The sequence below is a fragment of the Belliella pelovolcani genome (assembly GCF_900156785.1).
Classification (GTDB): domain Bacteria; phylum Bacteroidota; class Bacteroidia; order Cytophagales; family Cyclobacteriaceae; genus Belliella; species Belliella pelovolcani.
Genome location: NZ_FTOP01000006.1, coordinates 1 through 115343 on the forward strand (window position 1 = coordinate 1; position 115343 = coordinate 115343).

Annotated in this window: 96 protein-coding genes (1 of these 96 running past the window's edge); 35 read left to right on the forward strand and 61 right to left on the reverse strand. The window is 38.5% G+C overall.

The window, feature by feature from the left end; translation table 11 throughout:
* Nucleotides 1–428: 428 nt before the first annotated feature.
* Genes BW935_RS18040 through BW935_RS08185 form a run of 4 tightly spaced genes read left to right on the forward strand, consistent with a single transcriptional unit; the run spans nt 429 to nt 1599 of the window.
* Complete coding sequence (locus BW935_RS18040; protein WP_084565874.1) at nt 429–740, forward strand: poly(ADP-ribose) polymerase family protein; 312 nt, start codon at nt 429–431, stop codon at nt 738–740.
* Between the two features lie 24 nt (nt 741–764).
* Nucleotides 765–986 carry a hypothetical protein gene (locus BW935_RS18045; RefSeq protein WP_084565876.1) on the forward strand — a complete coding sequence of 74 codons (222 nt, stop codon included), beginning with the start codon at nt 765–767 and terminating at the stop codon, nt 984–986.
* Between the two features lie 2 nt (nt 987–988).
* Nucleotides 989–1216: a hypothetical protein gene (locus BW935_RS08180; RefSeq protein WP_076500472.1), complete on the forward strand. Its 228-nt coding sequence runs from the start codon at nt 989–991 to the stop codon at nt 1214–1216.
* A gap of 2 nt (nt 1217–1218) precedes the next feature.
* Nucleotides 1219–1599, forward strand: a complete 381-nt coding sequence (locus BW935_RS08185; protein ID WP_076500474.1) for a protein-export chaperone SecB — start codon at nt 1219–1221, stop codon at nt 1597–1599.
* Nucleotides 1600–1605: 6 nt separating this feature from the next.
* Here the strand turns inward: BW935_RS08185 and BW935_RS08190 are convergent, their stop codons facing one another.
* From BW935_RS08190 to BW935_RS08345, 32 genes are all read right to left on the reverse strand, one after another.
* Nucleotides 1606–2124: a cupin domain-containing protein gene (locus BW935_RS08190; RefSeq protein ID WP_076500476.1), complete on the reverse strand. Its 519-nt coding sequence runs from the start codon at nt 2122–2124 to the stop codon at nt 1606–1608.
* Nucleotides 2124–3791, reverse strand: a complete 1668-nt coding sequence (locus tag BW935_RS08195; RefSeq protein WP_076500478.1) for a capsule assembly Wzi family protein — start codon at nt 3789–3791, stop codon at nt 2124–2126. The genes BW935_RS08190 and BW935_RS08195 overlap by 1 nt, the downstream gene beginning before the upstream one ends.
* A complete protein-coding gene (locus BW935_RS18050) occupies nt 3788–4021 on the reverse strand; it encodes a hypothetical protein (protein ID WP_084565878.1) in 234 nt (77 codons plus the stop codon). The genes BW935_RS08195 and BW935_RS18050 overlap by 4 nt, the downstream gene beginning before the upstream one ends.
* Complete coding sequence (locus BW935_RS18055; protein WP_084565879.1) at nt 4015–4218, reverse strand: hypothetical protein; 204 nt, start codon at nt 4216–4218, stop codon at nt 4015–4017. Before BW935_RS18055 ends, BW935_RS18050 begins: the two co-directional genes overlap by 7 nt.
* Nucleotides 4219–4252: 34 nt before the next feature.
* A complete protein-coding gene (locus BW935_RS08205) occupies nt 4253–5536 on the reverse strand; it encodes a hypothetical protein (RefSeq protein ID WP_076500480.1) in 1284 nt (427 codons plus the stop codon).
* A gap of 24 nt (nt 5537–5560) precedes the next feature.
* Nucleotides 5561–6382, reverse strand: a complete 822-nt coding sequence (locus BW935_RS08210) for a glycosyltransferase (protein ID WP_076500482.1) — start codon at nt 6380–6382, stop codon at nt 5561–5563.
* Nucleotides 6379–7650 carry a TolB family protein gene (locus BW935_RS08215; RefSeq protein ID WP_084565880.1) on the reverse strand — a complete coding sequence of 424 codons (1272 nt, stop codon included), beginning with the start codon at nt 7648–7650 and terminating at the stop codon, nt 6379–6381. Before BW935_RS08215 ends, BW935_RS08210 begins: the two co-directional genes overlap by 4 nt.
* Before the next feature lie 33 nt (nt 7651–7683).
* Nucleotides 7684–8598, reverse strand: coding sequence for a glycosyltransferase family 2 protein (locus BW935_RS08220; protein ID WP_076500484.1), 915 nt, complete (start codon nt 8596–8598; stop codon nt 7684–7686).
* Between the two features lie 3 nt (nt 8599–8601).
* On the reverse strand, nt 8602–9354 hold the full coding sequence (locus tag BW935_RS08225) for a glycosyltransferase family 2 protein (protein WP_076500486.1): 753 nt from the start codon (nt 9352–9354) through the stop codon (nt 8602–8604).
* Nucleotides 9355–9493: 139 nt separating this feature from the next.
* Nucleotides 9494–10627 carry a hypothetical protein gene (locus BW935_RS08230; RefSeq protein WP_076500488.1) on the reverse strand — a complete coding sequence of 378 codons (1134 nt, stop codon included), beginning with the start codon at nt 10625–10627 and terminating at the stop codon, nt 9494–9496.
* A gap of 202 nt (nt 10628–10829) precedes the next feature.
* A complete protein-coding gene (locus BW935_RS08235; RefSeq protein ID WP_245802667.1) occupies nt 10830–11708 on the reverse strand; it encodes a glycosyltransferase family protein in 879 nt (292 codons plus the stop codon).
* A 50-nt stretch (nt 11709–11758) separates the two neighbouring features.
* On the reverse strand, nt 11759–13099 hold the full coding sequence (locus BW935_RS08240; protein ID WP_084565882.1) for a flippase: 1341 nt from the start codon (nt 13097–13099) through the stop codon (nt 11759–11761).
* 366 nt (nt 13100–13465) lie between these two features.
* Entirely contained in the window at nt 13466–14602 is a 1137-nt protein-coding gene (locus BW935_RS08245) for a hypothetical protein (RefSeq protein ID WP_076500491.1), read from the reverse strand.
* Nucleotides 14603–15430, reverse strand: a complete 828-nt coding sequence (locus tag BW935_RS08250; protein WP_076500493.1) for an NAD-dependent epimerase/dehydratase family protein — start codon at nt 15428–15430, stop codon at nt 14603–14605.
* 4 nt (nt 15431–15434) lie between these two features.
* On the reverse strand, nt 15435–16754 hold the full coding sequence (rfbH, locus tag BW935_RS08255) for a lipopolysaccharide biosynthesis protein RfbH (protein WP_076500495.1): 1320 nt from the start codon (nt 16752–16754) through the stop codon (nt 15435–15437).
* A complete protein-coding gene (rfbG, locus tag BW935_RS08260; RefSeq protein WP_217695355.1) occupies nt 16751–17836 on the reverse strand; it encodes a CDP-glucose 4,6-dehydratase in 1086 nt (361 codons plus the stop codon). The genes rfbH and rfbG overlap by 4 nt, the downstream gene beginning before the upstream one ends.
* The gene (rfbF, locus tag BW935_RS08265) at nt 17818–18591 is read right to left on the reverse strand and encodes a glucose-1-phosphate cytidylyltransferase (protein WP_076500778.1); all 774 of its coding nucleotides are present in this window, start codon (nt 18589–18591) and stop codon (nt 17818–17820) included. The genes rfbG and rfbF overlap by 19 nt, the downstream gene beginning before the upstream one ends.
* A 46-nt stretch (nt 18592–18637) precedes the next feature.
* A complete protein-coding gene (locus BW935_RS08270; RefSeq protein WP_076500497.1) occupies nt 18638–19606 on the reverse strand; it encodes an FAD-binding oxidoreductase in 969 nt (322 codons plus the stop codon).
* Nucleotides 19607–20767 carry a GDP-mannose 4,6-dehydratase gene (gmd, locus tag BW935_RS08275; protein ID WP_076500499.1) on the reverse strand — a complete coding sequence of 387 codons (1161 nt, stop codon included), beginning with the start codon at nt 20765–20767 and terminating at the stop codon, nt 19607–19609.
* Between the two features lie 200 nt (nt 20768–20967).
* The gene (locus tag BW935_RS08280) at nt 20968–21342 is read right to left on the reverse strand and encodes a GxxExxY protein (RefSeq protein WP_217695356.1); all 375 of its coding nucleotides are present in this window, start codon (nt 21340–21342) and stop codon (nt 20968–20970) included.
* Nucleotides 21343–21670: 328 nt separating this feature from the next.
* Nucleotides 21671–22633: a GDP-L-fucose synthase family protein gene (locus tag BW935_RS08285; RefSeq protein ID WP_076500501.1), complete on the reverse strand. Its 963-nt coding sequence runs from the start codon at nt 22631–22633 to the stop codon at nt 21671–21673.
* 129 nt (nt 22634–22762) lie between these two features.
* Nucleotides 22763–23182, reverse strand: coding sequence for an adenylyltransferase/cytidyltransferase family protein (locus tag BW935_RS08290; RefSeq protein WP_076500503.1), 420 nt, complete (start codon nt 23180–23182; stop codon nt 22763–22765).
* A gap of 1024 nt (nt 23183–24206) precedes the next feature.
* Nucleotides 24207–24821, reverse strand: a complete 615-nt coding sequence (locus BW935_RS08295; RefSeq protein WP_076500505.1) for a nucleotidyl transferase AbiEii/AbiGii toxin family protein — start codon at nt 24819–24821, stop codon at nt 24207–24209.
* Nucleotides 24776–25090 carry a DUF6922 domain-containing protein gene (locus tag BW935_RS18340; protein WP_076500507.1) on the reverse strand — a complete coding sequence of 105 codons (315 nt, stop codon included), beginning with the start codon at nt 25088–25090 and terminating at the stop codon, nt 24776–24778. Before BW935_RS18340 ends, BW935_RS08295 begins: the two co-directional genes overlap by 46 nt.
* 805 nt (nt 25091–25895) lie before the next feature.
* Nucleotides 25896–26186 carry a type II toxin-antitoxin system RelE/ParE family toxin gene (locus BW935_RS08310; RefSeq protein ID WP_076500511.1) on the reverse strand — a complete coding sequence of 97 codons (291 nt, stop codon included), beginning with the start codon at nt 26184–26186 and terminating at the stop codon, nt 25896–25898.
* 5 nt (nt 26187–26191) lie between these two features.
* On the reverse strand, nt 26192–26407 hold the full coding sequence (locus BW935_RS08315) for an addiction module protein (protein ID WP_076500513.1): 216 nt from the start codon (nt 26405–26407) through the stop codon (nt 26192–26194).
* 848 nt (nt 26408–27255) lie between these two features.
* Complete coding sequence (locus BW935_RS08320) at nt 27256–28572, reverse strand: UDP-glucose dehydrogenase family protein (protein ID WP_076500515.1); 1317 nt, start codon at nt 28570–28572, stop codon at nt 27256–27258.
* 339 nt (nt 28573–28911) lie between these two features.
* Entirely contained in the window at nt 28912–30027 is a 1116-nt protein-coding gene (locus BW935_RS08325; RefSeq protein ID WP_076500517.1) for a Wzz/FepE/Etk N-terminal domain-containing protein, read from the reverse strand.
* 216 nt (nt 30028–30243) lie between these two features.
* Complete coding sequence (locus tag BW935_RS08330; RefSeq protein WP_084565884.1) at nt 30244–30639, reverse strand: four helix bundle protein; 396 nt, start codon at nt 30637–30639, stop codon at nt 30244–30246.
* 330 nt (nt 30640–30969) lie between these two features.
* On the reverse strand, nt 30970–33555 hold the full coding sequence (locus tag BW935_RS08335) for an SLBB domain-containing protein (protein ID WP_076500519.1): 2586 nt from the start codon (nt 33553–33555) through the stop codon (nt 30970–30972).
* Between the two features lie 75 nt (nt 33556–33630).
* Nucleotides 33631–33999: a four helix bundle protein gene (locus BW935_RS08340; RefSeq protein ID WP_076500521.1), complete on the reverse strand. Its 369-nt coding sequence runs from the start codon at nt 33997–33999 to the stop codon at nt 33631–33633.
* Between the two features lie 321 nt (nt 34000–34320).
* The gene (locus tag BW935_RS08345; RefSeq protein WP_076500523.1) at nt 34321–34833 is read right to left on the reverse strand and encodes a transcriptional regulator; all 513 of its coding nucleotides are present in this window, start codon (nt 34831–34833) and stop codon (nt 34321–34323) included.
* A gap of 333 nt (nt 34834–35166) precedes the next feature.
* Here BW935_RS08345 and BW935_RS08350 point away from each other — a divergent pair, with 333 nt between their 5' ends.
* Together BW935_RS08350 and BW935_RS08355 are read left to right on the forward strand one after the other, a co-directional pair.
* On the forward strand, nt 35167–38391 hold the full coding sequence (locus BW935_RS08350) for a S41 family peptidase (protein WP_076500783.1): 3225 nt from the start codon (nt 35167–35169) through the stop codon (nt 38389–38391).
* 562 nt (nt 38392–38953) lie between these two features.
* Entirely contained in the window at nt 38954–39646 is a 693-nt protein-coding gene (locus BW935_RS08355) for a hypothetical protein (RefSeq protein ID WP_076500524.1), read from the forward strand.
* A 198-nt stretch (nt 39647–39844) separates the two neighbouring features.
* Here BW935_RS08355 and BW935_RS18345 read toward each other — a convergent pair whose 3' ends face one another.
* The 6 genes from BW935_RS18345 to BW935_RS08385 all read right to left on the reverse strand — a co-directional run bounded on the left by BW935_RS18345 (nt 39845) and on the right by BW935_RS08385 (nt 49618).
* Nucleotides 39845–39985 carry a hypothetical protein gene (locus BW935_RS18345; RefSeq protein ID WP_175606651.1) on the reverse strand — a complete coding sequence of 47 codons (141 nt, stop codon included), beginning with the start codon at nt 39983–39985 and terminating at the stop codon, nt 39845–39847.
* Between the two features lie 54 nt (nt 39986–40039).
* The gene (locus tag BW935_RS08360; protein WP_076500785.1) at nt 40040–41230 is read right to left on the reverse strand and encodes a hypothetical protein; all 1191 of its coding nucleotides are present in this window, start codon (nt 41228–41230) and stop codon (nt 40040–40042) included.
* Nucleotides 41231–41335: 105 nt separating this feature from the next.
* The gene (locus tag BW935_RS08365) at nt 41336–44452 is read right to left on the reverse strand and encodes an efflux RND transporter permease subunit (RefSeq protein WP_076500526.1); all 3117 of its coding nucleotides are present in this window, start codon (nt 44450–44452) and stop codon (nt 41336–41338) included.
* Nucleotides 44453–44462: 10 nt separating this feature from the next.
* On the reverse strand, nt 44463–47525 hold the full coding sequence (locus BW935_RS08370) for an efflux RND transporter permease subunit (protein ID WP_076500528.1): 3063 nt from the start codon (nt 47523–47525) through the stop codon (nt 44463–44465).
* Nucleotides 47526–47530: 5 nt separating this feature from the next.
* The gene (locus BW935_RS08375; protein ID WP_076500529.1) at nt 47531–48604 is read right to left on the reverse strand and encodes an efflux RND transporter periplasmic adaptor subunit; all 1074 of its coding nucleotides are present in this window, start codon (nt 48602–48604) and stop codon (nt 47531–47533) included.
* Nucleotides 48605–49051: 447 nt separating this feature from the next.
* Nucleotides 49052–49618 (reverse strand): septal ring lytic transglycosylase RlpA family protein, encoded by a 567-nt coding sequence (locus BW935_RS08385; RefSeq protein ID WP_076500533.1) that lies wholly within the window; start codon nt 49616–49618, stop codon nt 49052–49054.
* Nucleotides 49619–49945: 327 nt separating this feature from the next.
* Between BW935_RS08385 and BW935_RS08390 the strand changes: the two genes are divergently transcribed.
* From BW935_RS08390 to BW935_RS08410, 5 genes are all read left to right on the forward strand, one after another.
* The gene (locus BW935_RS08390; protein ID WP_076500534.1) at nt 49946–50629 is read left to right on the forward strand and encodes a T9SS type A sorting domain-containing protein; all 684 of its coding nucleotides are present in this window, start codon (nt 49946–49948) and stop codon (nt 50627–50629) included.
* A 3-nt stretch (nt 50630–50632) separates the two neighbouring features.
* The gene (locus tag BW935_RS08395; RefSeq protein WP_076500536.1) at nt 50633–51415 is read left to right on the forward strand and encodes a hypothetical protein; all 783 of its coding nucleotides are present in this window, start codon (nt 50633–50635) and stop codon (nt 51413–51415) included.
* 180 nt (nt 51416–51595) lie between these two features.
* Nucleotides 51596–52825 (forward strand): metallophosphoesterase family protein, encoded by a 1230-nt coding sequence (locus BW935_RS08400; protein ID WP_175606652.1) that lies wholly within the window; start codon nt 51596–51598, stop codon nt 52823–52825.
* Nucleotides 52822–55854: an SbcC/MukB-like Walker B domain-containing protein gene (locus BW935_RS08405; RefSeq protein ID WP_076500538.1), complete on the forward strand. Its 3033-nt coding sequence runs from the start codon at nt 52822–52824 to the stop codon at nt 55852–55854. The genes BW935_RS08400 and BW935_RS08405 overlap by 4 nt, the downstream gene beginning before the upstream one ends.
* Before the next feature lie 350 nt (nt 55855–56204).
* The gene (locus BW935_RS08410) at nt 56205–57212 is read left to right on the forward strand and encodes a glycoside hydrolase family 43 protein (protein WP_084565886.1); all 1008 of its coding nucleotides are present in this window, start codon (nt 56205–56207) and stop codon (nt 57210–57212) included.
* A 92-nt stretch (nt 57213–57304) separates the two neighbouring features.
* On the opposite strand, the gene BW935_RS08415 is transcribed toward BW935_RS08410, so the two are convergent.
* The 11 genes from BW935_RS08415 to BW935_RS08465 form a co-directional block, all read right to left on the reverse strand.
* Nucleotides 57305–58453, reverse strand: a complete 1149-nt coding sequence (locus tag BW935_RS08415) for an aldose epimerase family protein (RefSeq protein WP_076500539.1) — start codon at nt 58451–58453, stop codon at nt 57305–57307.
* Nucleotides 58454–58470: 17 nt separating this feature from the next.
* The gene (locus tag BW935_RS08420) at nt 58471–59169 is read right to left on the reverse strand and encodes an L-ribulose-5-phosphate 4-epimerase (protein WP_076500541.1); all 699 of its coding nucleotides are present in this window, start codon (nt 59167–59169) and stop codon (nt 58471–58473) included.
* 44 nt (nt 59170–59213) lie between these two features.
* Nucleotides 59214–59570 carry a four helix bundle protein gene (locus BW935_RS08425; protein WP_076500543.1) on the reverse strand — a complete coding sequence of 119 codons (357 nt, stop codon included), beginning with the start codon at nt 59568–59570 and terminating at the stop codon, nt 59214–59216.
* An 89-nt stretch (nt 59571–59659) separates the two neighbouring features.
* Nucleotides 59660–61327 (reverse strand): ribulokinase, encoded by a 1668-nt coding sequence (locus BW935_RS08430; RefSeq protein ID WP_076500791.1) that lies wholly within the window; start codon nt 61325–61327, stop codon nt 59660–59662.
* A gap of 26 nt (nt 61328–61353) precedes the next feature.
* Complete coding sequence (locus BW935_RS08435) at nt 61354–62904, reverse strand: alpha-N-arabinofuranosidase (RefSeq protein ID WP_076500545.1); 1551 nt, start codon at nt 62902–62904, stop codon at nt 61354–61356.
* A 33-nt stretch (nt 62905–62937) separates the two neighbouring features.
* Nucleotides 62938–65292, reverse strand: a complete 2355-nt coding sequence (locus tag BW935_RS08440) for a glycoside hydrolase family 127 protein (RefSeq protein WP_076500547.1) — start codon at nt 65290–65292, stop codon at nt 62938–62940.
* 2 nt (nt 65293–65294) lie between these two features.
* Entirely contained in the window at nt 65295–66800 is a 1506-nt protein-coding gene (locus tag BW935_RS08445; RefSeq protein ID WP_076500549.1) for an arabinan endo-1,5-alpha-L-arabinosidase, read from the reverse strand.
* An 11-nt stretch (nt 66801–66811) separates the two neighbouring features.
* Nucleotides 66812–68404 carry an alpha-N-arabinofuranosidase gene (locus BW935_RS08450; protein WP_217695357.1) on the reverse strand — a complete coding sequence of 531 codons (1593 nt, stop codon included), beginning with the start codon at nt 68402–68404 and terminating at the stop codon, nt 66812–66814.
* A gap of 21 nt (nt 68405–68425) precedes the next feature.
* Entirely contained in the window at nt 68426–69424 is a 999-nt protein-coding gene (locus BW935_RS08455; RefSeq protein ID WP_076500552.1) for an arabinan endo-1,5-alpha-L-arabinosidase, read from the reverse strand.
* Between the two features lie 252 nt (nt 69425–69676).
* Nucleotides 69677–71233 carry a RagB/SusD family nutrient uptake outer membrane protein gene (locus BW935_RS08460; RefSeq protein WP_076500554.1) on the reverse strand — a complete coding sequence of 519 codons (1557 nt, stop codon included), beginning with the start codon at nt 71231–71233 and terminating at the stop codon, nt 69677–69679.
* A gap of 30 nt (nt 71234–71263) precedes the next feature.
* Complete coding sequence (locus BW935_RS08465; RefSeq protein WP_076500557.1) at nt 71264–74365, reverse strand: SusC/RagA family TonB-linked outer membrane protein; 3102 nt, start codon at nt 74363–74365, stop codon at nt 71264–71266.
* A 498-nt stretch (nt 74366–74863) separates the two neighbouring features.
* Here BW935_RS08465 and BW935_RS08470 point away from each other — a divergent pair, with 498 nt between their 5' ends.
* From BW935_RS08470 to araA, 3 genes are all read left to right on the forward strand, one after another.
* Nucleotides 74864–75574, forward strand: a complete 711-nt coding sequence (locus tag BW935_RS08470; RefSeq protein ID WP_076500559.1) for an NUDIX hydrolase — start codon at nt 74864–74866, stop codon at nt 75572–75574.
* Between the two features lie 168 nt (nt 75575–75742).
* Nucleotides 75743–77617 (forward strand): sodium/sugar symporter, encoded by a 1875-nt coding sequence (locus BW935_RS08475; protein WP_076500562.1) that lies wholly within the window; start codon nt 75743–75745, stop codon nt 77615–77617.
* Between the two features lie 32 nt (nt 77618–77649).
* Nucleotides 77650–79149: an L-arabinose isomerase gene (gene araA / locus BW935_RS08480; RefSeq protein WP_076500564.1), complete on the forward strand. Its 1500-nt coding sequence runs from the start codon at nt 77650–77652 to the stop codon at nt 79147–79149.
* A gap of 212 nt (nt 79150–79361) precedes the next feature.
* Here araA and BW935_RS08485 read toward each other — a convergent pair whose 3' ends face one another.
* From BW935_RS08485 to BW935_RS08515, 7 genes are all read right to left on the reverse strand, one after another.
* The gene (locus tag BW935_RS08485; protein WP_076500565.1) at nt 79362–79973 is read right to left on the reverse strand and encodes an alpha/beta hydrolase; all 612 of its coding nucleotides are present in this window, start codon (nt 79971–79973) and stop codon (nt 79362–79364) included.
* Nucleotides 79966–80916, reverse strand: coding sequence for a ring-cleaving dioxygenase (locus BW935_RS08490; protein ID WP_076500795.1), 951 nt, complete (start codon nt 80914–80916; stop codon nt 79966–79968). The genes BW935_RS08485 and BW935_RS08490 overlap by 8 nt, the downstream gene beginning before the upstream one ends.
* A gap of 76 nt (nt 80917–80992) precedes the next feature.
* On the reverse strand, nt 80993–81508 hold the full coding sequence (locus BW935_RS08495) for a YceI family protein (RefSeq protein WP_076500567.1): 516 nt from the start codon (nt 81506–81508) through the stop codon (nt 80993–80995).
* A gap of 80 nt (nt 81509–81588) precedes the next feature.
* Nucleotides 81589–82038 carry a MarR family winged helix-turn-helix transcriptional regulator gene (locus tag BW935_RS08500; RefSeq protein WP_076500569.1) on the reverse strand — a complete coding sequence of 150 codons (450 nt, stop codon included), beginning with the start codon at nt 82036–82038 and terminating at the stop codon, nt 81589–81591.
* 106 nt (nt 82039–82144) lie between these two features.
* The gene (locus BW935_RS08505; RefSeq protein WP_076500571.1) at nt 82145–82945 is read right to left on the reverse strand and encodes an alpha/beta fold hydrolase; all 801 of its coding nucleotides are present in this window, start codon (nt 82943–82945) and stop codon (nt 82145–82147) included.
* Between the two features lie 201 nt (nt 82946–83146).
* Nucleotides 83147–84739, reverse strand: a complete 1593-nt coding sequence (locus BW935_RS08510; protein WP_076500573.1) for an amidohydrolase family protein — start codon at nt 84737–84739, stop codon at nt 83147–83149.
* 268 nt (nt 84740–85007) lie between these two features.
* Entirely contained in the window at nt 85008–86039 is a 1032-nt protein-coding gene (locus tag BW935_RS08515) for a DUF4407 domain-containing protein (RefSeq protein ID WP_076500574.1), read from the reverse strand.
* Between the two features lie 246 nt (nt 86040–86285).
* On the opposite strand from BW935_RS08515, the gene BW935_RS08520 reads away from it, so the two are divergent.
* From BW935_RS08520 to BW935_RS08530, 3 genes are all read left to right on the forward strand, one after another.
* Nucleotides 86286–86585 carry a thiamine-binding protein gene (locus tag BW935_RS08520; protein WP_076500576.1) on the forward strand — a complete coding sequence of 100 codons (300 nt, stop codon included), beginning with the start codon at nt 86286–86288 and terminating at the stop codon, nt 86583–86585.
* A 212-nt stretch (nt 86586–86797) separates the two neighbouring features.
* Entirely contained in the window at nt 86798–87958 is a 1161-nt protein-coding gene (locus BW935_RS08525; RefSeq protein WP_076500578.1) for a hypothetical protein, read from the forward strand.
* 3 nt (nt 87959–87961) lie between these two features.
* Nucleotides 87962–90526 (forward strand): OmpA family protein, encoded by a 2565-nt coding sequence (locus tag BW935_RS08530; RefSeq protein WP_076500579.1) that lies wholly within the window; start codon nt 87962–87964, stop codon nt 90524–90526.
* Between the two features lie 128 nt (nt 90527–90654).
* Here BW935_RS08530 and BW935_RS08535 read toward each other — a convergent pair whose 3' ends face one another.
* Nucleotides 90655–91569 (reverse strand): glutaminase, encoded by a 915-nt coding sequence (locus BW935_RS08535; protein WP_076500581.1) that lies wholly within the window; start codon nt 91567–91569, stop codon nt 90655–90657.
* 206 nt (nt 91570–91775) lie between these two features.
* Between BW935_RS08535 and BW935_RS08540 the strand changes: the two genes are divergently transcribed.
* The 6 genes from BW935_RS08540 to typA all read left to right on the forward strand — a co-directional run bounded on the left by BW935_RS08540 (nt 91776) and on the right by typA (nt 97188).
* On the forward strand, nt 91776–92120 hold the full coding sequence (locus BW935_RS08540; RefSeq protein ID WP_076500582.1) for a PadR family transcriptional regulator: 345 nt from the start codon (nt 91776–91778) through the stop codon (nt 92118–92120).
* Nucleotides 92121–92238: 118 nt separating this feature from the next.
* Complete coding sequence (locus BW935_RS08545) at nt 92239–92922, forward strand: hypothetical protein (protein ID WP_076500584.1); 684 nt, start codon at nt 92239–92241, stop codon at nt 92920–92922.
* Nucleotides 92919–93629, forward strand: coding sequence for a hypothetical protein (locus BW935_RS08550; RefSeq protein ID WP_076500587.1), 711 nt, complete (start codon nt 92919–92921; stop codon nt 93627–93629). The genes BW935_RS08545 and BW935_RS08550 overlap by 4 nt, the downstream gene beginning before the upstream one ends.
* Before the next feature lie 10 nt (nt 93630–93639).
* Entirely contained in the window at nt 93640–94308 is a 669-nt protein-coding gene (locus BW935_RS08555) for a hypothetical protein (protein WP_076500590.1), read from the forward strand.
* Nucleotides 94305–94994: a hypothetical protein gene (locus BW935_RS08560; protein WP_076500592.1), complete on the forward strand. Its 690-nt coding sequence runs from the start codon at nt 94305–94307 to the stop codon at nt 94992–94994. Before BW935_RS08555 ends, BW935_RS08560 begins: the two co-directional genes overlap by 4 nt.
* Nucleotides 94995–95382: 388 nt before the next feature.
* A complete protein-coding gene (typA, locus tag BW935_RS08570; RefSeq protein WP_076500594.1) occupies nt 95383–97188 on the forward strand; it encodes a translational GTPase TypA in 1806 nt (601 codons plus the stop codon).
* Between the two features lie 296 nt (nt 97189–97484).
* On the opposite strand, the gene BW935_RS08575 is transcribed toward typA, so the two are convergent.
* The 4 genes from BW935_RS08575 to BW935_RS08590 form a co-directional block, all read right to left on the reverse strand.
* Nucleotides 97485–98663, reverse strand: a complete 1179-nt coding sequence (locus tag BW935_RS08575) for a DUF4221 family protein (protein ID WP_076500595.1) — start codon at nt 98661–98663, stop codon at nt 97485–97487.
* A 70-nt stretch (nt 98664–98733) separates the two neighbouring features.
* Nucleotides 98734–99294: a GRAM domain-containing protein gene (locus BW935_RS18060; protein WP_084565892.1), complete on the reverse strand. Its 561-nt coding sequence runs from the start codon at nt 99292–99294 to the stop codon at nt 98734–98736.
* Between the two features lie 106 nt (nt 99295–99400).
* Nucleotides 99401–100129, reverse strand: a complete 729-nt coding sequence (locus tag BW935_RS08585; protein ID WP_084565894.1) for a DUF3784 domain-containing protein — start codon at nt 100127–100129, stop codon at nt 99401–99403.
* A gap of 156 nt (nt 100130–100285) precedes the next feature.
* Nucleotides 100286–101740 carry an NADP-dependent isocitrate dehydrogenase gene (locus BW935_RS08590; protein WP_076500597.1) on the reverse strand — a complete coding sequence of 485 codons (1455 nt, stop codon included), beginning with the start codon at nt 101738–101740 and terminating at the stop codon, nt 100286–100288.
* A gap of 227 nt (nt 101741–101967) precedes the next feature.
* Between BW935_RS08590 and BW935_RS08595 the strand changes: the two genes are divergently transcribed.
* The 12 genes from BW935_RS08595 to ruvA form a co-directional block, all read left to right on the forward strand.
* Nucleotides 101968–102753 (forward strand): enoyl-CoA hydratase/isomerase family protein, encoded by a 786-nt coding sequence (locus BW935_RS08595; RefSeq protein WP_076500598.1) that lies wholly within the window; start codon nt 101968–101970, stop codon nt 102751–102753.
* A 23-nt stretch (nt 102754–102776) separates the two neighbouring features.
* Nucleotides 102777–104288, forward strand: coding sequence for a lipopolysaccharide biosynthesis protein (locus BW935_RS08600; RefSeq protein ID WP_076500599.1), 1512 nt, complete (start codon nt 102777–102779; stop codon nt 104286–104288).
* Between the two features lie 61 nt (nt 104289–104349).
* On the forward strand, nt 104350–104784 hold the full coding sequence (dut, locus tag BW935_RS08605) for a dUTP diphosphatase (RefSeq protein WP_076500600.1): 435 nt from the start codon (nt 104350–104352) through the stop codon (nt 104782–104784).
* A gap of 153 nt (nt 104785–104937) precedes the next feature.
* On the forward strand, nt 104938–106668 hold the full coding sequence (locus BW935_RS08610) for a tetratricopeptide repeat protein (RefSeq protein ID WP_076500799.1): 1731 nt from the start codon (nt 104938–104940) through the stop codon (nt 106666–106668).
* Entirely contained in the window at nt 106661–107398 is a 738-nt protein-coding gene (locus BW935_RS08615) for a lipoprotein insertase outer membrane protein LolB1 (RefSeq protein WP_076500601.1), read from the forward strand. Before BW935_RS08610 ends, BW935_RS08615 begins: the two co-directional genes overlap by 8 nt.
* 54 nt (nt 107399–107452) lie before the next feature.
* Nucleotides 107453–108649: a murein hydrolase activator EnvC family protein gene (locus tag BW935_RS08620; protein ID WP_245802670.1), complete on the forward strand. Its 1197-nt coding sequence runs from the start codon at nt 107453–107455 to the stop codon at nt 108647–108649.
* Between the two features lie 114 nt (nt 108650–108763).
* Nucleotides 108764–108970: a twin-arginine translocase TatA/TatE family subunit gene (tatA, locus tag BW935_RS08625; RefSeq protein WP_076500605.1), complete on the forward strand. Its 207-nt coding sequence runs from the start codon at nt 108764–108766 to the stop codon at nt 108968–108970.
* Nucleotides 108971–108982: 12 nt separating this feature from the next.
* Nucleotides 108983–110413, forward strand: a complete 1431-nt coding sequence (gatA, locus tag BW935_RS08630) for an Asp-tRNA(Asn)/Glu-tRNA(Gln) amidotransferase subunit GatA (RefSeq protein WP_076500607.1) — start codon at nt 108983–108985, stop codon at nt 110411–110413.
* Between the two features lie 14 nt (nt 110414–110427).
* Nucleotides 110428–111843: a lytic transglycosylase domain-containing protein gene (locus BW935_RS08635; protein ID WP_076500609.1), complete on the forward strand. Its 1416-nt coding sequence runs from the start codon at nt 110428–110430 to the stop codon at nt 111841–111843.
* 68 nt (nt 111844–111911) lie between these two features.
* Nucleotides 111912–113018: a DUF4837 family protein gene (locus BW935_RS08640; protein ID WP_076500611.1), complete on the forward strand. Its 1107-nt coding sequence runs from the start codon at nt 111912–111914 to the stop codon at nt 113016–113018.
* Nucleotides 113019–113040: 22 nt separating this feature from the next.
* Nucleotides 113041–115308 carry an NADP-dependent malic enzyme gene (locus tag BW935_RS08645; RefSeq protein ID WP_076500612.1) on the forward strand — a complete coding sequence of 756 codons (2268 nt, stop codon included), beginning with the start codon at nt 113041–113043 and terminating at the stop codon, nt 115306–115308.
* A 2-nt stretch (nt 115309–115310) separates the two neighbouring features.
* A protein-coding gene (gene ruvA / locus BW935_RS08650) for a Holliday junction branch migration protein RuvA (RefSeq protein WP_076500613.1) crosses the window boundary here: on the forward strand, nt 115311–115343 show its start. It continues 567 nt past the right edge of the window; 33 of the gene's 600 nt are visible here — the first part of the coding sequence; it begins with the start codon at nt 115311–115313; the stop codon falls past the right edge of the window.

Below are 115343 nucleotides of genomic sequence, written 5' to 3' on the forward strand. Positions count from 1 at the left end.
GAACCACTAATTTCTCGAATTACACTAATGGGAATTTTAAGGATTTGTGAAGTGGTAGAGGTTTGAAGGTTACTTTTTAGGTTTGAAATGTTTTTAAATTTGTAGCGCTGAAGCGCTGGGATTGGCACGAAGGGATTGCGCAGAGGTACTTTGGTAATTTCCACTGAGGCTCGGAGGAGCACGGTGGGAAAGTTTGAAAACTGTAATTAGGAAAGTCCAAGCCCGCCTGCATCGGACAGGTCTGAAGACTTGAACCAGTTGGTCAAGAGGTTTGAACCAGAGGGGTCAAACCTATGGCATCAAAATAAAGTCCGAATTCCAATTGGTAAACGTAACTATTTTAAATATTTCTATCAACTTTAATAAATTACATGTGGTTAAGTAAAAAAATGTTTGATGACAAATCCATTTATTTATAAATTGTCAAAATGTTAAACATTGTAGGCTATCATGGAACTAGTGCTGATTCCGCTGCAAGCATTATTAAAGAGGGATTTAAAAACTCTGAAGGTGAAAATGAATGGATTGGCAAAGGTACTTACTTCTTTATTAGAGGAATTAGTTCCACTCCTAGCAATCAAGCTCTCGAATGGGCAATCGCCGAAGCTTGGGACAATACAAGCAAAATAAATACATATAAAAGGTTTGCAGTAATTAAATCTGAAATTGAGGTAGAAGAAGAACATTTATTGGATTTAACGACTGAAGATGGGGTGAATATTTTAAATTATATAATCTAGGCTCATAAAAATAAAATTCAAAATATGGGTCGCTTTTTTGATTATAAAGACGGATATATAATTGATTTTGCAAGAGGAGAAGGATTATTAAATATTGACGTTGTTAAAGGAAATTATTATATTAAATTTGCGGAACAAAGAAAAAGAGGAATAAATCTTAGAACAGCTAATTGTACCATTTGTTCTGTTTATGAACCAAATAAGAACATTACAAGTTCTACGATAGTAAAAGAGGGAGACATATAGCCATGAAATTAACTGAAGAATTAAAGCGAAAAATTGACAGCTACTTTGAAATAGTCACTTCAGAGGATCTTTATAAGGTTTCATCTATCAAATATGGTTTCCAAGAAGATTTATCTTTAGATGTTAAAGATAAATTATTCACTCATATCAATGTAAATTTGTATCATAAAAATACTGAATATTCTTTAGACACCAATTCACCCACCGATCCATTGCCTCAGGCAGCGTAAACATGAAAATTCAACTATTAGATTGGAGAATTGAACACCTCAATTATGACATAATTCTTGAAGAAGGAAGAAAAGATAATGTTTTTGATTTAAGTACTTGGCACTCATTTCCAGAAGACAGTGAAAGTATATTTTTGGTAGGTTTCAAGATCAAAGTCAATGATTTGAATTTTGATTTAAATGTTGAATGTACATTTCGTTTTGAGGTAGATAATAAGATAACAGATGAGTTCAAACTGTCGCATTTCCCAAAAGTTAATGCTCCTGCGATTGCTTTTCCATTTTTAAGAGCTTTTATATCTAATTTCACATTACAAGCTGGTATGAATCCTGTAATATTACCGTCAATAAATTTTACAGAAATTAACAATTCAGCTAAATAGAAATCGTTATTTCCTCTGGTAATCGTCTTGGATGCGGACGATGTCGGATTCGTCGGATGGGTTGGTGGGGTCGGTGTGGACCCAGATTTCTGCGACTATGCCCCAGGTATCTTTACCTATCAACCTGTGACGCTCTCCTTGTGCCAGCTTGATCAGGTCCCCTATTTCCATATCGGTAGCTGGATTTTCTTGGTTTGTGAATGATCTTGAGATGGCGGCTTTGCCAGCTACGAGTTTCCAGAGTTCTGATCTACGGTGGTGGTACTGCCAGGAGAGTTTTTGATTTGGTGCAACCAATAGGATCTTGGGACTGTAAGAGAGTGAGCTGTCTAAGTCTAAATCAAGCTCTGAAAAGAATTGCTTGCTGAAAGCCTCTATTTGGTCTGGGTCAATGACTAAAAAACCACCCCAGGGTCTATGAAAGTCTTCTGAGCAAATATTAAAGCCTAAATCTATTATATTTGACTTGATTTCATCAAAAAACTTGAACTTTTCTTTTGCTTCTGGAAAAAATGAAAATATCATTATTTCTTATTAAAGAGGTAAATTAAACTGACTTGGGAGTGGATGGAGAATAGGTTTTCTCCTCTGGGGTATTCAGGGGTACTGTCAGGGGCTAGTTGCCATTGGTAATTCATGCCATTGATCAATTGGAGTTTGGAGCTGAGGAGTAGGTTATTCCATTGCTTATCGAATAGGAAGCCAACACTGAGGTCTATCCAAGGTTTATGTTCTTGCTGCTGACCGAAAGCACGATAAAAGAAGTCTTGATGATTCTCTAGGCGTTCAAGGAGAATCCCCATTTTGTTGAATTTTTCAACCAAGGAGATTTCTAGGGTTTGGACGTTGGAGCCTGTTCCAATGCCTACTCCGAGGGCTTGGCCGTAATGAGCAAAACCTCTTGCTCTGGAATGAGTATGCCAAGATTGGCCTCCACGTAAATTAGGGTATCTTAAATATCTATTCACAGACTCCTGTTGATGGGTAATTTCACCTCTTACTTGGATTAACTTTTTATCCATATATGTCTGAAATAGCTTAGTGAAACCAAAAAGATATGCTCGAGCATGTTCAGGGTTTAAAACAGCTTCTCTCCAATTAAAAGCATGGTCTCTCCTACCGTATTCAAAGTAAACTTCAGCATTGGCTTTTGGGGCCACAAACCTTGCAATTACGGTAGCTTGTTGATCTTTGCCTTCTGCATCTTTGTCAAACCCAACTTCAACTTTCTGAAAAGCATCAAAAATTGGGAAATAATCTCTAAATAGTTCTCCTCTGAATTCATTGTATTGTTGAAAGGTCCTTGTAAAACCTACAAATAAACCAGGGATCCATTTTGGATTAAAAGAAACTGTAATTCCATTCAAGTATCTCCAATCACCAGAGAATGACCTTCCAAATCTGTTATTTAATTCATCAAACTGTGTTGGTTGAAGCCCTGAGTTTTCTAATCTTCCTACAATGATCTGCCCTTCAAAATTCCCTATAAATGTTTTAGCTGGCTTTATCGTATTGAGCGTTAAATGAGGGAATCCTTGTGCATTATTAGAAAAAGTTAGCGAATTAAAATGTCCTGGACCCCACCAAATATTTTCAGTACTTACTCCTGCTTCAAAGGCTCCTACTTCTAAACTAATTTTTGATTGCCCCCAACTTATATTTTCATAACCTTCTTTCCCAAAGCGTTCTGGATAATCTCCATAATTTAAAAAATAGAACATATCCCTTACTTCCTCGGTCGTTCTATTCTCACCAAATCCTTGAAAGCTATTGTTTTGAGCGAGAACAATCTCAGGCTGAATTTGAATTTTGAGAAAGGATAATTTTGCGTAAAATCCTGTAGAAGTGTAAGATTGAAGCCCTGCACTTGGAATCATTGGTCCATCCCCCCAGCCATACTGTCGATTGGAGTTCCATTGTACTGTTTGTGTTACAGGCAATGCAGCAAACTTGATTTGCTTGTAAGATTTTGCCTGCGAATTATCTGCAATCGAGTAGCTAAATTCTTCTAGGCGATCGGTTTGAAAGGGTCTATAATTGAAAGAAGCATTGGTAGAATCGAAGCCATTGGTTAGTTGATCTCTTCTCAGGAACTCTTGTAACTGCCTGTTATTGGAAATAAAGTTTTGGCTTACTAGATCAAAAGTAAGGCCACCAAATAATAGGAAAAATAAAATTATACTCTTATTCATTTCACCTCCCAATCAAACCAATACTTATAATCATACTTGAAATTATCATTTTTAGCTTCCTCTAAAGAAAGGTCAGAAAATATAAGTATTTTGGAATTTGGTTCCAATGCTTTTATACCGTTTGCATGCCCTTTAGGTATATGTAATATTTCTCTGTCGGATGCATGCATATTCTCAAAAGACGCTTTTAGATCAGTGCTTGGACTTTCAAAACTATCTAATTTCACCATGCTATTGTGAAAGCTCCTTGAATCACATAAAACCAATTGTTCTCAATTTTATGCCCTAGCCATGCCCTAATTACAGTAGTATCTGAGTGCTCTATTTGATACATTCTATTAACTTTTTCTAATGAAAAATCATTGAAGGCTACAAGCTTACCCCTCTCATCAATAAATGTTCTTCCTACTGAAATTAAATTAACCATAAACAATCAATTCTTTTCAATTCAGAAAATAAAATCATATATAATCCTCTATTAAATAACAATGAAGTTCTTTGAGGTTTATCGATTTATCTTTAATTCTATTATCTGTATCAACAACATAACCTATTCCATCATGTTCGCCATTTTTAATTGCAACAAAAGCAATATACTTTTTAAAATTATTAACAATAATATCCCCTTTAATACTAAAATCATCATCAATATCTGACGAGAAAATTAATTCAACAAATAAACTTTTTCCCCGATTATCTATTTCAAAAATCCTTTCATCACCATTATTATTTGTATATTTACTTAAAACTATTTCTGCTTCTTTTGCATCTTCTGAAGAATTAAATTCAATTAAAAAATCTCTTGACATTCTTGGAAAAACCTTGGTATATTTTGTAACTCCAATCTTTTTTAAAAATTCAGCATGCTCTTTAATTCTCCAATAGAATGTTAGATTTTCGTGCGGTTTTTGATGAAGACCTGTTGCAACAATAAGTCTTGCATCAAGCTTCAGTATTTTACCTATTATACTATCGTATAATTCTAGGATTTCGAACAAAGGATCCTGATCTTTTGGACAATACCACTCTGGATTGTTAAATTCTCCATTATAAGCAGAAGAGTTGAACATGTAATGGTGTTGAAAATGGGCGCCAGTGTTGAGAAAAAGGTTTGCAAAGTCAGGAGTACTTTTTTTCCATTCCTTTATAAATGTATCAGATAGTAATTTATCAAGTATAATTGCTCTTACTCCTATTTGTGTTTTTAATTTTGCAATCTTATTTATGTAAAAAGTATAGTCATTTGGAGAGGTATATTTCCCAAGGCCTTTAATTAATGCTAATATTGATTTTTTTGTTAATTTTCCATGTGCATTATCATTGACGGCTTGACTCACAGCATCACTTAAACCTACAAATATTTTGTTCCCAATAGGTTTCGTTTTAGTCCAAGGATCTGGTGCAAAAAAAACAGGTCTAACAAGCCTATTATCCACATTAAAAGGACTGACTGCACCAACTGTATATCCTTTTTTTTCTATTGCTTCAAAGATTTGAGTTAAGTCTTTTCTATCAACTATATCTCCTAACCTAAAGACATTGTGTTCTTCAAAACTTTTACCTGTAGTAATTGTAACCCACTGTATCCAAGGCTCCAGTAAATGATATTCATTTTCAGAATAAGTCTCGACAATTCTATTTTCTGAAAATAACTTATTAAAATTATTCAGCTTCCCTTCTTTGATATAAGACTGAATATATTCAAAATTTAACTCATTTAAGCCTAATAAAATAGTTTTTTTCATGTGTTTATAAAATTTTCTTCTTAATTAATAAAGAGTCCTTGGGTCAATTTTACGTATTAAACTATGAAAAGGACGCTCTATAAAACTTGGGAGTAGAGCTCTAAAAACAGGAAAAAAAACTCCTATATATGCATAGCTACTAACATTTTTCAATTTGTTTAGTCCTTTTACACCAATTATTGCCTGAGAAAAAGCAACTTTAATATTATTCTTTTTATAATAATCATTTGTAAACCTGTAATATAATAGAAACTCTGGAATATTTGAAAAAATCAATCCGTGAGAGGCAGCTCTTAACCACATTTCATAATCTTGTCTTCGCTTTAGATCATTTCTGTAAGAGCCGATAGATAAAATAGATTGTTTTTTATAAGCTACAGACGGATGTATAATTGGACAAGTCCAAATTATTTTAATAATATTATCGTGTTCTACAGGATAGGTTCTGCGATTAAGCATGTTACCATCATTGTCAATATCAATTGCCCAGGAGCCAACAATATCAACACTTGGATTTGACAAAAAGAAATTTATTTGTTTTTCAAATCTCATTGGATGGCATATGTCATCTGAATCCATTCTCACTACAATTTCATTTTCGCAATGCATTAATCCTAAATTCAAAGCATTTCCTAGTCCAATGTTAGTTTTAATTTTAATTCTTTTTATTACAATTTTCTTCTCAAATTCTTTAATAAGTTCATCATGCCTTTTTTTTAATGGCCCATCTTCTACTAAAATAATTTCTGACGGCAGAAGAGTTTGATTAATGATACTTTCAAGAGCTTCTCCAAGCTGAGATACACTATCCTTGATATAACAAGAAATCAATACCGAGAAATTCATTTACTTTGACTATTTAAGTTTATCCAATATAATCTCCTTTTACCTTCATGTACTGAATCAAAAAATATTTTTTCTCCATCAGGACTGAATCGTGGATGTAAATCAGATCTAGTTTCTCCATAATAAGAAAGGCTTTCATAAAAGCCTCCTATTTCTTCTAATTTACTGGAAGAAATATCATAAATAAAAAGATGTTTCATCCTAGACTTATCAGGGTATGTATCAAATAAAACTTTATAATTATTAAAAGTTGGATGACCATCACCGTATTTATCTATTATCCCTTCCCCAAGAATTTCTTTTGAAGCATCTTCAATATTAATTCTGTAAAAGCGATCACCAAATTCCTTATCTCTTAGATAAGAGATAATCGTCTTATTATCAACCCAACAACAATGGCTAACCATTTCGTCATCACAAAGTAATTTTAAATTATTACCATCCACATCCGCTATTAATAGTCTATCAAATCGTTTTTTATTAATGAAATACCTATGTAAAAACATAAACTTTTCCCCATTAGGTGATACCATAATATGATTTACCTTATGTGTAGCCTTATCCATTTGTATTTTATGTCCAACTTCAATTATTTGCTGTAAACTTAAAATCATTTCTTTTTTTAATGAAACAAAGTCAATAAAAAAAACACCATCATTTTTTAATTCAAAAAGATCATCATTACTCAATGGCGGCTTATTTCTATAACCATAATCAGGTCTCAATGACATTAAGCGCTCAAAATTTAAAGTTAGAGCGAATTGATTTTTAAAGCAATCATAAATTGGAGATGGAATCTTCTTTAAGTTTCCAGTTTTAACGTTTGCTATTATAGAAACATATTCTCCTTTGTCAAAGTTATTAAAAATAAATTCTTCATCATTTACCCACTGAGCTTTTGATCCCTGTTGCCAATTATAAGCATAACTTTCATGAGAAAATATTTCTTTCTGTTTAACCAAATCATAAACTTTCAAAAAAACAGGAACTGTAGCAGAAGGCAGTTTTTTTGTTGAAATTTCCGATTCATGATATATAATGTATTTACCATTATTGCAAATTGGTGATTTGTCGTAATATCCAAAAAATGTTTCACGCTCTCCTGAATCAATTGTTTGAATTTGATATTTTGTTTGATAACTATAATTTTTTTTATATATTAAATAATTAATTTTCTGGTACAGTCTTTTCGCACTAGATTTTAGCCCTGGGAACTGGGAAAGAAGATTTGCTATGTACCTTTCCGTAACATTAAAATTTGTATTCATATGAATTTTTCTAAAGACTAATTAAGCAAATTGTTATCTGGAAGTTTTAGCTCTTAAAAAAATCAATAAGTATGGACTAATGGCTGCTATAAAAGCTAGAACTAAAGGCTTTATCTTAAATGAAATCATAAAAGATTTAAAATAATATTTAAAGGGAGAATATCTTAACCCAATAGAAATACCTTGCGCAGAAAGAAATTCAAATTGTTTTGATTTCCTAAGACGAATTTCCGAATCAGAAAGATTATTAAGTACAAGCTCTTTATGTTTTGAATTTAATAATTTAATAGCTGTTTCGTAATTAACGATATTAGCTGATATTCTACTCCTTTTTTGTAAAGACCTATATGAAATACATAAAGCCTTACTCACAACAGAAATTTTAAATCCTCCACTGATCAGCCGTATCCATAAATCATATTCTTCTCTAGCAGGAAAATTAATATCAAAACCTCCTATATTTAGAAATGCTTGTTTTTTAATAACTGCTGAAATAGTAGCTCCCAAGTAGTTTTCAATTAGAATTTGCTTGAGAGGATCTTTCACAATAGATGTATTTGTTATATAGGATAAATCTTTATTCTCATATTTAATGAGAATTTTAGAAAAAATCACATCAGCTCCACTCTTGTCTATTTCTTTAACCTGTTCACTTAATTTATCAGGTAACCATTCATCATCATCGTCTAAAAAACTGATATAATCTCCTTTAGAAAATTCAACTCCTAGATTTCTTGATGAAGATGCTCCGCTTCCACAAGCATTATTAATATAAAATAAATTTGACTGGCTAAATCCTTTTATTAAATTTTCAGTTTCTTGACAATTAACATCATCAACTATTAATATCTCAAAAGCATTATACTTTTGCTCTATAACACTTTGAATCGCCCGTTTCAATAATTTAGGTCGATTATGAGTTGGGATTATAACTGATATTTTATACATTCTTTAAACTTTATTTGCTATATAATCGGATAATCTAGTACCTAATACTTTTTTAACTAGAACTTTAAAAAATGTCAGTGTGATGATATATGAGTAATATAAGTATGATTTCCAATTTCTATTGACAATAGACCAAAAGTGAAACTTAACTTTAAGTCTATTTTGATCTGAAACCCCGCCTGCTAAAAACTTAGCCACTACTAGATCTAATTTTTGAAATTGATAACCTTGGATATACACAGAATAAAAAAATTTGAAATCAGCAACAATTCTTTCTTGAATATCGAATTCCATCTTTTTGTAGAGTGAAGACTTCACAAAAGTAGCTTGATGATTGAACTGTGAACCTTTCCATAGGTTACGTGCTAATCCAGACTCTATAATTTTATTTAAACCACTCTGATATTGAAGCATGTAGTTACCATAAACTACATCTGATTTATTACATAATGTAACAAATTTTTCAATAACAAAATTATCAATAAAGGTATCACCAGCATTCATGAAGTTAATATAATGCCCTTTTGATAGCCTAATACCTTTATTCATTGCATCGTAAATACCATTATCTTTTTCTGATAGCCAAATATCTAATTGATTTTCATACTTTTTAATTATATCTATTGTTCCATCACGTGAGCCTCCATCAATAATTATGAATTCTATATTTGAGTAACTCTGATTCAAAACACTTAAAATTGTCTTTTCAAGGCATTCTTTACCATTGAAAACTACAGTAATAATTGAAATTACCATATTTCTTTATTTGACTTTTTTACATTTCCTTTAAATTCAAAGCCTCCTTCTATTCTAAAATTTCTTTCTAGAGGAAAAAAAAATGAAGATTTATTTTTAATAATATTTTTAAATATAGAACTACTGAATTTAAAGCTCATTACTTTTTATTTCTTGATACAAGCAAGACTCCAGATAAGTATACTATAATTAACGACCTATAATTCCCTTCAATTACAACATCTTGTTGCAAGATTAAAAATGTAATGAAAAATATAAAAAAACTCAAGCTTTTTAGTCTTTTATACTTAAAAGAGGAAATGAAAATAAATAAAATTGCAAAAAACAAACTTATTGATGGTATCCACCCTGCTAATCTAGCATTATCTAAAAATACATTGTGAAACCAATAAGTTTTTTCAATTGATGTATCTACTTCAAACCCACCAAAAGGATAATATAATAGTTGTTCCATTCCGTGTGCATAATGTCGTGAACGCGTACTTTCTAACCCTTTCTCAAATCTTGTAAGTGAAAATTCAACGTACAGAGAGAAAAAATCACTATTATTAAATAGGTATAATAAACAAATTGTAAATATCATAAAAAAGCTAAGTAGCTTCAAAAATTGAAATAGGGTTAAATCATATGATATTAATAATAAAAGAGATAGAAAAATAATTATGAAAAAAGTTCTCCCCCCTAAAAATACACCAGAAACTAAACAAGTTAAAAACAATACTAATACTACTAGCTTTATTTTCTTATTCGACCCTTTAAATAAGAAAAAGAGTAGAACTGTAGAGAATATAGCTAAACTGTTACTTACACTAGGTGAATTAATTTCTATTTTTGTAAAAGGATCAATAAGTAGGCCATAACCATAAATTATAGGATCTGTAAAAAAAGAATATATTGTTATAATTAAAGCTTCGAATCCCATTCCAAAAATAAAACAAATCAGTAATTTAATTTGTCTCTGTCGATTTTGTACCTGAAATATATAGCCAACAACAATAAGAGAGAACATAATAGCTGAAAAATTCAAATATGGGTTATCTAATTTTAACCTATTGAATCCGAAAGAAAAAATTGGAACTATCGTTATCAAAAATAGACTAGATAAAAGAGCAAAGTTTTTACTTATACCTCCATTCAAAAGTTTATTAGCAGTAAAAAAAATCCAGATAGTAAAAATTGGTAAATAAAATGATATTTTATTTAAACCTAGAGCAAAAAAAGCTACATACAGAAAAAAATTAATTTTAAATGATCTAATATCAATCTTAATCATTATTTATTATTCAAAGCTGACGAACTAAATTTAAACAATCATATTGCTATAAAGTAAAAGGTAATTTCACGCTTACTAATTTTCACTCCATTAAATATTCAAATTATTTTTTTCAATAAAATAGTGATTCTGTTAAATTTTATCCGTAAGCTAAGCTACATTCCAGCTATGGACTCTATTAACTTTGATAAATACGTTCAATTTACTCGTTAGCAATACTCCGTATAATCATATATTTTTTTAGTATTTTTTTCGATTTGTTAACTATTTTTAAAAATATAGTTTTCTTTATACTTTTGTAATATAGCTTAATTCTTTTAACAGCTATTTCTGACTCAAAAATTGGTTCATCAAAGTTCAAACTATTTTTTGTATTCAACTCAAAATTATGAACATTCCCTGAATCAACACAATTGGTTCCTGACCCATCAAAACCTACATTTTCAACGTATGAAACAGTAGGATGAAGACATAATCCATTATTCTTAAAAATTGAAGCATACCAAAAAATTGCCCATGTATTTAATTTCCCTTTTAAATTTTTTACTATTTGAGGCCAAAATATTCCTGATCCTTCCAAATCAAAAACATATTTCTGTTTTGCTGAAAATTCTTTTTTCAGCTTTATCGGATCTTTTTCAAAGTATTCCCATTTATCAGCCCAAGTAGCCCAACCCCAACAAATCATACCTCTCCAAAAGTAAACATCATTCAATCCTTCACTACTCATTGGATAATTCCAACCACTTATATGCCAAACTTTATGGTTTTTATTATAATAATCTAAAGCAGAATTCATAAATGTTAAGAAAAAGGGACTTGTTACAATATCATCTTCCAAAACTATAACTTTACCAAACTTTTTAATATTAATAGTAACACCATCAATAATATTTGAAGCTAAACCCAGATTTTTTTCTCTTTCTATAATTTCTATTGATTTAAATCCATCTATCGTTTTTAAGTAATTTCTTACCTCAAGTACCTCGTTATAATTTAATTCATTTTTATTTCCATCAGAATAAATAATTAAGTCACTTCTTTCGGCTAGTTTATTTTTTTGCAGTGCCTCAATAGTCATTCGTGTATGTCTAGGCCTATTATAAACGAATAAAATAATCGGTGCTAAAATCATTTTGCTATTAATTTAATATAATTATAAAATATCAAAGCCCTTATTTGCATATAAAATAATGGCCTAACATCTTTTGAAAATGCATTGAGAAACACACTACTAAAAGACTGACTTATTACTGTTGCTATAGCGGAACCTGTTATTCCAAATTTTGGGATTAACAAATAGTTTAATCCAATATTAAGTAAACCACCCCAAGCAGTTCTGTAAAAGGAGAATTTTTGTAAGTTTTCAATCAAGAACCATTTGCTACTCAAAACTCCAAGAAAAACAAATACACCAGCCCAAATGTGTATCGATAATACTTTGCCAGCTTCTATATAATCACCACCAAACAATAAAAAAATCAATTTATGGGAAAGAAATGTCATTGAGATAGCAATTATCAATGATAAAACTACCATAATATCAAATAATTTTTCAATTCTTCTTTTATAGAGTTTTGAATTATTCTCTTTCAATTTTATTAAAGAAGGAAAAATGGAAGATGCAATTACTGTGGGAAGAAAATACCAAACCTCACTAATTTGAACAGCCACTGAATATAAACCAACTTCCTTTTCACCCAAAATTTTACCAATCATTATCTTATCTATCTGCATATATAGCATAATCGATAAGCCAGCTAAAATAAGAGGCCATCCTTCATTAAGAAGATACTTCATTCTATATATAGAAAAAGACCAATCCCTAACTTTTAATCCCTTTGACCTATATACTCCAAATAATATTATAGCGATAAGAAATGATTCGAATAAAAAAGCCCAAGCAAACATAATTACGGGCAGCCCATAATAGATGAATATAATCTTAATTATTGCTGATATAAAAAAAACACTATTTTCAACCCAAACTTGAAATTTAGATTGTACTTGAGATTCAAACCAAAAAGAAATAATTTCAGAGGCTTTAAAAACCATCGTACCACTAACTATTAACACTAAATAATGCAATATATCATTTTCAGGTTCATATAATTTAATTGATATGAAAGATATAAACATTACGGATATTCCACCAAACACCCTCATGTAAAAGCTAGTACCTAAAATTTCAAATTGATTAGCTTTGTTTTTTACAATTTCTCTAACAACCAATCCTTGCAATCCTAATGAGGCTAGTGCTGAAAATAGGAGAATAAAAGATTTAGCATAATTTAATAAACCAAAATCCTTAGGGCCTAAATATCTTGCAACCCATACTCCTACAAATAATCCCAACCCCATCCTAAATAACTTATCAAAAAATAGCCAAATCACATTCTCGAAAATAATGTTATTCTTAGATAAATTAAGAAAATATTTTTTAACAATATTCTCACCTTTATAATTAATCATGATTAATTTGTGAAATAAGATTATACATATTCAAAATCATATTTTTAATATGTAGCAATTCAAATTAATGAATTCAGCATATCTACCTTGTAAGCTCATATTCTCCGTAGTGTAATTATCTATTAAATTGAACACTGAGTTCAAGCAGTAAACGATTTTCAATATTTGAAATCAGAATCAAAAATGAATAATTTGTACAAATGCAAATAATTAAAAAAAAGCATTGATATAAGGTTTTATTCAAAATAATATAATTAGAATATTAATAATTTTTCAAAAAAAGTCGATTGATTACAGTTTACAATCAAGCAATATTTAACTTAAAATAGTCAAATATTAATAGAGACCTTGGGAATAACATTGCATCTAAAAAAGTGATCTATCGAAGTTACTCAAAACACCACTTATTATTTGGTGGCGATTCATAAATTCATTTTTATTATCTCGCTTCTCTTGATTTAAATATTCAATAATTTGTTTTGAAGCGATAATTAAATCTTCACTGAGTCTTAAATGATTTGATAATTTGCTAAACTCCTTTTCAAAACCAAAATCTGTTTTTACAGTAGCTAAATTTGGATTATACAAATATGATTTAAGTAAAGCACCTTCAATTGGAGCAGACCATAAAGACGGGTTCAAAACTAGTCTAGAACTAATTACCATATTTTTAAGACCACTTTCCCAAGAACATGGAATAAATTTCAAATTTTCATTATAAATGTTAAACCCTAAATAACTTTCCACTTCATTTTTGGAAAAAGGAATTGCAAATGAAAATTGTGGCAAAAGTAATGATAGATCAATAACATAGTTTATTCCTTTTGCAGATAAATTAGCGCCATGAAAAACTATATCGTATTTTACAGGAAAAGACTTTTCTTCATAAACAATATTTGAAAATTCACCTGTATCCATCCCTATTATTGTACACTTTATACCTTCTCCAAAATGATTTTCAAGTACTTTTTTTTGTAACTTATTCTGTGCTAAAAAAATCAAGGAGGGAGAAATTTCCTTTAGCTTTTTGAGGTAACTAATATTTTTATTTCTTTCGTAATTAATTGGAAATGGATTGCAATTTTCATCAATATTCGCAGAAGATCCAATGCATTTAAAGCATTCATTTCCAGTATTTGGATTATTATTATATGATTTAACACAAAAAAATCCATTATCCATAACATAAAAATAAACTTTATTTCGTTTAACTATTCTAAAAAACAAATTGTAACCTAAAGCTTGTGGGTGCAGTAAGATTACTTCTCTCTTAGACAATAGCCAAATTTTTGGAAAGTACAAAACAAAAAATCTAACTCTTTTCAGATACTCGATAATAATATTAAAGTATTGTTTTTTATAATAAAGATTCTTAATTGATCTCTTTTCTGGTTTAAATAGAATATCAATTTGTTCACTTTTTTTAACTATTATATTATTAATTAATCTTCCAACTCCTCCCTTACCTGGTCCAATTCCTGAAACGATTATTTTTCTTTTCATTTAATCTATTTTAGGCACGTATCTCATAATTTCACCATCCCTATAATCTAGTTCTCCTATAAGGAGCTTCCCTGTAGCATTCCATACTTCCCACCAGTATTGAGAAAACTCTAAAATTGACTTTGGTATTCCTGTTCCTAGATTCTCAATGAAAGGAACATGATTATCTCTTTTACATTGCTCAAGCAATCTTTTACAAACATATTCAACTGGAATAAAATCCCTGATTTGTTCACCTTTAGTCATAGGAAAATCTTTACCTTCAATTGCAGCTCGCTTTAATGAAGGCCATAATCTATCATTTGACTCTCCTTCCCCAAAAACATGGAAAATTCTAAAATATGATAGTGATAATTTAAATTGAACAGCCATTTGATAAAAGGCAATTGAGGAAGCTGCTTTAGAAGCAGAATAGCTTAATGTGGGTCTTAAAGGTGCATTAACTGGTATTTCCTTATACAATAAACCCGATTCTCCGTATTCGAAGCAACTACCTGCAATTACAAACTTTTTTAATCCTAAATTAACAGCCTTTTGAAATGCTTTTATTGGGGCAATAACATTCCAGTACATACAATTTTCTAAAGAATCATATGGCGGTTGCATTGAATGAGCTGCAAGGTGAACCACAATATCAATTCCTTTAAAATCATTTTCTTCCAACTCATCAATTGACTTGACAAGCCAATTTGGTTCTTTATCTAGTTCAATTCTTGGCTTTGAATAAAGACTCCTTTTTAAACCAACTACATCAAAACCATTTTTAATTGCAAGATTAATAAAATGGGAGCCAATAAACCCTGTTGCACCAGTAACGAAGATTTTCATGTTACTAAAAATTCAATCCGAAGAACTCTTCCAATTTATCACAAACAAAATCCAATTGTTCATTGGTCAATGCAGGTTGTACTCCAATCCAAAAAGTATCGTTCATCGTTTTGTCAGTATGAGTTAGTTCACCCACAACTCTGTACTCCACATCCTTAAAATAAGGTTGTTTCAGTAAGTTTCCTGCAAATAACAAACGAGAGCCAATCTTGTTATCATCCAAAAAACGGGTTACTTCAACTCGAGTAACACCTGCTGTATCTTTTAAAGTAATTGGGAATCCAAACCAAGAAGGATTACTATTTGGAGTTGCTACCGGCAATTCTAAAAAGTCGGTCAATGATTGTAGTCTATTGAACAAATACTCGTAATTTTCTCTACGTTTTTGTATAAAAAAGTCCAGTTTATCTAGCTGTGCCAAACCACAAGCCGCTTGCATATCTGTAATTTTCAAATTGTATCCTGAATGTGAATACACATATTTGTGATCGTATCCAAAAGGAAGTTCACCGTGTTTTTGTTCAAAACGACAACCACAGGTATTGTCGCAACCTGGAGGGCAATAACAGTCTCTTCCCCAATCTCTGAAAGATTCTGCGATAACTTTTAATTGAGGATCATTCATAAACACTGCCCCTCCTTCACCCATAGTCATGTGGTGTGCTGGATAGAAACTTAGCGTCCCTATATCTCCAAACGTACCACATTTTTGTCCATTATACTCTGCCCCTAAAGCATCACATGTATCTTCGATCAACCATAAATTGTACTTATCACACAATTCCTTGACTTTGGCAACATTGAAAGGATTTCCTAAAGCATGAGCCAACATAATAGCTTTGGTTTTTGGAGTGATGGCAGCTTCAATTAAGTCTGCATTTACATTGTGCGTTTTGATGTCTACATCTACAAAAACCGGTATGGCGCCAAATTGGATAATTGGATTTACTGTAGTTGGAAAACCCGCAGCAACACCAATAACCTCATCGCCTCTTTTTACTGCTCTGTCACCTAATTTTGGAGATGTTATCGTGCTAAATGCTACTAAATTAGCAGAAGAGCCTGAATTTACTGATAAACAATATTTTACACCCAGGAATTTTGCTAAACCTACTTCAAATTTTTGATTAAAATGACCAGTAGTCAACCATCCGTCAAGGGATGCTGAAACCATGTTTTGTAATTCTTGTTCTCCCAATAACTTTCCTGAAGGAGGTATAACGGTTTGTCCTGGGACAAAAGCTTTGGGTGCATACTGTTCTTTAGCATATTCTGCTACTAAAGATGAAATTTCCGCTCTTAAGCTATCTAATTTATTACTCATATTTCAATATCATTGTAAGCTGCAATTTCTTGCAGGCATTGTTCTTGTATATTTTTTCCAGATAACCAGCTATGATGCCAATTGATAATACTGTCTAATGTGTATTCTAAATTCCATCTTGGATGCCAATTTAACTTCATTGCAGCTTTAGAACAATCCAACTTTAAATATCCAGCTTCGTGTGGATTATTTTTTTCATCTAATTCCCATGAAGCACCTTCTCCCCACTTTGCAACCATTTTATCTAAGATCCAACCAACAGATTGGCAATCCTCATCTTTAGGCCCGAAATTCCACGGTTCTGCAAATTCTTTGCCCTTGTTGTATAGTTGTTGTGCCAATACCAAATAGCCAGAAAGTGGCTCAAGTACATGTTGCCAAGGACGTGTAGCCAATGGATTTCTAATAATCACGGGTTCCTGTTTTTCGAATGCTTTTAGAATGTCTGGAATTAACCTGTCCTCAGCCCAATCACCTCCACCAATTACATTTCCAGCTCTTGCAGATGCTAAATTGGCTGTATCGTTAGTATTGAAAAAAGAACTTCTATAGGCAGCTGTGACCAACTCGACGCAGCCTTTGCTACTGCTATAAGGGTCATGTCCGCCCATTGGTTCATTTTCTCTGTATCCCCAAGCCCATTCCTTATTTTCGTAACATTTATCGGTGGTTACAGAAACAATTGCTTTTAGATTTTTACAACTTCTAGCAGATTCTAAAACATTCACTGTTCCCATTACATTTGTCATGTAAGTATTTACTGGTTCATGATAAGAAAGTCTAACAAGTGGTTGGGCTGCCATGTGAATTAAGACGTCAGGATTAAAATCAACCATGCTTTTTTTAATGATCGATATATCTCTAATATCTCCAAATTGACTGTCAAGCAATTCATTGACTTTGGCTACCTCAAACAAAGATGGATTAGTATTCGGTTCAAGCGCAAAACCTTTAACTATAGCACCCATTTGATGAAGCCAAAGGCTTAACCAGCTTCCTTTAAAACCAGTATGTCCTGTAAGGAAAACTCTCCTTCCTTTCCAAAAAGAAGGATTTACTTTTCCTATTTCCAATTTTTCCATGGTGCTTTGTCTTCCTCCCACAATTCTTGTAATTTAATTTTATCTCTTAATGTATCCATTGGCTGCCAAAAACCTTCATGCCTGAATGCCATTAATTCTCCATCTTCAGCTAGAGACATCAATGGTTCTTGCTCCCATATCGAACTATCTCCACTAATCCTTGAAACTACATTTGGAGAAAGAATAAAAAAACCTCCATTAATCATGGCCCCATCCCCTTTTGGTTTTTCCTTAAAACTTCTAATTTGATCTCCATCAATATCAATGGCTCCAAATCTCCCAGGAGGATAAGTTGAAGTCATTGTAGCTAGTTTTCCATGAGTTTTATGAAATTCTATAGATTTTTTGATATTGATATCACCAACGCCATCACCATAAGTAAAGCAAAAAGATTCTTCATTTTTGATATAATCAAAAACTCTTCTTAACCTACCCCCTGTCATCGTATTATCACCTGTATCAACCAATGTAATCTTCCATGGTTCTACTCTTTTATGATGAACTTCCATCGAATTGTTTGTCATATCAAAAGTTACATCTGATTGATGTAAGAAGTAATTAGCGAAATACTCCTTTATAACATAACCTTTATATCCACAACAAATTATAAAATCATTAACTCCATGGCTTGAATATATTTTCATTATATGCCATAAGATTGGCTTACCTCCGATTTCAACCATTGGTTTAGGCTTTATTGAGGTCTCTTCACTTAATCGGGTTCCTAAACCACCTGCTAAAATTACTGCTTTCATAATAAGTTGATTTAAAGAATGCTCAGTTGAGTTATTTTTATATTTTTTAGTTTGATTGAACAAAAGAATCTGAAAAAAAATCCTTTTCATTCAATCCAGAATTCAAAAATTTACTCTTCAATTCTGAGATCATAATATCAGAACCACAAGCATAAACTACTGTACTTTCCAGATTGAAATGGTAATCAAAAATGACATTTTGAACATATAGTTTTCTATCTGTCTCTCTAGATAGAACTGGAACAAATTTAACTCGTGAGTTATTTGGCTTCCAGAAAATTTCTTCACTATACCCCATTCCCCAAAAAATAAATATGTTTTTAATGTGCTTTGTTTTTTCATCAAAATTTTCACTTTCTATGATACTTTTTATTGGGGCAATTCCCGTACCTGTACCGACAAACACCAAAGTATCTTTGTCATGGTTATTTCTTAAGAAAAAAGTCCCTTTTGGGCCTTCAATTCTTAGAAGATCATTAATAGCAAGATCATTAAACCAATATTGACTCATAAATCCACCTTCGTAATTTTTAATTAAAAACTCTAAGTTGTCTGATGAAGATGAACTTGCTATAGAATAACTTCTTTTGATGGAGCCTTTTATTATATCAACATATTGACCTTCAATAAACTCGAAATTTTGAGTTGGTGGCAATCTTAATTTTACTTTAAGAATTAAGTCTGTAAGTTTTTCAAAAGAAGCTACTTTAGAAGGTAACGTTTTTGGTTTTTTAAGTCCGAAAGAACTCAAGTCTTCAGCATCTAAATAAATATCCGACAATGGCTTTCTTACGCAAGTTAAAATATAGTTTTTATTTACATCGTCTTCTGAAAGTGAGATTTCATTTTCACTCGCGATAGAGTCTCCTTTTATAACTTTAAATTTACATGACGAGCACCTACCTGAAAGGCAACTATGATCAAGAAAAACACCATTTTTCATAGCTGCATTTACAATAGTGTCTCCACTTTCACATTCAAAACTTGTGTTATCTTTTAAAAATACTTTAAACATTTACTCTCCTTGATTAAATATTTGATGCCCTGCCTTTACTAAATCCATATCCCTTTGAAACAAATTCAAATCCGATACCATCATGTCCTCAACTAAACCTTTAAGATCATATTCTGGCTGCCATCCCAATTTGATTTTAGATTTTGTAGGATCGCCGAGCAGAAGATCGACTTCGGTTGGGCGGAAGTAGATGGGGTCGATTTTTAGCAAAGTGTCTCCGACGTTAAGGGTTAAGGAGTTAACTGTTAAACCGGTTGCCTTTTCATAAATCACTTGATCAATTGAATCAAGGATTCCAACTTCGTTTACACCTTCTCCTTCGAATTTAATATTGAAACCGACATGAGCGAAGGCCATTTGGATAAAGTCACGAACTTTGGTGGTGACTCCTGTGGCTATTACGAAGTCTTCTGCAACGTCTTGTTGGAGAATAAGCCACATAGCTTTTACATAATCCTTGGCATGTCCCCAGTCACGTTTGGCATCAAGGTTTCCCATGTAAATTACTTTTTGTAGACCTAGTGCTATCTTAGAAACAGCTCTTGTGATTTTTCTGGTTACAAAGGTTTCTCCTCTTCTAGGGGACTCGTGGTTGAAAAGTATACCATTACAAGCAAACATGTTGTAGGCTTCACGATAATTTTTGGTAATCCAGAAACCATAGATCTTAGCTGCACCATAAGGAGAACGTGGATAAAAAGGAGAATTTTCATCATAGAATCCCTTCTCATTTTTATTCTCAGGCATCCCTCCATAAAGTTCAGAAGTTGAAGCTTGATATATTCTCGTTTTCTTTTCTAAGCCTAAGATTCTTACCGCTTCCAAAATCCTCAATGTACCAATTCCATCTACATTAGCTACATATTCAGGAGAGTCGAAAGATACTTTTACATGGGACATTGCTCCTAAATTGTAAATCTCGTCAGGCTGGGTTTCTTGGATGATCCTAATCAAGTTGGTAGAATCTGTTAAGTCACCGTAATGGAGCTTGAAATTGACATTATTTTCGTGCTGATCTACATAAAGGTGATCTACACGTTGGGTATTGAAAGAGGAGGCTCTACGCTTGATCCCGTGAACCATATAGCCTTTTTCGAGTAAAAGTTCGGCTAGATAGGAGCCGTCTTGGCCTGTAATTCCAGTTATTAATGCAACTTTCATATATTTATTTTTTATAATCACCGAGTTACACGGAGAAGGCACTGAGATTATTTTATTTATATTTTCACTGTGGCGCTCTGTGACTCCTCGGTGAAACTCTGTGTAATTAAAGCTATTCGCTATTTCTTATTTCTTTTTATCACCGAGATACACAGAGGAGGCACCGAGATGCACTGAGATTATTTTTCAATTTTCTTAAATTAAAGGATTACTCTTTTGATGCCATCTTTCATCATTTTAACATTGAAATTGAGCAATAGTCCTTTTCTAAATCCACCAAATTTCATGTATGTTAAAATCTGAGCTAAATGGACGTCAGAAAGAAACTCTACTGTTTTTAATTCAATGACTAATTTATTTTCTACTAATAAATCAATTCTATAAGATTGATTTAAAACTATCTCTTTGTAGCGAATTGGAAAAAATAATTCCTTTTTTACTTCCAATCCTGCCTTAATTAATTCGTACTCTAAACATGATTGATATGCTGATTCTAAAAGACCAGGACCTAGCTCTTTATGAATTTCTATAGCTGCTCCAATGACTTTTTTAGTTAGTAAATCTTCTTCAATCATTTTCTACTTTTTCTTTTTTATGACTTTTGACTCCTCGATGAAACTTTGTGTAGTTAAAGCTAAGAGCTATTTTTTACTTTTTTTAATCACCGAGATACACAGAGAAGGCACCGAGATACACTGAGTTTTTTTATTTATATCTCCTCTGTATGACTCTGTGACTACTCATTGAAACTCTGTGTATTTAGGCTATGCGCTATTTTTACATTTTTATCACCGAGATACACAAAGGAGGCACCGAGATGCACTGAGTTTTTTTATTTATATTTTCTCTGTGTGACTCAGTGCCTCCTCAGTGAAACTCTGTGTAATTAAAGCGAAAGCAATTTCACATCTTTACTTCCTTGAAGGAATCTTCATTTTGGAGGAACCATTGGTAGGTGCTTTTTATACCTTCTTCTAATCCAATCTTGGCTTTCCAGCCGGCTTGGGTCATTTTGGAGACGTCCATCAATTTTCTTGGTGTACCGTCGGGTTTGGAGCTGTCCCAGATAATTTCACCTTGGTGACCTACTATTTTTTGTATCAATTCAGCGAGTTCCTTGATGGTGAGGTCTGTTCCTGTTCCCACATTGTAAAGGTTGTCTTGGAATTGATTTTCTAAGGCGAAAACAACTGCATCAGCCATATCATCCACATGTAAGAATTCTCGCATAGGCGTTCCTGAACCCCACAGCGTAACTGTCGACTGTTTTCCTTTGCCTGTTGACTGCTTGGCTTCATGGAATTTGCGAATCATTGCAGGAAGTACATGAGAAGTCTTTAGATCGAAATTATCATAAGAGCCATATAGGTTGGTCGGCATCAGGGAAATGTAATCTTTGCCAAATTGCTTTCTGATGGCTTCACAAGCTTTGACCCCAGTGATTTTGGCTATGGCGTACCATTCATTGGTAGGCTCCAGGCTTGCCGTGAGTAAGTATTCTTCTTTGAGTGGTTGCGGGGCAAGTTTGGGATAAATGCAAGAAGATCCTAAGAAGATGAATTTTTGACAATCGGCTTGGAGAGATGAGTCGATCAAATTATTTTGAATCTGCATGTTTTCCATCAAAAACTGATAAGGAAAATCATTGTTAGCCAGAATCCCTCCTACCCTAGCGGCAGCGTCTATAACAACTTCTGGTTTTTCTTTATCGAAAAAATTTAGGACTGCTTGTTGGTTTCTTAGGTCCAGTTCTTTGGAAGATTGACCTATTAGGTTGGTATAACCTTTATTTTCTAAGGCTCTCCAAATTGCAGAACCCACCATGCCACGGTGGCCTGCTATGTATATTTTAGAAAATTTGTCCATATTTTTTTAGTAACACAGAGATTCACTGAGGAGTCACCGAGTTGCACAGAGTTTAAGCTTTCAATGTGGGGTGATTGTAACTTTACTAAATCTATTCGTCTTAACGCTTAACAATTAACGTTAAACATTTTATTTTTTCAACAGCCAACTGCTTGACTGAATCTTGTCACCTAGGCCGTCGATGAGTTCTATACCTAGCTCCTCACAAACAGGAACTTCTGGGATGGATTGGTTATTTTGATCGCCTCCATTGGCGAAGGCTAGTTGGTACGTATCGCCTAATTGATTGTGTATTTGTCTGATCGTCTCGCATACTGTTCTATCCTGATCAATGGAAAGGAATACTTGATCTACGCTTTTGATGTTGGAGACAATAAAAAGTCGTTCATCTTCCAATTGGAATTCTTTTGAGCCTTTTAAGGTACGTTGATGGTCATTGTTTACGATGACAATTAGTACATCACCTGCTGCTTTGGCATGGTTGAAATATTCAATATGGCCTTTATGTATGGGATTGAAGTAACCTGATACGATGATGGCTTTTTTCATTTGGAAAAGTGGTTTATTTATTTTTTTGAGCCACAAAGAGCGCGAAGAAGCCTCCCCCCATAATTCTACGGGACAGGCTGAAGTGAGGTAGGCACAATGGGCGCGAAGAATAAATGAAAAGCGAATATTTTTGTGTAAGGATTAACTGAGGAATTGTTGAGAATAAGCGGTTTTTCTAATCGATTACACGATTCAACAGTTAGACAATGTTTGCACAGCTTCGCCCTTTCGGTCACAGACTTAGCGGGAATGTAAGTTAAGCGTTAGGCGTTAAACCTGTCTACGCCAGGTAGATGTGGGAGTATATGTGAATGATAAGGACTTCCACGTTTGAACGATTAATCCGCCACGGCGGACAAGCTGTTTAACGGCTTCTTTGGAAAACTTATATACTGAATAATTAGTATGAAATAGAAGCTTCCAAAGTGAGTAACAAAAGTACTCGGTTGGGTTTGAGAATGCAAGTTTTTAGGGGAAAGGTTATAAAAAAAATTGTACTATGTACGAAGAAACATTTAATGGTTATTTGCTTAATTGGTTATTTGCTTATTTGAAGTGCTGTTTGTCAGAATCAGTTAAACAATTCATTTAGGAGAAAGGAAAAAAGTAAAAGGTTAAAGGTTGGGTTTGAGGGTGGGTAGCGTTAAGCGTTAAAAACGTTAAGCGTTAAGCGTTAAGCGTTAAGTGTGGGAGTATGTGTGAATGGTAAGGACTTCTACGTTTGAACGATGAACATTTAACGTTTAACGGAAAGATTGTTATGCCTAGATGGACGAGAGACTCAGTTAAGCGATTAAGCAATCCAGTTAGGAGAAAGGTAAAAAGTGAAAGGTGAAAGGTTGGTTTTGAGAGGTTTTGTGGGTTTTGTGACGCTTTCTTTTTTTTGGGGTAACCAGGAGCTTTAAAGTGGTTAGTTGCCCCGAGGGGTCGGGGTTGCCCCGAAGGATCGGGGTTGCTTATTTGAAGTGCTATTTAAGAAGTTCGGTTAAACAGTTAAGCACTTAATCGATTAAACTATTAATGGTTATTTCATATAATTTTTTGTCGAATTTGCTATTTGATTCTTTATTTTATCCCAGTTTGCATCTTTTAGCATTAATGGCGTTGGCTCGGTATCAGCGTCAGCAAAGTAAGAAAGGCTCTTTAATACCAAGAATTCAGATCCATCTTGATATTTATCTCTATAGAACCCAATCAGCTCTTCAAGAGAAAATTCGTTAAGCAGAAAATATAGATCGATGAAATCCTTTTTGCTCCCACGACCAGCTATTGCGTTTAGCTTCATGGCTCCTATATCTTCTTTTGAAGCAAGTCTAAATTCATTTTCAGAAATTACCGAAGTTAGCCATGGATACTTATAATTCACAAAATCTACTTTGATACCATTGACACTATAAATTAAGATATTCTTACTTTTCTTGAGTACTTGAATTTTACCAAGCTGACTCAAAAAATCAGAAATTTCATATTCTTCCAATTCCTGATCACCAAACAAATCTATGTCAATTGATTGTCTATGACCAATCTGTAACGCTAAAGATGTCCCTCCTACTAATCTAAATTCATTAAAAAGTGGATCAGTCATGATCTTGCTTAATAATTCCAGAAGTGCGGGCTGGACTGTCTCCGTGTGTAGCATTTGAAATCTTCTTTCTTTTGTTCAAAAATTGTACATAAAAAGTTAATCGTTACATCGTCTAAGGAATTTAGTTTTTTTGCCAGCTCTAAGATTTTATCTATTCCATAATAGGATTTCAATAAATTCCAATCTTCAAGTTGTCCCAATTGTAAGACTCTTTCGACTATCAAAGGGGCGGAAGTATCCCAATCGAGGCTATCAACAGCTATATCCCAAAACAAATAGGATGAAAAATGGCTTGGTTTGATATCAGTTTTTTGAAAGTTCATCTGTGAAATTTAATTATATCATAGGAAATAGCAAAGTGAAATTTAAAAATTGATTTATTATTTGGTTAAGTTTAGGAAAAAAAGGAGAAAGGCGAAAGGTTGGTTTTGAGAGGTTTTGTGAGTTTTGTGACGCTTTCTTTTTTTTGAGGGACACAAAGAGCTCGAAGGACCACGAAGAACTCAAAGATTATTTTTTTGTGGACTTTGGGCTTCTTTGTGAGTTTTGTGACGCTTCTTTTCTTTTTTGGGACACAAAGAGCTCGAAGGAGCACGAAGAGCTCAAAGATTATTTTTTTGTGGGCTTTGAGGGACTTTGTGAGCTTTGTGACGCTTTCTTTTTTTAGGACACTAAGAGCGCTATGGAGCACTAAGAGCACGATGAATTATTTTTTTGTGGACTTTGGGCTTCTTTGTGAGTTTTGTGACGCTTTCTTTTTTTTTGGGACACTAAGAGCGCTAAGAATCACAAAGAGCACGATGAATTAATTTTTAGGTAAAAGGATAAAGGTGAAAGGGTAAAGGTTTGGGTTTTGTTCTTTTTGATGGACTCAGTTAAACGATTAAGCATCCCGTAATTCTACGGGACAAGGTTTAACCTATTGAACTTTTTACGAGTTTTTGACCACTAATTTAACGAATTAATCGAATTTTTAAATTTTAGCTTTTTAATAACAGCATGAGATTTGATGTTGATGTATTTATTTTGATATGTTTTTAATTTTAAGCGCTGAAGCGCTGAGGATTTTCACAAATGGTGTTTAATTGAATCACCCTGTAAGTTAGTAGAAATAGTTACTAACTAAATTTAAGTTCTGCTTTTCCAGTAATTTGGTTTTCTATGTAAATGAGCGATTGCAATAATCAAAATTTCATTCTCTCTTATTTGGTAAATTATTCCAAAAGGAAATTTATTTAATAAACATCTTCTTAGTCTTTTTGAAATTGGGGTCCAAGCTGTAGGTTGATTTTCTATTCTTTTTATTCCTTGTCTTACCTCCCTTAAAAATCTTGCTCCGAGTTTTGGTTTTTGAGACTCGTAGAATTCATATGATTGGTCTAATTCAATTTTTGCAAGACTTAAATAACGTAAGGTCATTAAATTTAGCTTTTCTTCATATTAAAAAACTCTTCTTCAGTTAATGCCATAAGTTTACCTGATTCATAAGCATTTACGCGGTTTTCTGATTCTTCTACCCACAATTTATCTACAGAAGGGTCTGGTTCATCTAAGCTTTTCAGAAGCTGATCTATGATATTGGCTTTTTCAAGTGGTGGTAACTTCATAAATTGCTGGAGTAATTTTTCGGTATTTTTCATTTTATACAGAATTTAAAGCACTTGGACTAAGTTAACTGATTAATTGTAGAATTGGTTAGTCAAGAGTCAGAAATAACGATTTTTACAAGATTTGATTCCTTTTAAGAGAACCGAAATCTCGAAGAATTAATTTTGGGAGTTTTGTGGTGCTTTTTTTTTTGGGACACCAAGAACTCTAAGGAGCACTAAGAACTCAAAGATTATTTTTTTATGGGCTTTGAGGGACTTTGTGAGTTTTGTGACGCTTTCTTTTTTTTTGGGCCACAAAGAGCACTAAGAATCACAAAGAGCACGATGAAATAATTTTTAGGTAAAAGGATAAAGGTGAAAGGGTAAAGGTTTGGGTTTTGTTCCTTTTGATGGACTCAGTTAAACGATTAAGCAATTAACCGATTAAACATTGTTGCTTATTTGATGTTTAATTGTGAGATCCAGTTAAACGATTAAGCAATACAAATAGGAGATAGGAAAAAGGTGAAAGGATGGGTTTAAGGGGTTTTGTGTGTTTTGTGACGCTTTCTTTTTTTGGGACACGAAGAACTCTAAGGATCACAAAGAGCACGATGAAATAATTTTGTGGTCATTGAGGGACTTTGTGAGTTTTGTGACGCTTTCTTTTTTTTTGGGCCACAAAGAGCACGATGAAATAATTTTTAGGTAAAAGGATAAAGATGAAAGGGTAAAGGTTTGGGTTTTGTTCTTTTTGATGGACTCAGTTAAACGATTAAGCAATTAACCGATTAAACATTGTTGCTTATTTGATGTGTAATTGTGAGGTTCTGTTAAACGATTAAACAGTTAAGCGGTTAATCTCTTTTAACCGCTTAACTTTTAACATTTAACCCCTTCTACACTCCTATTCCGTAATGTATCCAGCCGAGGTCTTGGAGGTATTTTTTGTCGTAGATGTTGCGGCCGTCGAAGATGACTTTGTTGTTGAGGAGTTTGCCAAGGGCCTCCCAAGATGGGATACGGAACTCAGACCATTCTGTCACCAGCAAAAGCGCATCAGCATCTACACAGGCATCGTAAGCGTCTTTGGCGTAGGTGATCTTGTCTCCAATGTAGATATGCTGGGCTTCTTTCATGGCGATGGGATCATAGCCTTTGACTTTGGCACCTGCAGCAATCAATTCATCGATGATGACGATGGCCGGGGCTTCGCGCATGTCGTCTGTGTTAGGCTTGAAGCTGAGGCCCCAGATGGCGAAAGTCATGCCTGAGAGGTCTTCTCCGAAATGCTGCTTGATTTTCTTCACTAGAACATGTTTCTGTGCGTCATTGACATCCTCAACGGACTGTAAAACTTTGAGTTCATAGCCGTATTGCTTGCCTGTTTTGATGATGGCTTTGACATCTTTGGGAAAGCAAGACCCTCCATAGCCTACGCCAGGATAAATGAATTTGGTACCAATCCTTGGATCAGAACCTATCCCCTTGCGGACCATGTTGGCATTGGCTCCTACGAGTTCGCAGAGGTTGGCAATGTCGTTCATGAAGGAAATTTTGGTGGCAAGCATGGCATTGGCTGCATACTTGGTCATCTCCGCAGAAGGGATATCCATGAAGATGATGCGGTCTCCATTGAGTTGGAAAGGCTTGTAGAGTCGCTTCATGATGGCCTCTGCCCTTTCGTCATCTACTCCAATGACAATACGATCTGGCTTCATAAAGTCTTCTACTGCTGCTCCTTCTTTGAGAAATTCTGGGTTGGAGGCTACAGCAAATGGTAGGTCCGATGCTCTCTTATCTAAGGCAGTTTTGATAGCAGCACGGACTTTTTCACCTGTGGTGACAGGGACGGTGCTCTTGGTGGCGACTACGATGTAGTCTGACATTTTAGCTCCTATTTCATCAGCTACGGCGAGGACATATTTGAGGTCAGCAGAACCATCCTCACCAGGAGGGGTGCCTACAGCGATGAAGGCTACTTCTGAGCCTTGGATGGCATCGCCTAGGTCTGTGGTGAATTGTAGTCTGCCAGAGGCGTAGTTTCTTTTGACAATCTCTTCTAGGCCTGGCTCATAGATGGGCATGATGCCGTTTTTGAGACCTTCGATTTTCTTTTGATCGACGTCTACGCATACTACATTGATTCCTACTTCGGCGAAACAAGCGCCTGAGACTAGTCCGACGTAGCCGGTACCGATGACTGTGATTTTCATATTCTACAATTTTTAATTATTCAAAAAGGAATTTTGGAACACAAAGAGCGCTAAGAAACACGAAGAGCGCAAAGATTAATTTTTTTGTGGGCTTTGGGCTTCTTTGTGAGTTTTGTGACGCTTCCTTTTATTTTGGAACACAAAGAACTCTAAGGAACACAAAGAGCACGATGGATCATCTCTTTTGTGGGCTTTGAGGGACTTAGTGAGTTTTGTGGCGCTTTCTTTTTTTTGGGGGACACTAAAAACTCTAAGAAACACGAAGAACTCAAAGATTATTTTTTTGTGGGCTTTGGGCTTCTTTGTGAGTTTTGTGGCCTTATTTAAATTCGACCTTATTTATCCCTCATTCCACTGCTCCCTCATTCCTTTGAGGAATTCGGAGCCGAAGATGTAGGCTAGGGAGAGGATGAGGCCGAGGATGGTGAAGATAACTAGGATGAGGGGTCGCTTGGGGGCGGATTTTTCTGTTGGGATGGTTACAGGTTGGATTACTGAGAATATGGGGGTGTCTTTGGAGACTTGGAGTTTGGCCTGCTCGAGTTGCTTGGCTAGTTCTGTGTAGATGTTGAATGCAAAGTTGTATTCTGCTTCTAGTCTTTGGAGTTGGTTTTGTACGGCTGCCGAGGCGATGTTTTGGTTGCGGTCTCTGAAGGTGGAGAGGCGAGATTGGATTTGTTCAAACTCTGTTTTCTTTTCTTCGAAGCGCTCTTCGGTGAATTTGAGTTGTTCTCTGGTATTGCCTATTTTGTAAGCGATCACCTCGTTTTGGAGGAGTTCTTGGGCGTACTTAGCCATCTGAGCTGCCATCAATGGCTCTGGCATCACGAAGGAAAGGGACACAAAGCCTTCTTTTTCATTTGGAGAGACTGAGAATTTGCCTTCTAGCTCTTTAAACAACTCAAATTCCTCTTGCGTTACTTTGATCAAGCCATTGTCTGTATTCAGCGTGATGTTTTCTTCTTGTTCACCACGAATGGCTTTGATGATGACTCCTGGAAGACCTAGGGTGTATTTTTTAATTAAACCCAAAACTCCTGGCGCGTGGATATCTTCAAAATAGGTTCGATAGGTAACTGCTTCATCTAATCCTTCGACATTGATTTTGGCATCTAAGAGTGCTTTTCTAAATGTCACTGAGGAGGTGATTTTCGGATACAATGCCGGCGGGATTTCCGATCCACCACCCATGGAACCAAGGTTGATTCCTGCTAGGGATGCTAAACCACCGAGGGATCCACCGCCTTTGGCAGATTCGGAGGTTTGGGGGATGAAGGTAGAGGATGCTGTAAATTCCTTGGGGGAAAGTAGGGCAACCGCTAGTCCAATTAGCATGAAGGAGATGGTGATGGAGATGACTTTCCTACGTTGGGACCAGATGGTCTTGGCTAGTGCGAGGAGGTCTATTTCGTCGTCCTGAGGATTATTTGATGTTGTATTTTGATTTTCTGCCATTTGATAGAGAGGTAGCTAAAGGTTATTTGCCCCGAGGGGTCGGGGTTGGTTATTTGATGTGTTGCCCCGAGGGGTCGGGGTTGGTTATGTGCTTATTTGCTTATTTGCCCCGAGGGGTCGGGGTTGATTATTTGATGTGTTGTTTGATAGGTTCAATTAAACAGTTAAGCACCCCGTAATTCTACGGGACAGGGCTTAAGCGATTAAACATTTTATCTACTTTTTGTTTTTTAGGTTATTGTTTTTGTTTCCTAATTGAAATCTGTAAAGTGCGTTTAGTTTATTGTTAAGTTCATCAATTTCTAATCTGGTTTTTTCATATAATTCATTTGTAATGTATTCCATGTCAGACGCTGTATTAAGATGGTCAATTACTTCTAATGAACTTGAATAGGCCATATTTGTAAAGTGAGCTTGGTCAAAATTTGACGCTCTTCCTGAACCCTCAGCTAAATTTGCTCCAATACTATCTGCTGCCCTCCTTATTTGGCTTGTTAATTCATATCTTTCAGAAGTAGGAAAGTCTTTCGATAAATTTCTAACCTTCACCCTTAACTTTCTCGCTAATTGATAAACTTCTAGTTTTTCAAAAGAATAGATATGATAAGACATGCCTTTTTGGTTAGTTGGTTATTTGGTTAGTTGGTTATTTGCTTAACTGCCCCGAGGGGTCGGGGTTGCTTATTTGATGTGTTGCTTGACAGATTCAGTTAAACAGTTAAGCATCCCGTAATTCTACGGGACAAGGCTTAAACGATTAAACATTGCTGGTTATTTGATGTTCAATTGTCAGGTTCAGTTAAACGATTAAGCATCCCGTAATTCTACGGGACAAGGCTTAAACGATTAAACATTGCTGGTTATTTGATGTTAAATTGTGAGGTTCAGTTAAACGATTAAGCACCCCGTAATTCTACGGGACAGGGCTTAACCGATTAAACTTTAATTCAAGAGGTTATTCACGATTAGGGCTAGGGTGGCGAGGCTGGTACCTAGGCCGACCCAGGCTTGGGCTGAGAGCTGTTCTCTTTCTGGCTTGCGGGGAACGATGATCTCGGCTCCGGGTTCGAGGTGCGGGTAGAAATTGAAGAATAACACTCTTTTGGTTCGCTGCACATCACCATTGGCATAGACTACATAAGAACGGCTCCTTCTGGACTTTTCGGTGAAGCCCCCTGCACGGGAGACGTAACCCTTGAAGCCTGTATTATCTCTATACCTGGCTGTGGTCGGGTAGAGTACTTCACCTCGCATCCTGACCGTTTGCAATTCTTTGGGAATGGAGAGTACATCTCCTTCTTGGAGGATAAGGTCATTTTTCCCTCCTGGATTGTTTAAGATCGCTACTAGGTCTATTCCTACCATTTCAAGTGTTTTGATGTCAACCTCTCCAGAATCTCTTTCTACGATACTTTCTATGGTTTGTCTTCTGAAATCATCTGCCATCAAACCTCCTTTTTTGTTGGCTTGGTCTCCTCCTTTTTCTTGGATTTTCAGATCAATTCTATCAAGCAGGATTTTATCGAATTCTGTTCTGTCCAAGCTGTCACGTGAAATATTTGATTTTACCGAAGTCAAGTTTTGCGTTTTGATGTCATTCTCGCTTGGCGCGGTGTAGAATTCATTTCTTCGGATTAAGGTAGCACCTTTGGCATAAGCAAATTGGTTGAGCCCCCCTGCCCTTTTGAGCACATCGGAGATTCTTTCATTGGCATTGGCAAGGGCGTATTCACCTGGGTAGTAGACTTCTCCTTCTACGCGCACGAGTTTCTCACGCTGGAACCCTGGGCTTCTACGGATGATCACATGGTCAAAGGGTTGCAGTACCATGTCGGCATTGGCACCATTGATACGGAGGTCTTTGTCTATGTCAATGCGGATGATTTCTGCGAGTTTGCCAGAGACGTCATTTTTCACCCTTCTGGCAATTTCAATCTGGGAAGCAGAGGCTGATTCCTTGAAACCACCGGCTTTGAGGACGATGTCCGCCACTTTCATGTTTTCGCCATAGGCAAATGCACCAGGCTTGTTGACTTCACCGGAGATTTTGACATAGTATTCTTCTCTGATGTCGTAGATACTAGGGATGTTGAGGACATCTTCTCGCTTGAGCAGTACATCCTCAGCTTCCCCATTGACTACTGCTTTGATGTCTATGGGTAGGACTTCTAGGGAAAAGTCCGGTTTGGTTCGGTAGAGGGTAGCTCTATTCAGAAAGGCATCTTCTCTGAGTCCTTCAGCTTTGGCTATCAGTTGGGTAATGGTCATGCCAGGTTGCAGGGCGAAAGTACCTGGACGCATCAAGGCACCTGAAACTTGTACCCGATTTTCAAATCTATTTAGGATCTGTCCTACTCTGAATAGGTCACCATCTTGTGGTAAGAATGCTTGGAAGTTGGCGGCATCGATGTCTTCCACTCTGAGTTCGGTACCTGTCTTGCGGGTGACAGTGAGTCTTTCTTTATAGGCTTCCGATTTGAATCCTCCGGAGAAAGCGATGAGGTTCTCTACTGTCTCGCCTGATTTTACTTCAAAGAGTCCTTCTCTTCTGACTGGTCCTGTGAGTTCTACTCTGGCCCTCACTGGAGGAACGATGATGAGGTCATTGTCTCTGAGGGTGATGTTGTTGGTATTTTCTCCTTTGATGAGGAATTCATAGACGTCAATTTCTAACAATAGCTTGCTGTCTCTGAATACTTGGATGTGTCTGAAGGAGCCATTTTCATTTGGGCCACCTGCTGCGAAGAGGGCATTGAAAGGAGATGCAAAAGCAGGGAGGGTGTAATTGCCAGGCTTGTTGAGTTCACCTGCCATGGCAATGGATACTGTCCTGATGTTACCTAAACGAAGCTCCATGAAAGTGTTTGGGTTGGCACCTGCAAGACCCGAATAGATTTGAGTGAGGGCAGATTTGACTCTGGCAGTGGCCGAAGCGATGGTGGAACCACCCACTTGGATGGGGCCTACATTGGGAATGAGGATCCTTCCTTCTGGGCTTACTTTGAGGTCATAGGATTGTTGAGAGGCACCATAGACATCAATCAAAAGCTGATCTCCCCCACCGATGGTGTAGTTTTGTGGGGTAGGAATATTGAGGCTTGGGTTGAAGTTAAGTTCGCGGTTGTGAAAAAGTGTGTAGCCGAATATTTTCTTTTGTTTTGGTGTGAGGTCTCTGTAAGGGTCTTGATTGCGACTGTCTTCAAAAATATCATTCATCTCCATCCCTTCTACTTGTCTACCTTGATTTTGGGCATTGGGGGTGTTGTTTCCAGAGCCCATTCTACCACTACGAATGGCATTGATTCGGGCTTGAAGTTTGGAGACTTCTCCGGCTGGCATACCGCGTTCGCGGGCCATGGCTATGAGTTGCTGTTCGTTCATGCCTGTGGCCTCTGCTTGTTTGATCATTCGTTCCACTTGTGAGTCGGAGAGGTTATCGACTTTGATGGAGGCGATGTCCGACATAGATTGAGCGAAAATAAACCCTGAAATCAGGATGAGGTTGAGAAGAAGAATTACTTTTTTCATAAGTTTTATTAGGGAAAAGGAAAAAGGTTAAAGGGAAAAGGAATGGTTTGAGATGCCTTTTTTGACTTTGACCGTTTAACTTTTCTTTTTTTGAATTGATTTTCGAGATTTAATTAGTCCTCCAATCATTTTGCTGACTTCTTTTGCTTCTTGAATCATGGGCTGACAATTTTCGGATTTTATGATTTCAACCTCTTGGGCAAATAATAATTGCGTTCTTAACTCACCTATAGAACCTTTCGCAATATCTAAGAAGCGGATATATTCCTTATTTGATTCTCTTTCAAAGCCTTCTGATATATTAGAAGGAACAGAAAGTGCTGATTTAATTAATTGATCTCTTACACTAAAACTTTTACATGAAATAAACTCTTTATAGACATCAACAGCAAGTCTAAAACTTCTTTGCCAAATTATTAGGTCTTCAAAAGTTTTTATTTCCATGTTTAGATTAGAATAAAGGATAAAGGAGGACGGAAAGTTAAGAAATGATCCCATTGGATCTTTTTAGTGACGGGCCAGGTTGTAGGGTTGGTTATTTTAGGGAAAAGGTTAAAGGTTAAAGGGGAAAGGGGTGGCTTGAGATGCCTATTCTGACCCTGACCATTTTCCGTTTTATTGTTATAATAGTTTAATAAAGAGGAAATCCTTTTTCCTTTTTCCTCGAACCTTTAACCTCTTTTTACAGCTTCGCCCGGTCGGTCACATGAGGGGGGACCTAGCGGGGTGGGGGGAGATAAGAAGCAGGAAGATAGGAAAAAGCTATCAATCCTGAGTATGGTAGAGCAAGAGTGCTTCTGGGTCGCTTATGTGGTCTTGAATTTTGAAGATGACTTTCTTGTGTATGAGATCTTCCAGTTTTTCTGAGATGGTATCTAAATACTCTTCATTGAGTTCAAAACCTGTGATTTGGACTTCAATTTTTCCTGAGTCTATTCCTCGCGCATAATCTCCAACAAGGGCTACGTCATGAACATTTCCCATTCTATCCAAAACTGTTGCCAAAAGCTTGTCAAGACCTAAATATTTCCGGATGAGGTCTTGAATGTTGGAAAAGAAGGGATGATTGATGTTGGCGTGGTAGTCGATTTTGTTTTTATCTGCGATTTTGAGGAGGAATCCAGCGTCAGATAGGTTGTTGAGCTCTTTGCGGATGGAGTTGGTAGATTCTCCGAATTCGTCGGCTAGCCCGCGCAAGTGACCTTGGTTTTTAGGATTGCTAAAAAACTTAATTAAAAGTTTCAGTCTAGTCTTGGAAGTGATCAAAGAGTCTAACATGAAAGGTGTTTGCTTACCGAGTAACAAAAGTACTCGCTTGAATATAAATAGCAAAGGATTTAATTAGATTTTAGATAGTGGGGCTCCCAGATCCTCCCTGTGGGGGGTATTTGCCCCGAGGGGTCGGGGTTGCCCCGAGGGGTCGGGGTTGATTAATTGAAATGCTATTTGAGAGGTTCAGTTAAACAGTTAATCGATTAAACTTATTATGGTTATGTGGCTGGAGGGGTCGGGGTTGCCTCGAGGATTCAGAATTCTGTTTACGTCAGTGGTTTTGATATTGTGGGGGGATGGTTTAAATTGACGACATGTTTGACCATACCTGAAAAAATCATGAGACAATTGCTCTACTCTATCTTATTTGTTTTTGGAATTCAAGGCTTGCAGGCGCAGGAATTGGGATATTATATGCATCCTGATATACATGGGGATGTAATCGTATTCGTAGCTGAGGGGGATTTGTGGAAGGTAGCTACTTCTGGAGGAAGTGCCACACGCTTGACTACGCATCATGGGGAGGAAATGTCTCCGAAGATTTCACCTGATGGCAAATGGGTGGCTTATGCTGCTTCGTACGAGGGGCCTACGGAAGTTTACGTGATTCCGATCGATGGGGGTATACCCAAGCGCATGACCTATGAGGCTGCGGCATCGGTTCCTACTGCATGGAAATCTGCTGAGGAATTGGCTTATACTACCAATCAGTATGCTACTTTACCAAGACTACAAACCGTCACGATGAATGTCAAAACTGATCATCGGACCATATTACCTTTGGAAATGGCTGCCGAGGGGAGCTTCACCGAAGATGGGAATACTTACTTTTTTGTCAGACCAACTTTTCACAATAATGTCACCAAAAGATACGAGGGGGGGACGGCACGACAAGTATGGAAATATACCAATGGCAGCGAAGAGGCTGTAAAGTTGACGCAAAATTATAAAGGAGAGGACCACCACCCTACTTTTCATCAAGGAAGGGTTTACTTTTTATCATCTCGGGATGGGATACAAAATGTATGGTCTATGCGCAGTGATGGTGGAGACTTGAAGCAACATACCAAGCAGGATACTTATGATGTTCGGGAGATGTCCTTTCACGGCAACTTGATGGTCTATCGTGTTGGAGCTGATCTTTATTTGCATCAATTGCAAGAGGGAACTGAGCAAAAATTGGAGGTTCGTTTGAGTTCTGATTTTGAGCAAATGCGAGAGAAATGGGTCACCAATCCTGAGAGTTATATTTCGGGCATTTCTGTGAGCAATGACGGAGATTATGTAGCCTTGACTGCCAGGGGTAGAAGTTTTGTGTTGCCAGCGAAGGAAGGTCGCTTGGTGAGATTGGATAGAAAAGATGGAGTTAGGTTTAGGGATGCAGTCTTTGCGCCCGATGGAAAGTCTATTTATGTGTTTTCAGATGAAAGTGGAGAATTTGAGATTTTTGAATATGATAGCAAGGGCTTAGCCTCAGGAAAGCAACTGACCAAAGATGGCAAGACTTTGAGATTCAATTTGACTCCTTCTCCCGATGGAAAGCGATTGGCCTACACCGATTTGAACAGGGACTTGTGGATCATGGAGTTGGCTAGCCAAAAACAGGTGAAGGTTTCTACCAATCGCGAGGGAATCAGTGGATCCATGGCTTGGTCACCAGATAGTCAGTGGCTGGCTTATGCGCAGACAGCTTCCAATACATTTTCACAATTGTTTGCCTATGAGTTCAATACGAGCAAAAGGATTGCTTTGACGACAGACAAGGCCAATAGCAGCAACCCGCAATGGAGTCCTGATGGGAATTGGATTTATTTCCTTTCAGATAGAAATTTTGAGACTAAAGTAGGCTCCCCTTGGGGTACGCGACAGCCCGAGCCTTACTGGCATAAGCAGATGAAGATTTACCATATTTCTTTGAAAAAAGATGTTGTATCACCTTTCCATTTCAATCATGAATTGAAGGCGAAGCCTGCGAGTGAGGAGAAAAAATCTGAGGGAACTGTCAAAGTGGTCATAGAGGAGGAAGGTTTGCTGAATCGGTTGAGAGAAGTTCCTGTTCCTGCGGGCAACTATCGTAACCTGGTCGTGACAGACAAGGCATTGTACTATCTCAATGATGCGGATGATAATGGGAAAAATGCGATCACAATGACAGTGATTGATCCCAAAGCAGAGCAAAAGACTTTTATAGACAATGTGAGAAGGTTTGTGCCATCTGCCAACAATAAGTATATGTTGGTCACTGTGGGTAGCAATCATCATGTGGTAGAATTGAAGACCTCAGCGATCAGCAATCTGTCGGATATGCGTTTGGATTTGAGCAAGTGGAATTTCTCTATAGATCCAAGAGAAGACTGGAAGCAACTGTACACAGATGCATGGAGGATGGAGCGGGATTATTATTATGATCCAGGCATGCATGGGGTGAATTGGGATAAGATGTATGAAAAATATCTTCCTTTGGCTGAGCGAGTGACTACAAGGGCAGAGTTGTCCGATGTGATTGGGGAGTTGATTGGAGAATTGTCCGTGTTGCATACAAGTGTTGGTGGGGGTGATTTGAGAAGAGGTTCTGACAATATCAGCATGGGATTTTTGGGTGCTAGGTTGCGCAAAAACGAGCAATTGAAGGGTTTTCAGATCGAATATATTTATCAATCAGACCCAGATTATCCTGATGAGGCTTCACCTCTCTCCCACCCTGATATCAATATCCCTGTGGGTACAGTGATCACCCATGTAGATGGGGAAGCAGTGATTCAAGCACCTGATTTGAATTATTATTTGAGAGATAAAGCGGGGAAGCAAGTGAGATTGGGTTTGGTTTCGGCCAATGGGAACAAGTTGCCCGATCAGATACTTATACCCATGAACTCTAGGGCAGAATCCAATCTGCGGTATAATGATTGGGAATACAGTAGGATGTTGGCTACAGAAGCTGCATCAGATGGAGAGATTGGCTATGTGCATTTGCGAGCGATGACTACGAGTGATATTTCTCAATGGTACAGAGATTTTTATCCTCAGTTTAAGAAGTCAGGGTTGATTGTAGATGTGCGTCACAATAGAGGAGGAAATATTGATTCTTTTATCTTAGAAAAGTTGATGCGAGAGGCATTTTTCTATTGGAAAAACAGAGAGGGAGAGCCTTACTGGAATATGCAATATGCCTTTAGGGGACACTTGGTATTGTTGGTGGATGAATTTACAGCATCTGACGGAGAGGCTTTTGCGGAAGGTTTTAGGAGATTGAAGATGGGTGAATCTATAGGTGCCCGCACTTGGGGAGGAGAAGTCTGGCTGAGTGGGGCCAATACACTGAGTGACAATGGAGTAGCTCGTGCCCCGATGATGGGTGTGTATGGAGAAGAGGGAGAATGGTTGATTGAGGGCGAGGGATTTATTCCTGATATCGAGGTCATCAATCTACCAAAAGCCACCTTTGATGGGAAAGATGCGCAGCTGGAAGCTGCTATTGAGCATTTGAAGGAATTGATCAAAAAGGATCCTCGTCCTGTTCCAAATCCGCCTGCTTATCCTGATAAGTCGTTTGGGAATAAGTGATGGGGGGTTAGTTGATTAGTTATTAGTTATTGGGGGATTAGGTGATTGCCCCGAGGGGTCGGGGTTGTCGTTAAGCGTTAAACGTTAATGCTTGCCTGCGGCTGCGCGGTAAGTGTGGGGGTTGTGAATGGTAAGGACTTCTACGTTTGAACGGTTAATCCGCCGCGGCGGACAAGCTATTTAACGGTGAACGGAAAGAGCATTAAGCGTTAAACGGTAATGCTTGCCTGCGGCTGCGCGGTAAACGTGGGAGTGTGTGAATAGTAAGGACTTCTACGTTTGAACGAATAATCCGCCGCGGCGGACAAGCTATTTAACGGTGAACGGAAAGAGCGTTAAGCGTTAAACGGTAATGCTTGCCTGCGGCTGCGCGGTAAGCGTGGGAGTGTGTGAATGGTAAGGACTTTTACGTTTGAACGGTTAACGATGAACGGTTTTAAGGATTTTAGAATCTCCTGGGGATGCAGCAACATAAATGTTGTAGATTAACGTTAAATAAATCATTGCAGGTCAACATTCGGCATAGCGATGCGTACTTTTAAGGGAATCTAAATTAGCTTCAATGAAAAAACTCTTGATTTTTGTTTTCTTGATTTCAAATGGGGCCTTGGCGCAGGAGTTCCTGTGGGGATTGCAATATAAGCATGGGGTGGCTGTGCAGGATTTCAAAGCTGAATCGGGAAATGTACAGGTTCCTGAATTTGTATTTTTTTCTACCTATCAGGTTCCGAAGCTTCCCATTGAGATCGGCTTGAGCTTGGGTTATGGCATCTATGGTACTGAACTTGAGAAGCGTAGGGATCTTTATGTTGGTTTCAATGATGAATTGCGTTTGAGGAGAAATAATAATTTAATTACCGCTGCGGGTATGTTTCGATTTTTTCCACAGGTTTATGGCAAAGCCTTCCCATTTTTCGAGGCACAATTGGGAGCTGTATACGCTTATTCTAGGTTTAAGATTAGAGAAACTGCAACTACGGAACCGATAGAAGAGGGTCGAGATATGGGGAATTGGGCTAGGATGAATCAATTGGGAGGTGGCTTGCTGATCCCCTTAGGAAAAAGTATGAATGGGAACCTTGAAATCAAATTGATGTATCAGAACACTGGTAGATTGGAATATTTGACAAAAGGAGATGTTCGATTTCGTCCAGACCCAGATGGCAGGGTGAATGGGGAGTTTGAGTATTTCTCCCGCAAGTCTTCATTGAATATGATACAGCCATCGATTGGGATTACTTTTTACATTGAATAGCCTTTTGGCATAGAGTTTGAATTGTTGGTGTTAGAATACTAAACCAACTATAACAATAGAAAAAACAGCCGAAGGAGAAATCCCGAGGCTGTTTTTTTATACTTAAGTCTACATGCTAGAGATGGATTAGGGCGTGCTGAAAAATGCCAATTGGAGAATAAATTCTTTAAATTTTGAAGAATACCCCAGCAAGTTTATTCAATGATATAGCTTGATTTGCGTGCTCTTGAAAATTTCAAAACTCGAAATTTTCAGGCTAGTCTCAGGCATACCATCCCTGCCTGGCAACTTGACAGGTTCTTCATTGGGCTCAATCGAAGTATAAGTATACATCTTCATTCGCCCACTTTGAACCTGGCATACCTGAGACTTTTTCAGCAAGCCCTAGATTAGTCAATCCACAATCTTCACTTTGTAGAACACATTGTAATCTCTTTCTTCTTCGGGGTTTGCATTGTCATTGATGTAGATGATGCCATTTTTGTCGAGAAATTCAACTGTGCCATTGACAGGCATCTCGTTAATGACTCCAACTTGCTTTCCATTTTTGACAAGGATATAATAAGATTTCATGAATTTCATTGCAGCCTCTTTGTATTCATCCGTGTTCCAATATTGCTGTGAAAGAGCTCGCAATTCACTCATTTGAGATGCAGGAATCCTTAAAGTAAACTGAATCAAGCAATATTCTCCAGCATAAAGTACATTGCCAAAAGCAGGGTAATCACTGTAATTACCTGCATTGTCTGGGGAAATTGTAGGTGGCAAGTCCGGCCTTTCGGGGTGCTGGAGTTGAACTTCTGTACGCAGGGAAATTTCTTCTCCTAAATCATAGATGAAAAGTTGTGATCCTGTTAAGGGTAATAAAGCGTAGGATTTTTTGGAATCATGTAAGGTTACAAAAGATAGGTTGTTTCCTACGAATCGCTGATTTGCTCTTGGCTCCCAGCTTGGGGGATAGGATTCTAATATTTCATTTTCTTCTGTATCTAGATTATACCGATAAACATTACTGATTTTTTCGTAATAGCCTACACCCAAGGTTTTGGGATCACTTTCTTCAGCGGAAAAGAAGTTTAACTCTTCACCAATCATCATCATTTGACCATCCTTCATGTAGGGATGAAAAGTCGTTCTATTATTGTAAATGGTTATTCTATAGAGTTCCTTTGCATTGTATGGCACCTTCTTGAGTTGCTTACCCGACAAGTCATATATAAAATAGGAGGTCATTAAGCCTTGGGCTACAAATTTATCTTTATCCAAAAATTTGTAACCAAATGCACCATTTCTTCCCAATCCATCAGGTCCATCATTATTTAATTCATAGGATTTTAGCTTTTCTCCCTGTAAGTCAGTTAGGAAGAGATTCTTATTATTAGAAACCAAAAGAGCCTTTCCAGCATCCACGTCAATATCTTGAATTCTAAGAATTGATAATTCATCGATAACCAAGGAATCAATCAGTTCAAGTTTGATAAGGTCAATGGGATTGTTGATGCTTTCTTCTTTAATTTGGCTGCAACTGAACGATACCAGATAAATGAGCAAGAGCGGTAAAAGTAATTTGAATCTTTTTTTCATGATATAAAATTTCATTAACACGCTTATTAGTGTCAAATAAGCATGAATATATGACCCCTAAATCAAAAAAAGATTCGGCGACAACCGAATCTTTTTTTGAATCACTTAAGCCTTCCTCACCTTTCTCCACAAAAACACTGGCAATCCTATAAACACGCCTACAATGCTGAATACCAATCCTCCAATGGTTCCGATGGCTAGGGAAAACCAGAATATTTCATTTTGCCCTTCCATGATGAATGGAATCAAACCAAAACAAGTGGACATGATGGTCAGCATGATCGGGATGGATTTGCCAGCAGCAGCCTTGATGACATTTCTATTGTAATTCACAGGTCCACCTGACTTCCTATTATTGAGGTCATTGACGATAAAGATAGCTGCATTGACCGCTAGTCCTCCCAGCATGACAAATGCTGCCCAACCTCCTTGGTCATAGTAGAAATTGCCCAAAGAGAAGATCAAAAACAAGCCAATAAAGGAGAGTGGTATGATTGCGATGATGTAAAAGGGTTGTCTCAGGTTCTCAAATAACACAGCGGTAATAAAAAACACTCCTACAATCAAGACTGCCATTAGACCATACTGACGTTTGGCTTTGCCATAGTCCCAAGACCAAGTTTGCTTGGTAGCTGTATAGCCAATAGGCATGGCTAGTTTCATTTCATCTAGCACTTCTGTGAGGTATTCGTCACCAAATTTCCTAGATCCCATGTATTCAAAAGCCACTGAGCGGATGTATTGCCTATCCTCTTTGTAGAGGGAGTTGGTGGTAAACTCTTTGGCTAAAGTTCCGAAATTGCTTACTTTAAAGATGTTGTTCTCTCCTGTAATTAAGCTCGTCTCTTCCAAGTCGAATTTAGAGAATCTTTCCGATTGATTTTCTCGGACTACTACCCCATAATTTTTCTCGTCCAAAGTCAAGCTTCCAGAAGTTCCTGTTGGTTTGGATACGTCGTTCAGCGAATTGATCAACTGGTATTGGTTGATACCTCCAAGTGCAAGGTTTCTCTGATCTAAGCGTAAGACATACTCCTCTGTTTTGGCTTCATTATAACTAACCCGCTCGTTGGTATTGACTTCTTGGATTCTTTTATGTTTGAGTAGTTTCTCGGCAAGTACTTCCGACTGTCTCTCGAGTTCGTCATAGTTGTAACCTTTCATGGTTACTTGAAAGGAAGGAATCCCTTCTCCTCCTCCGCCAGTGTAGAACCCCTGTCCTACACCATAGATATTCCATCTTGCACCTGACCAGTCTGTGGATTTGACCGAAAGTCTACCTTTGAGCTGATAAGGAAGCGCTGACTTTTCGTATGCTTCTTTGAAGGTGATTGAAATGCTTGCAAACTGGCCTGATTGGACATTGGTGATGAACTGATCTATACCTTCTACACCTTTGAGATATCCCTCAAATTCCCTCATGATGAAGTCCATCTGATCTAAGGTATTGCCAAAAGGTAACCTGGCCTGCACATTCAGCCTGGTTTTTTCGGCTTCTCTGTAGCCGGATTTTTCGTATACCCCTCGGACAAACATCCTCAAAGATCCACCTAGTGCCTTGTCCACATAAGGTCTGATTTCTTCTTGATAGAGTGTGGAGCCTATGGTTTTGTTGTACCATTCTTGTCCTTCCCACTTGGCTGGCATGAAAAACACAGGTAAACCAAAAAGTAGCAACAACATCGTCACAAAGGTCTTTCTATATTTGGCTGTAAAGCTGATGGTCTTGTTATAAAGTCTGAAAGCTTTCACTCTCTTTCTCAATTGGGCCAAAGTGAGTTGCCTTCCTTTGATCTTTTTACCACCAAATAGCAAAGCATACATGGCTGGGGTAAAAAGCAATGCTACCACAAGGGAAACCCCTAACATGGTGGCCACTACAATGGAAAACTCGGTGAGGTTTTTTCGCTCCTCTTCAGGTAAGAAGAACACAATCATCAATGCAGCAATTGTAGTCAATGAAGCAGCTAGCAAAGCGAGAAACACCTTCCTGTTCTTATGCTTGTGCAGGTGATCGATCATGATGATAGCATTGTCCACGATCAATCCAAAGGAAATAGTCAGCCCTGCTAGGGAATATAGGTGGATGTCTACTTTGAGTAAATAGAGAACGATCCCCGTGATACTCAAATTGACCACAATGCCTAGGAATAGAATGCTGAGGTACTTGAGGTTTCTGTTGATCAGGAAAATAAAGACTATCAAGATCAAAATAGACAGGCCCGAGCGCTTGTAGATTTTGTTGAGCTCCTTTTCCAAAAACTCTGTATCGTCAGTTTCTAGCCGAACCTCAAAACCTGCTGGGAGCAATGGTTTGGCTTCTTCGATGGCAGCTTTGATTTCTTTGGCAAGGATTACCTTGTTGACTCCATCACGATTGATGATGGATAGGCTGACGGAGTTATTGCCATTGATTCTGTAATAGGAGCTTGCTTCGGCTTCTTGGATAGTAAGCTTTGCAATGTCTTTGAGGTAGACTTCCTTTCCTTCGCGGGTTGTGATCAGTAGGTTTTCTACTTGGGACATTTGCTGGAGTGATCGATCCACTTGGATAAAAAGCGTCTCTCCCCTGGTATTGGTCAATGCTCCTGGATAATTTCTTCCAAAGGCACCATTGATCGCAGACGTCACATCCGATCTTGAAAGCCTCAGCGCTTGCAATTTTTTGATATCATAGTCTACAAAAAGCTGCAAGTCTGTAGCTCCCCTGACGTTGATTTCCTCTATTTCTTCAAACCTATTGAGGGAGGTCTTTAGGACATCCTCAGTGATTTTCTTGATTTCAAAAGCAGCAAAGGGGCCATTGATACTGTATATCAAAATGGGATTTTTGACATTGGCCCTACGCTCCGCGGTCTGAGTCACCAATGGGTAGCTGACATTTTCATCCAAGGATGGGTAGACCTGCCTGATGATGGAGGCCACTTCAAATTTTTTGAACTCCATATCTGTCTCCTTGTCAAATGTCAAGGTGACATTACCTCCGTTGTATCGGGATACAGACCTGATTTTTTTTAGTTCTGCTAGTTGCGATAAAGCTCCTTCAAGTGGAGAAGTTGCTAGTTTTTCGACCAAGTCAGGGGATGCCTGTCTTACTCCGTAGCTGACTGTGAGTATGGGTTCTTTGTCTCTTGGGTTCAAATCCACGGAGAGTTTGGGTACCAAAGCAAAGCCAATGACAGCGAGTACAATAAATGATATGATGATTCTAAAAGGTGTCATAAGCTATCTACTACACGGTAATCCGTTCTGATTCCTTCACAGTAATCTTTCCTCCAATAAACCAGTAAGCCAAAGGCACAAAATACAGGGCTGTAAATGTTCCAATCGTCAGACCACCTATCACAGAGAACACCAATGGTCTCTGCAAATCCGCACCCAAGCCAGCACTAAATACAACTGGTAATAAGGCCAGAATCGTTGTGACTGAAGTCATCAAAATGGGTTTCAAGCGAATTTCACCAGCTTCGTAAAGGGCTCTATCTAAGATCTCTTTGGCGGTAAGCGCTGTGGTATCTTTGTATTTGATACGTAACCTATTGATGGTGTCTATCTTCAATATGGCATCATTCACCATGATACCTAGCATCACCACAAGTCCGATGGCTGACATGACATTCAGAGATGTGCCTGTGAGGAAAAGTACAATAAATGCTCCTCCTATCCCTAGTGGCAGGGTAAAGATCACAATCAATGGCTGTACAAAACTCTCAAACTGAGCCGAAAGGATAAAATACAAGAGTAACACAGCTACCATAAGAATACCAATCAGCTGACTAATGGTTTCTCGATCCTTGAAGTATTGACCAAAAAAAGAAACCCCAAGATTCTTGTCTGCAGCCCATTCATTGATCTGAGAATCATATTGGGTGGGATTGTCGGCGTTGAGATTTACAGATTGATAGATCCCTCCCTTGTCTGCTGTGACAAATTTGTAGTGATTCACATAATCGAAGCGAATGAAGTTACTTAAAGCATATTCATTGCCATCTTGCCCAGCTACGAAGCTGGATCGCAGCAATTGTTCAAAATCTGCCTGTTCCCCTTTCATGCGGATCGGTGTGATTTCACCAAATCGTTTGATTTCGGTAATGGTAAAATTCCCAAACAACTTATTGATCTGATCCTGAATTCCCGAAACTGTCACTCCGTATGTGGTCATCTTGGGTGCATCCAAGCTGAATACTACCGAAGCTTCTTTTTGTAAACCTGGACCTCTATCGTATTCAGGTGTTGGGAAAGTCTCCAACCATTCATCCATTTTTGCTTCATCCACTGGTCTTTTTGTTCCCAAATCTTTCCAGCGCACTTCGTAGTAAGGGATATTTGAGGCAAATAATTGATCAAAAGCATTGGGCGCATCCATGACGCTGATTTCAGCAGTTGGAAAGTTGCTCGTTACCAATTGTCTGAATCGTTGCGTCATTTCATTTTTACTCTCCTGAGATTCAAAAAGGAAATATACGCTAGCTTGCTGAATGGAATTTTCTCCATCAAAAAGCAGGAACTGCCTAACCCCGATGTCTGACTCTGCTTTGAGATAACCCTCTCCTAGCGCCTCTAGGCTACTGAGCAGCCTATCTCTATTTTGCTCCACGCCTATGGGTTCATTCCAATCAATCTCTACCAAAGCGTCAAACTTCTCGATTGGTGGTAAGCCTTCTGTTTTCAAAAGCTGACTGACCAAAAGTGCTAGCGGTATAAAAAGCATGAAAACGGTAAAGCTCAGTCCTCTTCTCAGGAAAATCTTTTGATATAAGGCTTTGTACCCTCTTAGCACTGCACGGAAAAACTTACTATCCTCCTTGGCTAACTCTTCCACAGATTTATTTCTAAAAAAGAAGTGGTAGAGCATTGGTAATAAGATGAAGGCGACCAAAAGTGATACAAATAGAATCGCTGCCACTGATACCGCTTGATCATAAAATAGAGCTCCAGATATTCCACTTAGGAATACCAGCGGAATAAATACAGCCAAGGTTGTCAAGACAGAACTGATCAAAGCCGACATGACTTCATTCACTCCTTGTACACAAGCCTCAAATATCGGTAAGCCTTCCTTCCTTTTTCTGGTAATATTATCCAAGACAATGATGGAGTTGTCAATCAACATACCCAATCCAAGTGCTAAACCACTCAAGGAAATGACGTTGATGGATATTTCGAAGAAATAAAAGACCAAAAAGCTGATGATCAGAGAAGAAGGTAAGGAAATCCCAATGATGACGGGTGTTCTATAGTTACCCATGAAGATGAATAAAACGCCAAATGCAAACATTCCCCCAAAAAGTAGGGAGGTTTGAAGGTTACTGATTCCAGCATTTAACAAGGTAGATTGATCCTGAGTGACATCAAAATCCACCTGAGGGTAGTCTGCTCTGAAATAATCCAATGATTCGTAGATCAAAGGCATCATTTCATTCATTTTGGCAGAGGCTTGCTTGTGAACTGTGATGACCAGGCCTTCTTGTGTTCCAAAGTAGTGATAACCTAATACATCTTTATTTTCATACTTTACTTCAGCTACGCGACCTAGTTCTACTGTGAGTCCCTTGTCATTGGTCACAGGCAGACGCATGATGTCATCAGGAGTATCTACTCGTGTGGCCATTCGGAGGTAATATCTGAATTGGCCATCTTCTACACTGATCCCAGGAAGTTCTTCATTGCCAAAGCGGATGGCTCGAATGACATTTTCTTCTGTCATTCCAAGCGCTCTGAGTCCTGCTTTGTCCGGGGTGACAGTGATGCCTCTTTCCTTTTTGCCATTGATATCCACTAGGGAAACTCCTTGGAGTTGTTCCAGTCGCTTTTTCAGCACATTTTCAGCCAACAAGCTGACTTCTGCATAATCGATTCCTGGTTTTGGTATCACTTGCACCCGAATGACGGGAATATCATTCGTATTGATTCGGATCACTTGAGGGCGAGCCAATCCAGCAGGAAGGCTGTTGGTGATCCTATCTATTTTTTCATTGACATCGATATAGGCCAGCTCCATCTTGGTCCCATAATCAAAAGTGAGTCGAATGGTACCTACTTCACTACCCGCTTTGCTGTCTACTTCTTCGAGTCCATTGAGTGTCATGAGTTCTGCCCTGATATTGGCAAGAACATTTTGCTCAATAGCCTCCGGTGAGGCATTGGGGTAATTGACTTTGATCACAATCTGCGGCACATCTATGGGTGGTAGCAGCGAAATCGGCAATGTTCTGAACACAATCACACTGAACACCATCAGTGCAACAAAAGTCATCAATACGGCAATGGGTCTCGCTAGTAAAAATCTAACCATAGCGATTAATCTTTTACAATTTGCACTGGTGCCTGATGGGCGAGCTGCAAATTATTGGTGGTAATCACTGTACTGCCTGGTTCTATTCCTGAGAGAATCTCCACTTCTTTGCCATTGTCTTTGCCAACTTCTACGTAATTCCATTTGGACTCATTGTTTTCGATGGTAAATACCACCGCTCTGCTAGATCTGTACACAAGTGCTTGTTTTGGTACTACGATACTGTTGTTTTGTGGGGCTCTTATGATTGCTCGGGCATTCATGCCAGGAAGAAGGCCTTTGCCATTATTGACCAAAATGCTGACTTGGACCAAGCCATTTTCATCTACCTTAGGGTTGATACTACGAACTGTCCCAGAAAATGGCTCAGCAGAACCAGAGACTGGATATACTTCTGCTTTCTGTCCTAGAGAGATTAGGTTGATGTCTGACTCCAGCACTTTTACTCTTAGTTCGAGGGAATTGGTATTGATGATCTCCATAAACTCTGCTCCATTAGAAACCAAGCTACCTTTTTTGATTTGTAGGTCTGCTACTCTGCCGGAAGTTGGAGCTTTGACAACTGATTTTTCTATTTCGAGTTGCGCTTCTTTCAAGTCTATCTCTGCAGCAAAAAGACCGCTTTTTGCTTTAATTTGATCAGTAATGCTTCCTTTACGCTCTTCATCATCAGAACTCATGATGGTCCCAAAGCTGAGGATTTCAGATTCATAGTTGGCTTGCGCATTTTTGAGCTGTATGCGAGCTTTTTCCATTCTGAAATTTGCCTCAGAGTCATCTAATCGGGCTAAAACAGCTCCCTTTTCCACAAAATCACCTTCTTTGACATTGAGTTCGCTGAGGATCCCTTGTCTTTGAATGACAACTTTCACTTGATCCACTGCATCAATTTTACCTGTGGCATTGATTAGGTAGTCGAATGTGCGCTGTTCGGCATTGGCGACTCTCACTGGAGTGGCTGCTACTTCGGCTCTGAAAGAATCCTTAGGGATCTCTTCATTTTCTTTTTTCTCTTCTTCGCAAGAAAATATACTGCCCAAAAGCAAGGCAGCCATAAAAAACAATCTTCGATGACTCATAAATAATTGAATTAAAGTATTGGGGCTTCAATAAACTAACAAATTAAACAATATCAAAATATCATAGTGTTAAAAAATGAAAAAATGTGATGAAAGCGAGGGAGGGGGGGGTAGTTATTGGTTATTGGTTGATTGAGGGAATGGGGGGGCGGTAGTTATTGGGGGATTGGTTAAAAAGTTGGAAGGTTGGAAGGTTGGGGGATCGCACAGATTACATAGATTAGGCGGATTTTTTATTATGATGATTGGGGGATTTAGTTATTGGGGGATTGGTTAAAAAGTTGGAAGGTTGGAAGGCTGGAAAGTTGGGTTGGATAGGTTGGGAATTGGAAGATTGGAAGATTGGAAGATTGGAAGATTATTTTGATTGGGGAATAGGGTTGGATTGCTTTGTACATGGTACTTTGTACATATTGTACTACCCTAAATCACGATGACCGTCTTGATTCAATTATTTCTAGATAGAAGCATTTCAGAGGGAAGGTTGAGCATCAACTCAAGCATCTCTATATTGGGTCTTAAAAATTCAATGGGTTTGGGATAAAGTCTTAGACGCATGCCTGCTGGCTTGTTATCTTGGTAGTAATCAATCAGCGACACGATGGTTTCTTGATCAGGCACTTCCAATCTTACAGGAACAACCCCATCTCTAATCATCTCCAATTCTTTGGCAGCGCCTTTGGAAAGATCAATCACTCTTTTGGAAGATTTGGGTAAGCGATCATTGACTCGAACCCAAACTTCTTTTTCATTCTTCAAATTCACAACTCTGAGCATGGTTCCAAAAGGCAAGTGCTTGTGTGCGGCAGTTAGCTCCTCCATATTATACACTTCCCCATTGGCTGTTTTCCGCAGATGGAATCTCGTCCCATAATAACTCGCCACACCTTCTTCAATCAAGAAAGTAGAATCTGCAACATGGACATTCTCTAAGAGAATAGTCTCATCCTGAGCTTGAACGCTCGTCAAGCCAAAAAATAAAAAAAGACCTATGATTAAGCTGATTTTTTTCATCTGCGATTACTTGGCAATTTATATGCCAATTGCTGTCATTAATTAAAATCTCACTTGGAAAGGATGTCCCAAGCTGATAACTTTAAATTTCTTATCGAATAAAGTTAAACTATTTTCATTTAAATCTACACAAGACTTTTCAGCTATAATCAAAATCCTTCACACCGCAGACTGGCATTTGGGCAAAAGATTGCAGGATTTTTCCAGAATGGAAGAACAAAATATTCATTTAGCAAATGAACGAATAACTCCTTTTTATTTCATTAAAATTTGATTTTACTAGATTAAATAGTTATATATGTATTAAACTATTTCAACTTCTTTTTTATGAAACATATACACATTACTTCTATTTTGCTTTTCCTATTTTCCATTCAAGGATTCACCCAATCAAATATCTGTTATCCTAATCTATCAGGAACAGACACTCTTCGGTTAACAGTGACTGGATCTGGATCAACCAAAATACAAAACTTCCCAATTAACATCGCACCAGCTTGTTTGGATGGGACATACACAAGCAGTTCACAAAGTAATGCACCGCTCAATACTGTAAATGCTGTATCATCAGGTCAAATCATAACCAACATTTTATGTCCATCTGCCGCAAATATACAGTGGACACATACATCTGGTAGCGCACCATATTGGATATGGAACAATAATAATGTTTTGATCCAGATGCCTAGCGGAGGGAATATTAGCTTCAAAGTGGATGCAAAATCAGCTAATGGTCAAACGATAAAAACTAGAAATATAACCTTTTACAACTTTGGATCCTTCAAAATATTCCCAAACCCAACAAGTGGCTTAGTAAACATTGATATCAATCCAAAACTTGGTTTTGAATCAGAAATCATCAGTTTAGAAACTCCGTCACTAAAAACAAATATAAGAATTGAGGGAGAATCAACTTTTGATATCAGGCACTTACCGAATGGTGAATATTGGCTAAAAATTTATTTTGAAGGAAAAGTAGTCAACGAACAAAGAATAATCATAAAGAAATAATCCATGGCTAGATTAATCATTTTTGTAATCTTAGTTTCTTTCTCAAATAATGCATTTGCACAAAAGGACAAAACTAATGCCGGAAGATTTGAAATTTCAGTAGGTAGTGGAGCGCTTATACCCGTTGGGAAATTTGCTTCTACATCAACTACAGGCTTTGAACAAACTGTTTTCGCAATTCAAGGGGATACTCAATATGATATTCAATATTTTTCAAAAAGAAACCATGGGCATGCTAGACGAGGAGGAGATATAAATTTAGAGGTCAACTTTCTCGCGGGAAGGTTTTGGGTGCATGGTTTATCTTTTGGACAATCTTCAAATGCTATCAGGATAGAATCAGCAAATAAATACTTCGGAAGTAATCAATTCCCTATGGAGGTTAATTTTCACGAAAAATATGAGGTACAAAACTTAGCTTATCTAATTGGTTACAGATTTATTTTAACCAATTCAGTTGAATTTCGCCCATTTCAAAAAATAGGATTTTCTCGATTAACATTTCCATTTTACATATTAGAGAGTATTAATTCACCAGGGACGACACTTATTCATGATAGAGATAGACCAAAATCAAACAGTCTATATCTTGAGAGTGGTTTATTGGCAAGTATATCTTTATCAAAGAAGTTTGATTTAGGATTTAACCTTTCATATCGTTTTGCAGATTTTGACTATATCATGTACAAAAGAGTTGTACCTGGTGGATCAACAACATTAATTGTCCCCGATCAAGTTAATCTGCGGGCAATTATGACGGGATTTAGATTGGCATATAAGCTATAAATAATAAAAATAAATTTCAATTTCATTTTTTTCATTCACTTCTGACAATTTATTTATTGTCAGTTACGGTCATTTATTAAAATCTCACTTGGAAAGGAATTCCCAAGCTGATAACTTTAAACCTCTAACTTGACGAAGTTAATTTATTTTCACGATAAAAACACTAAAGACTTTTCAGCTATGATCAAAATCCTTCACACCGCAGATTGGCATTTGGGCAAAAGATTGCAGGATTTTTCTAGGATGGAAGAACAAAAACTCGTCCTAGAAGAAATCATTCAAATCGCATATGATCAAGAAGTTGACCTAGTTCTACTCGCAGGGGATATCTTTGATACTTTCAACCCTAGTCATGAAGCGGTGGAATTACTCTACAAAACCCTGCGAAGATTATCCAAAAATGGTGAAAGACCGATCATTGCCATCTCAGGCAATCATGACAGCACGCAGTTTGTCGAAGCTCCAGATCCACTAGCGCGGGAAATGGGCATCTTTTTTTACAGCCGCTATGATTCCGTCATCTCTACAGGAAAGTTGGACAATGGAATTGAAATCCTGAACTCTGAATCAGGTTTTATGGAAATCAAACTCCCAAAACATGCAGAACCAATCCGCATCATTTTAGCTCCATATGCCAATGAAGTACTACTGAAAACCTATCTAGGCGAAGAAGATCGGGAAGCTGAGTTGCGAAACATTCTTGCAGCAAAATGGCATGACCTTGCTGACCGTTATTGTGACGAGAGCGGCATCAACCTATTTGCAGGGCATTTTTTCTTTGTCAAAGAAGGTGAAAAACCAGAGCCAGAACCTGAAAGTGAGCGTCCTATCCTACATGTTGGCGGAGCACAGGCACTTTATACTTCCAATATTCCTGCACAAATCCAATATGCTGCCCTCGGACATTTACACCGTTATCATGCGGTGAGCAAATCCCCTTTCCCTGTGGTGTATTCGAGTTCTCCCCTTGCCTATTCATTTAGCGAAGCGGATCAGGAAAAAAGAGTAGTGATCATACAAGCAGAAGCTAATAAAGAAGTTTCCTACGAAGCTATACCCCTCCAAGAAGGTAGACCTTTATTCAGAAAACGCTTTGAAAATTTAGCTGACACCTTGGCTTGGCTGGAAGAGAATCCTTACTGTTTTGTAGAAATCACCTTCGCCACCGAGCATGCCATTGACGCAGCGACGAGAAAAGCCATCATGAAAGCTCACGATGGAATTGTCAACTTGATCCCAGAGATTCTGCATATCAAAGGTCAGGAAAGCTTAAGCCTCAAAGTAGAGGATTTGGGAAAAGATATGGTAACACTTTTCAAGATGTATTACAAAAGCGAAAAAGGTCAAGATCCCAATGCGGAGTTGATCGATATTTTTAAAGAAGTAATCAGCCAAAACGAAGATTTATGATCCCAATTAGACTGGAAATACAAGGGCTTTATTCCTACAAGGAAAAGCAAGTCATCGAATTTGATCAACTGACAGCAGCTGGACTTTTTGGGATTTTTGGGGCAGTAGGAAGTGGGAAATCGTCTATATTAGAAGCTGTACTGCTTGCACTCTATGGAAGCACCGAGCGACTTTCTGATCGTGGAGAAAAATACAGCATGGTCAATCTGCAAAGTGAAGAGTTGCTGATCAATTTTGAATTCAAAGCAGGGAAAAATAATTCCAAAATCTACCGTGCGCGCTATGCGGCAAAGCGAAACGCAAAGAAATTTGAAGATGTCAAGCCAGCAGAACACGGCTTTTATCTCCAAACCGAGGAAGGCTGGGCGCCCCTGACAAGCAGAGGAGAGGATATCGTCGGGATGAAAAAGGAACATTTCAAGCAGACAGTCATTATCCCACAGGGTAAATTCAAGGAATTTGTAGACCTCACTCCTGGCCCAAGGGCTGAGATGATGAAGGAATTGTTTGGCTTGGAGCGATTTGACCTCAGTCAAAAAACTGGCAGCTTACTCCGTGTAGTTAAAGACGAGAAAATCAGGCTTGAGACACAGCTTGGAAGTCTAGAAGCCTTCTCAGAAGAAGTACTCAAAACAAAGGAAAAGCAGCTCAAAGCCATCGCCCATCAAGCGGAAATTATCACCCAAGAGTTCCAGAAAGTAGAAATTCAATTCAAAAAGCAAGAGCAAATTCAAACCCTCCATCAATCACTCCTAAACTTCGAAAAAGAGTGGACAGCATTGCAATTGAAGAAACCTGAGATAGAAAAGCAAAAAAGCATTTATAAGGATTTTCTTACTGCAAGAACTTACCTCAAGCCGATTTTTGATCAGATCCAGGAGAAGAAACAAGAAATAGAAAAGCACCAAGTAAGCGTGACAGACTGTGAACGTTTCAAAAAAACTTTTGTATCGGAGATAGCAGCTAAAGAGAAAGAAGAGGCAGAACTCAAAGAAAAAGCCAATAAAAAGTCAGAGCGAGAATCGAAGATCCGAGACTTGGAAAAAGTCAAAGAAATCCAGGAGCTCCAAGTTAAGATCAAAGCGCTAAGCAAGGAAATTGACTTGATTCAACCGCAGCTTGATAGCAAAAAATCCACTCAGCTAAAGTTAGAGGCAGCCATCAAAATGCTTGAAGATGAACTCGAAACCCAAGCACTACCCAATGCCAATCAGTTGGCCGAACTGAAAAGCTGGCTGAAAGATTTGGAAACTTGGACGAGTAATAAGGAAGTGCTCATCCAATCAATCGAGGATTTAAAAACATCAATGGGTGAATTTGAAGATGCTAAGAACAGCCTTCAAGAGCATCTACCTGCTGATGAGGCAAACTTTGACACTTGGTCTTCAAGTCTGAAGTATCAAATTCAAACATTGGAATCAGCAAGAGATCAATTGATTCAAAAAAGTGGGTTGAGTGCACATGTTCATTTACTAGCAGATGGCAATCCATGCCCCCTGTGTGGATCACTGACCCATCCAAATCCTCTCCAAGCAGAAGCGGAAAATAAGGTCTTGTTACAAATTGAAAGCAATATTAGTGAACTAAAAGGGAAGCTGGATGCTATTTTTGAAACCTCAAAGAAAGTTTCAGAACTCAGTTTCAAGAAAGAAGCTTTGTCCCAGCAAATACTTGAAAAAGAAAAAGAGCTTACGGCAATTGTCAATCAAATAAAAGCACAAAGCACATCTCTTCAAGCGCAAGGATTTGAGGACATTGAAGTGCTCAAGAGGCACCTCAAAAGTACAGAAGAGGCCATTCTGAATGCCGAGCAAAAATCGAAGCAAATCAAAGCCCAAAGAAAGCAATGGCAAGAAGGCAAAGAGGACTTGGAGCGAGAAGATCAGAAGTTACGCAACTTGGAGCAAGAGCTGAAAATGCTCCTTACCACCCAAAACACCAAGCGAGATGACATCAAGGATGCAGGATTCTGTCAAGCTTTTTTCACCAAGGACGCAGGAGAAATCCATCAAACCATACAGAAAGTACAATATGATATCGATCGAACAGCCGATCTACTGAGTGGTATTCAGAAGGTACTCGTAGAAATCAGAGCAAAGCAAGCGACGAACCTTGCTAATTTGGAAAATGCCCAAAAAGCCCTCCTCGAAGCTGAAAAGAAGATTGATTCGCTGGAAGCTCTCTATACACAGCGTAAAGCAGCGTATCATTTTGAGGATGAAGCCCTGCTACAAGAACTCTTTCATCATCAATTGGATGTGGACAAGGTGGAAGTTGAGATCAAAAATTTTGAGCAGCGACTCCATTTGGTAGGTAATAGAATCGCAGAGATCAAGACCACGGAAGGCATCAGCAGTTTCAATCAAGAGGATTTTGAGCTTTTGAAATGTAACTTAGAAGAAAAATCAAAAGCCCTAGAAGCCATCAAAAAGGATTTTACTTTACTAGATCGTGAGCTCAAAGAAAGTAAGGAAAAGTTAGCCGAAAAGAAAAAACTGCAAGAGATCTACGAAAAACTAGAGAACAGGGAAAGCAACTTGAAAGAATTAGAGAGGCTATTCAAGGGCAGTGGATTTGTCAAATATGTAAGTTCTATCTACCTCAAGGAGCTCTGTAATACAGCCAATATTCGTTTCAACAAACTCACCAAAAACAGCATGAGTTTAGAGATCGACGACAACAACACATTCTGGGTGGTGGACTACCTTAATGGAGGGAAAAAGCGACTTCTTAAAACACTCTCTGGTGGCCAAACCTTCCAAGCATCCCTTTGTTTGGCTTTGGCCTTGGCTGAGAAAGTCAAGTCACTCAATGAGGCAGATCAAAGTTTCTTTTTCTTAGATGAAGGATTTGGGGCTTTGGACAGAAATTCCCTTCGAGTGGTCTTCGAAACGCTCAAGGCCCTGCGGCATGAAAACAGAGTTGTGGGTATCATCTCCCATGTCGAGGAGCTCCAACAAGAAATCGAAGTCTATGCGAAGGTTGAATTGGATGCTGAAAAAGGCAGTCAGGTGGGGTATTCTTTTTAAGTTAGGAGATATGAGACGCAAGATACAAGAAGTAAGATTGAGGGCAAGACAGGAAGCAAGAGATAAGAGGTAAGATAGAGGCTCGCAAAGGGTGCAAAGGTGCAAAGATGCGCAAAGGAGCTTGTGGAGAGGGATTTGTTATTGGTTATTGAGTGATTAGGAAGAAAAGCGGAGAGGCAAGAAGAAAGAGATAAGAGACAACATCCAGCTCCAAAAATTCTTGCCAAGAAATCCCCCCGAATCTATCAGCAGAGATTTTTGAGGTTTGAGTTTTTTAAATGTATTTTTTACACTTAAATTTTTTATATTGCTATTGAATAAATAAACCTTAAAAACATATCTCTTAAACTATGAAAAACTTAGCTGCAAAAATCAGTTTTGCCTTGGCAGGATTGATTTTGACTTTGGGATCCTGTTCTGAATCTGTGCAGGAAAAAACTCAAGAACAAGTGCCCTATTCATTGATAGAGCGAGTTGGCAACCCAATCATTACTGATAAGTTCACAGCAGATCCTGCTGCTATGGTACACAATGATACGGTCTATCTCTATGTAGGACATGACCAAGCACCTCCTGGAAAGGATTTTTATGAAATGCATGAATGGTTGATCTATTCATCTACGGATATGGTCAATTGGGAAGAGCGAGCAGCCTTAAATGTGGTAGAAACTTTTGAATGGGCTTCGGGTGATGCTTGGGCAGCCCATACCATTGAAAAGGATGGTAAATTCTATTGGTTTGTTACAGTGAGCCATAAAGAAATCCATGGAAAAGCAATTGGCGTAGCTGTATCTGACAGTCCAATTGGTCCATGGCAAGATGCTATTGGAGCTGCATTGATCACCAATGACATGACTACAGACACCGATATTAGCTGGGATGACATTGATCCTGCTGTTTTTATAGATGATGATGGACAGCCTTACCTTTTTTGGGGCAATACGATAGCATATTGGGCCAAACTTAAACCTAATATGATTGAGTTAGATGGTGCAATCCATAAAATAGACTTACCAAATTTCACTGAAGCGATATGGGTACACAAGAAAAAGGATTGGTACTATCTCAGTTATGCTTATCAATTCCCAGAGAAAACCGCCTATGCCATGAGTAAGAGCATCACAGGTCCTTGGGAATACAAGGGAATTCTCAATGAAGTAGCAGGAAATACCAACACTAACCATCAGTCAATCATCGAGTACAAAGGAAAAGACTATTTTATCTATCACAACGGCAGCATTCCTACCCAAGGGGGGAGCTATAGAAGATCTGTCTGTATAGACTACCTCTATTATAATCCTGACGGCACCTTAAAAAGAGTCGTGATGACTACGGAAGGAGTTGAGAAGACTTTGTGATTTTAGATCTTAGATTTTAGATTAAAAAACAAAAGAATGAAGAGGAAAGGAATTAAGAAGAATGAAGAAAGCACCTTCATCCTTCTTAATTCTTACTTTACTTTAAAGTGATATTGAATTTTATGTGAATACAGCTCTCCTGGGTTTAGTCTAGCAGAGGGGAAGGTTGGCTCATTGGGAGCGTTGGGGAAAGTCTGTGGCTCTAGGCAAAGACCCATATATTGTTTATAATTCACCCCATTGATTGTTACTTTTCCATCTAGAAAATTGCCAGAGTAAAACTGAACAGCCGGCGAATCTGCATGCACCTCCATGAGTCTTCCTGAACTTTCATGATACAATTCGGCCATTTTCACTAATTCCTCAGAATGTGCTTCTTTGACCACAAAGTTATGGTCATAGCCTCCAGGAACCTCTCCTATCCGTGCTCCAATCAAATGTGGACTTGTAAAGTCAAAGGGAGTTCCAGCCACTGCTTTCAATTCTCCCGTTGGAATCAATTCAGCATCTACAGGAGTATACTTTGGCGCATGAATGGTCAGTTCATGACCAAGAATATCTTCTTTCATCCCACTCAAGTTGAAATATCCATGATGTGTCAAATTGACTATGGTAGGCTGATCTGTTTCAGAAGCAAACTCTAACAATAATTTATTGTCTGAGGTCAACTCAAAAGTCAAAGTCGTCTTCAGATTCCCTGGATAACCTTCTTCACCATCTGGACTTGTATAAGTCATCTTTACAATCATGGATTCATCTCCCTCCATGTATTCAGCATCCCAGAAAACCCTGTTGAAACCAGCTAATCCGCCGTGCAAATGATTTTCTCCATCATTTGTAGCCAATTGGTAGGTATTTCCATCCAATTCAAAAGTGCCTTGAGCGATCCTGTTTCCAAATCTACCAATGGCTGCACCAAAATAATAGTCATTGTTATCATAGTCAGCGATCTTCTCATAGCCGAGTACGATATTCTCACTTTTGCCATTCCTATCTGGAACAATCAATTTGGAAATAATTCCTCCAAAACTGGAGATTTCCACTTCCATTCCGTTGCCATTGTCTAATTGAAAGAGCTTGGCCTTTTTGTCTCCAACAGATACTTCCTGTACCTTAACTTTGAAATTGATGGTTTCTTGAATCATATTCTTCTCCTCAGTTTTGGGAGCGGAGCAACTCCAGCTTATAAAAGCCAGCAAACCTAGCATGCGGGCGGTGGTGGTGATTTTGTTATTTGTCATATATCGAGTGGTGATTTTTAGCATCCTTGTCCATAATAAGCATCCTTTCCATGCTTTCTTTCATAGTGTTTCTTGATCAAAGCATCTTTTAGTCTTGCTGCATTTGGATTGATTTGTAAAGTAAGATAAGCCATTCTAGCAACTTCCTCTAGGACTTTGCTATTGTAGACTGACTTTGCAGCATCCTTTCCCCATGCAAATGGTCCATGACTTCCTACTAGGATCATTTCTACTTCTTCTGGACTTAGTTTTTTTTCAGCAAAACAATCTAAAATCTGCTGTCCCGTATTGTGCTCGTAATCACCCTGGATCAGGTGATCGGCCATTGGGGGTGCACATGGAATATCAGCTGTCAAGTGATCCGCATGAGTGGTTCCAAAATTTGGGATATCTTTCAATGCCTGTGCCCAAGCTACCGCATAGGTAGAATGCGTATGACAAATCCCTCCAATATTTCCCCAATGCTTATACAAAAATGCATGTGTTTTAGTATCAGAAGAGGGGCGCATATTCCCTTCCACGACTTTGGCATCAAAGTCCACGATTACTATATCCTCCACTTTCAATACTTCATAAGGAACACCACTAGGCTTGATTGCAAAGACAGCCTTGTCCCTATCCACGGCACTTACATTCCCAAAAGTATAAACCACAAGGTCTAGTTTGGGCAGTTGCATATTGGCTTCGTAACATTCGCGTTTAAGTTCTTTGTACATTTTATTTTAGATCTTAGATTTAAGATTTAAGATTGGAATTAAAATTATTTGTTTGAATTTTTAACCCTATTTTTGACTGTTTTTAGACTACTGACAAATATAGCTGTTAGCTCATTTGCTTCTTGTAGTTGACACGAAACATCAACCCAACCCTTCGCTTGAATTAACTCTAACCAATAACAAGTTTCATCTGCTTCTTCTAAAACAATTTGAAGTTTTGAAATAAACTCATTATCACTTCTTGCCCTGCATACAGCTCTATAATTTGCCCCTACAGAAGTAGCTGATTTGGTAAATTGATATGAAATGACTTTTGCCGAAGCCGAATTTGGCAGCAATTCAATAAGTTCAATCACATCAAGAGCAAATCTCTTAGTTCTTTCCTTAATTAGATTTTGCATAGTAGTAAAAATTAGATTGGAAAAATTGAAGACTATTAAAACTACATAATCTCTCTCCCAATCTAAAATCTACCTTCTAAAATCTAAAATCAATTACCTTCTTCCACCAGCTTTCCGAACTTCACATATTCAGCATACAACTTCTCATATACTGAGACATTGGCTGGAATTGGTTGGTAGACTTTATCAAAACCAGAGCTCATGGCTTGGATAGCAGCCTCGGTATTGGGATGGATACCTGCGGCTACAGCAGCATACATCGCTGCTCCGAGTGCAGGCGCTTGGTCAGAAGACGCTACTTTGATCGGCATGTTCAAGACATCTGCTAAGGTCTGCATGACCAATGCTGATTTCTTGGCAACTCCACCTAGTCCGATGACCGCATCGATCTGTACTCCTTCTTGTCTGAAGCGCTCCACGATACTTCTGGAGCCAAAACTGATGGCTTCAACCAAAGACTTGAAAACTCGAGCTGCATCTGAGCCCATATTGAGATTTCTAATAGCTCCTTTAAGTGCCTGATTGGCATCAGGTGTTCTTCTACCATTGATCCAATCCAGAGCTACAATGGAGGATTCCCTTACAGGGATGGCTACGGCCTCTTCCGAAAGTTTGATGATCAATTTATCTTCTAATTCTGCAATCAGGCGCTCTTTTTGATCTGTTGTGAGTGAATCGCTCTGTTCAATTAGCGCTAGAGAGGGTTTCAAAAGAAGGCTCTTAAACCAAGCTAGGACATCACCAAATCCAGATTGACCTGCCTCGAGTCCTATTGTCCCAGGAATCACTGAACCATCAACTTGACCACATATCCCAGGAATTAATTTATCTCCTAGGGTTTCTTTATTGGTTACCATGATATCACAGGTAGAAGTCCCCATGACTTTAATCAACGTGTTTTCAGCTATCTCCCCTCCTACTGCACCAGCATGTGCATCAAAGGTTCCCACTGCAACCACTACATCTGTTGAAAGCCCTAGTTTCTCTGCCCATTCAGGGCTTAGCTGACCAGCGACTTCATCTGAAGTATATGTGTCAGCATAGAGTCTATCTTTTAAGTCAACCAAATAAGGATCAAATTCCCCTAAGAAGTCCTTTGGAGGAAGTCCTCCCCAGCTCTCATGCCAGAGCGCTTTATGTCCGGCAGCACATCTACTTCTTTTTATTTCCAAAGGGTCCTTACAGCCGATCAATTGCGCAGTAATATAATCACAGTGCTCCATCCAAGAAAAGGCTGCTGCTTTCACTGCCTCATCTTCTCTGATAACGTGGAGAATTTTTGCCCAAAACCACTCGGAAGAATATATTCCCCCTTCATATTTGGTGTAATCTTCTCCTCCCCATGTTCTCGCTACATGATTGATTTCATCAGCTTCTTTGATTGCTGTATGATCCTTCCATAGTACCATCATGGCATTAGGATTCTCAGCAAATTCAGGTTTCAAAGCTAGGGATATCCCATTTTCATCTACTGGCATCGGCGAAGACCCAGTGGTATCAACGCAAATCGCCTTGACCTGATTTTTTGAAATTCCAGAATTTTCCAAGACTGCTTTGATGGTCACTTCTAAGCCTTCCAAATGATCCAAAGGGTGCTGTCTAAATCTATTTGAAATGGGATCACAATATTTCCCTTCCTTCCATCGAGGATACCAATAGACATGGCTAGCTAGACAGTTACCATCAGCAGTATTTACCAATACAGCCCTTACAGAGTCAGATCCATAGTCTAGTCCTATTACAAATTGTTCGTTCATTTGCTTCTTATTTCTCGCAATCAATTTTATTTCACCCTTACCATCAAAACCGAATTTGCTGGTACGGAAATTTTCAAAGAGTCTTTGTTCAATTTAAAATCTCTAAAAGCTGCTTTTTTGACTACATCCTTTTTCTCAAAGGTATTGTAAGCGTCAATGGCAGGAGCAGTTACGAATTCAGCAGAAACGTTCTTAGCTTCTATACCTCTCAATACGACATCCAGGTCGATTTTTTTATCCGGATGGATATTGGCAATACTGATATTTACGGTACCATCGTCTGATTTTGAAGTTGATACATTCAAAGCTTCCATTTTCTCTTTTCCAAAGCTTACTTCCTCGGACACTAAATGATGGGGCAATAAAGTAGCGTCTTTGTGAGGCTTATAAAGATCAAAGACATGATATGTTGGAGTCAATATCATATCAGTCTCATTGGTCAAAATGATTGCTTGTAAGACATTGACAGTTTGTGCCAAGTTGGCCATGTGTACCCTATCGGCATGTTTGTTGAAAATATTCAAGGAAATAGCAGCTACATGGGCATCACGCATGGTGTTCTGCTGGTAGAGAAATCCTGGGTTAGTTCCTGGCTCTACTTGAAACCATGTTCCCCACTCGTCTATAATCATCCCGATTCTTTTCTCAGGGTCATATTTATCCATAATGGTTCCATGACGGGTGATCAATTCATCTATGAATGCAGCTTTTCTTAGTGTCTCAAGGTAAGTCTCTTTATCGAATTGTGTAGCTGACTTCTTGTTTTCCCATGAACCTGCGATGGTATAATAATGTAAAGAAAGCCCATCCATCATCCAAAGTGGGATATTCTTCATCAAGACTTCAGTCCAGTTATAATCCCAGTTGTTTGCACCACCAGCAATTTTGTAAAGTTTTGCTCCGCCATAATCTCTTGCGTAGGTAGCATATCTTCTGTACTCATTTGCATAATACTCTGGAGTCATGTTTCCTCCACAGCCCCAGCTTTCGTTGCCCACACCCCAGTATTTGATATTCCAAGGTTCTTCTTGCCCATTTCTTCTTCTCAAATCTGCCATTGGACTTACACCATCAAAGTTGATGTATTCTATCCACTTAGACATTTCCTCTACAGAACCAGAACCTACATTGCCTGTGATGTATGGCTCCGTTCCGATTTTCTTGGCGAAGTTCATGAACTCATGTGTACCAAAAGAATTGTCCTCAGTCACTCCACCCCAGTGGGTATTGATCATCTTAGGGCGATCAGCAGGATCGCCTATACCATCTGTCCAATGGTATTCGTCGGCAAAGCAACCTCCTGGCCATCTCAAATTTGGGATTTCAAGATCAATTAAGGCTTGCATGACATCTTTTCGATAGCCATCTTCATTGGGTATATCAGAGTTAGGTCCCACCCATATTCCTCCGTAAATATTTCTTCCCAAGTGTTCGGCAAAGTGACCATAGATATGTCTACTGATGGTTGTTTTACCTTGATCAGCATTGACGATTAGTCGGTTTTGAGCATTGGAAACAAAAGTTACCAGCAGGGCTGCTGCCAATAAAATCATTCCTTTTAAGCTTCTTGTCTTCATTTCTTATAGATTATAGGTTTATTGTAAAATGCACTACATATTTCTTTTCATCAATCGGATATGATTCAATTTTGGAGTGGATTTACTTTCCACGCTTTCGATTTTCACATCTAAAGTTTCTCCATTGTAACCTGACAAATCATACTCTATGACAATAAGTTGGTCACTAGAACCGGCTAGACTTTCTGTTTTCAAAAGTTGTCCATTGATGTAAATATGAAAGGGCTGCGATGAATGGGTATTCAAGTAGGTAAAGCGCAAAACCTTACCCTCTTGCTCCTTATTTTTCAGCGTATATTGGAAATATTCGGAAGTAGTTCTCCAAAATCGACCATTCTCTTGACCTATTTGTGTGTTGGATCCTTTGAAACCATGCTCTGTTTCAGGTTGTTGCTCACCGACTGCTACTTGATCGACTGTCATTTCTTCCAATCTTCGCATCCATTCATCTTTGGTATTTAGCTCTTTTTTGAATGCTTCTAGCTCTACATCTGCTACTACTGGCCAATAAACTTGATACCTGCTATCATGAATTGAGTAGAAAGGAACAAGCTCAATGTCCTCCTCTAACTGATAAAACTGATTCGCTGCTAATAGGAATTTAAACTCATCTCCTTTTTGCTTCGGCATTGGTTGAATATCTTGTTTTAAAACAGGGCTCAGTTCTAATGGGATCATTTTTCCAGAAGCCACATGCCCCATTCTGCTGTCATCTGCAAAAAGTCCTTTTAGGTCTCCATCTCCTGTTTTTGCCGCCAATACAATCGGACCATGTGTAAAAGAATACCATGGTGAGCCATCAGGCATTTGTTCAGTCTTCGTTTCCATGGGAAGGGCTATTTGGATTTGATCTTTTGATGACCATTTGCCTGCAAGTAAAAAATACCCATACTTATCTACTGTAATTTCCTGTTGTTTGCCATTGATAGCAACCTTCAAGTGTCCTTGTTTGACCCAGCTAGGATAGCGAACTTTAATTTTAAATTCTTTCCTGCCCCTGTGTGTAAATCCTATAGTGGTATTTTCTTCCTCTGGGAAATTGGTTGTTTGTATTACTTTTATGCCTTGCTCTTTCCAATCCAATTCGGAAGCTATGAATAGATTGACGAAAAGAATATCTTCTCGATAAGCATAGATGGCTTGTCCATATTTGGCATGGTTTTCTAATCCAGAACCTACACAACACCAGAAGTTTTCATGGGGCTGTGAATATACCCTGTAGTGTTGGGGCCGCATTGGGGTAAAGTATACAAAACCTCCTTTTTCGGGATGTTGGGTAGAAAGAATATGATTGAAAACAGCTCTTTCATAATAATCAATATACTTGCTATCAGGAGCAGTTTGAAATAGCATCTCTGAAAGTCTCAGCATATTGTAGGTATTGCAAGTCTCAGGCCCTTGTTCGGAAGAAAGCATGGAGGAGAAGTCTGCAGTAGGATGGAAATGTTCTCTGACACTATTTCCTCCAATGGATATCGATCTCTGATAGACCACATTTTGCCAAAAATAATCTGAGGCATCATGGAGTTTTTCATCTTTGGCAACTTGAGCAATACGCTGAAATCCGATGACTTTGGGGATTTGTGTATTGGCATGCATGCCTGTTAGTCTGTCTTCTGAGTTTTTCAAAGGGTTTAGGACCTGTTGATGAGACATTTTCCTAGCCAATTCTAGGTATTTGGCTTCACCTGTTATCACAGCAACATCTGCGAAAACTTCATTGAGCCCTCCATGTTCACTGATCAGCATTTCCTGAAACTGCTCCTCGGAAAAATTTTTCGTCAGTTCATAAAACCAATCTGACAATGCGATCAGCATGGGTTTGGCTATTTCCTTACCACCGATCCAATAAGCATCTCTCAGACCTGCATAAATTTTATGGATGTTGTATAAGGGTACCCAACGGTCATTGAGAGAAAAGCTCCCTGCTCTGATATTACCTGATCGGAGCTCTTCCCAAATTTGTCTTCCATTTGGAACGCCACTGAGATACCCCTTCCCATCCGCATCTTGAGCAAGTTTCAATTGCTCCAACATATAGTCAAGCCTTTGATCGATTTCTGGGTCCCCAGTGGATGCTAGCATCATGGACAAAGCAGAGAGGTAGTGGCCTCCAATATGCCCATCGAGACCAGTATTTTCCCAATTGCCATAATTGTCAGCAGCCCAAGGAATCCCTGCTTCCTTCATGTAAGGTGCAAGTAATCTATCCACATTCATGTCAAGGATATAGCGCTTATCTACTTCTTGGGCATAGAGGAAAGGACTCTCGAGTAATTTGACCTGATCCAATCCAAAAAACTGCACATAATCATTTTGAGCTGAACCCTTCAAAGTAAGGCTGAACCAAAAGGTAAACAATATGCATAATTTAAATTTATAGGTCATATTTATTGCTTTTTCTTGCCCCAAATGGCTGTTCCTTCATTATTGAGACCAGTGTAAATGATACTTTCTACTCTGTTTTCCCAATCATATTCCACATCTACATAGACTTTGTCTATAAATGCGCCATTCCCATAATTCAAGGTCAACCACGGTTTCTCGTAAGACCATACATTGTTAGCATCAGCGCCAATGGTACCATCTTCATTGAGCCTAAGGTCAGCTGAAACTTGATGATCAGGCAAAAATTGTTCTTCCGCGTACCCAGGCACGACCCTATACCCTAGAATGATCTGCTCCCACGTCCCAACGATATCCTCTCTATTAATTTCTTTTGGCGCAAGATTCGCAAATCTCTGTGGTGAAGCTACTGGCCAGCCATCTTCGGTCCAATAGATTTTTCTGACATGTTTGATCATATAAAATCTATCTGTTGAAGGTCTTCCTTGGTGTGCGATATAAAACTGATCTCCATCTCTGAATATTGCATTGTGAGCTACACCTTGCCAACCTCCGTGACCTTGAAATCTATACGGTGCCACGATCATCGGTCCATTATCCTCTTCACCATTCATATCTCTTCCATTGAAATCTAAAAATGGGCCTGTGGGACTAGTTGATCTTCCTACTCGGATATTGTATTTGGTTTCCAACCAATCATAAGATAGGAACATGTAATAATAGCCAGTGGCTTCATTAAAAATAACTTCTGGGGCTTCTATATTCCCATTGATTCTACCTCCTGTGAAACCTCTTTGAATTATTCTTCTGCCTTTGTCATTTTGGGTCTTGGCTAGACCTGTCTCTGGGTTCAACTCTAATACATAAAGGCCATCGTAGGCAGATCCATAGTACATCCAATGTCTCCCTTCTAGATCTATGATTACAGCTGGATCGATCGCATTGGTTATGGGTGTACTTGTCGTGGATGTTACCACCAAGCCTCTTTCTTCCCATGGTCCTTCTATGTTATCTGAAACTAATAGCCCTGTGGCACTCAACCTGAATGTGGAGGATGATTGAGAATAATACAGCCTGTATTCTTCATCAACTTTGATGATGTAAGGAGCCCAAACATTGTCAAAAGGCTCTCCACCATTTTGTCTGATAAAATTGACTCCACCCTGAGGTCTTCCATTATAAGCCCAACCTCTAAACTCCCATGCTACCAAATCACGGGACCTTCTAACTTGAATCCCAACCCTAGACAAAGGCTGTCCATAAGCTACATCCGTTCCAAAGCTATAGAACCATTCTCCGTCTTTGATTACAGATGGATCATGGGAATTATATGGCCCCCATTGACTAACAAATTGAAAAGAAGAAATTTGACCGTACGAGTCTTGTATTTCTTCCAACGGTACCGGAACTCCTTGTACAGGCGTAGGTCCAGTGGGACCTGTAGGTGGTTCTGAGCTAGGAGCTTCATCAGGCGCTTCACTACAAGAAAGAATCAATCCCATGGTAAGCACTAAGAGAAAAAAGCGATATGTAATTGATCTAGCTAGCATCTTAAAAGGGATTACTTGATTTTCGCTTTTATCATCGTGTAGGAATGCGCTGGGAAGGTGTAGGTTACTTTTCCACCTTTCCCTTTGAGAGACTTTGTTTTAGTATCCACAGTAGTTTTCCCAAAATCATTCATGGATTTGATATCTGGACCATTTACCTCAAACACCTCAAAATCTCCTGTAAACTCGCCTTCAAAAGCTAAAATATCAGTTGTAATTGCTTTATCCTTATGTCTATTGACTACATTGATGATGACCTCGTCGCCGTTCATAGTGGCGGAAACGTCTAAATAAGGCACATTCTTCAAATTAGCCCTTTGTTCTCCTAGACCCAAGGCAAAATCACCCGTATTGTAAGTTTCAGAATCTACATAGACATCTAAAGCAGTACCATGCGCATGCTGAGCAAACAATGCCAAAGGGTGATAAATCGTCTGTAGAAAAAGCCCTTCTTCGTTTGTAAAAATTGGAGCGATTACATTGACCAATTGAGCCATATTTGCAATTTTCACTACATCTGCATTCCTAATAAATGCATTCAAGAATGAGGCTATCACCAATGCATCCTCTAGGTTATACCTTTCTTCTAAAGCAATATCACCTGACATGGTCTCAGAGGACCTCCATCTGTACCAAATATTGTATTCATCCCATGCGATGTATATAGGGTCTTTCCCTTTCCTATTGGCTCTCGTCATGGCTTCATCAATCATGCCTTTTACCAGGTGGGTTCTTTCCTCCAAAACCAAAGGAGAGGCAACAAATGCGTAATAATTATCCTCTACATTACCTACATACATGTGTAAAGCAAGGTAATCTACCACATCTTTGAGCTCGTCAATCACTACCCTATTCCAATGCATAGGGTTAGCACCTGGGTAAAAATTAGAAGAACCAGCAGCAACCAACTTGATTGAAGGATCTGTCAATTTCATCAACTTACCAGCTTCTCGGGCTTTTTTGGCATAATCTTCAGCACTGAGATGTCCCATTTGCCAAGGGCCATCCATTTCGTTTCCCAAGCTCCAATACTTGATATTGTGAGGTTTTTCATATCCATGCTTTTTTCTTAACTCAGCATAATATGGGCCTGATTCAACATTGGTGTATTCTACCCATTGTTGAGCTTCTAGGATGCTTCCTGTGCCTAAGTTTACAGCAAAATATGGTTCTGTATTCATCAACTTGGCATAATCCATGAACTCATTGGTACCAAATTGATTTGATTCAAGACGACTCCAGGCTAACTCTAATCGAGTGGGTCTATCCTCTCTAGGGCCTACACCATCTTTCCAATTATAATTGGAGACAAAGTTTCCTCCTGGGTATCTGGTTAAGGAGACATTCAGGCCTTTGACCGCTTCAAGCACATCTAGCCTGAAGCCATTTTCATCTGAAAGCGGATTTCCGGGGTCGTAGATACCTCCATAAACACATCGTCCAAGGTGTTCTACAAAATTTCCATAGATTTTCTTGTCTACTTCACCAATCTTACGATCTAGGTCGATTTTAATTCTAGCATTTTGGGCAGGTGATGTGGCTGAGAAACCAAACATCACACTGCAAAATGCTAAGCCTGTGGTCATTTTTTTGAAATCAAACATTTTAATTAGGGTTAATTATTCTTATTCTTCCAATTTCACTATAGGCCAGCCATCACTGTCCCATTTCATTTCTCTGATCAATAATTTTGATCTTCCATTGTCATGTGCATCGTAGCCATGAAATATCAAGTAATCCTGCTTGTCAAATGTATAAGCAGAGTTATGCCCTACTCCATGCCAGTCAGCATTTCCTTCAAGCACCAATGTGCCTCCTCCTTCAAACATGCTTTTATCGAATCTATCTAAGTAAGGACCTTTCACATCTTTGGATCTACCTACCACCATTTTGTAAGTACTATTCACTCCTCTACAGCAATAATCAAAAGACACAAAGAGGTAATACCAGCCATCCTTTTTAAATATAAAAGGAGCTTCCACAGCCCCATCACCTGGATTTCGATCATCCAATTCGAAAGATCTTTCTCTTCTTGAGATAGTATACCAGTCTTCTGGTCCATTTTGGACTGTTTTGAGGTCATCGGCAAGCTTGACAAGTTTCATCCCATTCCAGAAAGACCCGTAATTCAACCAAGGCGTACCCGCTTCATCAAATACCAAGTTAGGATCAATCGCATTCCAGAGATCTCTACCTGGCACTGATTGGATAACAATACCTTTATCTTCCCATTTGAAATCAGGGGAAGTTGGATCTAAAGTCTTATTCACTGCTAAACCTATAGCAGAAGTATTTTTGGCAAAAGCAGATACTGAATAGTAGAGGTAATATCGATCATTGTGAAAAGTAATATCAGGTGCCCAAATATGGTTTTTAAATTCAGGGTTGATATCATTCGCCCAAGTCGGTGCTTCAGCAAATACAGGGGCTTCTCTTTTCCACTGTTTTAAGTCTGGCGACGACCAGACAGCCACTCCAAAGCCAGTGCAAAAAAGGTAAAAGGTATCTCCTTGCTTGATCACTACTGGGTCATGGACAGGAATATCAGTCCTATATTCTGAATCTTGTGCTTGAGATGCAGAAAAAATAAAAAAAGCAATTATGGTTATTAGGAAGGTTTTCATTTTGGGTTGGGATTATGTAAACATTCAAAATACATCACTCCAATCAGCCAAGGATGTTACTGCTATTTTCAAATAGAGCAGACTTTTGAAAAAAGTAAGGTAGAAATCTACCTTACTTTTATTCAGATGTATTATAGGTTTGAGATTGAAAGTAAGGCTATGAGCCTTTATGATTTGAAAGGATGTAGGAAGAAAGGCGAGGCTCTTGGCTAAATAAACCAAGAACCCGCTTTTACAAAACTACTTACCCTATTAATTATTCGCGCTATTTGGAGACAGGTTAGGATTGTTGTCCAATTCACCCTGAGGTATAGGCATGTATTGATTGCCTTGTGTCCAAGTATTGAACTCAGCATCTCTACTTCTCAAGAAGGCTACTTTTTGAGGATCGTTAAACCAACCCCATCTGATGAGGTCATTGATTCGCTGACCTTCAATTGCAAACTCCAAGAATCTTTCATGCGCAATTTGATCTCTCATTTGAGCTTGGTTCATTCCTGGCTTGACAGTAGCAAGATTAGGAAGTCTTGCCCTATCTCTCACTTGTTGGATAAATCCATAAGCCTCTTGTGTTCTTCCCAATTCATTGAGTGCTTCTGCATGTAGCATCAAAATATCTGCATATCTGAGCACTCGATAATTGATTCCTGATCTAAATTGAGGCTCGACAGAAGGTCCAAAACCATCATTGGTATATTTTCTTGGATAGATTTCATCTGGACCGTAAGGCCACTCATCATTATAAAGCCTTGTGCTATTTTCAGTTGGTTCAAATGAAGCAATAGTCGCAAGCAGCCTTGGGTCTTTTCTACCATCTACGGTAGCTTCCAAGTGGAAATCATTGTAAAGTGCTCTGGTAGGCAAGAAATCGTTGAATCCATAACCTCTTGCGGCGTAGGTGATTGCTTGTGCAGACACTTGCGTCCAGTTGGCATTTGGATTACCTCCCCAGTTCAGTTCAGAGCCCCCTACTTCTTCAGGTGTGGCGAATTGTACTTCGAAGAGAGACTCTGCATTATTTTCAGTTCTCGGGTCAAAATTGTCCCTATAATTCTCCATTAACCTGTAAGGTCCATGTTGACCAGCGATCAATTCTTCAAATTGAACCGCGGCTTCTGCCCATCTCTGTCTGTAGACTAATGCTTTTCCGAGCATTCCAGTAGCCGCGCCTGAAGTAGCTCTACCCACATGCCCTCTATCTGGACCAGTTACATTTTGGTAATTAACAGGAAGATTAGCTTTAGCATTGGTGAAATCAGAAATGATTTGATTCCAAATATCTTCCTCTGAAGCCGTGCTAGGATAAAATTCTGATCTATCAGCAGGTAGTGTAGTGATTAGAGGAACTTCTTTGTAGAAATTCGCCAAATTAAAATATGCCAACCCTCTCAAGAAATAAGCTTGACCCAACACCCTATTTTTGAGATCTTGATTCATGTCAATATCAGGCACATTGCCTAAAACTTGATTTGCTCTCCAGACCATTTGATAATGTGCCTCCCATACCCAAGCAACAGGACCTGATGTAGTAGGGATTGTAAAATTGGCTACCAGCATCAGATCTGGCCAAGGACTATCGCCTTGGATATCATCTCCTCGTCCATCCATCAAGGAAGGAAACATTCTCATGTAGGTACCATCTATCATCAAACTGTTGTAGATAGAGTTCACGGCAGCCACAGCATCAGCCTCTGTTTGCCAAAAAGTTCCCGTAGTAGGTATATTAGGGTTTGTAAGTTCCAATTGTGAGTCGCAGCTAGCTCCTGCTAACATCGCGCCTGCCAAAAGGGTATATATATACTTTTTCATAATTAGATTATTTTGGTTGAAAACGATGTCTTAGAATGATACTTGTAATCCAAGCATGGTTGTCCTTGGTCTCGGAAATGACCCAAAATCAAACCCAGGGTTGAATACACCTGAAGTAAAATCTGGATTATACCCTTTGTAAGCCTGGAATGTATATGGGTTTTGAACTGACACATACACCCTTGCTGATTGCAGTTTGCCTAATACATTTCCAATCGTAGGGATTTTGTAACCCACAGAGACGGTTTGAATTCTCAGGTGTGTTCCATCTTGCAGCCAGCCCTCTCTATCAGAATTTCTTTGATTTTGATTTGGATCTCCTGCTACCAATCTTGGCCATACTTCACTTGGGTTTTCAGGAGTCCATCTTTGAAGGATATCCTCGTGCCTATTAGTGAAGTCCATGGTCAGCATGATATCTCTGTATTGACGACTATGAATCAAATATCCTCCAGCTCCAGAGGCAAAGAGCGTAAAGTCGAAGTTTTTGTATTTACCAGAAAAATTTAAACCATAGTAAACTGTAGGCAATCCACTGCCTAGATTCACTCTATCTTCAGCAAAATCTATGACACCATCACCATTGATATCCGCGAACTTAACATCACCTGGTGCGGTTCCTGCACTTTGGAAGGCGTGGTTATCTATCTCTTCTTGAGATTGGAATATTCCGATAGCTTTGTGTCCAAAATGATGTCCAATAGGAAGGCCTACTATAGTCCTAGAACCAGCCCCAAAAATCGGTTGGTTATCCCCTCCAAGGGATAAAACTTCGTTTTTCAAAGTAGTTGCATTTGCAGAAATATCAAATGTAAAATCACCTGTCATTTTTCTGTAAGTCAACTGAAATTCAAAACCTTGATTTCTCAAGCTTCCTGCGTTTACTACTGGACTTCCGGCAGCACCTGTAGAAGCAGGAATCGGCACACTTACTAGGATATCCTTTGTTGTACTGTTATAGTATTCTGCTGAGAATTCAAACTTCCCATCAAACAAGGCTCCATCGAAACCAATATTTGAAGTAGTTCGGGTTTCCCATCTGATATTAGGATCCACTTGTTGTGTTTGAATTGAACCTCTCACTACTTCACCACCGAAATTATATAGGACATTTGGGTTGATCGTAGCAAAATATAGATAGTCACCTATATTAGCATTACCTAATTGACCATAAGAAGCTCTGAATTTCAAGTCTGCTATAAAAGAAGGTAAGGTAATGAAATCTTCATTGTGAATATTCCAACCTAAGGCAACAGATGGGAAGTTACCATACCTATTGGTAGGAGAGAACTTGGAAGAACCATCTCTTCTAAGCGTCGCAGTGACGAGGTATCTGTCATCATAAGCATAGTTTACTCTACCTAGGTATGAAGCGATCGCATATCTAAATTCAGATCCTGAAGCTTGCTTGTTTACACCATTATTTAAGACAGGAAAGTTGACATCTATTCCCTCGGAATAACCACTTCTGTTGATTGTCCCACCCTCTTGGTACATCTGGCCTGCCAATACATCTAGCCTATGCTTTCCAAATGTTCCATTGTAATTGATGGTGTTTTCTACTAGGCCTGTAGAGATGATTCTATGACCATCATCCATACGAGAGGTTCCATCATTGAAGAAAAAGCCCAATCTGAATGCAGGAAGATAAGCCAAGTCTCTAGCATGGGTTCTATCATAATTCAAGTTGAGCTTATAACTCAATTTATGATTTTCTTGATCGATAAGCGCATATTCACCCCATCCTGTAGCAAATGTTCTATCTACTGTTGTATTGGCAGTAAATAAGTTGTTCACACCAATTACATTTAGAGAAATTGCTCTTTGCAAATCTGCTTCGGTACCGCCATAACCACCAAGGTTATTTGGATCAAAAATTGGCATGGTTGGAATAGCTTGAACTAAGTCGGCAATAAGTGGAGGTCTATTACCAGCCAAAACATCTGGTCTGAAAGTCAAAGCATCTTCATAAGAGTGCGTATAATAGAGAGATGTACCAACTTTCAATCTACCCTTCTCAGAAAGCGTATTCATTCTCATAGAATATCTCTCGTAATTAGGTCCATTACCTACAAGCGTTCCCTTATTTTCAAAATAATCAACGGATGCATTGTATTGGGTATATTCACCACCTCCAGAGAAATTAAGGTTGTGATTTTGTCTAAAGCCATTCTTCAAACCCTCTCTTTGCCAATCAGTATCAATGTCAGAAATAAATCGTGGATTATTTGGATCATTTGCTGGAACTAGTGGTTGGTTTCCATTTCTCTGCACCTCATTGATGATCATTTGATAATCCTCCCTACCTAGGACCGGAATCCTTTGCCATACTTGATCAACCCCAACATAAGTATTATACTCTACTTTAAGTGGGGTATTTTTCTTTCCTTGCTTCGTAGTGATGATTACCACCCCATTGGCAGCTCTAGATCCATAAATAGCCCCAGCAGAAGCATCTTTCAACACCTGCATGGTTTCTATGTCATTTGGATTGAAGTCTCTAGGTGTAGTCCCAACTGGAACTCCATCAATTACATAAAGTGGCTGTCCATTACCGAAAGTAGAAATTCCTCTAATTCTAACACTTGGGAACGCTCCAGGTTGACCATCTGAGGTAACTTGAACCCCCGAGACCCTACCTTGAAGCATTTGTGCCACATCATTGGTAGAAAATTTCTTGATCTCGTCGGTATCCACAACAGAAATGGCACCTGTGATGTCCGACTTCTTTTGGGTACCATAGCCCACTACAATGACTTCATCCAAATTAGATATATCCTCTTGAAGTGTTATATTAAGAAGAGACTGATTACCTACAGTCACCTCTTGAGAAGTATAACCTACAAAAGAAAACACCAAAACAGATGTTTGACTTGGTACTGAAATAGAAAAGGAACCATCAAGATCGGTGGCAACACCTCTTGTAGTCCCTTTTACCAACACTGTTACGCCTGGAATTGGTTGTTGATCTGAGCTTGAAATAACTGTACCTCTCACAGTTACTTCTTGAGCTTCTGCCTCCAACCCAGCTTTTGCATCTTTGACAGCCACTGATGCACTAACATTAAATGTAAAAATTACACATAATGAAAGAAGTGTGGCTATCCTCAATCGTAAACGTTTTAAGTTCATAAAATTTAGGGTTTATTGAATTTGGGATAATTTTCACTGTTTGAAATAGCTGAAAATTATTAATCGACGCTCATTTCATTAGATTGAGTTTGAGATCAATTAAGTAGATTTTTTACTATCACAATCGAATATTAGAAATTAAAATTAAAAGTCGCAAATTATTAATTGTATTTTTTACACTATTAAATCAAAAATTTACTTTTCACTAATATAAATCAACTGTAAAAAACCTTAAAACATAGACTGAAAAAGCACCATATCAATTGATTACCTGATTTTTATGATAGATATTAATAGCAAAAAAATTAAAAAATATTTTTAGACACTTAATAGACTAAAACATTGATTTACTATTCAATTTTCAAAAATGATTCCTAGGAACAATTCTTAATAAATGCGAGAAATCAGATTATTAAGTGTCAATGTTGAATTTATAAAAATAATTTTACTATCTTTCATTTTAGTAAGCACCCTTTAAACCTAATTGAACTCATTTTTATGAAATACTCAAACCAAACAAGACTCTTAGTTGCTGTAGATTGTATCATCTTTGGATTTGATGGCACAGATTATAAACTACTACTAATACAAAGAGGATTTGCTCCAGAAAGGGAAAAGTGGAGTTTGATGGGCGGCTTTATACAGCCAGAAGAATCTGCAGATAAGGCCGCTGAAAGAATCTTGCAGCAACTCACTGGGCTTCATGATGTCTATTTAGAACAAATTCAAGCCTTTAGCATTCCAGAAAGGGATCCTATTGAGCGAGTGATTGCACTTCCCTATGTGGCTTTAATTGATATAGAAAAATATCAAACACAGATCAATGATGATTTCCATGCCAGATGGTTTACACTCAAAGAATTGCCTAATTTAATTTTTGACCACAACGAAATGGTAGAGATGGCCCTCAATAGGTTGAGATATAAAGCGGCATTTCATCCAATTCTATTCGAGTTGCTACCAGAAAAGTTTACGCTGCCTCAATTACAGGCAATGTACGAGGGACTTTATGACACCAAAATAGACAAACGAAATTTTACACGTAAAGTACTATCTACTAAGCTTTTGAAAAAAGAGAAAGACAAAGACAAGTCAAGTTCTAAAAAAGGAGCCTTCTATTATTCATTAGACGAAGAGCATTACAAAGAGAACTTCACTAACATTCACAACTTTATCCCAAAAAATGAAATCCCTGTAGGAACTGAGTAATCAGTTCCTTTTTTTATTTTGATTACTCCCATCTTTCTATAAAGCACCAACTGCTTCAATTATATATTTTTTCAATCTTTAGTGTTACATTGACACTTATTTTCTTTTTATTTGTAAAAAATAATGTGTAAGATTGACAATTAAACCCTTTAGAACCAACAAACCTTTATGGAAGCAGGATTTTCAACCCTGGATTATATTGTATTTTCAGTATACGCTGTAGTCATAGTAGCAGTAGGACTCTGGGTCTCCAGATCCAAAGCAGGAATTCAAAAAACCGCACAAGAATACTTTTTGGCAGATAAATCCCTTACTTGGTGGGCAGTCGGCGCCTCCTTGATTGCTGCCAATATATCAGCAGAACACTTCATCGGTACCTCAGGCTCAGGTTTTGCGATAGGTCTGGGGATTGCAGCATATGAATGGATCGCAGCAATCACCCTTATTATCGTAGCCAAATACTTCTTACCTGTATTTCTTAAAAATGGCATTTATACGATGCCACAGTTTTTGGAATCTAGGTTTGACAAAAGAGTGAGCACAGCCTTTGCTGTATTCTGGCTGCTAGTTTATGTATTTGTAAACTTAACCTCAGTAAGTTACTTGGGAGCATTGGCTTTAGAGAAAATCATGGGGGTACCTTTGCAATATGGTATTATCGGTCTCTTGGTATTCTCAGGTATCTATTCTATCTATGGCGGACTCACTGCCGTAGCATGGACTGATGTGGTGCAAGTGATTGTGTTGATTGCAGGCGGATTAGTGACCACCTATTTAGCCTTAGATGCGGTAGGGGATGGATCAGGAGTCATAGCTGGTATGGCAAATTTATATGAAAGCGCTAGGGAACATTTTGTCATGGTGATACCAAAAGGTGAAATCATGATTCCTGATGGAGTCGGTGGTTTAAAAGACGCTTATCAGGATTTACCAGGGGTTGCTGTTGTTTTGGGTGCCATGTGGTTGACCAATATTGGCTATTGGGGATTCAATCAATACATCATTCAAAAAGGTTTGGCTGCAAAAAGCATAGAAGATGCAAAGAGAGGACTCATCTTCGCAGGATATTTAAAGATTTTAATACCACTTTTGGTTGTCATCCCTGGAATTGCTGCTTGGGTTTTGATCAATAAGTCAACCCCAGAAGAACTCTCTGCTATGCTCAATATTCCATTTGAGCAAATCGGTACAATCAATAAATCTGACGAAGCTTATCCATGGTTATTGAAAAACTTTGTACCAGCAGGCATTAGAGGTTTAGCATTTGCAGCATTAGCGGCTGCCATTGTATCTTCCTTGGCATCCATGATCAATAGCACCTCCACCATCTTCACAATGGATATATACAAGGTCTATTTCAACCCTGACGCGAATAACAATCAATTAGTTAAATCAGGAAGATTAGTTGCAGTAGTGGCTTTATTGATTGCGATGCTTGTAGCGCCTCAGTTAGCCTCCTTAGATCAAGTGTTTCAGTATATCCAAGAATATACTGGATACATCTACCCTGGCGTAGTGGCTGTATTCTGTATGGGACTTTTCTGGAGACAGATCACAGGCAATGCAGCCCTTTGGACGGCGATTGCTACCATTCCAGCAGGAATTGTATTCAAAGTAATCTACCCTGATATGCCATTCTTGTTGAGAATGGGTTACGTATTCATCATATTACTGGCCATCGCCTCAGCCATCAGTTTTTCTGAAAAGAAAACATTCGAAAATCCAGCATTCAAAGAAACTGGGAAAGGTAGTAAATCACTTTCAGCTGCTTATCTTTTTCTAGGATCAGGAATAATATTGACCATCATAGGAATAATCCAATATAGCGCTTGGGCAAGTATTGGATTTGAATCTGTTTTTATGGCTGCAGCTTTATTCATCATGCTTGGTGTTATATTATATACCAATGTCAAAATGAAAACTGCTGATCCAAAATCATTGACTGTAGATCCTGTTTTGTTTAATACTGCCACACCTTTCAATCTCGGTGCAGCAGGAATCATCTTGATCGTTGGGCTACTTTACTATTTCTTCTGGATGTAAAAAAAGAATATCAAACCTAATTATATTGAATCATGAATAACCTTAAGCATAACGAAGTTTGGTTTCTCACCGGAAGCCAGCACCTTTACGGAGAGGAGACCCTTCGTCAAGTCGCGGAACATTCGCAAATAATCGCAAAATCACTCCATGAAGCCGAAGATATCAGTGTCAGCATCATCTTCAAACCTACTGTAAAAACAACAGAGGAAATCTTTGCTGTATGCCAAGAAGCTAATCTACATAAAAACTGTATTGGAGTCATAGCTTGGATGCACACCTTCTCCCCGGCCAAGATGTGGATCAATGGCTTGAAAATCCTCCAGAAACCAATGCTTCACCTCCATACCCAATTCAATAGGGATATTCCTTGGAATAGTATAGATATGGACTTTATGAACCTCAACCAAAGTGCACATGGCGACAGGGAGTTTGGTTTCATGGTTTCTAGGATGAAGATTGAGAGAAAGGTAGTGGTAGGACATTGGCAAGACCCGCAAGTCAAAAAACAAATCGATACTTGGGCTAGAGCTGCATCTGCTTGGGCTGATTGGCAAGGGGCTAAATTTGCAAGATTTGGAGACAATATGCGCAACGTAGCCGTGACAGAAGGGGATAAAGTAGAAGCTGAACTCAAGTTTGGATTTGCAGTGAATACTTTTGCTGTAGGAGACCTAGTAGAACGAATCAATGCTGTTATAGATTCAGAAGTAAAGACCCTGATAGAGGAGTATGAAGCTAGCTATACCTTAGCTGACAACCTAAAAGCGAACGGTTCCAAAAGAGCTTCACTTGTAGATGCTGCTCAAATTGAAATTGGCATGCGAAAATTCTTAAAAGAAGGTGGGTTCAAAGGTTTCACCAACACCTTTGAAGACTTACATGGCATGAAGCAATTACCTGGCATTGCAACCCAAAGGCTAATGGCTGAAGGCTATGGCTATGCCGGTGAAGGTGATTGGAAGACGGCTGCTTTGGTCAGAGCCATGAAGGTCATGGGAACTGGTTTAGAAGGCGGCAATGCCTTCATGGAAGACTATACCTATCACTTTGACCCGAGCAATAGCATGGTACTCGGAGCGCACATGCTTGAAGTAGATCCTGTATTGGCAAATGGAAAGCCTACTTGCGAAGTTCATCCTCTTGGAATCGGTGGTAAAGAAGATCCTGTAAGATTGGTCTTCAATGGTAAAGCAGGAGCTTCGCTCAATGCCTCCTTGGTAGATATGGGCAATAGATTCAGGCTTGTGGTCAATGAAGTGGAGGCTGTGGAAGTACCACATGCATTGCCAAAACTACCTGTGGCCAGAGTGATGTGGAAGCCACTACCTGATATGAACACAGGTTGCGCAGGCTGGATCTATGCTGGTGGTGCTCACCATACTTGCTTTAGTCAAAGTTTGACAACCGAGCATTTGGATGATTTTGCCAAGATCGCAGGCATAGAAAATATTACCATCGATAAAAACAGTAACTTAAAGCAACTCCAAAACGAAATCAGATGGAGTGATGCATTTTATAAATTGGGATTTTAAAAATTGATTTGCTTTAATGATTCAAAAAGGAGATTTGCAGTAGCTGTTCTCCTTTTTTTTATTTCTTCTGCTTTCTCTAAGTTCTCATAGAGCTTTGTGATTGTTCTGATGATTTTTGCATTAGCCTAACGAAACAAGCAATCAAAAAAAAGCTGACAATAACGCCAGCTCTTTCTACTTAATCTAAGAAACAAATTTAATGAAAATCTATACTATTTAAGAATGTTGACATTCACCCAATTGATCTCCTCTTGTCGGATGGTGTGGTCAGAGTCTTGGAAAATGTAAGTCTTCACAGCCGCACCCATTTTCTCCAACAGCTCGGCTGAAGCTTCAATTCTTGATAAAGGCACATGCATATCTTGATGGCTTGAACCTATGAAAACTGGAGTTCCTGCAAACTTTCCACTGTACTTAGGCGCATTGAGCTTCTCTCCAATAAGTCCACCTGTAAATGCAATGACGCCACCGTACTTTTGCGCATTTTGTGCTGCATATTCCAAGGACAGACAAGCCCCTTGAGAGAAACCTATAAAGTAGATCTGCTCAGGCTTGAACCCTTTGTCTAAAACCTCCTTCACAATGTTATCCACTTTCTGAATGGATTGTGAAAAAGCAGGCTCGTTACTCTGATCAGGAGCCATGAAGCTGTAAGGATACCATGTATTTCCAGGAGCCTGAGGAGCTAATATGGCAAAGTCGCCCAAATTCAAATGATCTTTTAGGCTGACAATGCTTTGAGCAGTCGCTCCCCTGCCGTGGACCATGATTGCTACTTTACTTGCTACTTCTATTGACTTTCCTGCTTTGATGATATCAGACATATTTTTCTGTATTTAATTGAACTTTAGCCAATCTTGAGGCTATTTTCTCTCTATGAGGTTCAGCCCACTCAGGAAGCTTTAATAGTTCCCCCAAGTGCGCTTCATCCTCGTCTATGGCAAAACCTGGTTCATCTGTCGCAATTTCGAACAATACACCTCCTGGCTCTCTGAAATAGATGGATTTGAAATAGTTTCTATCTTTCACCTCCGTCACATGGTAGCCATTATTCATCAAGATATTTTGTATCTCCAGTTGAGTTTGGGTATTAGCCGTTCTGAAAGCAATATGATGAACTGTACCCGCACTTTGCACACCTTGTCTTCCTGATTTGTCTAATACAATATCGACAATATCACCTGGTTTGCCTTGTGTGCCATAACGGTAGCGACCCTCTTCTTCAGCTATGAATTTATAATTCATAAATTGGGTGAGCAACTTTTCTGTTAAATCCTTCGCTCTCAAATTGAGGGTCGCACCGTAAAAACCTTTAATCACATGCTCAGCAGGTATATTACCATAGGTCCATCCTTTTCTATCGTCCTGATCATTGGCTATCAATTCGATACCCATACCATCATGATCTTCAAATCGGATCAATTGCTCACCGAATCTGGTCAATACATCTGAGGTGATGATGTTGTATTTTCTCAATCGCTCTTTCCAGTAAGTCAAGGAAGTAACAGGAATTGAAAAAGCAGTATAGGTCAATTCACCTGCTCCTTTTGTTCCTTTTCTAGCTCCCTCAAATGGGAAAGTTGTAAATACTGTACCAGGAGTACCCAGTTCATCTCCGAAATAGAAATGATAAACATCTGGTGCATCAAAGTTGATGGTCTTTTTCACCATTCTCAGTCCGAGGATTCCAGTGTAGAAATCCACATTTTCCTGAGCATTTCCAGCAATGGCTGTGATATGATGGATTCCTGTGATTAATGCTGACATGTTATTTTTAAATAAAATTGTGGTAGTGAGTGATCCTGCCAGTAAGATTGCTGACAGGACCATTTGTTGGTTTATTTTATTGTTTTACAAGCTGAATGCTCAAGATGATTCTTACGGCATCAGATACCACTACAGAACCTGCTTCTGTTACAGCATTCCACTTCAAGTTGAAATCTTTTCTGCTGATTTTTCCTTCGATCTCGAATCCAGCTTTGGTGTTACCATATGGGTCACCTGCTACTCCACCGAAGTCCACATCAAGCTCAACTGCTTTGGTTACTTCTCTGATAGTCAAGTCACCTTTCAGCTTTCCTCCTTCTACAACGCCAGAGAAGGATAATTTTGGATATTCAGCTGCATTGAAAAAGTCATCAGACTTCAAGTGACCATCTCTGTCCGCTTGGTTGGTATCGATGCTATCGATATCTGCTGAGAAGGATACTTTAGCTCCTGCGAAGTCATCAGAAGTAGATTCAGCAGCACCTTCGAATTTTCTAAAATAACCAGTTACTGTAGAGATTACTAAGTGCTTTACTTTAAATGATACTTCAGAGTGGGTTGGGTCAATAGCCCATTTTGTTACATTGCTCATAGTTTTTGTTTTAGTTTAGTTTTTAAGTTTTATTTCTGTGCTTACATTGAATGTCTATACATTAATAGGGGTAAAAAAATTTACCCTCTCAATTTATCCAACAGTTCATTGAGTTGATTTGTTTCTGATTCGGTCAACTTTACAATATTTCTGTTGAATGCATACACTGCTGTTTCTAATTCTTCCAATACCTCAAGACCTTTGGCTGTAATCATAATATCGACTTGTCTCCTATCAGAAGGACACTCTTCTCTCAGAACCAAGTCCTTTTGCTTGAGTTTTTCAACAAGTCGCGAAGCATTAGACATTTTATTGAGCATCCGCTCTTGAATAGAAGATACCGTGATCGGTTTCCCATGTTGTCCTCTCAATATTCTCAATACATTATACTGCTCTGGAGAAAGACCAAGTGGTTTAAATAATGCACTTTGATTAGAAACAATATAGCTATGTGTATAAAGCAAGTTTACCACTAACTTATTGTAGGGGTCTTTGAAGGTCTTTTGCTTTATTTCATCTTCTATCCTCATTGGTATATATTGTTTTTGTATTTAATGTATATACATGCAAATGTAGCAAAATGTTCTATATGGACGCAAATTTTTTTAATTTTTTTTCTTAAAGGGCTTGAAATAGCTAAAATTGGCTCATCCATTCTGAAATCAATCGATTGACATCATCAGGTTTTTCAATTGAACTTGAATGGCCTGCTCCAGGAATCATATGCAGCTTGGCATTTGGAATAGACATTTGGATAAACTTTGCTTTCTCAGGTTTGGTAGCTACATCCTCGTCACCAACCAATATCATTGTAGGACATTGTATACTTCTGATCTCTTCTTCTACACCTTTTCGATAAATCACAGCTTCCACAGAACGTGTGATTGTCTTCTTATTGGATTGTAGCGCTTTTGTCCAAGTCTGAATCGCCGATTTGTTTTTTGGATTGTCCAACCAACTCTGAGCAAACATGATCTTCATGACAGATTGAGCCACTGGTGGGATTACACCTAGCCATTTAACTATGCCATTGAGCATCTTGTACTTGGGCAGATTCTCTACAGGTTCTGTATTGGCTGATGTTTCAAGCAATATCAAACTCTTGATTTTCTCAGGATGGCGAGCAGCAAGTCGCATTCCTACAAATCCCCCCATTGATAATCCAACAAAGTGTACAGGGCCATCGGAAAGCTGCTCAATCAACGCCAAAGCATCAGCTGTCAAAAGATCCATATCATAAGGGCCAGGCGTTACTTCAGACTGACCTTGACCTCTATGGTCATAGGCAATGACACGATAACTTTTCCTTAAAAAATCTATTTGATCTCTAAACATGCTATGACTCCAAAGTAAGCCATGTGCAAAAACAATCGTCTCCTTACCTGAACCTTCATCAGTATAAAACAATTTGACTTGATTGACTTGAAGATATGGCATAGTTTGAAAATTTTTGGAATATTTAAGTTAGGCTTTCAAGAATTGAAAAACAAAATTATTGAAGACCTCTTCATCAGATACGATCTTATAATAAGCATGTTTTAGGATTGACTCCACATTTTATCGCAAGCCTATTTTTTTACCTCAAACAACCAATAAATAATCGATCATCATTTCTTGAACCCTAAGTCTGATCTCTATTTACCAATCCAAGCCTGGTTGCTTGAGTTTTCTACTTTCTTCTCTGGCCTTGTGTTGCAATACAATTTGTCTTGCATCTTCAAGCATTTGCTTCGCATCGTAGACAATACCATCTTTTACGGTATATTTTACGCCACCTACTCTGACTGGTTCATTATCCTCTCCGATCCGAATCGCTCCTGTACCATAGAGTACCTTGATATTTTGCAGTGGGTTTTCTTCCAAAATGACAAAATCAGCTAACTTCCCCACTTCTACAGTTCCGATTTCCTGATCTAAACCCAGTGCTTCCGAAGCATGCATGGTAGCGGCTCTAATCACTTCCAATGGATGAAAACCTGCCTCTCTGAGTAATTCCAGTTCACGGATAAATGCAAAACCATAAAGCTGGTAAATAAATCCCGAATCCGATCCAGCAGTCACTCTACCTCCTCGGTTTTTGTATTCATTGACAAAAGTCATCCAAAGCCTGTAATTTTCTTTCCACTGAATCTCCTCTTCTGTAGTCCAGTCAAACCAATAAGAACCGTGAGATTCTCTACTAGGCTTGTAGAATCTCCAGAGTGAAGGTAAGGTGTACTCTTCATGCCATTCTGCTCTTCTCGCACGCATCAAATCCCTGTTGGCTTCATAGATATTGAATGTTGGATCAATGGTGAAGTCCAAGTCCAGCAACTCTTGCATAACTTTATTCCAATGTTCAGAATAAGGCGCTGCGGCTTGCTTCCAAAGCTTACCTGCCTCTGCAAATCTATGCTGCTCGTTCTGGTAATTATAATCAAGCCTATAATCTTGAATCGATTGTTTTTCGAATAGCGCTTCAGGTAATCCATACCAATGCTCCATAGTGGTCAATCCAGCACGGGCTGAATTTAACACATTCCAACGGGCTACATCCATTTGCGCATGATGCATTGCTGAGCGCAGTCCTATTTTTTTATTTTCTTCCAATGCCGCTTGCATGACTTCTGGTTTTGCACCAAAAAACTTGATCCCATCAGCACCCTTTTTTGCATTTTCATTGACCCATACTTTGGCTTCCGATGCATTGGTGATGGTTTTCCCAGCTCCTTGACCAAAGGAAGTATAGGCTAATATCCTCGGTGCAGTAATGGTATTGGCAGCTGATTTCATTTTGTGTTCAAGCACCCAGTTCAGTCCATTACCAGCTGATGGATCTCGCACAGTCGTGATGCCGTGCGCCATCCAAAGCTTAAATACATACTCTGCTGGCGTTCCTTGGCCCGCACCACCAATATGCCCATGCATGTCTATAAACCCAGGCAGCAAATAATGCCCTTCCAAATCCAAAACCTGGTCATTGGCTCCAGCTTGTGGTCTTCTATTCTCCTTGATTGGCAACCCTGGATATCCTACGATTCTGATTTCTGAAATCTTATTTTGACTCACCACAATATCAACAGGACCTATTGGAGGCGCGCCTGTCCCATCTACCAATGTGACTCCTCTGATGATCAAGCGATCAAAAGGTCCATCACCTTCCTTCCTGTCCGGAGAAGGCATGACTTGAGCATGATTTTCTAGGGGAAATAAAAAGAGCGAAATAAGGATTAGGAGTAAGTTTCTTTTCATAAGTGATGTTGATTGACGAAAGTAAATTAAAAATTCTCCGCTCAATAAAAAAACCACCCATCCTAAATCAGCTGGTTTAGCATCAATAACTATATAACACTAATTCTTTTCATATTTATTAACATGATTGTACACTTTCTTACCAATAGAGTCTTTATAATAGAATAAGCCTCAGATTCATAGTCAATCCCGATCAACCGGGACAAGTTATCAATAAATAACTTTCCAGTATCTATTTAAATCGGCTTGATTCAAGACTGGCTATAAATTAGTTACTGGTCTTATTATGGATTCGTATATTCATTAATCTCAGATTGCTTTCATACTCTAATTTCTCCGTCTTTTCACTGGCATATACTTCAATGTTTTTCTCAGCCAAATCCAATAGATAATCATATGGGCCACGCGGCGAAATTAGTTTGACGAAAATAGGAGCTGTTTCTACTGCAACAAACAAAAGGATGATCATAATATTGGCATACCGAATCGCTTGACTTTCAGATGTCAAATCAGCTAAAGCATCAATCCTAGCAGCCATTCCGTCAAAGCCATCAATCTGTGGTTTCACCTTCTGAAACTCTGCCTCCTTCTGAGTACCAAGCGAAAAGATTTCCTGATCAAGTATATCAATTCTATTTTGATGATCTGCTTTCATTTGATTTAACTCCAATTGGGCAGCATCGAGTTGTTGCTCTTTCTTTTTAGCGTTTGTACCTAAGCCAACGATCCCGCTACTCCCATCTGTTTTGACTCCAAATCGCTCATGATCATACTCTTGCTGCAATTGATCTCTGTAAGCTGTAGCCTTCTGAATGGCTCTTGAAAGGCTATCCTTTCTAGCTTCAAGTACACCAATTTCATTGAAGCTAGCAGATAATGCATCTTTACTGTCCACCATCATCTGAATTTTTTGCTCATCCAGTTTCCTATTGATTTCTCGCTCAAAAATTTTCAGTTCCAAAGGCTTTGAAATCACCAGTGCTAAGATGACAGCCATGATCAATCTGGGAATTGCCATTTTCCACTCAGACCAAGCATTTGCTCGCTTACGCATACTCGAAACAATAAATCGATCTAAATTAAAAATCATCAACCCCCAAATCAAAGCGAAGCCAATCGCAGCATAAGATGACTGAAAAATTGTAAATAATGCATAGCCAGCAGATAAAGTAGCTAAGATCCCGGTAAAAAAAATAGTTCCTCCAATGCCTACATATTTGTTTCTATCCGTGGGAGATTTTTGTAGCAAATTGAAATTAGCTCCACTACAAAACCAGAAAAAGCGAGTGATTTTTTCCATGAATGATATCGACTATAATATTTACTTTCAAGATGAAGAGAAGACCAAGCCAAAAGTATTTTTCTTTCATCCTATTTGCTAAGAAATGTGACTAAAGCCCTTAAATTTGAGATAAAACATGATTTGGTAGGGTTCAGTGACTTTCGCCTCTTTTTTGTTTCTAAAGAATAATTTGTCTAAAACCGAACGAATTATTAAAACCGAACAGTTTCCGTTCGATTCTGAGCATCTCTTAACTTAAGAAATATGAAAAATAAACACATCATCAATCTAGGTATACAAATCGTACCCAAAAGTAAAAATCTCGACAGTTATGCTTTGGTCGACAAAGCCATAGAAGTAATTCAAAACTCTGGTGTAAACCACGTGGTAACACCTTTTGAAACGGTCATGGAAGGAGAACAGGAAGAATTAATGAAAATCGCCATGGACGCACAAGAGGCTGTACTTGCTGCTGGTGCTGATGAAGTTTTAATTTATTACCGAATGCAAATCAGGAAAAATAAGGACGTCTATATTGTAGATAAGACAGGGAAATACCAATAAATTGGCCTTGCGAGACGAGCAAGAATAGAACCAATCAATTGGCGGATTTCCTGCTAAACAGATGGGAATTTAACCTTTATGCAAGGCCGCTATTCCAAAGATTAAGGAACATAATAGGTCCAAATCAAGTTATTTTCGTATATTCTTGTCTTAGATCAATAAACTAAATTTATTTCACTTAAAACCCTTTTTACCTAAACTAAATAAATTTTATGAAAAAGTTACTCCTTTTCACAATCTTCATTTTCTTCTACCAATTTTCACATTCCCAGATCAAATCAATCAATTATGATGTCGTTTCCAACGAAATCAATTCTGGTGTAGTACTGCCAGCTGAGGAACCGTTTTACATCAAAGGTACTTTGCCACGGGGAATTGAATATGTGAAAATAAGAGTAAATAGACCAGGTAAAAGCGCTAATCAGGCGGAGAGTTATGATTGGAAAAGAGCGTTTGACTTTGAAGTCAACCAATATGAAATCTTTGTAGCAAACCCACTTAAGAGTAACACAAATTATGACTTTGAGTTTTTTTTCTACGAACGAGCAAGTGAAAAACAAATGGATGAAGTCAAGGAAGCAATTGGAGAGAACCTTGAGGCCTATATAAAATCAAACTTTGAAGTATCTTCTGGTGGCATCAAAGCTTATAACAATGATCAAGTGATGCTTTCGCAAATGAATCAAATTGTCGAAAACGGACTAGAGGATTATAGACATTTTTTAGGTAGAGACTTCCCTGGTTTTTCAGACCTAGTCAAACAAAAACTAGATCAAAGGAATAAGCTAAAGTTACGCAGAGCGAGGTTCAACATCTTAGGCAAAAGTGATGGAGATAATGAAAAAGCCGCTTATGCCAATAAGTATATAGAAGAATTAATCGATGCTGTCCAAAATGAAACAGAGCAATTTCTCTCTAGAAGCTTGATGTCTTTAGTAGATATCAGGACTGTCAACTCCTACCCTACAGAGAAAAAACCAGGCACCCTTCCACTAAACTTTGGTTATGGTGCTTTCGCTATCAAGAGAAGTCTCAGTTCCACTGAATACCTCAACGGACCATATCTTGGACTTTCCCTTCCTTTGGGAAATAAAACTTTTCAGAAATTCCTTGGCAACGCATCATTCTCGACTGGTGTATTTCTCCAAAATTTCAATGCCAGCAGTGGTGAACGCATCTCTGGACCTATCGTAAACCTTCCAATTTACGCAGGATTAGGGTATAAAATGTTCCGTGTCATGCGACTCAATGCAGGTGCAGTTTTGATCAATATGGAGGATATCAGCTCGGGAGTCAAAACAGACTATATCCAACCGTATGTTGGTATGAGTTTGGAATTCAACCTGTGGGTAGGGCTAAACAACAGGAGGTAACCTATGAAAAAGCTGATGATATCAATAAGCCTCAGCTTGATAACAATCTCCTCAATTCTAGCTCAACAAAAGGATTACGAATGGAGAATTGGAGTCAGCGGTGGCTATAGCAATTACTACGGAGACTTGACTCCCTACAGGATCAGAGGTGTTTCTAATTGGGATGCCATTCATCACCTGTTTTATTTTAATGAAAATTACTTTGATCAGTATTCTTGGAAAATCTCTCTTGAAAGGCAACTGAGCCCCACCATAGGCCTTCAGTTCAGTTATGGGCAATATCAGTTTTCCATGTCTGATAGGTATGTGCAGCGCAATGGAGAGCTACTAGGAAGCAATCGTTTTTTTGATCGGGCTTTAAATTTCCAAAACAATACCCGAGATATGGGGCTATCCTTTGTCTTCAAGACCGACAATGACAGATTACTCCCTGCAAACTCGTGGATAGCTCCTTATGCCTCTTTGGGTTTTGGGATATTGGACTTCAATGTAAGTGGTGACCTGCTTGATGATGATGGCAATCGATATGACTATACCAATCCAAATGTACAACCAAATGGCATATATGAGACTGAACTGCCCCCTCTAAGAACTGAATTGAGGGAGGGTTATGATCAAGGTGTATTTTATGCTAACCTAGGTCTTGGAGTAAGGTTTAGACTTGGAAGTAGGTTTGAGATTTTTGCACAATCAGATTTTATCCACAGTTTCAGCGACTACTTGGATGACGTAAGTGGCCAATACAGAAGCGACTACGACAATGATTTCCAAGCTTATGCAGCACAGCCTGGCACCAATACAGTAGATCCTAACAATCCCAATAGAGGTAGAAATAATGGTCTAAATGACTGGATTATCTATCATGGCATAGGTCTGAAATACAATTTTGGTGTCAAAAAGTCTTCTTTCAGAGCACCAAAGCTGAGTACCAACTACCCAAATTATCAAGTGGGTGACCAAAAGACTAGTAAAGCAAGCATTGAAAATAATAACCAAAAACAAGATAGCACAAAAGCCTTTTCATCAGGTAACACTTACAACTACTTCACAAATATACAATTGATCGATCAAGCAAGGTTGGATAGTCTGAGCTATAGGAGTCAAATACTTACTTGGAATCAGCAAGTGGAAGAAAGGAGAAGGAGGATATTAGAAGGCAAAGTCAGAGAAAAGTCACTGGTAGAAATTAACCAAAAATTTGAAGAACAAGACTTGCTTTTGAAAGCAGACACCTTACTTTCTTCGGTAGAGCGCGATTCCTTGATTCTATTTACTGAAAAACGAAGACAAGACCTTCGCTATTCATTGGATAGTATTCAAAAAAGAGAAATTGAATTAAAAACTGAAATTGACAGCATTCAATCTTTGAGTCGAGCATATCAAATACAGCCTTCTAGTTCAGTTAATTTTGGTTTAGATAGCCTATGGAGAAATATCACTTTCAATGATCGAAACACCATAAAAACGCTACAAGAAGAACGAATTTCAATAGATACTGCTAACGTATCTACTGCATCAAAAGCAGCGACTGAAATACCGAAAGTGGCAAACAACGAACAGGCTTCTACCTCTGAAGAACAGAAAAGATTAAAAGCGCAGGAGGAAAAAATCCAAAAACTTGAACAGGAATCCAAACGCCTCCAAGCACAAAGGGATAGCTTGAGTGCTCTCCCCAGGGAGTTTATCTATATGGGAGGAGAAAGAAGCAGAAGCATTGCCCCTGATTTGTCCGATAGAAATAGATCTGTAGAAAAAGAAAGTACGACAATCAATCAAACTACAATTGAAGAAAGACAAGTTACGGAGACTGCCGAAGATGATAGAGAAAGGAGAAATTTTTTTCAAAGAATTGGAGCTTTTTTTGGCGGAGCCGCGACCGCTAGAGCTTTAGATTCTAACACAAGCAATAGCAACACTACCCCTACAGTAAGTAGAGAAGTTGTCAGTAGTCCAGTTCAAGCCTATCGTGACTCTCAAGCTGCTGTAGAGGAGGATCAATTATTAAGAGCTCAACAAGTAGGAACAACCTTAGGCTTCCTACTCGCTAGGATTACGCCAGAAATGATCGAATCCAGTATATCGGCTATGTTAGAGAAGGAGCAGGAAACTGAAAAAGAAGAGAAAGCAGGCTTGAGTGAAGAAATCAAAGCAGAAATTACGGAACCAATAGAAATTGCGATCAAGACAGATACTGTTTTCGTAGCTAGAGCTCCTGAAATAGAAATTCAATTGCTCAGGTTCAAAGAAATCATCTATTTTGACATCAACCAAAGAATCCCACCAGAGGATGAGCTCAAGAAGTTGGCTAACTTGGTAGATTTTCTCAAAGAAAATGAAGGTTACCAACTAGTCTTGACAGGCTATGCTGATAATACCGGAAACGTAAACTACAACTTAAAGCTTGCTGGGGAAAGGACAAAAGCAGTAGCTGATGCTTTGGGAGAGTTATACGGCATCTCAGAAGATCAAATCCAAATGGAGTCTGGCGGTCAGGTCGTCAGAGGCTCCCAAAGATCCAGCAATGAACAAGATCGGAAGGTAGAAGTAAGGATTGAGCGAAGAAATTGACCTCATAGTGCCTTGGCCTCTTTGTGGCTCGACAAACCGCAATCCGCTATGGCACTAAGACTTGCCAAAATAAACAACAAATTAGGACTGATTTTTAGACATTTGACTTTTGGGGTAAGCACTTTGTTTCAAAAAAGAGAAAAAGACAATTTATCGGTCAATAGCTCCAATGCTTTGATAGCTTTGACCGAGTTTCCTTTTTCATTGAGCTCGGGGCTCCAGACTGCGATGCTAAACTTGTGCGGCATCACTGCGGCTACACCTCCACCTACACCACTTTTGCCGGGTAACCCTACTCGAAATGCAAATTCCCCTGCTTCATCATAAAATCCGCAAGTCAGCATAAGCGCATTGATCCTCCGAGCGTGGCTTTCTGATACAATCTCACGATTGGCAAAAATCGAATAGCCATCATTGGCTAGAAAAGAGAAAGACTTTGCCAAGTCCACACAGCTCATCTCCATGGCACAGTGAGAAAAATACACATCCAACACCTCCTCCACGTCATTTTCAAAGTTCTGATAAGCCTTCAGAAAGTAGCCCAAGGCTGTATTCCTTGCTGCATGATTTTGTTCAGATTGCTTGACTTCCTGATTGATCCGAACACAAGTTTGTCCTGCAAGCTCATTGATGAAATCAGATATTTGCTCAATTGGTCTTTCAAATTTGCTACAAAGTGCATCGGTGATGACCAAAGCACCCGCATTGATAAATGGATTACGAGGGATCCCTTTTTCATACTCCAACTGAGCGATGGAATTGAAGGGATTGCCACTAGGCTCAACATTGACTCTAGCCCAAAGCTTGCTTTTGAATACATGAAAAACCATCGTCAGCGTATGGACTTTGCTGATACTTTGAATAGAAAAAGGTAGCTGATAATCTCCAACTCCAAAAACATTGCCGTCCAAATCCACCAATGCAATCCCAAATTGATCTGGATTGACGCTTGCTAACTCAGGAATGTAGGTAGCTACTTTTCCTCTCAAATTCTCCTCCTGAACCTCTCGATATACTTCTTCTATGATTTGCTGATAATCCATTAGGTCAAAATGATAATTATATCAGTCAGATCAAAATTTTATAGAAGTTTATCAGTTTCACAACCATTCACTTTTATCGAAAGGTAAAACCGTATAACATTTAAAAATCATTCTTTTTTTATCACTCAGACCTAAAATCACATACCCAATTTTCTTATGTATATAATTTTTTTATATATTTGACTTACTGATGCATCAAAAACGCTATGTCAAACAATAACTTAATCAAAGGAAGCTTACAGACCATCATCCTCAAGTTGCTCGAGGAAAATGACAGAATGTATGGCTATGAAATAACCCAAAGGGTCAAGGAACTTACCGAAGGCGAAATAAAAATCACCGAAGGTGCCCTCTACCCTGCCCTCCATAAGCTCGAAGCAGAAGGAATGCTGACTACAGAAATCCAACAAGTGGATAATAGGGTCAGAAAATACTACAGCCTCACCAAGGATGGACAAAAGGAAGTCAGTGCCAAGATGTCTGAGTTACAAAGCTTCGTCGGTAATCTCCAAAGAATTCTTGATCCTGGGTGGAAGCCGGGCTTGGCCTAAGACAAACCTTTGAGGTTTCAAAAACCTCGAAGGTTTAAAACCAAAAAATAAAGTTAATACCATCACAAATCTCAAAACCTTCGAGGTCTAAAAAAGACCTCAAAGGTTAACCAGAAATATGCGTCCACTAACAGAAATAGAACTCCAAGAAATTAGAAAATCTATCATGAGGAAAGAAATTTCCTCAGCAGAGATTCTTATGGAGATCTATGACCATTATATCAGCCATTTGCAGGAGTTTTCTGAAGAGGAATTCAATGAACAACTTGTTGAATTAGACCAAAAATTCACATATGGATATTGCCATTCCTTGCAATTTAGGTTCATTAAAAAAGCTAAGGAAGAAATTCATCAAACACAATGGATGGTAATTAGAAAATATTTCTGTGCTTCCAGGTGGATGTACCTTGTGGTGATTTTGGTGTTGGTTTTTTATGTAGCCATGCAAGCTAGAACTGAAGAAGAATTAGGAATTCTTTTGTTATCACCTTTGATCCTTTTACTAATAGCTAACATTGCTTTCGGATATCAAAATTTTAAAAAGCTTAGACCTATCAAGAAAACATTTAAAGGCATTGGCATTCTAATCAATTCTTCTTTGGCGCTACCTATCTCTGAGCGCATGTATTTTCCTATTTTGATGGCGCAACTTTTTGTTTATGTTCCAAAATTAATTTTCTCCCAAATTGACTTATCACCCTTTTTGCCAGCAGGAGCAGCCGCTATCACGGTCTTGCTCACACTTTATGTAATCTCATTATTAGAAGTCTGGAAAATCAAATCAAAAACGGCATTGATATGAAACTGAGCGAAAAGGATATAGAAAAGCTACATTACCACATCAATGCCAAGCATATCGAGTATGTTGAAATTCGAGACGAGGTATTGGATCACTATCAGACTGCATTGGAATCAGAGGATGCAAAGTCAATGGAAAATGTCTTGAGATCTCTTGATCAAACTTTCACAATTGGCTATTGTAGAAAAGCAGGAAGAGACTATTTGAGTAACTTAAAAAAAGAATATACCATAAGGTTCAAGCAAGAACTAATAGCTCTATTTACAACTAGAAAAATTTGGATCACGCTGTTAATTTTGGGAATAGTGATTTCTTTTCCTAGTTGGATTCCAAAAAGCGGTGCATTAGTACATCTACTCAATTTGATTGTAATCTCTACTATGAGTATTGAAAATTGGATGATCGGGAGAAATTACGCTAACAAAAAACATAAACATCATTACAGAAGTAAGGATGACAAACCCATTTTTGCCCATACTAAAGCTGACGCTCCAAAGGGTTACGCGATGCTTCATGGAATTATAATGGTATTAGTAATGATTCCGCTATTGTTTACTTATGGGATATATACTGATGAGACAATGAGTCAGCCTATTATTTTTGAACCACCATACCTCTATGCCACTGTAATAGGTGTATGGCTTCTACTCCTATTGACAATAGTAAGGTATAGAGTTAAGACCACGCTCTCCAAACCTCGATTTAGATAACTTTTAAGCCATGAGAAAACTAACTGACATAGAAATCCAAATCATCAAAGACAGGTTAGACAGCCTGAGTCTTTCATATATAGAAATCTACAATGAGCTTTTAGACCATTATGTGACAGCCTTGGAGCAAGTAGATCCAGAGGGATTTGTTGAAAAAAAAGAAATGTTGGATGATGAGTTTGCTTGGTCGGTGGTTCGCGATATGGAAAAAGAGCTTTTAAAAAATGTCAGTCAAGAACTTCAAGGTTCACAATTAGAAGCATTGAAGTTTTGGAAAATGGATTTTTGGAGAGTTTTGGGGGTATTCATTTATACCACGTTCCTAATGATGACTTATCAATTTGTAAGCCTTGATGTTATGATGGTTTTTTCTTTTTTGCCAGCATTAGGGATTTTGATAGTCTTACTATATCATTCAGGAAATTATTTTTCTTTCAACCTTGACCCTAATTATCACCGACCAAGAAATGTGATTTTGCAGGCTGCTTTGGGTAGGTATCAACTAGTTTTAAATTTCAGTAACTTTTTCTTCATGCTATCCTCAATCATTTTGAATAACAACGGACTCCAAAACTGGGCTATGCTTATGATGCTTATATATTCAACTATTTTGAATCTTTATTCACTATCTCTTTATAGTTCCATCAATCTAAAAACCTTCAAGCTGATCAAATCATGAAGTTAGATAATGACCAAATCGACCAACTCAAAAAGCTGATCTCCTACAAAGGTTATCCACAAGTGGATGTGCAATATGAAATCTTAGATCACGTCGCTTGCAAGGTGGAAGTACTAATGGAGGAAAACCCACAGCTCAGCCTGCCTGATGCTTTTCGAAAAGTCCATGCCTCTTTTGGGGTTTTTGGGTTTGCGGGATTAGAAGAGTCTTACAAAGGTTTGATTGAAAAGAGACTGAGAGGATATTATTGGGAGGAACTCAAAAGCTTATTGACCAGCTACAGGATTATCTATCCTTTGCTTGTTTTGTTGATCTTATTTCAATCCTCAACCTGGTTTGAAGATTCCAAATCATGGATTGCGATGATGATAGGTTTTATATTGATCAGTTTCTTTACCATTATCATTCGATACTGGCGCAAACACAAAAAATACAAGCACTATGCCTCCTACATCGCATCTAACAATTTTTTCCAGTATATCCAATTTGGATTAATGACATGTACATATTCTTATATTTTTGTTTATAGACAAGCAGCAAGTCAAGAGGGAGTATTTCCTTCTGTTTTTCAAAGTATACTTTTGATCTGTTTATGCTTTTTGTTTGTAAGCATTTTTATCCTTCCTAGGATTGTAGAGAAAAGCGTAGCTGATACAGAGGCTTTGATCCAGGTCTATGGAGAATGAGGATATACTGAGACCACCTACCAAGGACACTCAGGACCTGTCGTTCACACCTACTCTCAACAGGTTAAACCCTTTGTTAAGACATAAGCCAGCCCTACGTAGCTTACCCCCTGTGCCAGCGACCCGTCCGACCGGGCATCCGGGCGGGCAGGATAAACATCTTACCAATGGATTTCAACCCACGGAATCGGAATTCAAAACAGCACCTCCCAAAAGTCCCGTAGGGACGGGAGATATATCTTTATTAAAACAGCAAAAGAGAAAGAATAAATTAATTTGAAAGCAAAAAGAACAAAAAGAACAAATCATTAAATCTTAGGGACTTTCGTCTATCAACAAGATGAAACCAAATTTTATTCCTACATTTGCACCCTAATTCAATTTTACAATGCAAAATATTCGGAATATCGCGATTATCGCACACGTTGACCACGGCAAGACGACCCTCGTGGACAAAATCATCCATGCTTCTAAAATCTTTCGTGAAAATCAACAGTTTGACGATTTAATCCTGGATAACAACGACTTGGAGAGAGAAAGAGGTATCACCATTCTTTCCAAAAATGTATCCGTAAGATATAAAGATCATAAAATCAATATCATTGATACTCCTGGTCACGCCGACTTTGGTGGTGAAGTAGAAAGGGTATTGAAAATGGCTGATGGAGTAATCCTTTTGGTGGATGCTTTTGAAGGTCCAATGCCTCAAACCAGATTTGTATTGGGCAAAGCTCTTGCCCTTGGACTTACCCCTATTGTAGTAGTCAATAAAGTAGATAAGGAAAACTGTAGACCCGACGAAGTTCAGGAATCTGTTTTTGAATTGATGTTCAACTTGGATGCTACCGAAGAGCAATTGGAATTCCAAACACTTTATGGCTCTGCCAAAAACAACTGGATGGGACCAGACTGGAAAACTCAGACTGACTCAATTCTACCACTTTTGGATGCGATCTTGGAGTACATCCCTGCACCAAAGATTGACGAGGGTACACTTCAAATGCAAATCACTTCTCTAGATTACTCTAACTTCGTAGGCCGTATAGCTATCGGAAGAGTAAAAAGAGGAACGATCAAAGAAGGAGCACAATTAACTTTGTGTAAAGCTGATGGCGTTTTCAAAAAAGTAAAAGTGAAAGAACTTCATGTTTTCGAAGGTCTTGGCAAAAACAAAGTATCAGAGGTAGTTGCAGGTGATATCTGTGCAGTGACTGGTATCGACGATTTTGAAATTGGTGATACGCTCGCAGACCTTGAGAATCCAGAAGCACTACCCCGAATTGCTATTGACGAGCCTACTATGAACATGCTCTTCACAATCAACAACTCTCCTTTCTTCGGTAAAGAAGGAAAATTTGTGACTTCACGTCACTTGAGAGACAGGTTGATGAAAGAGATGGAAAAGAACTTGGCTTTGAGAGTAGAATCAACTGACTCCGAAGACAAATTCTTGGTCTATGGCCGTGGTATCCTTCACTTGTCAGTCTTGATCGAGACCATGAGAAGAGAAGGTTATGAACTTCAAGTAGGTCAACCTCAAGTGATTTTCAAGGAAATCGATGGTGTAAAACACGAGCCAATTGAAGTATTGGTCGTTGACGTACCTGAGACAACCGCTGGAAAAGTAATTGAATTGGCTACCCAAAGAAAAGGTGAACTCCTTGTCATGGAGCCAAAAGGTGATTTACAGCACCTTGAATTCAGAATTCCTTCAAGAGGACTAATCGGCTTGAGAAACAACGTCTTGACGGCTACCCAAGGTGAAGCGATTATGAACCACAGATTCTCAGCTTACGAGCCATTCAAAGGCAACATCCCTGAAAGAAACAACGGCTCACTGATCTCCATGGAAGCTGGACCTTGTACAGCTTATGCGATTGACAAGCTACAAGACAGAGGTACTTTCTTCATCGAGCCAGGAGACGAATTGTACACAGGTCAGGTTATCGGTGAAAATTCCCGTGACAATGACATCGTAGTCAATGTACAGAAAGGTAAGAAACTGACCAACATGCGTGCTTCAGGTTCTGATGACAACACCAGAATCGCACCTCCAAAGAAATTCTCTTTGGAAGAAGCCATGGAATATATCCAAAAAGATGAATACCTTGAGATCACGCCTAAGTCTATCCGAATGAGAAAAATCTATTTGGACGAGAACGAAAGAGCAAGAATGGCTAAGAAAGAATCATAAATGTAAAAAGTATAATGTACCAAGTACAAAGATGGCCCTAGAAGTTGAAAGACTTTTGGGGTCTTTTTTATTGACCTTTGGGTTACGATAGCTATCGGAATCAAAAAACCTCGAAGATTCTTTATTTTATCAGGAGACCAGACCTGTCAGGTTTTGAAAACCTGACAGGTCTTATCAAATAACCATGGCTATCATTTTATTCGTTACCAAACAACATTAGTATAGTTTATTAAACAACAATAGTATTGTTTTATAAACAACACTATTGAATTTTACTAAGCAATACATTTACAAAATCATCTAAACTCTAAAACATCATATACTACTTCATCTTCATTGAGTCCATCGTAGAAAGGATTGGTACGGGAAAGGTAGAGCCCTTTTTCCCCAACAAATGACTTATAAGGGTAATGAATTTTTCCTAGAAACCGCTTTTCAGTCAAAATATTAAAGTCCTTATCCAAGACGATGATACTGAAATCATTTTTCAAATGAGGAAATTGATCTTCTGAATCAGATTCGTCCATGTCACGTCCGATATTGACAAATCGATAATACAATTCTCTGTAGGGATCATAAAAAATGTAGGAATAGGTCGTTTGAGAAACACGTTCTTGGATTTGAATGTCTTTGGGTAGATTACTACCCGAAGTGAATTTTAATGGCTTGGCAAATTCACTCTTTGCATTGACTGATTTAATCAAATGCATATTTTCATCAAAAACTAAAATTGAATCCATACCAGCCCAAGCATAAACCCATTGATTATTTTGCTTGATTCTTGAATAATTACCCATATCCATTGGCCAAGTCTTACCTTTATAATAATCAGGCACTCGAACATGGTCTATTACTTGGACATCATTATTTTCCACATCTACTACTACAGCTGGCTTAAACTCTTCCATCGTTTCGGCAGAATTTAAAAACCCATTTAATGACATGTCTGAAAAGTACAATTTGCCACTTTCATAAATAGTCGGATTGGTTGACCTTGAATAATGATTGACCATGCTTTTCATCATGGCTTGCGGACTACTTCTATCTATTTTTTGCGGACTGTATTGCGTCACAATCTCACCATCACCATTGATCAATGTAATGCCATTCAATAACATCTGTCTAAACAAAAAAATCGAATCTGCATTGTGATACCAAAATCCATACAAAGCAGGTATTGGATATTTTTCATCTTTCTGAATAGCTGTTCTTTTAACCTTTTCGCCAGATTCCAAATCATAAAAGTCAAAGGAAAAATTAACCTTGTTCATCACCAGCAATAGCTCCTCCTCTCCTTCTTGGATCACCTGAAACTCCGGGAAATTGAAATCTGATATAGAGTCTATATCCAGTTTGACTTGTCCAACTTCGATGAAATCATTCGCAAAAGTTCGCTTTTCTGAATTAGATCCCTTTTCTGAACAGGAAAACAAAATAACAAAAGCGAGTGCAATCAGAGGTAAGGTATGCTTCATAAACTTATTGATTAGTGATACAATCAACTAAGTTACTATTTAAAAAATCAAAAACAACTATTAACTTCATCTAACTCATTGACTCCTCGATTCTCTTATTCAAGATAGCTATAAAACCATCCCTTTCATTGATCACAAAATCATGCTGTTCTCCGCTCTTGGTGTGAAGTCTCATTCCATTGTCTATAAGACCCCCAGTCTTTCTAGGTTCACATCTAAGTATATCCTCATAAGGGAAATTCTTTTGACCGCTTTGAATATTGAATTTATGTCCTTTGAAAATGAGCCTTTTATTGGTCAGAAATACTTGCCCTCCTACTCCCTCAATCCCACGAAATAAATTTGCCGCTTGAACGTAGGCTATTTCCTCTTCCATCTCAAGTGCTGGTGTGATTGAGTCTACTAGCTTCTCGATCATCGGGGCACCTAACCTCTCCATCAAAAACGGAAAACCAACACCAAATACTCCTCCAAAGAAAACCCCCATAAAAACCAACTCCTTGGTAGACTTTACATCTCCTCCAAACATCCAGTCAATCAAAAAGAGAGAGAAGGAATAAACAACACCTGAAGTAATTGCAAAAACAAGTCGTTGTTTCAAATTCAAGTCAAATGTAACGTTCTTCATCATAAGTATCTTTAATGGATTAAAATCTATACCCTACCCTCAAATGTAAATCGATAGTGGGTCTACCGTCATTCTAAATAAAACTCGTACTCTTAAATTTTTTCTTTTCCTATTTTAGAGAGTTACCATTATTAATTTCCATCACAGCTTGGACGGCTTTATAAATCAGCTCTGTTTTTTCCTTCTCTTTGAAATTGATAATGATAGTTTCTCCTGCAAGTGTGGTTATTTTCAAAAAAGGACCTTCACTAGAATGAATCAACAAGCGAGTCTTTCCTATGCCTTCCACATTAAAAAAGCCCTTTTTAACTTGACCAAGACCTAAGCCATTTGTACGAGCCTTGATAGCAGGTGCTTTTACTAACAGCTCCACAGATTCGACAGCTTTAGTTTTCAATTCAAATCCATAAGCCCCTGAAAATTTCAATCGCTCATTGTTTAACTCATAGCCCGAAGGAATCACACCATAAACTATACTTCCAAAAGCAAAAACTAAAACTATAACAGTAAAGACCACTTTAAATCGAGAATCCACGAGCTTCTCCTTATTGTGATCGTACTTTCTAGCCTTCCATACCATCAAAGCAACACCTATCAATATTATTCCTGGAACAAAATAACTCAATGCAGAAGCTAACTCAAGCCAATTCAATACATAGTATCCTACGATCACCAAAGCCCCCAACAACACAAGGGCGTTTCTCATAAAAGTAGATAAGCCTTCAATATCTACATTTTCCTTTTGCCTTTGAGACATGGTGTTATAGCCAGCAATTAGATTTGGAAAGACTTTTACCAAGAAACCAAGAGCGATTAAAGTTAGGGCAGTAATGATCATAATTTATAATTCACAGTTTTACTAATACAATTCATCTATCAAAAATAAAACATTTCGAAATCAAGAAAATAAAAAAAACCGAGCATCTCTGCCCGGCTTTAATATTAACTCCCGCACAAGCGGTTTCTAATTCATCCTTCAACCTTCATCCTTTTCTTACTCTCCTTGAGCCAAGCTATAGCCTCTCTCACCGTCGAATGTATACAGGTGTTCGGTCTTGATGAAGTCAAATCCAAGCTCCTTGATCTGACGAAGTAGCTCCAATACATCTTCATGGCTGATGACGCTTTGGTCGGCAGTTTTGAATCTACATCTCCAGTGATCGGTACAGAATGTCTCAGGCTGACCTTCAGGAAATACCTTCACACCTCTGTTGGTGATCAGGTGTAGCTTAAGTCCATTGGCATCTGCTTTTCTTAGACCTTCGCCTATTACATCTGGATTTCTACCAGCCTCATCCCAATCGATAAATACATCTACACCCACCAATTCTTTCTTCGCTTTGGTCACTGGGCTTAGCTGAATATTAATCGGTGAATTGTCTGATTTGTCGAAACTAGCAGGCGTCATATTACTTGGAGTTTGACCCAATCTTTCGATCACTGCCTGAGCAAATGCTTGCGTTCCTACTTTGACTTTGGAGATTCCTTCTTGATAGATATCACCTGTATGGATACCATCTTCAAGCGTCTTCATCCAAGCATTGGCTACTTTCTCAGCTACTTCAGGCTGCCCGATATGTACCAACATGGAAATGGCCCCATTCAATAGTCCTGATGGATTGGCCATATCCATTCCTGCGATATCAGGTGCAGAACCATGGATCGCTTCAAACATGGCTACCTCTGCGCCTACGTTAGCAGAGCCACCTAAGCCCACAGAACCTGTCACCTGTGCAGCAATATCGGAAATGATATCTCCATAAAGGTTCAAGGTCACAATAACATCAAAAATCTCAGGTCTCTCCGCAATCAGCGCTGACCCGATATCGATGATTTTATGATCTGTCTCGATTTCTGGGTATTCTTTGGCAATCTTGTCGAAGGTCTTATGGAAAAGTCCATCGGCCAACTTCATGATATTGTCCTTAGTCATACAAGTGACCTTCTTTCTATTGTATTTCTTAGCGTATTCAAATGCATACCTGATGATCTTCTCAGAGCCTGGCTGGGAGATCAACTTCAAAGTCTGATACACTTCCTCTGTCTGTCTATGCTCGATACCAGCGTAAAGATCCTCCTCATTTTCCCTGATGATGACCAAATCAGTCTTAGGGAAGTGAGTCTTTACAAAGGGCGAATAAGCTTTGCATGGTCTTACATTTGCAAAAAGTCCAAAAGATTTTCTAGTAGTCACATTCAAACTCTTGAATCCACCACCTTGAGGCGTCGTGATCGGAGACTTCAAAAATACCTTTGTCTCTCTCAGTGAATCAAAAGCCTTGGGCTCCATACCAGAGCTGATACCTTTCAAATATACCTGTTCGCCGATTTCGATCACATCGTATTCCAGTTGAGCGCCAGCAGCTTCCAAGATATTAAGGGTGGCTTTCATGATTTCTGGACCGATTCCATCACCATAGGCTACGGTAATTTTTCTTTTTGATGACATATATGTTGTATATTTAGTTGAATATTCTGAATGTGACAAAAATAGCAAAAAAAGGCTGAAATCAGGGGGTAAACCTATTATAAATTAGCATAATACCTATCATATATGAAGAGCGGTCGAGGAGCTTGATTCCCACGCTGAATTGATGATATGCGTATTTTCCGAGTAAATGCTTTGGGATTGAAAGTGCTACTTGTATATTTGATTTCTAACATTCACCAAAACACATGGCTGAACAAAAAAACATTCTCTCCGAAGAAAAAGAAGGAATTCTCTATCTGACAGTTAACAGAGAATCCAAGCTTAACGCCCTCAATTTTGATACCCTTGAAGAGATCAGAAATGTTTTTAATGAGGTAGTAGATAACAAAGAAATCAAAGGAGTCATCATCACCGGCTCTGGAGAAAAAGCTTTTATCGCAGGTGCAGATATCAGTGAAATCGCTGAGCTCAACGAACTCAACGCTAGAAAATTTGCTGAAAATGGACAAGATGTTTTCAGTTTGATAGAAAACTGCCACAAACCTGTGATTGCTGTGATCAACGGCTTTGCATTGGGTGGCGGCTGTGAGTTGGCGATGGCTTGTCACATGCGTGTGGCTGCTGCCAATGCTAAATTTGGCCAACCTGAAGTCAACCTCGGCATCATCCCAGGCTATGGCGGCACACAAAGGCTCACCTACCTGATCGGAAGAGGTAAAGCGAATGAACTGATGATGACTGGGGACATGATTGGAGCAGAGGAAGCCAAAAGCCTTGGTCTAGTCAATCACGTTTTAGCGACTAAGGCAGATGCTATGGAAAGAGCAGAAGATATCCTGAAAAAAATCATGACCAAAGCCCCTCTAGCTATCGGTATGATCGTGGACTGTGTTAATTCTGTTTACAATAGGGAAGAAAATGGCTATCAAACTGAAGCCAATAGCTTTGCCCGTTGTGTGAAATCGGGAGATTACAAAGAAGGAACTACTGCATTCCTCGAAAAGAGAAAACCAATCTTCAAAGGGGAGTAATTCCCCTTTTTTCTTTTTCTAGAATGGGTCAACTGAAAAAACTTGCTGGGCAGACTGCCATTTACGGCATTAGTAGCATCCTAGGTAGGACCATCAATTTTTTACTCCTCCCACTCTACATAGTCTATCTTGACAAGGAAGCGCTTGGTTCATTTACCAACATTTATGCCCTAATTGCTTTCCTCAATGTGCTCTTTACCTATGGCATGGAGACTACTTTCTTTCGTTTTTATACTGGAAAAGGATTAGAACAAAAGAAAGTTTACGCACAGGTTCAATCTCTCTTACTAATAAGCTCATTAAGTCTTGGATCTATTATTTTTATCACTGCTGAGCAACTGAGCATTTGGCTGGATTATGAAGGAAAGGCTTATCTTTTTCGATGGGTAGCAGGTATCTTGACCATTGACGCCATCTTGGCTGTACCCTATGCCAAACTCAGGGTGGAGAACAAAGCACTTCAGTTTGCTTTATCCAAATTGAGCAACATTCTTTTGAATGTCGGCTTCAACATTCTCCTAATCGCTGTGAGCTATCATATCTGGAATGGCGATTACTGGACAGGATTACAAGAGTTCGTCAATAGCTATTATCACCCCGATTGGGGCTTTGAATACATTCTGTTATCTAATCTGATAGCAAATGCGCTGATGATCCCAATTCTTCTATATTTATCAGGGACATTCAGATTCCAATTAGACTTCGCATTTCTAAAGCCCATGTGGAAATATTCCATCCCCCTTCTATTCATGGGTCTTGCGGGAGTGACAAACGAGGTTTTTTCAAGATGGCTCTTTGAATATGTCATCCCTGATGGGTTCTACTCTGGCTTGACAGCGAGAGAAGCAGGAGGGTTATTTGGTGCTAATTTCAGACTGGCTATTTTCATGAGCTTGATTATTCAAGCATTCAAATTTGCTGCAGAACCTTTTTTCTTCAATCAAGCTGCTGATAGAAACAGTCCGGAACTTTTCGCCAAAGTCATGCATGCTTTTGTGATATTTTGTTCATCGCTGATGATTGTGGTTTCAGTCAATTTGGACTTAATCGGCAAAGTCATCTTGGTAGAACAAGCCTACATGGACGTCATGTACATTGTCCCTGTTTTATTATTAGGTTATTTGTTTTTAGGCATATATTTCAATTTGAGTATCTGGTTTAAGCTCACTGACCACACGAAGTACAGTTTCTATTTCACCCTGCTTGGGGCTGCGATTACGATTACTACCATATTGATTTTGGTTCCAAAAATTGGTTATATGGGAGCGGCTTTGAGTACCTTATTCTGTTATTTGATCATGTCTGTTGCATGTTATTTATACGGTCAAAAATTCTTCCCCATTCCATACCAAACTGGAAAGGCTATTCTTTATATCTTAACAGCAACTGTTTTGAGTTATGCAGGCTTTTATTTGGAATCCGATTATGCTGTACTCCAATTTATCTTTAGAAACTTGATGGCGGTTCCTTTTCTTATTCTAATTTTGCTACTTGAAAAAGAGCAGGTCACGATTTTTCTTAGAAATAAGAAATAAGTCTATTTATAGATCATCGATAGCTTGAAACTGACCTCTTATCTTAAAATCAAAATATTGTATGAAAGTAAAAGTAATCAATCAATCCAAACATCCATTACCTGCTTACCAGACTCCCCAATCGGCAGGTTTAGATCTAAGAGCAAACATAGATGAGCCAGTTACTTTAGGATCATTGGAGCGCAAATTGATTGGTACGGGCTTATTCATAGAGTTGCCAGAAGGATACGAGGCGCAAATCCGGCCGCGTTCTGGCTTGGCATTTAAATATGGCCTAACAGTCCTAAATAGCCCTGGAACTGTAGATGCTGATTACAGGGGAGAAATCAAAGTTCTTTTGGTCAATCTTTCCCAAGAACCATTTACAATAGAAGATGGAGAAAGGATTGCCCAGATGGTGATAAGCAAACACGAGCAGATCAACTGGGAGGAATCTGATGTACTGTCAGATACAGAAAGGGGTGCTGGAGGATACGGCAGCACAGGAAAATCTTAATCAGTTGCACCAATTTGCCTTAATTCTCGTTACATAATTCGGCATAATGGCAATTACTGCTAAAAGGCATTAAGTTTGCGGGTTGAATCAACAAAAATCAATTCAAATAAAAGGCTCACCCCTATCACGACCACATTCAATCAAACAAAGCCAGTGAGAATTAAATCAATTATATACGTTCTATTCTGTACAGGATTAATTTTGAGTAGTGATCTTTTTGCGCAAGAAAAACTTTCGCGAAAAGAGCGTAAGCAAAAACTCCAAGAAACACAGACCAGTAGACTTTTCATTGAAGGTCAGAAGTACCTCATGCTTGAGGATTACGATCGTGCTTATTTTTATTTTCAAAAAGCTAGAGACCTGGCTCCAGATCTGCCTGCTATCAACTTTAAAATCGCAGAAATCCTATTGAAAGCCAATCGTGTAGAAAGTGCTCTGGAGTACGGTATGCAAGCTGTAGAAGCAGATCCAGAGAACAAATATTACAACTTGATGATGGCTGAGGTTTTTACCAAACAAAGACAACCCCTCAAGGCAGCAGAAATTTTAGAAAACTTGATGGGTACTTCAGAAGCAAATCAAAACTACATTTTGGATTTGGCTTCATTATACCTCAATGCAGGAGAGTTTGACAAAGCCTTGGAAGCCTTGGATCAGGCTGAGGAATACTATGGGGTAGTAGAGCAGCTTACTGTTCAAAAGCAGCGAATTTATCTTAGAAAAAACAACCTAGCCAAAGCAATTGAGGAAGGCGAAAAGCTTATAGAAGCACACCCGGGCAATTCTCAATACGTGTTGGCATTGGTTGAGATTTATTTTAACAATGGCAAAACCAACGATGCTATTGCTTTGATAGATAAATCTCTTGAATCTTACCCTAATCAACCTGAACTTCAAATGGCCAGCTATGCGCTATACAAGGATTTGGGCAACCTGCAGAAATCAGAGGAATTGATCTTGACTGCATTTGCAAATCCAGATTTAGATGGCATGGTCAAAGCACAGGCTTTTTCTGATATTCTCCAGGAAATGAAAACCGAAAAGAGAGAGCAAAAGCTGGATGAATTAGAAAAACTCATGTTGGAAAATAATCCAAATGACGCCAGTGTACTTACCGTAGTTGGTGACAGAAGACTTTTCAATGAAAATAAGTCAGAAGCGCTTTCATATTACAAAAAGGCAATTGCTATCAAAAATGATAATCCGCAGGTTTTTCAAGGTGTCATCACCATCATGTTTGAAGAAGGAGGGGATTTTGAGGAAATAGAAAAATACACCAGCATGGCTGTGGATGAATTCCCCGAAAGAGCCGAATTTTGGTTCTTTGATGGTACAGCCAAGTCTGCATTGAAAAAAGGTGAAGAGGCAGAAGAATCTCTATTAAAATCACTTGAGGTCAATCAAGGGAAAAACAAACAATTGGTCCTTTTGGTCAATGGCCTACTGGGAGATGTGTACCACAGCATTGGTAAAAAAGACAAAGCATTCGAAGTTTACGAGAAAGTATTGGCTGAAAATCCAAACGACGAGCATGTTTTGAATAACTATGCTTATTTTCTATCTCTTTCCAAAACAGATTTGGAAAAGGCAAAAACCATGTCAGAGAAATTGGTCAAAAGATTCCCAAAAAACTCCACCTACCTGGACACACATGCCTGGGTTCTTTTTCAATTGAAAGACTACGAAGGAGCCAAAAAATATATGGAAATGGCGCTAAAGGAAGAAGAAAACCCAAGTGGAGTGATGCTTGAGCATTATGGAGACATACTATATCACCTTGGTAATAGAAATGAGGCTATCGCATACTGGAAGAAAGCTGAAGGAGGCGAAGAAACCACCGATCAGCTTTTAAGAAAAATAAAGGATCAGAAATATTATGACTAATAAATTTTTAGGCACAGCTTTATTATTTGCCATTCTATTGAGTGGCTGTGCCAAAAAACCGAACTTATACACCTCTGATGAAGTCATGCAGGAATTCACCCCAGCATATTTTGATTTCAACTACCTAAGTGCTAGAGCTAGAATTGTCATAGAAGAACCCAACGGAAAAACCACCAGAGGCACTTTAAACCTCAGGGCAAAAAAAGATAGTGTAATCTGGTTTAGTGTTACACCTGGACTTGGGATAGAGGCCCTCAGAGGTATCATAACAGCTGATAAAATCCGCATCAAAGACCGCATCAATGGTCAAGATATCAATATGAGTTATTTGGAGTTTGAAGACCGATTTGGTCTCAAACTTTCACTTCAACTTTTTGAAAATCTGATCTATGCAAATATTCCTGAGGAATTCAGTTATAGAGATCGCTTGATAAGAATAGGAAGAGCTTTTGAGCTTACTCAGGTGCGGGATGGCGTGCGATATCACTCTAGGGTCAGTACTACTATAGGCAAAGTCGAGGAACTGACAAGCAATTCTTTGGATAATAAAGGCGCTTTACTGGCAAGTTTTCCGCTCTTTGAAGATATTGATGGTCAACCATTCCCAAGCAAGGCATTATTAAAAATTTCCTTTAATTTGGATGGTGAGATGCAGAGCTCTATCATTCATATCGAAATGTCGCGAATCGAAACTTCCGATGAGCCGATCAGCTTCCCTTTCCAGTACTAATAGATGAATAAATCCAACCTACTTATTTTCTTTTTTCTATTTGGGTTTGCGACCATGCTAGCTGAGTTTAGTTTTGCTCAGACTGCAAAAAGTCGTGCCCAATTAGAAAAGGAAAAAGAAGCGGTAGAGAAGCGCTTACTGGAATTTGATAAAATCCTCAAGCAAACAGCCGAGTCTAAGCGAGTTTCACTTGGCCAATTGAGCGCTGTTTCCAAACAACTAGAAACCAGAGTTACATATATCAGGACTTTGAGCTCCGAAGTGGCATTGATCAACAAAGAAATCACAGAGACAGAAGGTAGAATCAAAGCACTTGAAAACGACTTGAAAAATCTAAAAGAAGAATATGCCAAGATGGTCTACACTTCTTCTAAGCTCAATCAAGGCTTGACCATGACTACTTTTGTTTTCAGCTCCAGTACTTTTAAGCAATTCTACATGCGACTCAAATATCTCAAGCAATATACCGACGCGAGAAAGAAGCAAGTAGAACAAATTGAAAAGGTAACTGCTGATCTAGCTGCGCAAAGAATCAGACTAGAAGATAAAAAAGTAGAAAAACAGCAAGTCATCAATAAAGAAGAAGAACAGAGAAGACAACTGGCTAGATCTAGGACAGATCAACAAAAAATAGTAAGCACCCTTGAAAGGCAAGAAATTGACCTTAGAAAGAAAATAGCCGAAGCAAAAAGACAGCAACAAAACCTTAATAATCTGATCAAAAGAGCCATTGAGGAAGAGATTAGGAGAGCTGAGGCAGAGGCCAAAAAAGCCAACTCCACAGCTACCAAAGCATCTGGCAGTTCGATCCCATTGACTCCTGAGGCCGCAGCACTTTCCAATTCATTTGCAGGAAACAAAGGAAAGCTCCCTTGGCCAGTGGAGTCTGGTTTTATTTCTAAAAAATTTGGTACACACCCCCACCCTACCCTAAAGGGCATCGTGGAAGACAATGATGGTGTAGACATCCAAACCAATCCCAACTCGCAAGTTCGTGCAGTATTTGATGGGGAAGTGACCAAAGTGGCTACTGTACCAGGCTATGGAGGAACCATCCTAATCAAACATGGAGAATATTATACCATGTACAGCAAACTCAAAGTCGTATCAGTCAAAAGTGGTGACAAAGTCAAAGCAAAACAGGTCATCGGGCAGGTATATACCAACAAGGAAGGAGTAGCAGAAGTACATTTCGAAACATGGAAAGGATTACAACCCTTAGATCCATCCACTTGGCTTGCTGGCCGATAGACATTAATAATTCGTATATTTATAAAAAAAGAAGAATAACTGAACGTTAATCCTTTGTGATAGCATAGTACTGTTATATCTTTGTATCATATTCAAAATCTAAATAATAAGATCATGACTACATTAGGTTTTATCGGAGGAATGAGCCCAGGATCAATGATCCTAATCATTTTGGTGATTGTGCTATTCTTCGGTGCCAAAAGAATCCCTGAATTAGCAAGAGGATTGGGTAGAGGAATCAGAGAGTTCAAGGATGCTACAAAGGAAATCCAAAACGACCTAGAAGATGGGTTGAAGGATGACAAAAAGAAAAAAGACTAAAACAATTGAACATTGGAAAAATTCCTTTCATTTGACGATATCAAACGATCGCTTGAAAATAAAGAAACAGATTGCAAAGCGATTGTAAACTATTATCTCAACAACATTCAGACGAAGGCGCACTTAAACGCCTTCGTTGAAGTTTATACGGATTCCGCTTTAGAACAAGCAGCAAAAGTCGACGAGAAAATCGCCTCAGGTAAAGCCGGCCGATTGGCAGGCATGGTGATCGGTATCAAAGACGTACTTTGTTATCAAAATCATGAAGTCAATGCATCCAGCAAAATTTTAGAAGGCTTCGAATCCCAGTTTACCGCAACTGCAGTTCAAAGATTAATAGATGAAGATGCCATCATCATAGGCAGACTCAATTGTGACGAGTTTGGTATGGGAAGCTCCAATGAAAACTCTGTTCACGGAAAAACCCTCAATGCGGCAGACGAATCTCGTGTACCAGGAGGTTCTTCTGGCGGATCAGCCGTAGCTGTTCAAGCAAATCTTTGCACCGTTTCTTTGGGAACAGATACTGGAGGCTCAGTACGTCAGCCTGCAGCATTTACTGGCCTAGTAGGCATCAAGCCCACTTATTCTAGAGTTTCAAGATGGGGTCTGATTGCTTACGCTTCTTCATTTGATACCATCGGCGTGTTTTCAAGAAATGTTCCTGACAATGCCCTTGTAATGCAGATTATGGCCGGACCTGATGACTTTGATAGTACAGCTTCCAGAAAACCAGTCCCTGCTTTCAGTGAATTATTACATTTTGAAAAAAGGGTGAAGGTAGCCTACCTCAAAGAAACCATCGAGTCCCCAGCGCTTCAGCCAGAAATTAAAGCAAACACGCTTGCTGTCTTGGATAGATTGAAACAAGAAGGCCATCAAGTTGATGAAGTGAATTTCCCATTGTTGAAATATATCCTACCAACATATTATATCCTGACAACAGCCGAAGCCAGTTCTAACCTTTCAAGATTTGATGGGGTAAAGTATGGTTACAGAACGCCAAACGCTCACAATCTTGAAAGCATGTACAAGATGACCCGTTCTGAAGGCTTTGGAGAAGAAGTAAAGAGAAGAATTATGCTAGGCACATTTGTACTCAGTGCCAGTTATTATGACGCCTATTTTACGAAAGCTCAAAAAGTCAGAAGGTTGATCAAGGAGTTCACTGAAGATTTATTGAGCAAATATGACTACATCATTATGCCGACTACGCCATCTACAGCGTTTAAGTTTGGAGAGCATAGTGATGATCCTGTTGCCATGTATTTGGAAGATTTGTATACTGTTCAAGCTTCCGTATCTGGAGTCCCTTCCTTGTCTATTCCAAATGGGGTGGATGAATCAGGACTTCCAATTGGGTTACAGATCATGGCCAATAGCTTCAAAGAAGCTGAGCTTTATGCATTTGCTAATTACTTGACAAAATCCAATTCTAACTAATAAATTTTCTGACCATGAAAAAAAACCTTAAGTCAATCGCTCTGACCGCTTTATCGGTTTTGTTTGGTTCTACTGTTCTTTATGGTCAGGAAATTTTTGACATCAATACCTTAGGCATTACCGAAGAGACCATTACCCCAAATTATCAATTCGAATACATCCCTGATTTCACCTATGACGATGTAGCACGAAAGATCAAGACAATGGAAACTGACATGCCTTTTGAGTTGAATGACAGGATTTTTTCATTTATTAACTATTTCGCAGTTAGAAATAGAGACTATACCAAGATGGTTCTTGAAAGAGAAGCGATTTACTTCCCGATGTTTGACGAAATACTCGCAAAACATGACATGCCATCTGACATCAAGTACTTGGCAATCATAGAGTCGGGCCTTAATCCACGAGCCAGATCTCGAGTTGGTGCCATGGGCTTATGGCAATTTATGCCAGCCACTGGAAGAATGTATAATCTCCACACTAACTATGATATTGACGACCGCATGGATCCAGAATTAGCAACTGATGCTGCTGCCAAATACCTAAAGTCCTTATACAAAATGTTTGGAAATTGGGAGCTGGCTCTTGCTGCATACAATTGCGGACCTGGTAACGTCAGAAAAGCTATCCGAAGGTCAGGAGGTAAGCAGACTTTTTGGGGAGTATATGACTATCTCCCAAGAGAAACCAGAAGCTACGTACCTCAATTTCAAGCCATCATGTATTTGATGCGCCACGTGGAGGATCATAACTTGTATCTAGAAGAACCTACCTACCCTATCGCTTACAGCAAAATTCAATTTAATCAAGAGCTAGACTTAGAGCAATTGGCAGCTCTGTCGGGAATCTGTATAGAAGATCTTGAAAAATTAAACCCTTCCATTCAAAACAGACTGATTCCTGCATCGCACAAACATCTGGCGCTGAAGGTACCTGCTTCCAAAGCCTCTTTGATAGCCGAAAACAAAGCTGAATTCAAAGAAGCAGTAGCTTTGACCAACGAGCGTATTGTAGAACTGAGAACTACAGTAGCTGCTGAATCTGGAATCAAAGCCACAGCAGTACCAACAGGAGATTTGATCACCTATAAAGTGAAATCTGGTGATGTCCTAGGCAGTATTGCTCAAAGACATGGCACCACAGTGACTAACATCAAAAACTGGAATAATCTGAGTTCAAACACTATCAGAGTGGGACAAAATCTGAAAATCTATTCCAATAAGCCAATAAGTAACCCTACTAATGTAACCTTGGCAGAAAACTCGATTAGTAGTAACGGAAGTGGATCCAAAGTATACACAGTGCAGCCTGGTGATTCTTTATGGCTGATTTCTAAAAAACTGAATGGTGTCACCATCGATCAAATCAAAAAGTTGAATAACCTCAACTCCAATCAAATCAAACCGGGTCAAAAATTAATCATTGGTTAAATCAACTATTTATTTTTTAATTACTTATTAATTAGTTAATTTAAGACCCAATCAAGACTTTATTCATCATGAAAAAAATCAATAGACTATTCCCTCTAGCCAGTTTGCTATTCTTAGCGATGGCATTCTGGGCCTGTGAAGAAACAGAAGAGAACAAAAATTCAAAAAAACCAAAAGCGCGAGGAGCCATCGGTGAGATCATCATCGCAATAGATTCTGCAAAATGGCAAGGTCAAGTAGGTGATGCGCTCAAGGACATCTTTGAAGCAGATGTCAAAGGACTGATCCGAGATGAGAGCATGTTTACCGTCAGAAGGGTCGACCCGAGAGCCATGACTAGGATATTGAAAATGGCAACTAACATTGTCTATGTGACGACATTTGATGACAGATCTTCTGCCAGCCAAAACATCAATGCGCTTTTTAGCAAAGAGGCCAAAGAAAAAGCCAGCGCAGATCCTTCTCTTTACATGTTGAGAAGCGCTGATGAATATGCTGTTGGTCAAGAATTGATTTACTTATTTGGTAAAAATGATCAAGAGTTGATTTCGAATCTACGCGCAAATAAAAATAAATTGCAGAATCTATTTCATGTCCGAGAGAGGGATAGATTAGAAAAAGCCTTGCTTGCTAGAAAAAGTTCTGCTGCCAGGGTAGCTGGTGAAAAATTAGGACTTTCTATAAATGTTCCTGCTTCATATCAAATTGCCAAAGCAGAAAATGATTTTTTATGGTTGAGACAACCAACTCCTCGAACAGATAGAGCAGATATTAGCCTGTTTTTTTACGAAATGGACTATACCTCTGAGGATCAAGTATTCCCGGAGGAGATCATCAAACTCAGAGACAAAATAGCGCAGGCACATCTTTATGGAGATCCCAATAATCGCAATTCATACCTAATAATAGAGAAAGTAGATCCATCTCCTGTATTTAGTAACTTCAGGATAAATGATAACTTTGCGGTGGAAATTCGAGGGGGCTGGAAAACTAATAACTTATCCATGGGCGGTTCTTTCCTTGCTTATGTCATGGTCGACACAGAAAAAGGGAAGCTCTATTACATGGAAGGGTTTGTCTATTTCCCGAGCCAAAATCACCGAGAAGCTATCCGAGAAATAGAAACACTTCTATTGGCTACCGAAATTCTTCCGAAGGAAGAACAAGCTAGCTGATTTGACTAAACAATAAACCTTTATGGCGATTAAAATCAGAAAAGAAGACGCTTTAAATTACCACACCCAGGGCAGTCCTGGTAAAATCGAAGTAATCCCTACCAAGCCACTATCCAGTCAATTGGATTTGGCTCTTGCTTACTCCCCAGGTGTAGCAGAACCTTGCAAAGAAATCGAGGCAGACAAAGAGAATGTCTATAAATATACTGCAAAAGGGAATCTAGTTGCCGTAATTTCGAATGGTACTGCTGTATTAGGTCTTGGTGATATCGGACCAGAAGCTTCTAAGCCAGTAATGGAAGGAAAGGGAGTACTCTTTAAAAAGTTTGCCGGCATCGATGTTTTTGACATTGAAATCGACGAAAAAGATCCTAAAAAACTGATTCAAATTATCAAGTCTCTCGAACCTACTTTTGGTGGGGTAAACCTTGAGGATATCAAAGCTCCTGAGTGTTTCGAAATTGAGACTACCTTGAAACAGGAGATGAAAATTCCAGTGATGCATGATGATCAACATGGAACAGCGATCATATCTGGAGCAGCATTGCTAAATGCCTTGGAAATAGTTGGAAAAAACATCCAAGACATCCGACTAGTAGTAAATGGTGCTGGGGCATCTGCCGTGTCTTGTACAAGATTCTACATGAGCCTTGGAGTAAAAAGAGAAAATATCGTGATGTGCGATAAAGAAGGTGCTATCCGCATGGATAGACCAGAACTTGACGCTATCAAAAGTGAATTTGCTACCAGCAGACAAGATATCAGAACCTTAACAGAAGCATTGACTGGTGCAGATGTATTTTTGGGACTATCAGCTGGGAATATTGTATCTGGAGATCAAATCAAATTGATGGCTCCAAATCCAATCGTATTTGCATTGGCTAATCCGGATCCAGAAATACCTTATGACGTGGCTATGGCCGCAAGAGAGGATTTGATCATGGCTACAGGTAGATCTGATTATCCAAACCAAGTTAATAATGTACTTGGATTCCCTTATATCTTCAGAGGTGCCTTGGACGTAAGAGCTACTGCCATCAATGAAGAAATGAAACTCGCCGCTGCCAAAGCCATTGCTAAATTGGCAAAAGAGCCAGTTCCTGAGATTGTAAACAAAGCGTATGGTGATAATAAATTGGCATTTGGTCCAACATATTTGATCCCAAAGCCATTTGATCCAAGATTGATCACGACTATCTCTCCTGCTGTAGCAAGAGCAGCTATGGAATCTGGCGTGGCCAAAACAGCCATTACAGATTGGGAAGCATATGAATTAGAACTTCAAGAAAGAATCGGTATTGATCAGCGATTGATGTCCAGAGTGATCGCCAGAGCTAAAAAAGATCCTAAACGAGTAGTATTTGCGGAAGCTGACAACGTAAAAATTTTGAAAGCTGCACAAACTATCCGTGACGAAAAAATCGCTATCCCAATCCTTTTGGGTAATGAAGAAAAAATCAATAGCCTGATTGAAGAGAATAAATTAGATCTTCATGATGTAACGATCATCGACACCTACAAGCAGCCAGAAAAACTGCAACTCTACGGAGAAGTCCTATTCAAAAAACGTCAACGTAAAGGAATCACGCCAAAAGAGGCTACTAGATTGATGCGAGATAGAAATTATTTCGGAGCGATGATGGTGGAACTTGGTGAAGCAGATGCTTTGATTTCTGGTTTGACCAAGGATTATCCAAAGACCATCCTTCCTTCTCTTCAAGTGATCGGCGTCAAGCCAGGAACTGAGCGGGTAGCAGGTATGTACATCATGAATACAGATAAAGGCCCTTATTTCTTCGCTGATACCACAGTCAATCTGAACCCAAGTGCTGAGGAATTGGTAGAAATCATCGGATTAACGGCAAACGGTGTCAAATTCTTTGATATCGAACCAAGAGTTGCTGTTTTGTCTTATTCCAACTTCGGTTCAGCAAAAGGAGAGACAGCTAGCAAAACTGCAAAAGCTACTGCCCTTGCTAAGCAAAAATATCCGGAGTTAGTCATTGAAGGAGAAATGCAGGCAAATGTTGCACTTAATGAAGAGATACAAAAGGAGAATTATCCTTTTAGCGCATTGATTGGTAAACGAGCAAACACCTTGGTTTTCCCTGATTTGAGTTCTGGTAATATTGCTTACAAATTGCTTTCAGAAATTGGAAATGCAGAAGCAATCGGCCCAGTTCTTTTGGGAATGAACAAACCTGTTCATATATTACAGCTTGGAAGTTCTATCCGCGAAATTGTCAATATGGTGGCAATCGCCGTGGTAGATGCACAATCTGCAAGCTAATTATGATCGCATATCTCAAAGGAAGATTGGTCTTC

Excerpts from the sequence above, each read along its gene's own strand:
- BW935_RS18040 (WP_084565874.1), top strand. The coding sequence starts at position 429 with ATGTTAAACATTGTAGGCTATCATGGAACTAGTGCTGATTCCGCTGCA.
- BW935_RS18045 (WP_084565876.1), top strand. The coding sequence starts at position 765 with ATGGGTCGCTTTTTTGATTATAAAGACGGATATATAATTGATTTTGCA.
- BW935_RS08180 (WP_076500472.1), top strand. The coding sequence starts at position 989 with ATGAAATTAACTGAAGAATTAAAGCGAAAAATTGACAGCTACTTTGAA.
- BW935_RS08185 (WP_076500474.1), top strand. The coding sequence starts at position 1,219 with ATGAAAATTCAACTATTAGATTGGAGAATTGAACACCTCAATTATGAC.
- BW935_RS08190 (WP_076500476.1), bottom strand. The coding sequence starts at position 2,124 with ATGATATTTTCATTTTTTCCAGAAGCAAAAGAAAAGTTCAAGTTTTTT.
- BW935_RS08195 (WP_076500478.1), bottom strand. The coding sequence starts at position 3,791 with ATGAATAAGAGTATAATTTTATTTTTCCTATTATTTGGTGGCCTTACT.
- BW935_RS18050 (WP_084565878.1), bottom strand. The coding sequence starts at position 4,021 with ATGGTGAAATTAGATAGTTTTGAAAGTCCAAGCACTGATCTAAAAGCG.
- BW935_RS18055 (WP_084565879.1), bottom strand. The coding sequence starts at position 4,218 with ATGGTTAATTTAATTTCAGTAGGAAGAACATTTATTGATGAGAGGGGT.
- BW935_RS08205 (WP_076500480.1), bottom strand. The coding sequence starts at position 5,536 with ATGAAAAAAACTATTTTATTAGGCTTAAATGAGTTAAATTTTGAATAT.
- BW935_RS08210 (WP_076500482.1), bottom strand. The coding sequence starts at position 6,382 with ATGAATTTCTCGGTATTGATTTCTTGTTATATCAAGGATAGTGTATCT.
- BW935_RS08215 (WP_084565880.1), bottom strand. The coding sequence starts at position 7,650 with ATGAATACAAATTTTAATGTTACGGAAAGGTACATAGCAAATCTTCTT.
- BW935_RS08220 (WP_076500484.1), bottom strand. The coding sequence starts at position 8,598 with ATGTATAAAATATCAGTTATAATCCCAACTCATAATCGACCTAAATTA.
- BW935_RS08225 (WP_076500486.1), bottom strand. The coding sequence starts at position 9,354 with ATGGTAATTTCAATTATTACTGTAGTTTTCAATGGTAAAGAATGCCTT.
- BW935_RS08230 (WP_076500488.1), bottom strand. The coding sequence starts at position 10,627 with ATGATTAAGATTGATATTAGATCATTTAAAATTAATTTTTTTCTGTAT.
- BW935_RS08235 (WP_245802667.1), bottom strand. The coding sequence starts at position 11,708 with ATGACTATTGAGGCACTGCAAAAAAATAAACTAGCCGAAAGAAGTGAC.
- BW935_RS08240 (WP_084565882.1), bottom strand. The coding sequence starts at position 13,099 with ATGATTAATTATAAAGGTGAGAATATTGTTAAAAAATATTTTCTTAAT.
- BW935_RS08245 (WP_076500491.1), bottom strand. The coding sequence starts at position 14,602 with ATGAAAAGAAAAATAATCGTTTCAGGAATTGGACCAGGTAAGGGAGGA.
- BW935_RS08250 (WP_076500493.1), bottom strand. The coding sequence starts at position 15,430 with ATGAAAATCTTCGTTACTGGTGCAACAGGGTTTATTGGCTCCCATTTT.
- rfbH (WP_076500495.1), bottom strand. The coding sequence starts at position 16,754 with ATGAGTAATAAATTAGATAGCTTAAGAGCGGAAATTTCATCTTTAGTA.
- rfbG (WP_217695355.1), bottom strand. The coding sequence starts at position 17,836 with ATGGAAAAATTGGAAATAGGAAAAGTAAATCCTTCTTTTTGGAAAGGA.
- rfbF (WP_076500778.1), bottom strand. The coding sequence starts at position 18,591 with ATGAAAGCAGTAATTTTAGCAGGTGGTTTAGGAACCCGATTAAGTGAA.
- BW935_RS08270 (WP_076500497.1), bottom strand. The coding sequence starts at position 19,606 with ATGTTTAAAGTATTTTTAAAAGATAACACAAGTTTTGAATGTGAAAGT.
- gmd (WP_076500499.1), bottom strand. The coding sequence starts at position 20,767 with ATGAAAGTTGCATTAATAACTGGAATTACAGGCCAAGACGGCTCCTAT.
- BW935_RS08280 (WP_217695356.1), bottom strand. The coding sequence starts at position 21,342 with ATGATTGAAGAAGATTTACTAACTAAAAAAGTCATTGGAGCAGCTATA.
- BW935_RS08285 (WP_076500501.1), bottom strand. The coding sequence starts at position 22,633 with ATGGACAAATTTTCTAAAATATACATAGCAGGCCACCGTGGCATGGTG.
- BW935_RS08290 (WP_076500503.1), bottom strand. The coding sequence starts at position 23,182 with ATGAAAAAAGCCATCATCGTATCAGGTTACTTCAATCCCATACATAAA.
- BW935_RS08295 (WP_076500505.1), bottom strand. The coding sequence starts at position 24,821 with ATGCTACACACGGAGACAGTCCAGCCCGCACTTCTGGAATTATTAAGC.
- BW935_RS18340 (WP_076500507.1), bottom strand. The coding sequence starts at position 25,090 with ATGAACTTTCAAAAAACTGATATCAAACCAAGCCATTTTTCATCCTAT.
- BW935_RS08310 (WP_076500511.1), bottom strand. The coding sequence starts at position 26,186 with ATGACCTTACGTTATTTAAGTCTTGCAAAAATTGAATTAGACCAATCA.
- BW935_RS08315 (WP_076500513.1), bottom strand. The coding sequence starts at position 26,407 with ATGAAAAATACCGAAAAATTACTCCAGCAATTTATGAAGTTACCACCA.
- BW935_RS08320 (WP_076500515.1), bottom strand. The coding sequence starts at position 28,572 with ATGAAAATCACAGTCATCGGTACCGGCTACGTCGGACTAGTCTCAGGC.
- BW935_RS08325 (WP_076500517.1), bottom strand. The coding sequence starts at position 30,027 with ATGGCAGAAAATCAAAATACAACATCAAATAATCCTCAGGACGACGAA.
- BW935_RS08330 (WP_084565884.1), bottom strand. The coding sequence starts at position 30,639 with ATGTCTTATCATATCTATTCTTTTGAAAAACTAGAAGTTTATCAATTA.
- BW935_RS08335 (WP_076500519.1), bottom strand. The coding sequence starts at position 33,555 with ATGAAAAAAGTAATTCTTCTTCTCAACCTCATCCTGATTTCAGGGTTT.
- BW935_RS08340 (WP_076500521.1), bottom strand. The coding sequence starts at position 33,999 with ATGGAAATAAAAACTTTTGAAGACCTAATAATTTGGCAAAGAAGTTTT.
- BW935_RS08345 (WP_076500523.1), bottom strand. The coding sequence starts at position 34,833 with ATGTTAGACTCTTTGATCACTTCCAAGACTAGACTGAAACTTTTAATT.
- BW935_RS08350 (WP_076500783.1), top strand. The coding sequence starts at position 35,167 with ATGAGACAATTGCTCTACTCTATCTTATTTGTTTTTGGAATTCAAGGC.
- BW935_RS08355 (WP_076500524.1), top strand. The coding sequence starts at position 38,954 with ATGAAAAAACTCTTGATTTTTGTTTTCTTGATTTCAAATGGGGCCTTG.
- BW935_RS18345 (WP_175606651.1), bottom strand. The coding sequence starts at position 39,985 with ATGAAGATGTATACTTATACTTCGATTGAGCCCAATGAAGAACCTGTC.
- BW935_RS08360 (WP_076500785.1), bottom strand. The coding sequence starts at position 41,230 with ATGAAAAAAAGATTCAAATTACTTTTACCGCTCTTGCTCATTTATCTG.
- BW935_RS08365 (WP_076500526.1), bottom strand. The coding sequence starts at position 44,452 with ATGACACCTTTTAGAATCATCATATCATTTATTGTACTCGCTGTCATT.
- BW935_RS08370 (WP_076500528.1), bottom strand. The coding sequence starts at position 47,525 with ATGGTTAGATTTTTACTAGCGAGACCCATTGCCGTATTGATGACTTTT.
- BW935_RS08375 (WP_076500529.1), bottom strand. The coding sequence starts at position 48,604 with ATGAGTCATCGAAGATTGTTTTTTATGGCTGCCTTGCTTTTGGGCAGT.
- BW935_RS08385 (WP_076500533.1), bottom strand. The coding sequence starts at position 49,618 with ATGAAAAAAATCAGCTTAATCATAGGTCTTTTTTTATTTTTTGGCTTG.
- BW935_RS08390 (WP_076500534.1), top strand. The coding sequence starts at position 49,946 with ATGAAACATATACACATTACTTCTATTTTGCTTTTCCTATTTTCCATT.
- BW935_RS08395 (WP_076500536.1), top strand. The coding sequence starts at position 50,633 with ATGGCTAGATTAATCATTTTTGTAATCTTAGTTTCTTTCTCAAATAAT.
- BW935_RS08400 (WP_175606652.1), top strand. The coding sequence starts at position 51,596 with ATGATCAAAATCCTTCACACCGCAGATTGGCATTTGGGCAAAAGATTG.
- BW935_RS08405 (WP_076500538.1), top strand. The coding sequence starts at position 52,822 with ATGATCCCAATTAGACTGGAAATACAAGGGCTTTATTCCTACAAGGAA.
- BW935_RS08410 (WP_084565886.1), top strand. The coding sequence starts at position 56,205 with ATGAAAAACTTAGCTGCAAAAATCAGTTTTGCCTTGGCAGGATTGATT.
- BW935_RS08415 (WP_076500539.1), bottom strand. The coding sequence starts at position 58,453 with ATGACAAATAACAAAATCACCACCACCGCCCGCATGCTAGGTTTGCTG.
- BW935_RS08420 (WP_076500541.1), bottom strand. The coding sequence starts at position 59,169 with ATGTACAAAGAACTTAAACGCGAATGTTACGAAGCCAATATGCAACTG.
- BW935_RS08425 (WP_076500543.1), bottom strand. The coding sequence starts at position 59,570 with ATGCAAAATCTAATTAAGGAAAGAACTAAGAGATTTGCTCTTGATGTG.
- BW935_RS08430 (WP_076500791.1), bottom strand. The coding sequence starts at position 61,327 with ATGAACGAACAATTTGTAATAGGACTAGACTATGGATCTGACTCTGTA.
- BW935_RS08435 (WP_076500545.1), bottom strand. The coding sequence starts at position 62,904 with ATGAAGACAAGAAGCTTAAAAGGAATGATTTTATTGGCAGCAGCCCTG.
- BW935_RS08440 (WP_076500547.1), bottom strand. The coding sequence starts at position 65,292 with ATGACCTATAAATTTAAATTATGCATATTGTTTACCTTTTGGTTCAGC.
- BW935_RS08445 (WP_076500549.1), bottom strand. The coding sequence starts at position 66,800 with ATGCTAGCTAGATCAATTACATATCGCTTTTTTCTCTTAGTGCTTACC.
- BW935_RS08450 (WP_217695357.1), bottom strand. The coding sequence starts at position 68,404 with ATGTTTGATTTCAAAAAAATGACCACAGGCTTAGCATTTTGCAGTGTG.
- BW935_RS08455 (WP_076500552.1), bottom strand. The coding sequence starts at position 69,424 with ATGAAAACCTTCCTAATAACCATAATTGCTTTTTTTATTTTTTCTGCA.
- BW935_RS08460 (WP_076500554.1), bottom strand. The coding sequence starts at position 71,233 with ATGAAAAAGTATATATATACCCTTTTGGCAGGCGCGATGTTAGCAGGA.
- BW935_RS08465 (WP_076500557.1), bottom strand. The coding sequence starts at position 74,365 with ATGAACTTAAAACGTTTACGATTGAGGATAGCCACACTTCTTTCATTA.
- BW935_RS08470 (WP_076500559.1), top strand. The coding sequence starts at position 74,864 with ATGAAATACTCAAACCAAACAAGACTCTTAGTTGCTGTAGATTGTATC.
- BW935_RS08475 (WP_076500562.1), top strand. The coding sequence starts at position 75,743 with ATGGAAGCAGGATTTTCAACCCTGGATTATATTGTATTTTCAGTATAC.
- araA (WP_076500564.1), top strand. The coding sequence starts at position 77,650 with ATGAATAACCTTAAGCATAACGAAGTTTGGTTTCTCACCGGAAGCCAG.
- BW935_RS08485 (WP_076500565.1), bottom strand. The coding sequence starts at position 79,973 with ATGTCTGATATCATCAAAGCAGGAAAGTCAATAGAAGTAGCAAGTAAA.
- BW935_RS08490 (WP_076500795.1), bottom strand. The coding sequence starts at position 80,916 with ATGTCAGCATTAATCACAGGAATCCATCATATCACAGCCATTGCTGGA.
- BW935_RS08495 (WP_076500567.1), bottom strand. The coding sequence starts at position 81,508 with ATGAGCAATGTAACAAAATGGGCTATTGACCCAACCCACTCTGAAGTA.
- BW935_RS08500 (WP_076500569.1), bottom strand. The coding sequence starts at position 82,038 with ATGAGGATAGAAGATGAAATAAAGCAAAAGACCTTCAAAGACCCCTAC.
- BW935_RS08505 (WP_076500571.1), bottom strand. The coding sequence starts at position 82,945 with ATGCCATATCTTCAAGTCAATCAAGTCAAATTGTTTTATACTGATGAA.
- BW935_RS08510 (WP_076500573.1), bottom strand. The coding sequence starts at position 84,739 with ATGAAAAGAAACTTACTCCTAATCCTTATTTCGCTCTTTTTATTTCCC.
- BW935_RS08515 (WP_076500574.1), bottom strand. The coding sequence starts at position 86,039 with ATGGAAAAAATCACTCGCTTTTTCTGGTTTTGTAGTGGAGCTAATTTC.
- BW935_RS08520 (WP_076500576.1), top strand. The coding sequence starts at position 86,286 with ATGAAAAATAAACACATCATCAATCTAGGTATACAAATCGTACCCAAA.
- BW935_RS08525 (WP_076500578.1), top strand. The coding sequence starts at position 86,798 with ATGAAAAAGTTACTCCTTTTCACAATCTTCATTTTCTTCTACCAATTT.
- BW935_RS08530 (WP_076500579.1), top strand. The coding sequence starts at position 87,962 with ATGAAAAAGCTGATGATATCAATAAGCCTCAGCTTGATAACAATCTCC.
- BW935_RS08535 (WP_076500581.1), bottom strand. The coding sequence starts at position 91,569 with ATGGATTATCAGCAAATCATAGAAGAAGTATATCGAGAGGTTCAGGAG.
- BW935_RS08540 (WP_076500582.1), top strand. The coding sequence starts at position 91,776 with ATGTCAAACAATAACTTAATCAAAGGAAGCTTACAGACCATCATCCTC.
- BW935_RS08545 (WP_076500584.1), top strand. The coding sequence starts at position 92,239 with ATGCGTCCACTAACAGAAATAGAACTCCAAGAAATTAGAAAATCTATC.
- BW935_RS08550 (WP_076500587.1), top strand. The coding sequence starts at position 92,919 with ATGAAACTGAGCGAAAAGGATATAGAAAAGCTACATTACCACATCAAT.
- BW935_RS08555 (WP_076500590.1), top strand. The coding sequence starts at position 93,640 with ATGAGAAAACTAACTGACATAGAAATCCAAATCATCAAAGACAGGTTA.
- BW935_RS08560 (WP_076500592.1), top strand. The coding sequence starts at position 94,305 with ATGAAGTTAGATAATGACCAAATCGACCAACTCAAAAAGCTGATCTCC.
- typA (WP_076500594.1), top strand. The coding sequence starts at position 95,383 with ATGCAAAATATTCGGAATATCGCGATTATCGCACACGTTGACCACGGC.
- BW935_RS08575 (WP_076500595.1), bottom strand. The coding sequence starts at position 98,663 with ATGAAGCATACCTTACCTCTGATTGCACTCGCTTTTGTTATTTTGTTT.
- BW935_RS18060 (WP_084565892.1), bottom strand. The coding sequence starts at position 99,294 with ATGATGAAGAACGTTACATTTGACTTGAATTTGAAACAACGACTTGTT.
- BW935_RS08585 (WP_084565894.1), bottom strand. The coding sequence starts at position 100,129 with ATGATCATTACTGCCCTAACTTTAATCGCTCTTGGTTTCTTGGTAAAA.
- BW935_RS08590 (WP_076500597.1), bottom strand. The coding sequence starts at position 101,740 with ATGTCATCAAAAAGAAAAATTACCGTAGCCTATGGTGATGGAATCGGT.
- BW935_RS08595 (WP_076500598.1), top strand. The coding sequence starts at position 101,968 with ATGGCTGAACAAAAAAACATTCTCTCCGAAGAAAAAGAAGGAATTCTC.
- BW935_RS08600 (WP_076500599.1), top strand. The coding sequence starts at position 102,777 with ATGGGTCAACTGAAAAAACTTGCTGGGCAGACTGCCATTTACGGCATT.
- dut (WP_076500600.1), top strand. The coding sequence starts at position 104,350 with ATGAAAGTAAAAGTAATCAATCAATCCAAACATCCATTACCTGCTTAC.
- BW935_RS08615 (WP_076500601.1), top strand. The coding sequence starts at position 106,661 with ATGACTAATAAATTTTTAGGCACAGCTTTATTATTTGCCATTCTATTG.
- BW935_RS08620 (WP_245802670.1), top strand. The coding sequence starts at position 107,453 with ATGCTAGCTGAGTTTAGTTTTGCTCAGACTGCAAAAAGTCGTGCCCAA.
- tatA (WP_076500605.1), top strand. The coding sequence starts at position 108,764 with ATGACTACATTAGGTTTTATCGGAGGAATGAGCCCAGGATCAATGATC.
- BW935_RS08635 (WP_076500609.1), top strand. The coding sequence starts at position 110,428 with ATGAAAAAAAACCTTAAGTCAATCGCTCTGACCGCTTTATCGGTTTTG.
- BW935_RS08640 (WP_076500611.1), top strand. The coding sequence starts at position 111,912 with ATGAAAAAAATCAATAGACTATTCCCTCTAGCCAGTTTGCTATTCTTA.
- BW935_RS08645 (WP_076500612.1), top strand. The coding sequence starts at position 113,041 with ATGGCGATTAAAATCAGAAAAGAAGACGCTTTAAATTACCACACCCAG.